Below are 114,718 nucleotides of genomic sequence, written 5' to 3' on the forward strand. Positions count from 1 at the left end.
ACGGTGACCTCGTTGAGGTGGTCGACCACCACCATGCCGGGGGCGAGCCCCGACTCGGCGACGAGCTCGAGGGTGCGGCGGGTGCCCTGCTCCTTGTCGCGGTGCGGGGTGTGCACCATTGCCGGCAGCTCGAACTCGACGGCCAGCTCCAGCTGCCGCACGAACGCCTTCTCCTCCTCGACGGTCATCGAGTCGAACCCGACCTCGCCGACGGCCACCACGCCGTCCTTGGCGAGGTAGCGCGGCAGCACGTCGAGCACCTCCGCGCAGCGGGGGTCGTTGGCCTCCTTGGGGTTCAGCGCGATGGTGCAGTGGTGGGCGATGCCGAACTGCGAGGCGCGGAACCGCTCCCAGCCCACGAGGGCGTCGAAGTAGTCGGTGAACGAGCCGACGGAGGTGCGCGGCTGGCCCAGCCAGAAGGCCGGCTCGACGAGCGCGCGGACGCCGGCGGCGTACATCGCCTCGTAGTCGTCGGTGGTGCGCGAGGTCATGTGGATGTGCGGGTCGAAGATGCGCATCAGGAGTCCTTCTGCCGGTGCTGCTCGGGCTGCTCGAGGGAGGCGCGGCAGGCGTCGAGGACGACCTGCACGTCGGAGGGTACGTCGCGTCCGGCGGCCTCGCGCTCGCGCTGGTAGCGCTGCACCATCTCCGCCAGCCGGTGGTCGGCGCGGCGCGCGAGCCCGGTCACGGAGGTGACCGGGACGCCGGTGAACAGGCACTTGAGGACGCCCTGGCGCCAGGCGTCGTCGTCGAGCCGGTCGCTGTGCGGCCCCATGGCGGCGGCGACGAGGCGGGTGTCGTTGGTGCGCAGCGCGTCGAGCAGCAGGTCGCTGCCGTCGAGATCCTCGGGCGCGCCGGACAGGGCGTGGAGGACCGCCCGCTTCTCGTCGTTGTCGCCGTAGCGGTAGACCTCGCGCAGCTCGGCGAGCAGGGCCGCGGGCTCGAGTGACCGCGCCGCTGCCTGCACGAGGGAGACGCGCACCGCGTCCTCCACCAGTACGCCGTCGGTGCCGGGTAGCGGCCCGCGTCCGGTCTTGCGCGCCGCGGCGGGGAAGGTCCGTCCGAGCCGGGTGGGCTCCTCGGCCACCTCGGCGGTGATCGCCTCCCACTGGGCCTGCGCGCGCTCGTCGAGCGCGTCGCGGATGATGTCGTGCTCGGCCAGCGGCCGGATCTCGGTCACGGCGTGGATCCTTCCTCGTCGAGGCGGGTCAGGGAGGCGCGCAGGGCGGCGATCTGTCGCGCGGCGACCGTCGGCGCCGCGTGGGAGTGCCGGGGGAGCTCCACGCTGGCCAGGCCGGTGAAGCCGGTGGCCAGCAGGGCCCGCAGGACGGCGTCGAGGTCGAGGATGCCGGCGCCGAGCTCGAGGTGCTCGTGCACGTCGCGGACCATGTCGTCGACCTGCACGTTGCCGATGAGGTCGCCGGCGGCGGCGACGGACGCCTCCGGGCTGCGCGGCTCGTTGCACACGAGGTGCCCGAGGTCCAGGGTCAGCCGGAGGTGGTCGGGCTCGCCGAGCCGGCGACGCAGCTCGAGCGCCTCGTCGACGGTGTCGACGAGCATGCCGGGCTCCGGCTCGAAGCACACGGTCACGCCGAGGTCGTGGGCGAGGTCGAGGACCGGGCCCAGGCCGTCGGTGAGGCGTCGCCATCCCACCTCCGTGCTGGTCCCCTCCGGCAGCACCCCGGACCAGCACGACATCGCCTCGGCGCCCAGCTCGGCCGCGATCCGCACGGCACGGGTGAGCAGCTCGATGCGCGGAGCCCGGTCGCCGTCGCTGACCAGCGTGGGCTCGTGCTTGTGCCACGGGTCGAGGACGTAGCGCGAGCCGGTCTCGATGACGACGGCCAGGTCGTGGTCGGCGAGCGACTTCGCGGCGCGCGCGGTCTGGGCGACCGCGTCGTCGGCGAAGGGGTCGAGGTGGGGCTGGTCGAGCGTGAGCGCGACGCCGTCGTAGCCGAGTCCCGCGATCACCGCGCAGGCGTCGGGGAACCGGTGGCCGGAGAAGCCGTTGCTGCCGTAGCCGAGGCGCAGCGGGGTCTGCGGCGAGCCGGGCGTCGGCGCGCTCACGTCGGGCTCCAGCGCCGCGACAGCGCGCGGTAGGCGGGACCGGCGCCCACGACGGTCGCGGCGGCGACCAGCCGGCCGCGCCGCGCGAGCCAGGCGCCCTGGAGGAGGGAGAACCCGCCGATGCCCGTGCGGGTCGCGGTGCGTGCCGCGTCGGCGGTGGGGTCCTGCGCGGCCCGCGCCTGGGCGCGGCCGACGACGAGGGCGTACGCCGCCGACAGGCCGACCCCGGTGAGGCGCGCGAGGCGACCGGCGTCCGGGTCGTGGTGGGCGGCGTGTGCCGTCGCCGCGGCCACCGCGAGCGTGCCCGCCGTCACCGTGGCGGCGACCTCGCGACGGGTGCCGTGCACCTCGCCCCTGCTGAGCCAGGTGAGGCCCGCCGTGTGCGCGGTCATGGCGAGGGCGGGCTGCCAGGCGCCGGCGGGGGAGGAGTGGGCGCCGAGCAGCACGTCGAGTCCCCGGGTCGAGGCCATGGCGAGCGGCCCGATCGGCGCGTCCTTCGCGGCGGCGTCGTAGGTCACCACCATCAGCGCGAGCGGTGCTGCCACGGCGACGGCCGAGCGGCCGCCGAGGGCGGCTGCGAGCCCGACGCCCGCCGCGCCGAGACCGGCTGCGACGCCCAGCGCGGCAGCCGGGCTCACCCGGCCCGACGGGATCGGCCGCTCGGGCCGCTCCTCGGCGTCGACGTGCCGGTCGCACCAGTCGTTGAAGGCCATGCCGGACCAGTACAGGCACGTGGAGGCCAGCGGCATCGCCCAGCTCCTCCCGTCCGCGGCGGCGTGGGCGGCGCCCGACCACGCGTCGCCGGGGATGGAGAACGCGGCGGGGGCCCGGGTCAGCTCGACGAGGTCGCCGAGCCTCACGTCGTCACCCGGTCGGCGCACTCCGTCGACCAGGCGAGCAGGGCCTCCCACTGCTGCGCGAGGCGGTGCTCCTGCGAGCCCAGCGGCTGCTTGAAGAAGAAGCCGAGCGCCGCCAGCGGGCCGGTCTCGCCGACGGCCGCGGCGCGCGCGGTGAGGCGCGCGAGGTCGAGGACGAGCGGCGCAGCCAGGGCGGAGTCGCAGCCCTGCCAGGTGAACTGCATGGTCATCCGGGTGCCGAGGAAGCCGTCGAAGCGGACGTGGTCCCAGGCGGTCTTCCAGTCGCCGAGGTCCTCGACGTAGTCGATGTGCATCGGGCCGGGCACGGGGTGTCCGAGCATCGACTCCACGCCCGAGCGCTTCGTGCTGGTCTTGCTCTCGCGGGCCGCGGGGTCGGACAGGGTCGAGCCGTCGCCGCCGCCCAGGAGGTTGATCGAGGTCCACGACCGCACGGCCAGCGACCGGGTCGAGAACATCGGAGCCAGGGCGGACTTCACCAGGGTCTCGCCGGTCTTGCCGTCGCTGCCGGCGTAGGGGATCGCCCGCGCCGCGGCGAGCTCGTGAAGCGCCGGGACGTCGATGCCGGGGCTCGGGGTGAACGCGACGTACGCCGCGCCGGCCAGCACGGCGGCGCAGGCGTAGACCGAGCTCGGCGACAGGGGCGCGCGGCCGGCCGACCAGGCCGCCTCGAGGTCGGCCCAGGTGGCCGCGTCGGCGCCGGCGTCGTGCGGCGGCTCGGTGCTCGACACGTCGACGACGACGACCCGGTCGAGGGCAGCGCCGAACTCGCGGATGTCGGCTGCCAGGCGCTCGACGTCGGCACGCTGGTCGGTCGACTCCCCGTGGCGCACACCCGGCCGCAGGCGGGCCTCGGTGGCCTCGAGGTCGGCGGTCACCTGCTGTGCCAGCACGCCCGGCACCACGCCGCCCGCCACGAGGCGCTCGGCCTGCTTGACCAGCGGGATGGTGCCGACGTCGTGGCCGCCCACGACGATGTCGGTGTAGGCCGGGAGGCCGCGCGCGTCGAGGTCGGGGTGCGCGCAGACGCAGCCGGTCTCGTCGGTCAGGTGCGCGGCGAGCGCGCTCAGGCCGAGGGTCGCGGTGGTCGCCAGCGATCCGCGCGCGCCGATGAACCAGATGCCGAGGGTGCCGCCGGGAACGTGCTCGGCGGGCTTTGTGTTGGGGGAGGGGGCCACCTGCCGAAGGTAATGCACGTCACAACCCCTTTCAACGCCGCCCCCGCCACTTTTGTGTGCCGGTCGCTCAAAAGTGGCGCGCCGACGCCGGGTGCAGGGCGAGCGCGGAGCGAGAAGTCACGTGCGCCTCGCAGTGGCGCACCAGCTCGGCGTACGCCTCCGCACCCATCATCTCCACGAGCTCGGCCTCGTGGGTGAGGTAGACCGGCTCCGGCGCCACGTGCGCCTCGGTGTTGCCCGAGCAGTACCAGTCGAGGTCGTGCCCGCCCGGACCCCAGCCGCGACGGTCGTACTCGCCGATGGAGACCTCGGTGTACGACGTCCCGTCCTGCCGCTCCACGTTGCGGTACTGCCGGCGCAGCGGCAGCTGCCAGCACACGTCGGGCTTGGTCTCGAGCGGGTTGCGGCCCGAGCGCAGCGCCAGGCCGTGCAGCGCGCAGCCGGCTCCGCCCGGGCCGACCTCGGGCCCGAAGTCCGGACGGTTCTGGAACACGCAGGCCCGCTGGCCGTCGTACTCCACCACGAGCGTCTTGCGCTCGCCGTCCTCGTCGGTCTCGACCCAGTCGGAGGTGCCCACCGCGCGACGCGGGTGCATCTGCCAGTCGTCGGGGGTGAGCTCGGCGACGAACGCGGCGACCCGCGCCTCGTCGTCGGAGTCGGAGAAGTGGGCGCCGAGGGTGCAGCAGCCGACGTCGGGGGCGTCCGCGTAGATGCCTTGGCAGCCCCGGCCGAAGATGCAGGTGTAGGCGGACGTCAGCCACGTCAGGTCGCAGCGGAAGACCTGGGTGTCGTCGGCCGGATCGGCGAACTCGACGAACGCGCGGGGGAAGACGAGGTCGACTTCGGGCACTCGGGAAGCCTAGTAGCGTGGCGGGCATGCGCCTGGGCGTCCTCGACATCGGCTCCAACACCGGCCACCTGCTGGTGGTCGACGCCCACGGTGGCGCGGCCCCGCTGCCCGCCTCCTCGCACAAGCAGCCGCTGCGGCTGGCCGAGCACCTCGACGCCGACGGGGCGGTCACGGCGAAGGGCATCGACGCCCTGACCGAGTTCTGTGCCTCCGCGACGGCGATCGCCGAGGACAAGGGCTGCGAGGAGATGCTGGGGTTCGCCACCTCGGCGGTGCGTGACGCGGTCAACTCCGACGAGGTGCTGGCTCACGTCGAGGACCGCACCGGCGTACGGCTCGAGGTGCTCTCCGGGGAGGACGAGGCGCGGCTGACGTTCCTGGCCGTACGCCGGTGGTTCGGCTGGTCGGCCGGCCGGCTGGCGGTCTTCGACATCGGCGGCGGCTCGCTCGAGATCGCCGGCGGGACCGACGAGGCGCCCGACGTCGCGTGGTCCCTGCCCCTGGGAGCCGCCCGGGTCGCGCGGTCGTGGTTCCAGGGCGGTCCGCCGTCGGAGGCGGAGTTCCGCGACCTGCGCCGGCAGATCCGCGCCGACATCGCCCGCGACGCCGGCCACCTGCTGCGCCCGGGCGTACCGGACCGCGCGGCCGCGACCTCCAAGACGTTCCGCTCGCTGGCCCGCATCTGCGGCGCCGCGCCCAGCGCCGACGGGCCGCTCGTGCCCCGCGTGCTGGAGCTGGCCACCCTCTCCGGCTGGATCCCCAAGCTGATGGAGCTGGCCCCCGACGAGCTCGCCGCGCTGCCCGGCGTCTCCCCGAGCCGTACGCACCAGATCGTGCCCGGCGCGCTGGTCGCCGAGGCGTGCATGGACATCTTCGACCTCCCCGAGCTCGAGATCTGCCCCTGGGCGCTGCGCGAGGGCGTCATCCTGCAGCGGCTCGACCAGATCTCCGTCGTCGCGAGGCACCACTGAGCATGGCTTCCCCTCCCGCTCCGCAGATCGGCCTGTCCACCGCGTCGGTCTACCCCGAGTCGACCGCGCACGCCTTCGGCTGGGCGGCGTCGCTCGGCTACGACGCCGTCGAGGTGATGGTGGGCATCGACGCGCTGAGCCAGCAGGTCGACACCGTCAAGAAGCTGAGCGAGCACCACGAGGTGCCGATCTGTGCGGTGCACGCGCCGTGCCTGCTGTTCACCCAGCGCGTCTGGGGGACCGACCCGTGGGTCAAGCTGGAGAAGTCGGCGGAGATGGCGCACGCCGTGGGCGCCGACGTGGTCGTCGTGCACCCGCCGTTCCGCTGGCAGAAGGACTACGCCGCTGGCTTCGTGGAGGGCATCGCGTCGTTGGAGGCCAGGACCGGCATCGCCTTCGCGGTCGAGAACATGTACCCCTGGCGCGCGTCGTCGCGCCGCGGGATGGAGATGTACCTTCCCGGCTGGGATCCCAGCGACGAGGCGTACGCCAACACCACGATCGACCTGTCGCACGCCGCCATCGCCCGCAGTGACGTGATCGAGATGGCCAAGCGGATGGGCGACCGGCTGCGCCACGTGCACCTCACCGACGGCAGCGGCTCAGCCAAGGACGAGCACCTCGTGCCCGGTCGCGGCATCATGCGCGCCCGCGAGCTCCTCGAGCACCTCGCGGGCACCGGCTTCGGCGGTCACGTCGTCCTCGAGATCAACACGCGCCGTGCCGCCGACCGCGCCGAGCGCGAGGCGGACCTGGCGGAGTCGCTGGCGTTCGCGCGCGCCCACCTCGCGGTGCCGACGCCGTGAACCGCCCGTGACGGCGCGTACGTCCCGCGGCCGGCGCCCGGGGGCGCCGGACACCCGCGCCGAGGTGCTCGCCGCCGCCCGGGCGTCGTTCGCCGAGAAGGGCTTCCGCGGCACGACCATCCGCGCGGTCGCCGCGGCCGCAGGCGTCGACCCGGCCCTGGTGCACCACTACTTCGGCTCCAAGGACGACCTGTTCGTGGCCGCCCTCGAGATCCCCGTCGACCCGCGCGCGGTGCTGGCGCCCGTGGTCGCGGCGGGTCCCGACGGCGCGGGCGAGCGGCTCCTGCGCGCGTTCCTCGGCGTGTGGGACGACCCCGCGGTCCAGCCGGGTCTGCTCGCGATGGTGCGGTCGCTGCTCGTCGACGACGCGGGCGGGCGGCTGCGCGAGGCTTTCGTCCCCGTCGTGGTCGGGCCGGTGCTCGCCGGGCTCGTCGCCGACCGCGCCGACGTACGCATCCCGCTCGTCGCCAGCCAGGTCCTCGGGCTCATCGTCGCCCGCTACGTCGTGGCGCTCCCGCCGATGGCCCAGATGCCGGCCGACGACGTGGTCGCCCGGATCGGGCCGGTGCTGCAGCACTACCTCACCGGCGACCTGGCCTGACCGTCGTACGCGGACTCGCTCGGGCTGGCGCTGACTCGGGCGCTCGGGGGGGTCCGGCGTCGGGCCCTCGCTGTGGCGGTGTGTGAGCCACATCCCGGCGGCCGACGAGGTGGCTGACGCACCGCTTCTATGGCGGCCGAGACTGCCGGCGGTGAGTGAGCCACATCCCGGCGGCCGACGAGGTGGCTGACGCACCGCTCGTGCGGCAGCCGCTCGTACGGCCGGCGCTCGTGCGGCCGGCGGTGAGTGAGCCACATCCCGGCGGTCGACGAGGTGGCTGGCGCACCGCTCGTACGGCAGCCGCGACGACCGGCGGTGAGTGAGCCACATCCCAGCGGCCGACGAGGTGGCTGACGCACCGCTCGAGGGGTTGACCGCGCAGGCACGTGCGCGCACAATTCAACACATGATGAAAAACGTCGTGGAAGTGCGGGACCTCGTCGTCGTACGAGGCGGGCGGGAGGTGCTGCCCGGCGTCTCGCTGGACGTGTCGTCCGGCGTCACCGGGCTGCTCGGGCCCAGCGGCTGCGGGAAGAGCACGCTCATGCGCAGCCTCGTCGGCGCGCAGCGGGTGCGGTCGGGCACGGTCGAGGTGCTGGGCCTGCCGGCCGGCAGCGCGCCGCTGCGCACCCGGGTCGGCTACGTCACGCAGGCCGCGAGCGTGTACGACGACCTGACCGTGAACGAGAACCTCGGGTTCTTCGCACGGGTTCTGGGCGCCGACCGGTCGGCGGTCGACCGCGCCGTCGACGCCGTCGCACTGGGTGAGCACCGCCACCAGGTGGTGGGCCGGCTCTCCGGCGGCCAGCGCAACCGGGTCGGCCTGGCTGTGGCACTGCTCGGCGAGCCCGACCTGCTGGTGCTCGACGAGCCGACGGTCGGGCTGGACCCGGTGCTGCGCCGCGACCTCTGGGAGCTGTTCCACGGCATCGCCGAGGCCGGCGCGGCGGTGCTGGTCTCGAGCCACGTGATGGACGAGGCCGAGCGCTGCCACCGCCTGCTGCTGATGCGCGAGGGCCGGATCATCGCCGACGGCCCGCCGGAGGAGATCCGCTCGCGAACCGGTGCCGCCGACGTCGAGGAAGCGTTCCTGCGCCTGGTCGAGGGTCGCGAGGACGCGGCATGAGCCCCCGGGTCACGCTCGCCGTCGCCGCTCGCGTGCTCACCCAGGTGCGACGCGACCACCGCACGCTGGCGATGCTGCTCGTCGTCCCGTGCCTGCTCATCAGCCTGCTCTGGTGGATGTTCGAGGAGCTGCCAGGCGACCCGTTCGACCGCTTCGGGCCCGGCCTGCTGGCGATGTTCCCGTTCATCGTCATGTTCTTGGTGACCAGCGTGACGACCCTGCGCGAGCGGTCGTCGGGCACGCTCGAGCGGCTCCTCACCATGCCGCTCGGCAGGCTCGACTTCCTGCTCGGCTACGCCCTCGCGTTCGGCCTGGTCGCGACGGTCCAGTCGGCGCTGGCGGTCGCACTCGGGGTGGGGGTCCTCGGCCTCGACGTCGAGGGGTCGGTGTGGCTGCTGGGCGTGGTCGCGGTCGCGGACGCCGTCCTGGGCACCGCCCTCGGTCTCCTGGTCAGCGCGTTCGCGACCACCGAGTTCCAGGCGGTGCAGTTCATGCCGGCGCTCGTGCTGCCGCAGGTCCTGCTGTGCGGTCTGTTCGTGCCGCGCGAGTCGATGCCCGGGCTGCTGGAGGCGGTCAGCGACGTGCTGCCGCTGTCGTACGCCGTCGACGCCATGCAGGAGCTCGGCGCCGGGGCCGACGCGGTGGAGGTCTGGCGCTCCGTCGCGGTCGTGGCCTGCTTCACGCTGGCCGCGCTCGGCCTGGGCGCCGCCACGCTCAGGCGCCGGACGCCCTGACCCGGGCGAACAGCCAGGCGGCGACCGCGAACAGCCCGGCGTACATCGCGGTCAGCATCACCACGTCGGCGATCGAGGCGTCGAGGTCGTCGGCGACCACGGTCCCGACCGACCACGCGCCGGCGGCCAACGTGCTCAGGGCCGCGAGGCCGAGGGCCAGGGCCATGCCGGCGGGCCGGAACCGGGTCACCACGGCGACGAGGAGCGCGAGCGCCGGCGCTGCGAGGTACACCAGGTCGCGGTCGCCGTCGCCCACGATGCCCAGGGCTCCGATGCCGAGCAGCAGGAAGCACGCGGTGCCGAGCGACACGGCGAGCGCGAGCCCGTAGCGGGCGCGGGGGGTGGCGAGGGCTCTGTCGAGGGCTGTGGTCACGATGTCCTCCAGGTCTGGACGGGGTGTGGATGGGTCAGGGTGAGGTGCGGGGCTTCAGCGGTCCGCGTCGGTGGCGAGCAGCCGCCAGCCGCCCGCGGCGAGGGCGGCCAGTCCCCAGGCCGCGAGGGTGAGGCGGGCCGAGGTCGTCGTCATGTCGTCGCTCGGCCCCTCGCCGAAGATGAGGAACAGGGCACCGGAGCCGGGCAGGTGCGTGGCCAGCTGCAGGGTCCAGTCGTACGGCAGCTGCGCCAGGAGCAGCGGACCGACCAGCATCAGAGCCAGGGCGAGGACCAGCGAGGCGGCGGTGCTGCGCGTGGCCAGTCCGATGCCGACCCCCAGCAGCGCGCCCGAGCCGAGGATGAAGCCGAGGTCGCCGGCCATCTCCGCCCCGGCGCCGAACGGGAGGCCGAGGTGCGGCACGAACGTCCAGATGAGCGTCGCCGCGCCCAGCACCAGCACCAGCCCGAGGAGGGTCGTCGTCGCGACGACGACGACGGTGCGCGCGGTGAGCAGGATCCCGCGCCGCGGCGTCCACTGCAGGGTGGGCACGATGCCGCCCGTCGCGTGGTCGGCGGTGGCGATGACGACGGACATGGCGACGATGCCGAAGAGGGCGAACATGCCGGTGAACCGGGCGCCGTCCCAGGCGGTGGAGCCGGGCGTGACACCGGACGGGTCGCCGGCGGCCTCACTGCCGATGACGACGCCGAAGCCGAGCACGACCGCGGTCAGCGCGAGCGCGAAGGCCCAGCTCGACCTGACCGACCAGATGCGCGACCACTCGGCGCGCCCGGCGCGCGCCAGCGCGAGGACGGGGCTCATCGCGCTGCTCCCTCCGTGGCGACGGCAGCGTCGGCGGCGGACGCGGGGCCGGTGAGGGAGAGGTAGGCGTGCTCGAGGGACTGCTCGACCTCGGCCAGGTGGTGGATGCGTACGCCGATCCCGTGGGCGAGGTCGCCGATCTCGCGCGCCGCCACCCCGGCGACCTCGATCTCGTGGTCACCGGTCCGCTCGGCGACGGCGTGCGCCGGCAGGCTCCGCAGCAGCTCGTCGGGCGACGGGGTCCGGACCCGGACCCGGGGGCCGCCCGCGCCGGTGAGGAGGGCGGAGGTCTCGGTGTCGGCCACCAGGCGCCCGCCGCCGATGACCACGACCCGGTCCGCGACGAGCTGCACCTCGCTCATGAGGTGGCTGGAGACGAGCACCGTGCGGCCCTCGTCGGCGAAGCCGCGCAGCAGGGATCGGATCCAGCGCACACCGTCGAGGTCCAGCCCGTTGACCGGCTCGTCGAAGAGCAGCACCCCCGGGTCGCCGAGCAGGGCGCCGGCGATCCCGAGCCGCTGCCGCATGCCGAGGGAGTAGCCCTTGATCCGGCGACGGGACGCGGCCGCGAGGCCCACCTCCTCCAGCACCTCGTCGACCCGCGCGAGCGGGATCCCGTGGGTGCGGGCGGCGACGCGCAGGTGCGCCCGTCCGGTGCGGCCCGGGTGCATGGCCGCGGCGTCGAGGAGGGCCCCGACCTCGCGCAGCGGCGCCGCGAGCGCGGCGTACGGCTTGCCGGCGATCGTGGCCGTGCCGGACGTGGGACGGTCCAGGCCGAGCATCATCCGCATGGTGGTGGACTTGCCGGCGCCGTTGGGGCCGAGGAAGCCGGTGACGGTGCCGGGCACGACGTCGAAGGTGAGGTCGTCGACGGCGCGGATGCTGCCGTAGAGCTTGGTGAGACCGCGAGCAGTGATCATGCCTACGACGCTAGGGAGATGACCGCCCGGAAGGGGTGGAGGACCTGTGAAGGTTCGGTGGAGGTCGCCGCGTAGCCTTCTGGCCATGTCGTTGCTCCGCCAGCCGATCCTGCTCCTCGCCCGCAGCCAGGGGGTCAAGCGGCTCGTCTCGACGATGCCGGTGTCCAGCGGGATCGTCACCAGCTACGTGCCCGGGGAGACCACCGCGGACGCCGTCGACGCGACCGCCGCACTGGTCGCCGACGGCCTGCGGGTGACGCTGGACCACCTCGGTGAGGACACCACGGACGCGGCCCGCGCCGATGCCACCGTCGCGGCCTACAAGGAGCTCCTGGCCGACCTGAGCTCCCGCGGCCTGGCCGCCCACGCGGAGGTGTCGGTCAAGCTGAGCGCCATCGGCCAGATGCTGCCCGGCGACGGCCGCACGGTGGCGCTTGAGAACGCGCGCGAGATCTGCCACGCCGCCCGCAACGCCGGCACCACGGTGACCCTCGACATGGAGGACCACACCACCACGGACTCCACGCTGGCCATCCTGCGCGAGCTGCGCAAGGACTTCCCCGAGACCGGCGCGGTGCTCCAGGCGATGCTGCGCCGCACCGAGGCCGACTGCCGCGAGCTGGCCTACGAGGGCTCGCGCGTCCGGCTGTGCAAGGGCGCCTACATGGAGCCGGACACCGTCGCCTTCCAGGACCGGATCGACATCGACAAGTCCTACGTCCGCTGCCTCAAGGTGCTGCTGGGCGGGCAGGGCTACCCGATGATCGCCACCCACGACCCCCGGATGGTCACCATCGCCGCCTCGCTCGCCAGCCGCTTCGGCCGTCAGCCGGGGACCTACGAGTTCCAGATGCTCTACGGCATCCGGCCCGAGGAGCAGAAGCGCCTCGCCGCCGCCGGCGAGACGGTCCGCGTGTACATCCCCTACGGCACCGAGTGGTACGGCTACCTGATGCGCCGCCTCGCCGAGAAGCCGCAGAACCTCGGCTTCTTCGCGCGTTCGCTCGTGTCCAAGAAGTAGGTTGACGCCATGAGCACCCCGACGGTCGGACACGAGCAGCCGGCGGAGGCGATGAGCACGGCCATCATCGGCGCCGGGGTCATGGGGGAGACCCTCCTCTCCGGACTGGTGCGTGCCGGACGTCGGGTGGATCGGCTGATGGTCGGCGAGAAGCGCGCCGAGCGGGCCCGCGAGCTCGAGGAGCGCTACGGCGTAGCGGTCGTGTCCAACCGCGAGGCGGCCGCCAAGGCCGACACGGTGGCGCTCGTGGTCAAGCCCCAGGACATGGGCGACGTGCTCGCGGAGATCGCGCCCGACCTTCGCTCGGGGCAGCTCCTCGTCTCGCTCGCTGCAGGCATCACCACCGGCTACATCGAGTCGCGCGTGCCCGCGGGCGTCGCGGTCGTCCGCGTCATGCCCAACACGCCGGCCCTCGTCGACGAGGGGATGGCCGCCATCTCGCCAGGCTCGCACTGCGACGAGGCACACCTGGCCGAGGTCGAGTCGCTGATGGCCTCCACCGGCCGGGTGCTGCGCATCCCGGAGAAGCAGATGGACGCGGTCACCGCCATCTCCGGGTCCGGACCGGCCTACATCTTCTTCGTCGTCGAGTCGATGATCGAGGCCGGCGTCCACCTCGGCCTGCCGCGCGCCACGGCCACCGACCTGGTGGTGCAGACCCTCGTCGGCTCCGCCGCGATGCTGCGCGAGACCGGCACGCACCCGGTGGTGCTGCGCGAGCAGGTGACCTCGCCCAGCGGGACGACCGCCTCGGCCCTGCGCGAGCTGGAGGTGCACCGCGTCCGCGCGGCCTTCCTGGCCGCGATGGAGGCCGCGCGCAACCGGTCCCGCGAGCTGGCCGAGGGCAGCTGAGCGGACCGGGACGGGTAACGTCCGCGACATGGAGTGCGCGGGTCCCACGTCGGTCGTGTTCGATCCGACGCTGACGCAGTACGACTTCGGGCCCACGCACCCGATGTCGCCGATCCGGGTCGACCTGACGATGCGGCTCGCCGAGGAGCTCGGGATCCTCGACCAGGTCAAGCGGGTCGATGCGCCGATCGCCACCGAGGAGCAGATCGCGACCGTCCACGAGCCGGGCCTGATCGCGGCCGTCATCGAGGCCGGCTCGACGCCCGGCTTCGAGGACGTCGCGCGCGGGCTGGGGACCGAGGACGACCCCGTCTTCAAGGACATGCACGTGGCCAGCGCCCACGTGGTGGGCGCCAGCCTGGAGGCCTTCCGGCAGGTGTGGAGCGGGGAGTCCCTGCACTCGGTCAACATCGCCGGTGGCCTCCACCATGCGATGCCCGAGCGTGCCAGCGGCTTCTGCATCTACAACGACGTCGCCGTCGGCATCAAGCAGCTGCTGGCCGACGGCGCGCAGCGGGTGGCGTACGTCGACATCGACGTCCACCACGGCGACGGGGTCGAGAAGGTCTTCTGGGACGACCCGCGGGTCCTGACGATCTCCTTGCACGAGACCGGCCAGGTGCTCTTCCCTGGGACCGGCTTCCCGGGCGACACCGGGGGTGCGGGCGCCGAGGGCGCGGCGGTCAACGTCGCCCTGCCCCCGGGGACGTCCGACGCCGGGTGGCTGCGCGCCTTCCACGCGGTCGTGCCGCCCCTGCTGCGCGCGTTCGACCCCGAGGTGCTCGTCACCCAGCACGGCTGCGACTCCCACATGGACGACCCGCTGGCTCACATGATGCTCAGCGTCGACGGACAGCGCGCGGCGTACCTCGCCCTGCACGAGCTCGCGCACGAGGTCGCCGGCGGCCGCTGGGTGGTCACCGGGGGCGGGGGCTACTCGGTCGTCGACGTCGTCCCCCGGGCGTGGTCGCACCTGCTGGCGATCGCTGCCGGCCGGCCGCTCGACCCCGCCGTCGAGACGCCCCCGCGCTGGCGCGCCCACGTCGAGGAGGTGCTGGGTGCGACCGCCCCGCACCGGATGACCGACGGGCGCACCCCGGCCTACCGCGACTGGTCCTCCGGCTACGACCCCGATGCCGGGCTGGACCGAGCCATCAACGCCACCCGGACCGCCGTCTTCCCGCTGCACGGCCTCGACCCGCTGCCCTGATCGACGTGCCCGCGGTGGAGAAGCAACCCGACACGCCGCCGTCCCACAAGTTTCTCTGGCATTCCTCTTCCCCACCCGTCACGCGAGCCCTATTCTCACCGAGAGCGGCACGCCTGTGACGCCGGCGCGGATGCCGGCGCCGTCGCCGCGCAGAAGGATCGGTGCACACCATGGCTGAGAACACCCCTGGCGACATGTCCGAGGCGCAGTTCCTGACCATTGCCGAGGTCGCGGCGAAGATGCGCGTCTCGAAGATGACGGTCTACCGGCTCGTGCACGGCGGCGAGCTGCCCGCCGTACGCGTCGGCCGCTCCTTCCGGGTCACCGAGGACGACGTCAACGAGTACCTGCGCAAGAGCTTCTACAACGCGGGCTGAGCCCCCGGATCCGCGGGTCCGACGCGATTCCTCGCTCTCCGCACCCGGCAAGTAGGGTGTGCGGGTCCGGCCGACGAGCGTCGGCCGAAAGGAAGGGTCTGATCCACGTGGGTTCTGTCATCAAGAAGCGGCGCAAGCGCATGGCCAAGAAGAAGCACCGCAAGCTGCTGAAGAAGACGCGCGTCCAGCGCCGCAAGCTCGGGAAGTAGCACCCCCTCGACCATGGGACGGGTCGTGCTGGTCACCGGGGTCTCCCGGGACACAGGGCGACGATTCGCGCGCGCCGCGGCCGCCGACCCGTCCGTCGAGCGAGTCATCGGGGTGGACGTCGTCCCGCCGAGGGGCGACCTCGGTGAGGTGTCGTTCGTCCGCGCCGACATCCGCAACCCGGTCATCGCCAAGGTCCTGGCCAAGGAGGACGTCGACACCGTCGTCCACATGAGCGTGATCGCCACGCCCGGCTCGGCCGGCGGTCGCGGCATGATGAAGGAGCTCAACGTCATCGGCTCCATGCAGCTGCTCGCTGCGTGCCAGAAGTCGGCGACGATCGAGCGCCTGGTCGTGAAGTCGACGACCACCGTCTACGGCTCCAGCCCGCGCGACCCCGCGATGTTCACCGAGGACATGGGTCCCAAGCGCCTGCCCTCGTCGGGCTACGCCAAGGACGTCTACGAGATCGAGGGCTACGTGCGTGGCTTCGCACGCCGACGCTCCGACGTCGCCGTGACGATGATCCGCGCCGCCAACGTCATCGGCCCCCACGTCTCGAGCCCGCTGACCAACTACTTCCGGCTCCCGGTGATCCCGCGGGTGCTCGGCTACGACCCCCGCCTGCAGTTCCTGCACGTCGACGACCTGCTCCGGGTGCTGCACCACGCGGTCGTCACGGGCACGCCGGGCACCTTCAACGTGGCCGGTGACGGGCTGCTGACCCTGAGCCAGGCCGTACGCCGCCTCGGCCGGCCGTCGGTCGCGATGCCCCGCTTCGCGGTCGGCCGGCTCGGCGCCACCATGCGCCAGGCCCGCCTCTCGGACTTCTCGCCCGAGCAGCTGGGGTTCTTGACCTACGGTCGAGGGGTGGACACCACCCGCATGCGCACCGAGCTCGGCTTCGAGCCGACGTACTCCACCGCGGAGGCGTTCGCCGACTTCTGCCGCGAGGTGACCGGCGCACCGCTCGACGGAGCCGGTCGTGGCTGAGGAGGCCAGCGAGGACGCGGTGGTCATCCCGATCGCCAGCGGCGCCCGCTCCGGACGCGGGTCCCGCGGCGCCCGGCACACCACCGACCCCAAGAGCGAGCGCGAGACCGAGCCCGAGGCCACCGCCGAGCCTCCCACCGCCGCTGAGCCTCCCACCGCCGGGATCCCCGCCGCCGAGTGGCTCACTGCCGTCCAGGACGCCGCCGGCGAGGTCTTCGGCGACGACTGGGAGCGACGCCTGGCCGAGCTGCTGGCGTTCCTGCGACGCCGGCTCGAGGGCGACTACGAGATCGACGACTACGGCTTCGACCGCGAGTTGACCGAGCGCTTCTTCATGGCGGCGCTGCGCCCGATCGCGGAGAAGTGGTTCCGCCTCGAGGTGCGCGGGCTTGAGAACATCCCGGCCGAGGGCGGGGCGCTGGTGGTCTCCAACCACTCCGGCACCGTGCCGGTCGACGGCCTGATGACGATGCTGGCCGTCCACGACCACACCGGTCGCTTCCTGCGCCCGCTCGGCGCCGACCTGGTGTTCAAGCTGCCGGTCGTCAGCTCGCTGGCGCGCAAGAGCGGCGCCACGCTGGCCTGCACCGAGGACGCGGAGCGCATGCTCTCGGGCGGTGACCTCGTCGGCGTGTGGCCCGAGGGCTTCAAGGGCATCGGCAAGCCGTTCAGCGAGCGCTACAAGCTGCAGCGCTTCGGCCGCGGCGGCTTCGTGTCGGCGGCCCTGCGCACCGGCGTACCGATCATCCCGCTCTCGGTGGTCGGCGCCGAGGAGATCTACCCGCTCGTGGGCAACGTGCCGTCGCTGGCGCGGCTGCTCGGGGTCCCCTACATCCCCATCACGCCGTTCTTCCCGTGGCTCGGCCCGCTCGGCCTGGTGCCGCTGCCGTCGAAGTGGATCCTCGAGTTCGGCGAGCCGATCCGCACCGACGCCTACGCGGCCGCCGAGGCCGACGACCCGATGCTCGTCTTCAACGTCACCGACCAGGTGCGCGAGACCATCCAGCACACGCTGTTCGACCTGCTGCGCGACCGCGGCGGGGTCTTCGGCTAGCCGCCCGGCCGGCTCAGCGGTCGCGGCCCGGCAGCAGGCCGCCGGTCACGTTGCCGAGCGTGCCGCCGGTGAGCCCGTCGACGGTGCCGGTCACCTCGCCGATCAGGCCGCTGGTGGCGTCGTCCAGTCCGCTGGTCAGGCCACCCAGGGCCCCGCCGGTGAGGCCGTCCACGCCGTCGACCAGGTTGCTCGTGGTGTCGGTGAGCCCGTCGGTGAGGTCCCCGGTGAGGTCGGTGACGTCCTCGAGGGGCGTGACCGGGGTCGTGGGCGGCGACGTCGGGTTCGGCTTCGTCGGAGTGATCGGGCTGGGGGTGGTCGGCGACAGCGGCGTCGTCGGGTCTTGCGGCGGAGCCAGCGGCGTGCTCGGCCTCGCCGGCAGCACCTCCGGGGCCTGCAGCTCCTCGGGAACGGTGATGCCCTCGAGGTCCTGTGCCGAGACCGGAGCGGTCTCGAGGGTCAGCTCGTCGGGGTCGAGGCCGGCGAGCAGGTCGGGCGGGGAGCTGGTGAGCAGGAACTCGGGCGTGCTGGTGATGCCGCCGGTGCATGCCGCGCAGGCGGTGCTGACCTCGATGTCGAGGTCCGAGAGCGTCTGGCCCGCCGCCAGCAGCTCGTCGCGGGCGCTGGTCGGCAGCTCGGGCTCGAGCGCCTCGAGGCGCTCGAGGCTGGTGGCGGTGAACAGCCGCGCAGCCGCGACATCGGTCTCGGCGCCGCCGGCGTCGTAGGCGACGAGCAGGCTGCGCACGCCGTCGCCCGACTGCTCGGTGAAGGTGTCGAGGGTCTGCGGGATGAGCTGCTCGGTGCCGCCGTCGCCGCCGGCCAGCTCCTCGAGCTCGGCCAGGCGGGTCTCGGCCTGGGCCAGGAGCGTACGGCCGCGAGCGGCCTCGTCGTCGGCCAGCCGCACCTGCGCGGACTCGATGCCCCGCTTGACGCCGTACAGCGACTCGCCCGGCAGTGCCGACTGCGCGGCCACGGCCATGGTGGCAGCGGCGCCGACGAGGGCGGCGCCGCCCAGCACGGCGGCCAGGCGACGGTCGGGCGTGCGCGTCGACGCCGGCATCGCGAGGCGCGCGGGGGTGGCGGGCTGGGGGACCAGCGCGGTGTCGGCCTCGGCCATCAGGCGCTCGCGCAGGGAGCTCACGAACTCCGGCCGCGGCGAGAGCTCCGGCAGCGACCGCAGGTCGGCGACGACGTCGAGGAGCGCGGCGAACTGCGCCGAGTCACGCTCGGACAGCGGCGTGCCCGGACGCCGGGAGAGAAGCGCCTCGAACTCGTCGGCACGGCGTCGCGCCGAGAACGGGGGTGTCATGGAACGGGTCCTGTCTCACTGCGGGTGGGTCCTCCCACACAGGCGAACGACGGACCCGACGAGCGGGTTACGGGTCGGCTCATGCGTCCCTCAACCCCTCCGGCAGCAGCTTGGCGAGGTTGCGTACCCCGCGCAGCTGGAGCTGCTTCACGGCGCCGTCCGAGCGCCGCAGTGCGAGCGCCGTCTCGGCGATCGACAGACCCTGGAGGAACCGCATGATGAGGCACTCGCGCTGCTCGGCGGGCAGCCGGGTCAGCGCCTCGAGCAGCGCCTCGTTGGTGAGGCCGGCCAGCACGACGTCCTCCGGACCCTCGGTGGTGTCGTCGTGCGGCGTCATGTCCTCGGTGGTCATCTCCAGACGGGTCCGACCCGCCTTGAAGTGGTCGGTGGTGAGGTTGCGCGCGATCGTCATCAGCCAGGCGCCGAAGTCCTTGCCCTGCCACCGGAAGTTGTTCATGCTGCGCAGCGCCCGGAAGAACGTCTCCGAGGTGAGGTCCTCTGCGAGTGCCTGCGAGCGGGTGCGGTAGTAGAGGAAGCGGTAGACCGAGGCCTGGTAGTGGTCGTAGAGGAGGCCGAAGGCCTCCTTGTCGCCGGTGCGGGCGAGCTCGACCAGGGCGATCAGCCGTCCGCGCTCGCCCTCGTCGAGCTCGGACGACGTCGCCCGGTCCTCGTCCCCGACCGGGCTGGATCCGGACGCCCCGGTGGGGCCGTGGCCGCCCGACAGCGACGGGGAGCCGGACACGGTGGCCTCGGCGAGGAGGAGGTGGCCGGCGAGCCGGCCGGCCGGCCGCGGCGCGAGAGCGGCCCACACGGCGCGCCGCAGCGCCGCCATGCCTTCGGCGAAGGCAGGCTCGTGGTCTCGCGGTGCCCGCATGCTGTGCTCCCCTCCCGGTCCCTCCCGGTAGCAGCCGTGCTCACGATAAGTGGCGCCGGTCGTCCTGTGAACCGGACGTCACTCGTCTCACCCCTCGGAGGGGGGCTGCCGTCCCCGCAGGCTGGCGCCGGCGGCCACCGCGCCCGTCGCAGCACCGGCGACGGCGGCCGCGACCAGCCCGGCGCGGGCGGCCCGGCGTCCGGTGCGGTAGTCACGGACCCGCCACCCGTGGGCGCGCGCATGGGCGCGCAGCCGCGAGTCGGGGTTGATCGCGCACGGGTCGCCCACCAGGGAGAGCATCGGGAGGTCGTTGACCGAGTCGGAGTACGCCGAGCACCGGGCGAGGTCGAGGCCCTCGCGGGCGGCCAGCGCCTTGATCGCCTCGGCCTTGGCGACGCCGTGCAGGAGGTCGCCGACCAGCCGGCCGGTGTAGACGCCGTCGACGTGCTCGGCGACGGTGCCCATCGCCCCGGTGAGCCCGAGGCGGCGCGCGATGATGCCGGCGATCTCGATCGGGGCGGCCGTCACCAGCCACACGCGCTGGCCCTCGTCGAGGTGGAGCTGGGCCAGGGCGCGGGTGCCCGGCCAGATGCGGTGCGCCATCGCCTCGTCGAAGATCGCCTCGCCGAGCTCCTCGAGCTCGGCGGTGGTGTGCCCGGCGATGAAGGACAGCGCCGCCTGCCGCGCCTCGGCCACGTGCTCGGGGTCCTCGACGCCGACGACGCGGAAGTACGCCTGCTTCCAGGCGGCCGAGGCGATCTCGCGCGTGGTGAAGAACTTGCGGCGGTGCAGGCCGCGGGCCAGGTGGAAGATGCTCGCGCCCTGCATCACCGTGTTGTCCACGTCGAAGAACGCAGCGGCGCTCAGGTCGCTGGGCGTGACGAGGGCGTGCTCGACCTCGGCGGACGCCGCCGCTGCCTCGCCGGCGAGCACCGAACGCTGCTGCAGGTCGAGTCTGCGGGGTCGGTCCGTCGGCGCCACCGGCTCAGCGTAGCTGTGGAAGGATCGCTGCATGCCGCGCAACGACGTCTCCGCGTTCGTTGCCGAGGCCGCCCTCGACGTGCCCGAGCGCCAGGCACTGGTGGAGAGCGGTGGCCGCTCCCTGACCTGGGCCCGGCTGGAGGACGAGGTGGCCCGCATCGCGACCGGCCTGGGCGCGCGCGGGGTGCGTGCCGGACAGCGCGTGATGATCGTCGCCGGCAACCGGATCGAGTTCGTGACCGCCTACCTCGGCGTGCTGCGGGCACAGGTGGTGGCGGTGCCGGTCAACCCGCGCTCGGCTCCCGGCGAGGTCGCCCGGATGCTCCTCGACTCCGGCGCCCGGCTGGTGGTGGTCGACGAGACCGCCGTCGACGGCGTACGCGCCGCGCTCGCCGAGCTGGGTGACGCACCTGCGCCCACCGTCGTGGTGACCGGGACGGAGCCCGCCGCGGGCGAGATCGCGTTCGACGACCTCCGCGCGGACGTCGTACGTCCCGTGCCGCCGCTGCCGGACCCGGAGAAGCTCGCCGCCCTGCTCTACACCAGCGGCACCTCGGGCCGACCTCGCGCCGCGATGCTCAGCCACCGCGCGCTGCTGGCCAACATCGAGCAGGTCGCCGCGGTCGAGCCGCCGATGATGCACGGCGACGACGTGGTCCTCGGCGTCCTCCCCCTCTTCCACGTCTACGGCCTCAACGCCGTGCTCGGCGGCGTGCTGCGGCACCGCTCGCGACTGCTGCTGGTCGAGCACTACGAGCCGCAGGCGGTGCTCGACCTCATCGACGACGAGGCCTGCAGCGTCGTGCCGATCGCCCCGCCGGTCTTCGCGCACTGGCTGCCCGACGAGCACCTGCGCGAGCGCCTCGGTCCCGTTCGGCTCGTGCTGTCGGGCTCCGCGCCGCTCGAGCCCGAGGTGATCGAGCAGTTCACCGCGGTCACCGGCATCCCGGTGCACCAGGGCTACGGGCTGACCGAGGCAGCGCCGGTGGTGACCAGCACGCTGTGCAGCCGGGAGCCGCAGCCGGGATCGGTGGGCGCCGCCCTGCCCGGCATCGAGCTGCGGCTCGTCGACGAGACGTGGGGCCCGGTCGAGGGCGAGGACCCGGGCCAGATCCAGGTCCGGGGAGACAACCTGTTCAGCGGCTACTGGCCCGACGCCTCCGACGGGCCCGGAGCCGACGGCTGGTACGGCACCGGGGACGTCGGGTTCCTCGACGCGAGCGGCGACCTGTACCTGCTCGACCGGGTCAAGGAGCTGGTCATCGTCAGCGGCTTCAACGTCTACCCCACCGAGGTCGAGGAGGTGCTCCGCGGGGTCGACGGCGTCGCGGACGCCGCCGTGATCGGGGTCCCGGACGAGGAGACCGGCGAGGCGGTGGTGGCCTACGTGGTGGCGCGCGAGGACGACGCCGCGGCCGTCGCGGACGCCGTACGCGACCACGCGGCGCGGCGGCTGGCCCGGTTCAAGCAGCCGACCCGCGTCGAGGTCGTCGACTCCCTGCCGGTCACCGTCACCGGCAAGGTCCAGAAGGGGCGCTTGCGCGGGATCGAGCGCCGCCGGCACCTGGGGTTGCTCGAGTGAGCGCCCGGGTCACGCTCTACACCCGCCCGGGGTGCCACCTGTGCGACGACGCCCGCACGGTCGTCGCCCGCGTCTGCGAGGACCTCGGCGAGTCCTTCACCGAGGTCGACATCACCACCGACGACGACCTCGAGGACCGGTTCCGCGAGGAGATCCCCGTGACCTTCGTCGACGGTCGCCAGCACGGCTTCTGGCGGGTGGACGAGGCGCGGCTGCGGGCGGCGCTGGGGTCGTGAGGCCGTCGTCGTCCTGACGGGATGCCGATCGGGCCGTCGCGCGTTGGAGGAGGAGTGAAGCTCTCCCTCCTCGACCGCTCCAGGACCCGGCGTCAGGCATCCGATGCGGAGGCCCTCGCCGCGACGCTCGAGCGGGCGGCGGCGGCTGAGCGTCTCGGCTACGAGCGCTTCTGGGTCGCCGAGCACCACGCGGTGGCGGGGATCGCGTCGGGCTCGCCGGCCGTCCTGCTGGCGGCGATCGGCGCCCGCACGACGCGGATCCGCATCGGGTCCGGCGGCGTCATGCTCCCGCTGCACCAGCCGCTGGTGGTCGCCGAGCAGTTCCTCGTGCTCGACGCGCTCCACCCGGGACGGGTCGATCTCGGGCTGGGCCGGTCGCTCGGCTTCACCGCGCCGGTGCGTCGCGCGCTGCGACGCGACCACGAGGACGGCGACACCTTCGAGGACGACCTGACCGAGCTCCGCGCGTACCTCGAGCGCACCGCCGAGGTGACAGCGCGTCCCGCGACGGGTCGGGCGGTGCCCATGCACCTGTTGGCCACCGGGCGCGGGCTCGAGGTCGCCGCCCGCCTGGGCCTGCCCGTGGTCGTCGGTGGACCGATCCTCGACTCCGACGAGCTTCCAGCGGCGCTGGCGACGTACCGTCGCGACTTCCGCCCGCACCGCGGCAGCTCCCCGCGGGTGACGGTCTCCCTGGACGTGCTCGTCGCGACCGACGACACCACTGCTCGCGAGCTCGCGCTGCCCGAGGCGTGGGCGATGGCGGTGTCGCGCCAGACCGGCGAGTTCCCGCCGCTGGAGAGCGTCGCGGCCATCCGGGGCACGGCGTGGTCGAACCAGGTGCGCCGCCGCGTCGAGGCCTCGCTGGACCGGGCGGTCGCGGGCAGTCCCGCGACGGTGCGCCGTCGTCTCGACGCCCTGGCGGAGCGGACCGGTGCCGACGAGCTGCTCGCGAGCTCCTCCACCCACGACCGCGTCGCGTTGCTCGAGTCCGACCGGCTGCTGCGGGAGGTCCTGGCCTGAGGCGGGCGGCGTCGCCAGCGACATGCGGACGTCATACGGACGGGGCACCCGCCGACCCCGTCCGTATGACGTCCGGGGGCGGGGTCCCAAGCGGGCCAGGGCGCGAGGACGACGCCCGGCTTTACGCCTTCAGACACCGCGAACGCAAGTCGGGCGACCCCCGCCTGAGGTGGGTCTTCTCACATGTGCTAGCCGGTGCCGTTCCCGTTTTGTTCTCCCCTTCACAAACTCCTACAGTGGCGGGGTCACGCGAGGTTCGCGGGACTGGAAAGAAGCAGCTGTGACCGCACGGACCGCCGACTCTGCCCGGGACATCCCCGAGGCGACCGTCGCCAGGCTTCCCGTGTACCTGCGTGCCCTGACCGGCTTGGCCGAGGGCGGCACCACCACCTGCTCCAGTGAGGAGCTGGCCGCCGCCGCCGGCGTCAACAGCGCCAAGCTGCGCAAGGACCTCTCTTACCTCGGCAGCTACGGCACCCGCGGCGTGGGCTACGACGTGGAGTACCTCCGCTACCAGATCGCCCGCGAGATCGGCGTGACCCAGGACCTGCGGGTGGTCATCGTCGGCATCGGCAACCTCGGTCACGCGCTCGCCAACTACTCCGGCTTCCGCAGCCGCGGCTTCCGGGTCGTGGCGCTGCTCGACGCCGACCCGCAGCGCCACGGCGAGGCCGTCGCCGGGCTCGAGGTCCGCTCGTTCGAGGAGCTCGAGGTCATCGTCACCGAGCACGACGTCTCCATCGGCGTGATCGCCACCCCCGCGGTGGCCGCCCAGGCGGTCGCGGACCGGATGGTGGAGGCCGGCATCACGAGCATCCTCAACTTCGCCCCCACGGTGCTGTCGGTGCCGGACGGCGTCGACGTACGGAAGGTGGACCTCTCCATCGAGCTGCAGATCCTCGCCTACCACGAGCAGCGCAAGTCGGTCGCTCCGGCGACGGAGGTCGTGTCGTGAGCGTCCTGGTCGTGGGCATCTCCCACAAGTCCGCACCCGTCGAGCTCCTCGAGAAGCTCGCGCTCGACGCCGACGGCACGGCGAAGCTCGTCGCCGACGTGCTGGGCGGTGAGCACGTCTCCGAGGCCACCGCGATCGTCACCTGCAACCGCCTCGAGGTGTACGCCGAGGTCGACCGGTTCCACGGCAGCGTGGAGGACGTCTCCGGGCTCCTCGTGGCGCGCGCCGAGCAGTCCACCGAGGCGCTGCTCCCGCACCTCTACGTCCACTACGACGAGGGCGCCGTCTCCCACCTGTTCCAGGTGGCCGCGGGCCTCGACTCGATGGTCGTCGGCGAGGGGCAGATCCTGGGCCAGACCCGCGAGGCGCTGCGCATCGGGCAGGAGCACGGCACCGTCGGGCCGGCCCTCAACGCGCTGTTCCAGCAGGCCCTGCGGGTCGGCAAGCGCGCTCACGCCGAGACCGACATCGACCGCGCGGCCCCCTCGCTCGTCAGTGCCGCCCTCGAGCGCAGCAGCGTCCCGGTCGCGGGCGCCCGCGCCGTCGTCATCGGCGCCGGCGCGATGGCCTCCCTCGCCGTCGCCCACCTCTCGCGCAGCGGTGCCGCGAGCATCGTCGTGCTCAACCGCACCGCGGCGCGGGCCGAGCGGCTCGCCGCCGAGTACGACGCCCGCTCGCTGCCGTTGACCGCGCTCGCCGACGAGCTGCCCTCGGCCGACCTGGTCCTGTCCTGCACCGGCGCGCGCGAGCCGCAGGTGCGCCTGGCCGACGTCGTCACCGCCCGCGGCAGCAGCGACCGTCCGCTGACGGTCATCGACCTCGCCCTGCCCCACGACGTCGACCCGTCCGTGGCCGACCTGCCCGGTGTCGAGCTGGTGAACCTCGCCGGGCTCTCCCAGGAGCTGCGCGGCCTCGAGGCGACCGCCGGCGTCGACGACGTACGCACGATCGTCGGGCAGGAGATCGCCGCCTTCCTCGCCGTGCGCCGGCAGGCGAGCGTCACCCCGACCGTCGTGGCGCTGCGCTCGATGGCCACCTCCGTGGTGGACGCCGAGATGGAGCGGCTCGCGGCGCGCCTCCCGCAGCTCGACGACGCCACCCGGGCCGAGGTGCTCCACACCGTGCGCCGGGTCGCCGACAAGCTGCTCCACGAGCCCACCGTGCGGGTCAAGGAGCTGGCCGACGCGGAGCCCGCCGCCTCCTACACCGCCGCGCTGGCCGAGCTGTTCCGGCTCGACCCCGACGCGGTCGGCGCGATCTCCCGGGCGGAGGGACAGCAGTGAGCACCACAGCACCGCTGCGCCTCGGCACCCGCGCGTCGGCCCTGGCCACCACCCAGTCCGGCCTCGTCGCCGACATGGTGCGCGAGCGGCTGGGACGCGAGGTCGAGCTGGTGGAGGTGTCGACCGAGGGCGACCGCAACGCGGCCCCGCTCGCCTCGATGGGCGGCACCGGCGTGTTCGTCAGCGCCCTGCGCGACGCGCTCCTCGCCGGTCGCGTCGACCTGGCCGTCCACTCGCTCAAGGACCTGCCCACCACGCCCGCCGACGGCATCGCGCTGGCTGCGATCCCGCCGCGCGAGGACCCGCGCGACGTCGTGGTCGCCCGCGACGGCCTGACCCTGGGCGAGCTGCCCGTCGGCAGCCGTCTCGGCACCGGGTCGCCCCGTCGGGTGAGCCAGCTCGCCGCGCTCGGCCTGGGCCTGGAGCTGCAGGACATCCGCGGCAACGTCGACACCCGCATCCGCAAGGTGCGCGACGGCGAGGTCGACGCGGTCGTCCTCGCTCGTGCGGGTCTCGCGCGGCTGGGCCGGCTCGACGAGGTCACCGAGGTGCTCGACCCCCTCCAGATGCTCCCCGCGCCCGGCCAGGGCGCGCTCGCGATCGAGTGCCGCTCCGACGACACCGACCTGGTCGCCGCGCTGGCCCGCCTCGACGACCCGGCGACCCGCGCCGCGGTGACCGCCGAGCGGGCGGTCCTGTCTACGCTCGAGGCCGGCTGCGCAGCGCCGCTGGGCGCGCTCGCGGAGGTCGTCGAGGGCGAGGACGGCGAGGAGCTGTGGCTGCGCGCCGTGGCCCTGTCGGAGGACGGCGGACTGTCCGTGCGGATGAGCGCGAGCGGCGCCGTCGACGACGCAGCGCAGCTCGGGACCCGCCTCGCGAGCGACATGCTCGACGAGGGAGCAGCAGACCTGATGGAAGCACCACCAGTGAGGAAGCAGCAGGCATGACGCGAGTACAGACCCCGCAGGCCAGCACCCCCAGCACCCCCGCGACCCCGGTCCAGGGCTGGGTGTCCTTCGTCGGCAGCGGACCCGGTGACCCCGGGCTGCTGACGGTGCGTGCGGTGGAGCTCCTGCAGGCCGCCGAGGTCGTCGTGACCGAGGCGCCCGAGCACGTCGACCTGGTCCGCTCCGTCCTCGGCCTCGCCGAGGGCCCCGACGGATCCTGGGACGGCCCGGAGATCGTCGACGGCGGCTTCGGTGAGGACGGCCAGCCGATGACGCACGCGGCGCGCGCCAAGGTCGTCGTACGCCACGGCAAGAAGCAGCGGGTGGTGCGCCTGATGACCGGCGACCCGTTCCTCTACGCGTCGGGCCCCGAGGAGGCGCAGGCGTGCGTCAAGGCCGGCGTCGGCTTCGAGGTCGTGCCCGGCGTCTCGTCCGTGAGCGCGGTCCCCGCCTACGCCGGCATCCCGCTGACCACCAAGCGCCACCGCGAGATGGCCGTCGTCACGTGCGGAGAGAAGATCGACTGGAGCGCCTACGCCGACGACCGCACGCTGGTCCTCCTCTCCGGCGTCGGCACCATCGGCGAGACCGCGGCCGCGCTCATCGAGGCCGGTCGCTCGCCCGAGACGCCGGTCGCGATGACGCAGGTCGGCACGACGACCGAGCAGCAGACGCTGATCTCCACGCTCGCGAACGTCGCCGCCGACGCCCGCGCCGCCCGGGTCGCCCCGCCGGCGATCACGGTCATCGGCGAGGTCGTCGACCTGCGCCAGACGCTGTCGTGGTTCGAGACCAAGCCGCTGTTCGGCTGGCGTGCCCTGGTGCCGCGCACCAAGGAGCAGGCCGGCTCCCTGTCGCGCCGCCTGCGCGAGTACGGCGCGGTGCCCGAGGAGGTGCCGACCATCTCGGTGGAGCCGCCGCGCAACCCGCTGCAGATGGACAAGGCCGTCCGGGGCCTGGTCGAGGGCCGCTACGAGTGGATCGCCTTCACCTCGGTCAACGCGGTCAGGGCCGTGCGGGAGAAGTTCGAGGAGTACGGCCTGGACGCGCGGGCGTTCTCCGGCCTCAAGATCGCCGCGGTGGGCGACAAGACCGCAGCGGCCATCGCCGACTGGGGCCTGCGCGCCGACCTGGTGCCCGCGGGTGAGCAGTCCGCCGCCGGGCTGCTCGAGGAGTGGCCGCCCTACGACGAGGTGCTCGACCCGATCAACCGGGTCTTCCTGCCCCGCGCCGACATCGCGACGGAGAACCTCGTCGCCGGCCTGGTCGACCTGGGCTGGGAGTGCGACGACGTCACCGCCTACCGCACGGTGCGCGCCACGCCGCCGCCCGCTCCGGTGCGCGACGCGATCAAGACCGGCAAGTTCGACGCCGTCGTCTTCACCTCGTCCTCGACCGTGCGCAACCTGGTCGGCATCGCCGGCAAGCCGCACCCCTCGACGGTCATCGCGGTGATCGGGCCGCAGACCGCCAAGACCGCCGAGGAGCACGGCCTGCGGGTCGACGTGCTCGCCCCCACGCCCGACGTGGAGGTCCTGGTCGACGCCCTCGCCGACTTCGGCGCGACCCGGCGCCTGGCGATGCTGGAGGCGGGGGAGCCCGTCACCCGGCCCAGCGAGCGCACCGCGTCGGGGCGCCGCAAGGCACGCGTCAAGTAGGCACCGGGCCGCAGGGCCCACACCCCGAGGAGAGGATCGACGCGTGACCGAGGAGATGCCGCTCGAGACCCCGCTCATCCGGCCCCGCCGGCTGCGGCGTACGCCGGCGCTGCGCCGGATGGTGGCGGAGACCCACGTGGTGCCCAGCTCGCTGGTGCTGCCCGTCTTCGTCCGCGAAGGCCTGTCCGAGCCGCGGCCGATCAGCTCGATGCCCGGCGTCGTGCAGCACTCGCGCGACTCGCTCAAGCGCGCTGCGGCCGAGGCCGCCGAGCTGGGCCTCGGCGGCGTGATGCTCTTCGGCATCCCCGAGCACAAGGACGCGACCGGCTCGGGTGCGATCGACCCCGGCGGCGTCCTCAACCTCGCGATCACCGACGTGGTCGCCGAGGTCGGCGACCAGCTCACCGTGATGTCGGACCTGTGCCTCGACGAGTTCACCGACCACGGGCACTGCGGCCTGCTCACGCCGGACGGCGAGGTCGACAACGACCGGACGCTGGCGGCGTACGCCGAGATGGCGCTCGCCCACGCCGCAGCGGGCGTCGACATGGTCGGGCCCAGCGGCATGATGGACGGCCAGGTCGCGGTGGTGCGCCAGGCGCTCGACTCCGTCGGGCACCACCAGGTCTCTGTGCTCGCCTACTCCGCGAAGTACGCCTCCGCGTTCTTCGGCCCCTTCCGCGAGGCCGTCGACTCCTCGCTGGTCGGCGACCGGCGCACCTACCAGCAGGACCCGGCCAACGCGGTCGAGGGGGTGCGCGAGGCGCTCCTCGACGTCGAGCAGGGCGCGGACATCGTGATGGTGAAGCCGGCCCTGGCCTACCTCGACGTCGTGCGCCGCGTGCGCGACGCGGTCGACGTACCCGTCGCCGCCTACAACATCTCCGGCGAGTACGCCATGGTCGAGGCCGCGGCCGCCAACGGCTGGATCGACCGGGAGTCCGCGATCTTGGAGACCCTCACCTCGATCCGCCGCGCCGGCGCGGACATCGTGCTGACGTACTGGGCCTCCGAGGCCGCTCGCCTGCTCGGTCGCTAGCGCGCCGGCGCGGCGCGCTGGCCGGACTCAGGGGTGCAGCAGGTCGTTGACGCAGGCCGTCAGCGCCGCGCTCTGGCTCTGCGAGAGTGCGGCGAGGCCCAGTACGCCGCTCACGAGACCGTTGAGGCCGAGATCGCTCAGGCACTGGGCCTGGGCCTGCAGTGGGGAGAGCAGGGTGGGCACGACGGTCGGCAGCGGGAGCGTCGGCACCGTGGTGGGCAGCTGAGTCGGCGCCTGCGTGGGCGTCTGCGTGGGCGTCTGCGTCGGAGCCTGCGTGGAAGTCGGCGACTGCGTGGGCGTGGGTGTCTGGGTGGAGGTCGGCGTGGGCGTGCGGGTCGGCTTGGGCGTCGGCTTCGAGGTCGGCGACTGGTCCCCCTTGTCGCCGTCTCCCTTGTCGCCGCCGCGGTCGCCGTCGCTCGTGCCCTTGCCGCCACCCTGCTTGCCCGGGCCGTCGGTGGCAGCGGAGGTCGTGGGGTCGGGGAGGATCACGCCGGTGGTCAGGGTCGAGGTCGGGACGGCGCTGAAGTCGCCGTCCAGGTAGGCCTGCATGATCTCCAGCACCAGGTCGACGTAGTCGTTGGAGTGGTTGTAGCGGTAGACCGAGGCGCGCTGGCCCTGCTCGGTCGACAGGTCCTCGTCGCCGGAGCAGAGGTAGACGGCCGTCGCGAGCGCGGCGTCGTCGATGTCCTGGGGGTTGCGCGTGCCGTCGCTGTCGCCGTCGACCCCGACCACGGACCAGGTCGAGGGGATGAACTGCATCGGCCCGACCGCGCGGTCGTGCCGGGTGTCGTTGTCGTACTGCCCGCCGTCGGTGTCGGCGATGTCCTGGGTGTTGTTGCGGCCGTTGAGGGCGATGCCGTAGATCCCGGGCCGGGCCACCCCCCGGTCGTCGAGCCTGTTGCCGCCGAAGCGACCGTGGTCGGACTCCACCCGGCCGATCGCGGCGATCAGCTCCCAGGAGACGTTGCAGCCGCGGTCGGCGCGGTTGATCACCGCCTCGGCGCGCTGGTAGGCGGCCAGCGCGGCCTGGGGGATGTCGCCGGCCGACCCGGGGGTGAGTGCCGCGGCGCGGGTGACGGCGTCGCCCACGCTGGCGGGGGCCTCGATGGCCGCGGCGGGCAGGACGGTGCCGTCGGGGAGCGTCCGGGGGCCGTCGGGGTCAGCGCTTGCGGAGCCGACGCCGACACCGGCCAGGCTCGCGGTCCAGGCAGCGGAGAGCACGGCCAGCGGGATGATCGCGGTGGCTCGGTGGAGCCGGCCGAAGCTCGACATGTCTCGCATCTCCCCCTGGTCGCTGTGGTGCCATGATGCCCGCTCCGGGCCCACCCTGCACCGCTCAACGAGGTGTTCCGGGGCCACGTTACGGGCGCCTGGGCTGTGTGCCAAGGCACATGGGCGCCGTCCCCGTACCCACCGGCTGGGGATCCTTGCCCGGTTGCTGGACAATGAACAGGTGACCCCCGCGACGACCACCGCGACGACCACCGGCAGCACCGCTGCCAGCGAAGCGCTCTTCGCGCGCGCCCGGGCGGTGACCCCGGGGGGCGTGAACTCGCCCGTGCGTGCCTTCAACGCGGTCGGTGGCACGCCGCGCTTCATCACCTCCGCCTCCGGGGCGTGGCTCACCGACGCCGACGGCAACGACTACGTCGACCTCATCTGCTCGTGGGGGCCGATGCTGCTGGGCCACGCACACCCCGAGGTGCAGGCCGCGGTCGCCAGCGCGGTCGCCCGCGGCACGTCGTACGGCACCCCCACCGAGCCGGAGGTGGAGCTGGCCGAGGAGATCGTGGCGCGCACCCCCGTGGACCGCGTCCGTTTCGTGTCCTCGGGCACCGAGGCGACGATGTCGGCCATCCGGCTCGCGCGCGGTGCCACCGGTCGCGACCTCGTCGTGAAGTTCGCCGGCTGCTACCACGGCCACGTCGACCCGCTCCTGGCCGAGGCCGGCTCGGGCGTCGCGACGCTGGCGGTCCCGGGCACCAGCGGCGTGCCCGCGACGTCCGCCGCCGAGACCCTGGTCCTGCCCTACAACGACCGGGAGGCCGTGCTGGCCGCCTTCGCGGCCCACGGGCCGCGGATCGCTTGCCTGATCACGGAGGCCTCGCCGGGCAACATGGGCGTCGTCCCGCCGGCGCCCGGCTTCAACGCCTTCCTGGCGCAGACCTGTCGCGACCACGGTGCGCTGTTCATCAGCGACGAGGTGATGACCGGGTTCCGTGCCACCGCGCAGGGCGGCTGGGGCCTCGACGGCGCGGTCGAGGGATGGACGCCGGACCTGATGACCTTCGGCAAGGTGATGGGCGGCGGCTTCCCCGCGGCGGCCTTCGGCGGACGGGCCGACCTGATGTCGCACCTCGCGCCCGAGGGGCCGGTCTACCAGGCAGGCACCCTGTCCGGTAACCCCGTCGCCACGACCGCCGGGCTCGCCACGCTGCGGCTGGCGACACCGGAGGTGTACGCCCACCTGGACGCCACCGCGCTGACCATCCGCACGGCCGTCGCCGAGGCGCTCGAGGCGGCCGGCGTGCCGCACACCGTCCAAGTGGCGGGCACGATGTTCTCGGTGTTCTTCAGCGAGGGGGCGGTGCGCGACTTCGCCGAGGCGAGCAGGCAGGACACCGCCGCCTACGCGGCGTTCTTCCACTCGATGCTCGACCAGGGGGTCTACCTGCCGCCCTCGGCCTACGAGGCGTGGTTCGTCTCCGCGGCCCACGACGACCGAGCGGTCTCCACCGTCCTCGACGCGCTGCCGGCGGCCGCCGCCGCAGCCGCCACCGCGGGAGGCCACTGACATGGGCGAGACGACCACGGTCCACCTGCTGCGCCACGGCGAGGTCCACAACCCCCAGGGCGTGCTCTACGGCCGTCGTGACGGCTACCACCTCTCCGACCTCGGCAACGCGATGGCGCAGCGCATCGCGGAGGCCGTCGGCGAGCGGGACATCGTGCACATGCGCACCTCGCCCCTCGAGCGCGCCCGCGAGACCGGGGCGCCGCTCGCCGCCGTGCGCGGCCTCACGCCGGTCGTCGACCCGCGGGTGATCGAGTCGACCAACGTCTTCGAGGGGCTCAGCTTCGGCGACGGCGCGTGGACGATCATCAAGCGGCCGCACCTGTGGCGCCACCTCTACAACCCGCTCCAGCCGTCGTGGGGAGAGCCCTACGACGAGATCGCGGGCCGGATGATCGCCGCCATCCACGACGCGCGGGACGCCGCACGGGGCCACGAGGCGGTCATCGTGTCCCACCAGCTGCCGATCTGGACGACGCGGCTGTTCCTGGAGAAGCGCAGCTACGTGCACCACCCCAGGAGCCGCCAGTGCACGCTGTGCTCGCTGACCAGCGTGGTCTTCGACGGCGACCGCATGGTGCAGGTGCGCTACTCCGAGCCGGCCGGCGACCTCATCCCGGTGGGCGACCGCTCCGCGCCGTTCTCGGCCGGCGGGGCCGCGGAGGAGGAGCGGCCCTGAGCTCTCTCCGCGCGCTCGCCGCTGTCGCCTGCCTGCTCGTGCTGGCCGGCTGCTCGAGCCTGTCCGGGACCGGCGACAAGGGCTACATCACCGGCACGGGCGTGCCGGTCGAGGTGTCGGCGAAGGATCGTGGCGCACCGCTCGAGCTGACCGGCACCGACCTCGAGGGCAAGCCCGTCGACCTCGCCGACACCCGCGGCAAGCCGGTCGTCGTCAACGTGTGGTGGTCCCAGTGCGACCCCTGCCGGGTGGAGCAGCCCGACCTCAACGAGGCGGCGGCCGAGCTCGGCGACGACGTCACGTTCCTGGGGCTCAACATCCGGGACGCCTCGGCCGACCAGGGACTCGCCTACGTACGCAACTTCGACGTCCCCTACCCCTCGGTCTACTCGCCGGACGGGTCCGCCCTGCTCTCGTTCGCCGGCACGCTCAACCCGCGCTCCATCCCGAGCACCGTCGTGCTCGACAAGAAGGGCCGCGTGGCCGCGTCCGTCCAGGGACGGATCCCCACGACCCAGACCCTCCTGTCCCTCGTCGACGTGGTGCTGGATGAGTGACTTCTTCCAGGAGACCGCGATGTCGGGGTCGCTGATCCTGGCCCTGCCGGTCGCCCTCCTCGCCGGCCTGGTCTCCTTCTTCAGTCCCTGCGTGATCCCGCTGCTGCCCGGCTACCTGTCCTACGCCACCGGGCTGTCCGGCGCGGACCTCGAGGCCGCGCGGCGCAGCCGGATGGTGACCGGCGCGGTGCTGTTCGTCCTCGGCTTCGCCGTCGTGTTCGTGCTGCTCGGCAGCCTCACCGGCGCCGCGGGCGCCTGGCTGTTCAGCCACACCCGCCAGCTCAACGTGGTCCTGGGGGTCCTGACGATCCTGCTCGGCGTCGCGTTCCTCGGCGGCATCGGCTTCCTCCAGCGGGACTGGCGCATCCACAAGGTGCCGGCCGTCGGCCTCGCCGCCGCGCCCCTGCTCGGCTTCCTGTTCGGCGTCGGGTGGGCCCCGTGCGTGGGCCCGACCCTGGCCGCCATCAACGTCCTGTCCGTCAACGAGGCCACCGCCGGCCGCGGGGCCGTGCTGTCCGCCGTGTACGCCCTCGGCCTCGGGTTGCCCTTCATCGCCGCCGCGCTGGCCTACCGCCGGATGATCGGCGCGTTCGCGGCGATCCGGCGCCACCAGGTGCTCATCACCCGGCTCGGCGGCGTGATGATGATCGTCGTCGGGCTCCTCCTGGTGACCGGTTGGTGGGACCGCATCGTCCAGTGGCTGCAGGGCGCCGTCGTCAACGGGTACTGGATGCCGGTGTGACCGACCTGCAGCAGCGGCCGTCCGACGACCGCCAGGCCACGCCCCTGCCGGCCGACCTCGACGCTCGGGGCCTCGTGCGGTGGAGCTGGCGCCAGCTCACCTCGATGCGTACGGCGCTGGTGCTGCTGCTCCTCCTCGCGCTGGCCGCGATCCCCGGCTCGGTCATCCCGCAGGAAGACATCGACTCGCTGGCGGTGTCCCAGTGGCGCGAGGACCACCCGCGCCTGGCGCCGATCTGGGACCGACTCGACCTGTTCTCCGTCTACGGCTCGGCGTGGTTCTCCGCGATCTACATCCTGCTGATGATCTCGCTCGTCGGCTGCATCGTGCCCCGGCTGCTCGTCTACGCCCGCGCGGTGCGAGCCCGGCCCCCGCGGGCGCCCCGCCACCTCTCCCGCCTCCCGCAGAGCACGTCGTACGTCACCACCGACGCCCCCGACGTCGTGCTGGCGCGGGCGGCGCGGGTGATCAGGCGGCGTCGCTTCCGCGTCGAGTGGCCGGAGGGGACCGACGCGGTCGCCGCCGAGCGCGGGCACCTGCGAGAGGCCGGCAACCTGCTGTTCCACCTGTCCGTGATCATCGTGCTGGTGGGCGTCGCGGTCGGGAGCCTGTTCGGCTACAAGGGCGGCGTGATCCTCTTCAACGGCGAGGAGTTCGGGTTCTCCAACAACCTCACCCAGTACGACGAGTTCGCCCCGGGCAACCTCTTCGACCCGGCGGTGATGGAGCCGTTCTCCTTCGAGATCACCGACTTCGACGTCGAGTGGGTCACCGAGGGGGAGCGGGCCGGGATGGCCCGCGAGTTCGTCGCCCACCTCGACTACACCACCGAGCCAGGGGCCGAGCCCCGTGAGTACGACCTCAAGGTCAACCACCCGCTGACCATCGGCGGCACCGACGTCTTCCTCATCGGTCACGGCTACGCCCCGGTCGTCACGGTGCGCGACGGCGACGGCAACGTCGTGCAGTCCGGGCCGACCGTGTTCCTGCCGACCAACGCGCAGACCTTCGAGTCGTTCGGCGTGATCAAGGCCCCCGACGCGCAGCCTGAGCAGATCGCGCTCGAGGGCACGTTCTACCCCACCTTCGCGATGGGTCGCGACGCCGAGGGCAACCTCTCCATGCCGGCCTCGATCTGGGGCGACGCCCTCGAGCCGCTCGTGTCGCTCGGCCTGTGGACCGGCGATGTGGGTCTCGACGACGGTGCCAGCTCGTCGGTCTACGTGCTCGACAAGAGCAAGGCCACCCAGGTCGTCAAGGACAACGGCCAGCCGTTCCGCGCGGACCTGCGTCCCGGCGACACCGTCGAGCTGCCCGACGGGCTCGGCAGCGTGACGTTCGAGGGCCTGCAGCGGTGGAACAAGATCCAGATCAGCCGCAGCCCCGGCAAGGTCGTCGCCCTCACCGGCGTGGTGCTGGCCCTGCTGGGCCTGCTGGCCTCGCTGTTCGTCCGGCCGCGCCGGCTGTGGGTCCGCGCGCGCCGGCAGGACGACGGCACCACGCTCGTCGAGCTGGCGCGGCTCGACCGGTCGTCGGCCGGCGACCCCGAGGACGGCGCCGCCGAGCTCGCTGACATCGTGGCCGCCCTCGAGGCGGAGAAGGAGGAGCAGTCATGACGGACGCACAGTGGGAGGTGTTCAGCTACGAGGGCGTCATCGGCGCCGCGGTGCTCTACTTCCTCGCCATGCTGGCCTACTTCTTCGAGCTGGCCTCGCTGCGCAGCGTCCCGGCCGGCGAGGACGTCGACAGCCACCGCACCGCGATGGCGCGCCGGCTGGCGCTGGTGCTGACGGTCTTCGCGGTCGCGGTACACCTCGTGGCACTCGTCGCCCGCGGCCTGGCCGCCGACCCCAACCGGGTGCCGTGGGGCAACATGTACGAGTTCACCGTGGCGGGCACGTTCGTGGTCGCGCTGATCTTCGTGCTGGCCACGCTGCGGGTGGACATCGAGTGGCTCGGCCCGCTGGTGATCACGTTCGTCGTGGCCGCCCTGATGGCGGCGTTCCTGGGGCTCGACGACACCCTCCTGCCGCTGCCCGACGCGCTCAACTCTCCGTGGCTGGTGATCCACGTGGTCTCCGCGGTGATCTCGACCGGTGCGTTCACGCTCGGCGCGCTGCTGTCGGTGCTCTACCTGGTCAAGCAGCGCTCGACCGCGACGACGGGCTACCTCGCCCGCGTCCCCGAGCCCAAGGTGCTGGACCGGCTGTCCTACCGCATGCACGCCTTCGGCTTCCCGGTGTGGACCTTCGCCGTGCTCATCACCGGCCCCATTTGGGCGCACCAGGCGTGGGGCGCGTACTGGAACTGGGACCCCAAGGAGGTGTGGGCGTTCATCACCTGGGTGGTGTACGCCGCCTACCTGCACGCCCGGGCCACCGCGGGCTGGCGCGGTCGCAACGCGGCCGTGCTGGCGCTGGTCGGAGCCGCGACGCTGTGGTTCAACTTCATCGGCATCAACTTCTTCAGCTCCACCAGCCAGCACTCCTACGCGGAGGGTGCCGCCGAGGTCCGCTCAGTCGTCGGGGTCGCTGCGACGGTCGAGCCCGCGCAGGAAGTCGGGGTCGTCGTCGGGTCCGATCACGCGGGGGCGTGAGGCCGCACCACCGTCGAGCCGTCGCAGGGTGAGCCTCACCAGCAGCCACACGACGAGGGCGATCGCTGCGACCAGGAGCAGCACCTTGAGCATTCCTCCAATGTAGTCCGCGGCGCCTAGGCTGGTGGCGTGAAGGAGTTCGCCGTCTACACCGCCCTGCGGATCGTGCTGTTCCTCGCCTCGTTCGGCGTCGTCGCCGGAGTCATGGCCCTGCTCTTCGACGGACGGATCAACCTCTTCTGGGCGGTCGTCGCCGCCTTCCTCGTCTCCGGGGTGTCGTCCTACTACATCCTCGAGCGGCAGCGCGAGGCCTTCGCCCGCCGCGTGGAGGCGCGGGCCGCCAAGGCCGCGGCCGCCTTCGAGGAGCGCCGGGCGCGCGAGGACACCGACTGAGGCTCCCTGCTGGGAGTCGGGCCCCGCTCAGAAGCCGGTGAGGCAGTACGGCGGCTCCGCCAGGTCGGCCATCTCGGCGAACCGGCGTACGGCATCCTCCTCGCCGTCGAGCCGGCCGGCACGGTGCAGCTGCGCCACGGGCACGCCGCCGAGGTAGAGCGCGCCGAGGGTCTCGGCGGTGAGCCGGACCTCGGGGGCCCGTTCGGTGCGGACGACCTCCGCGCCGCCGGCCGAGGCGGTCACCTCGAAGCGGCCCGCCGCGTGGCCCTGGGCGTCATCCACCTCGAGCACCACCGTGCCGTTCCCGCTCCACGGCCGCGCGGCCAGCGCCCGCGGCACGTCGAGCACGCGCAGCCAGAGGAACTCCTCGATCTCGGTGGACCGCACCCGGTTGAGGTCGGTGAGCGCCCACTGCAGTGGGTCGCGAGGATGGCTCAGCTTGTGGGTCACGGTCGTGACGCGGTCCATGTTGCCGAGGAAGGACCAGAGCCCGAGCTGGGCCTCAGGGGAGAGGGCGATCATCTCGGTCACCGCGACGGTGTTCTTCTCGCCGTGCTTGAAGATGACGAAGCCGTCGACCGCGCCGGCGGCGCCGAGGTGGACGGCGGCGCGGATCTTGCGGTTGGCGCCGCCGCCGTCGAAGTCGTAGGCGCCGGTGTGGATGTCCTCGTACGGCGCCGGCCACTCCACGGAGCCGCGCTGCCTGGCGTGGAAGGCGTCGAAGACGGCACGCACGTGCGGCCACGCGTCCACCGGCTCGACCAGCTCGACGCGTCCGGGGTCGGTGAAGGACCGGAACCCGAAGCCGGCCGAGGTGTCGACCTCGACGCCGTGGCGGAACGTCGCCGGCCCGAACCCCCAGCGGCCGTAGATCGTGGCCTCCGACGCGGTCAGCGCGGCGACCGGGACGCCCGAGGTCACCGCGTCGGCCAGGTCGGCCTCGATGAGCTGGCGGAGCAGACCCCGGCGTCGGTGGCTCGCGCTGGTGGTCACGTCGGTGACCATCCGCAGCGGCAGCACCTCGCGACCCGCGTTGAGGGTCTTGTCGAAGCTGGCGTACGTCGCCACCGGCATCGGGCCCGCGCCGAACTCGCCAGCGGGCAGCCAGGCGCCACGGACGGTGGCCCGCTCGGCACGGTAGTGGGTCACCCACCGGTCGACGAGCTCGTCCTCGGGACGGTCCGCGCGGAAGCCGCGCTGCACCGCGCCGACCCAGCCCCGCCGGCGGGCGGTGGCCTCCTCGGAGTCGTCGAACAGGTCGAGGATCGCCACGTCGTAGTCCACGCGGTCACGCTAGTGAGCAGGGCCGACGTCGGGCCACGGGTTATCGCCCGGACGCGCCCGGCGACCGGGCTCAGCCGAGGACGAGGAGCGGCGCGGCCACCAGGACAGCCCAGGCGAGCTCGGCTGCGCCGGTGCCGGCGAGCACCGGGATGAGAGCGGGACCGGCCGCCCCGCCGAGCACGGCGCGCGTGGGCGCGACGGCGCGGCCCAGGAAGACCAGGCCGAGCAGCGCCCACCACGTGGTGGCGGCCGCCACCGCGACCACAGCGGCCGCGGCGACCAGCACGAGGAAGGCGTACAGGTAGCGGGTGCGTTCGTCGCCCAGCCGGACGGCCAGGGTCCGCTTGCCCGCCACCGTGTCGGTGGGGATGTCGCGCAGGTTGTTGGCCACGAGGATCGCGCACGCGAGGGCCCCGATGCCGACGCCGGCGTAGAGCGCCGGCCACTCCCACGCTTGCGTCTGCACGTACGTCGTGCCGATCACCGCCACGAGGCCGAAGAAGACGAACACCATGACCTCGCCCAGGCCGAGGTAGCCGTAGGGCTTGTCGCCGCCGGTGTAGAACCACGCGGCGACGACGCAGACCGCGCCGACCGCCACCAGCCACCAGGCCGTCGTCGCCGCCAGGACCAGCCCGGCCACGGCAGCCACCCCGAACGCCGCGAAGGCGGCGGTCTTGACGGCGCCCGGTGTCGCGGCACCCGACCCGACCAGGCGCATCGGGCCGACGCGGTCGGCGTCGGTGCCGCGGATGCCGTCGGAGTAGTCGTTGGCGTAGTTGACCGCGACCTGCAGCGCGAGGCTCACCACGAGGGCGAGCAGGGCCTTCCACCACACGGCCTGGTCGACGTACGCCGCCACCGCGGTGCCGGCGAGGACGGGCGCGACGGCGGCGGGCAGGGTGCGGGGCCGCGCGCCGGCGAGCCAGTCAGCGGGGGAGGTCACCGGGGAGGTCACCGGGGGATTGTGTCAGGGGTGTCCGGCTCGACCAGCGGCGGCGGCCCGGACGCGGCCAGCTCCTCGGTGTCGGGGGTGCCGACCCGCGCGTCGGCGAGGACGTCGGCCGGCACGTGGTGCTCGAGCCAGCGTCGCCCGGAGTTCGCGGCGAAGTGGATGCCGACCGCAGCGGCGGAGACGATCGCAGCGATCGTGAGCCACCCGAAGGCGCCCCACTGCATCGCCAGGAAGCCGTACACCGCCGGTGCCCAGAACCGACCCAGCGTGTTGCCGAGCTCGGAGACGCCCTGGTAGTCGCCGCGGCGACGCGGGTCCATCAGCTCTGCCTCGAACGTCCAGCCCGACGCCGACAGGAACAGCTCGGCCCAGGTCAGCACGACGTGGCCGAGGAAGAACATCACGATCGTCACCCACCCGACCGTCTCGTGCGTGGCCAGCGTGATGAGGCACGTGAGCACGAAGAACACCGTCGAGATCCGCACGGCGCGCAGCGCCGTGGTGACGTCGCGGATGCCGCGCGAGGTCAGGCGTGGCAGCACGATGCACATCACCGTGTTGGTGGCGAAGAGCACCGCGACGAGCACCCGCGGGGCATCGGTCTCGGTCACCAGCCAGACCGGGATCACCGTGTGCAGCAGGACCTGGTTGGTCCACAGCACGCCGGTGAAGAAGGTCACCGCGATCCAGCTGCGGTTGCGGATGGCGGGGATGCCTTCCGGCTTGGCGCGCGGCTCGCCACCACGGACGTCGTGGGTGGCGTCGGGCAGCCTGAGGATCGCGGCGCTGTTGGCGATGAACAGTGCCGCGCTCAACAGCGGCGCCCACCGCAGCACGTCGTTGCCGAAGGCGATCGCGCCGCCGCCGAGGAACGCGCCCAGGCTGAAGCCGACGTTCAGCGCGGAGTACATGTAGGCGCGCGACTCCACCCGCTCCGACGGCGGCAGCACGTCGATGACGTACGCGCCGTGAGCGGTGCCGGCCAGCGTGCCGGCGACCTCCATCACCACGGCGAGGGCGACGTATTGGGGGAAGCCCTCGATGAACGGCCACGCGAGGAACAGCGCGCCCTGGACGACCGCGCTGAGCGACCACATCCGCTTGGGGCCGAAGCGGTCGACGAGCTTGCCCATCGGCATCGCGACGCAGAAGCTCGCGATGGCGCCGATGGTCAGGCCGATGCCGACCTCCGCCAGCGACAGGCCCACGATGACGGTGAAGAACACCGCCGAGCCGGCGAGGAAGGTGCCCTCGCCCGACGCGAAGAGCAGCGACTGGACGGACAAGCGTCCCGCGAGGCTGGAGGGCGGGGTGGCGTATCGGATCAAGGCGGCGAACATCGCCGACCATTGTCACCCGCGGCACCGACAGTCGTCTCCCGAATTCCCGGAGCGGCGCTGCAGCGATGCTGGGAACAGGCGCTCGAAAACTGTTGTCCACACTCGTGTTCCGGCTCGTCGGAGTGTCGGTGGTGGCTGGGAGGATGGACGCATGTCCCCCACCGCCGATGCTCCTCCTGTCGCCGGCGTCGCGCCGGTGTCGGAGCGTGCGGTGCTGGATCGGGCGGTGGCGGCGATGACCGCGAGGCGGCGCGTCGAGGTCGAGCTGCTGGAGGCGGCGCTGGCGTGGGCGCACGCGCACGTGGTCCCGGCCGAGGATGCGGACCGCGATCCCGGTGCGGTGGCGGCTTGGCGTGCCGACTCGCCTGCAGCTCCCGGGTCGAAGGCGGCGCTGTTCGGTGAGCAGGCGGTCCCGATCGCAGGAGCGGGTGCGCCCTTGGTGGCCGAGTTCGCGGTGACGGAGCTCGCCGGGGTGCTGGAGCAGTCGCACGAGGCGACGCTCGCGCTGGTCGGTGACGTCCTCGACCTGGTCCACCGGCTGCCGCGGCTGTGGGCCCTGGTGCGTGAGCTGCAGGTGCCGGTGCGGCTCGCACGCGAGGCCGCTCGGCAGTCCCGCGACCTGTCGCCGATCGCGGCAGCGCACGCGGACCGGCTGCTGGTGTGGCAGCCGCGCCGTCTGAACCCGCATCGCATCGGGGTGCTGGTCCACGAGGCCCGGTTGTACGCCGACCCCGACCGGGCGATCGCCGACCACGACGAAGCACTCAGCACGCGGCGCGTGGAGGTGTGCCACGAGCTGGGGGCGCCGGGGACCTCGGAGGTCTTCATGACCCTCGACACCGCCGACGCGGTCGCGTTCGACCACACCGTCACCACGATGGCAGCCACCATGAGGTCCCTCGGACATCCGGGCGACCTGGGGGTTCGCCGCGCGCACGCGGTCGGGGTGCTCGCCGACCCGCAGAAGACACTCGACCTCCTCGCCGCCGGCGACCTCGCCGACCCCGACCGGCCCGTCGACCCTGGCGACGATCCGGCCGTGTGCGTCGCGGAGGACGTCGCGTACAGGCCCGCGAGCCCGTTCCGCCGACCCACCTGCCCCCACTCGGGAGACGAGGCCTGGAGCGAGAGCGGTGAGGTGCGGCTGGTGGTCCACGTGACCGACACGGACCTCCTCGAGTCCCCGGACAGGCACGGCGTCGCCCGGTCACCCGAGCTGGGGCCGATGCTGCTCGGCCGGCTCCGCGCCTGGCTGCTCACCGCAGGCAAGGTCACCGTGCAGCCGGTCCTCGACCTGGACCCCCACGCAGCCTCGATCCCGCCGGTGGACCAGCACGACCCACCAGCGCGGATGGCCGCCGCGGTGCGGCACCGCGACGCCACCTGTGTCTACCCCGGCTGCACCCGGATCTCGGGCCGGTGCGACCTCGACCACATCGACGAGTACGTCCCCATGAACCAGGGCGGACCACCCGGTCAGACCCGCCCGGACAACCTCGCCCCGCTGTGCCGGCGGCACCACCGAGCCAAGACCTTCAGCAGGTTCACCTACCAGCGCCTGCCGGACGGCTGCTACGAGTGGACGCTGCCCACCGGCGCCCGCGTCACCTCCGACCCACCACGTCGACGACCCACCCCGCCCCGCTGAGCCCGACCACCGCCCGGTGATCGGGCCACCGGCGTGTGCCGGGTGGCGAGTGCGGGCGAGTGGCGGATGCTCGCGGGCGCGGAACGTCTCGCCGATCGTGTGGCCGCCACGAACCCCGTGGTCGGCGTCACCCCATGACCGCGCCGCGAGCGGAATGCCGCCGCCAGCCGCTTCGTTGTGCAGGACAGCTGGTTCCGCATCATGCCCCCGGGCCTCACCCCTTGCCGCTGCGAGCGGCCACTCGCCGAGAGGCGGCTGACGGACCAGCGAGCCACACCACGCAGCCACCCGCCGGGTAAGCCCCGGTCAGGGTGGCTGCGTGCCGTAGGAGGCGGGGCTGGCGGCAGCAGAGCCGCAGCAGGCGAGCGGGCCGGCGCTACAGCGAGACCACGACGCCGGCGATCGCGGCGTTCGCGAGGTTGGCGAGGGCGCCCGCGAGGAGCGCGCGCATCCCGAGCTGCGCCACGACGCCGCGCCGCTCCGGCAGGAGCGAGCCGAGGGTGCCGATCTGGATGGCGATCGAGGCGAAGTTGGCGAAGCCGGCGAGGGCGAAGGTGACCACGGCGACCGTGACGGGGCTGAGGGCGTCGACCTCGGGACCGAAGTTGGCGAAGGCCACGAACTCGTTGAGCACGGTCTTCTCGCCGATCCAGCCGCCGGCCTGCACGGCCTCCGACCACGGCACCCCGAGCAGCCACGCGAGCGGTGCCAACGCCGACCCCAGCACGCCGCCGAAGGTGAGGTCGTCAGCGCCGAACCAGCCGCCGATGCCGCCGAGGATGCCGTCGGCGAGGGCGATGAGCGCGACGAAGGCGATCAGCAGCCCGCCGACCGTCACCGCGATCCGGCCTCCGGCGATCGCGCCGCGACCGACCGCGTCGATGAGGTTGGTGGACTCCTCGTCCCGCACCGCGCGTACGTCGACCTGCTCCGGCGCGTCGATCGGCGTGGCACCGTCCAGCTCGCCGTCCTCGGGCGTGCTGTCCGGCCACATCACCTTCGCCATGAGGAGCGACGCCGGTGCGTTCATGACGGTCGCCGCGAGCAGGTACTCCAGCGGCGCACCGAGCAGGGAGTAGCCGACCAGGGTGGACCCGGCCGCGGCCGCGAAGCCGGCGGTCATGATCGTGAACAGCTGGCCGCGCCGCAGCGAGCGGAGGTACGGCGCGATCATCAGCGGCGCCTCGCTCTGTCCGAGGAAGATCACCGTCGCGCCGTACATCGACTCGACCTTGCTGATCCCGAGCAGCCGCGCGAGGGCGCCGCCGAGCAGCCACGTGGCCCACTGGACCACCCGGAGGTAGTAGAGCAGCCCGATCAGCGCCCCGAGGAACACGATGACCGGCAGGACCTGCAGGGCGAAGATCGTCTCGCCCTCCTCGGCCACCCCGAGCAGCGGCCCGAAGACGAACGACGTGCCCTCGTCGGTGTAGCCGATCAGCGTCGCGACGCGGTCGGAGACCCACTTCAGTGCGTCGTTGCCGGGCCCCCAGCGCAGCACCAGGGCCGCGAACCCGACCTGCAGCGCGAGCGCGACGCCGACGGTGCGCCACGAGATGCCGCGCCGGTGCTTCGACAGCGCCACCGCGACGGCCAGCAGCAGGGCCAGTCCCAGGAGTCCGCGCAGCCCCGCCACCGCTCAGCGCACCTGCCCGTCCCCGCCGGGCGACTCGTCCCCGCCGGACGCGTCGTCCCCGCCGGGGCGGCCGCTGGGCCGCTCGTCCGGCCGCGGGACGCCACGCGCGAGGTCGCGGGTGTCGCGCGTGATGCGCTCGGCCCGCCGCCGCTCGAAGAAGAGGATCGCCAGGACGACGGCGGCCGTGACGACGAGGGTGAGCACGAGCCGGTAGGTGTCCACCACCCCACCATGGCACGGGTGGGCGGCGCGGCGCTGCGGGCGATCCGGAGGCCGCGGCCCCTACCCGTGCACCGAGAGGTGCTCGGGCGGCACGTGGTCGGTGAGCCAGACGCCGTTCCCGGTCCGCCAGAACGTCGCCCCGTCCCGGGCCATGGCGGCGGCGTCCACCTCGAGCACGACCGCCTCACCGCGCCGCCGCCCCACCCGGCGGGCCGTGTCGACGTCGCCGGACAGGTGCACGTGGTGGCGACCGCGGCGGTCGAGCCCCGTGGCGAGCACGGACGTCAGGTTCCGCGCGGGCGTGCCGTGGTACAGCACGGCCGGTGGCTCGGCGGGGTCCAGGGCGAGGTCGACCGGCACGGAGTGGCCCTGTCGCGCTCGGATGCGGCCCGCCGCGCGGTCGACCTCGAAGCGCTGCTTGTCGTTGGTCGCGACGATCCGCTCGACGTCCTCGCGCGCCAGCGGCGTGCCGGCGTCGGCCAGCGCGGCCAGCAGGTCGTCCACCCCAACCCATCCGGAGGCGTCCAGCGTCAGCCCGACCGAGTCCGGCCGGTGCCGCAGGACGTACGACAGCCGCTTCGAGGCGCGCACGTCGTCCGGCCGCACGGGTCAGGCTCCGGGCACCACGCGCATGTCGCGGTCCGCGCCGCCGTCGAGGGCCCGCAGCGCCTCCTGGTACGCCTCGCTGTCGTGCGCGGCGACGGCCGCCTCCACCGACGCGAACTCGATGACGACGGTGCGGGTCGCCTCGCCCTTCTCGAACGTCACCTCGGGGGTGCCGCGGACCAGGAACGTGCCGCCGGCGGCGCGCAGCGCGGGCCCGGCGAGCTCGGCGTACGCGGCCACCTTGGCGGGGTCGTGGACGGCCTGGTAGGTGGTGATCCAGTAGGCGCTCATGGTCCCGACCCTACGGCGCCGCGCTCGGTCAGGCGGCCGCTGCCATCGACCGCGGTCCCGGCCGGGTCCGGCCCGTCGCCATGCTGGCAGAGCCGTTAGCGTTCGTCGTGTGGATTTCCTGCGGCCCCCGGGCGAGCCGTCCGTCGCCGTCCGCGAGCTGTCGCGGTGGCTCGAGGCCGACAGTCCCGCGCCGCTCCTGATCGAGACCTCCGGCTCGACGGGCCGGCCCAAGGGGGTCGTCCTGCCGAGGCCCGCCGTGCTGGCCAGCGCCGAGGCGTCCGCTCGGCGGCTCGGAGCGACCGGACGCTGGCTGCTCGCGCTCCCGCCGGCGTACGTCGCCGGGGTACAGGTCGTCGTCCGGTCCCTCCTCGCCGGCCACGAGCCGGTCGTCGTGACCGGCCTCGACCTGGCCGGCGCCGTCGATCCCGACGTGCCGACGTTCGTCTCCCTGGTCCCCACCCAGCTGCACCGGATCCTCGACCAGCCCGACCAGCGGGCCGCGCTGGCCCGCTGCCACACCGTCCTGGTCGGCGGCGGCGGTCTCGACGCCGAGCTGCGCCGTCGCGCCGAGCAGCACGGCGTGCACGTCGTGGCGACCTACGGCTCCTCCGAGACCGCCGGCGGGTGCGTCTACGACGGCGTGCCGCTCGACGGCGTCGCGGTCACCCTCGGCGCCGACGGGCGGATCCGGATCGCCGGCCCCACGCTGTTCAGCCACTACACCGGCGACCCCGACCTGACGGCCGAGGTGCTGGTCGACGGCTGGTTCCTCACCTCCGACGCCGGCCGCCTCGACGACGACGGGCGGTTGGAGGTGATCGGCCGCATCGACGACGTCGTCGTCAGCGGTGGCGTCAAGATCCCGCTGCCGGCCGTGGCCGAGCGGCTCCGGGAGCATCCCGGCGTCCACGAGGCCGAGGTGCTCGGCGTGCCGGACGAGGAGTGGGGGCAGCGGCTCGTGGCGGTCGTGGTCGGCACCGCCGGCGACGCCGAGCTGCGCGACTGGGTCGGCGCGGTCCACCCGCGCTCCTGGGCGCCGCGCCAGTTCCGGCGGGTCGGCGCGCTTCCGCTGCTCCCCAACGGCAAGGTCGACCGCCAGGCGCTGAGGAGCGGCCTGTGACGCACGTCTTCGCGATCCCCCTGCGCACCCGCTTCCGTGGCATCACCGTCCGCGAGGGCGTCCTGCTGCGCGGCGACGCGGGCTGGGGTGAGTTCTCGCCCTTCCTGGAGTACGACGACGCCACGTCCCGGCCCTGGCTGGCCTGCGCCCGGGAAGCCGCCGACGTCGGCTGGCCGGAGCCGGTGCGCGACGCCGTCCCGGTCAACGTCACCGTCCCCGCGACCGACCCCGAGCGCGCCCACGCCATCGTCACCGCGGGGGGCTGCTCCACCGCCAAGGTCAAGGTCGCCGAGCGGGGGCAGACCCTGGCCGACGACGTGGCGCGGGTGGAGGCCGTGCGCGACGCGCTGGGTCCCGAGGGGCTGGTCCGGGTGGACGCCAACGGCGCCTGGGACGTCGACGAGGCGGTCCGTGCGATCACGGCCCTCGACCGCGCCGCGGGCGGACTGGAGTACGCCGAGCAGCCGGTCGCAGCGGTGGAAAACCTCGCCGTCGTGCGCCGCCGCGTCGACGTCCCGGTCGCGGCCGACGAGTCGATCCGGCGCGCCGAGGACCCGTACCGCGTGCGCGACCTCGAGGCCGCCGACATCGCGGTCCTGAAGGTGCAGCCGTTGGGCGGGGTGCGCGCCTGCCTGCGGATCGCCGAGGACATCGGGCTGCCGGTGGTGGTCTCCAGCGCCGTGGAGTCGAGCGTCGGCATCGCGGCCGGCGTGGCGCTCGCCGCGGCCCTGCCCGAGCTGCGCCACGCGTGCGGCCTGGCCACCGTCCAGCTGCTCACCGACGACGTCGTGGCCGAGCCGCTGCTGCCCGTCGACGGCCTGCTGCGGGTCGCGCGGCCCGAGGTGGACCCGCGGGCCCTCGACCGCCTCGCAGCCGCGCACGACCGGGTGGCGCACTGGCGACGGCGCGTGGAGGCGGTAGGGCAGGATCGGCCCTCGTGAACGACTCGACCCGGCTGGCCCGCGACGTGGTCGCGGCACTGCTCGCCGACGACGTCCGCGAGGTCGTGCTGTCCCCCGGCTCGCGCAACGCGCCGCTCTCCTTCGCCGTCCACGAGGCCGCTGCGGCCGGCCTGCTGCGGCTGCACACGCGGCTCGACGAGCGGACCGGCGCGTTCCTGGCGCTCGGCCTGAGCAAGGTCGGCGCCCGCGCGGCCGTGGTCTGCACCAGCGGCACGGCGGTCGCCAACCTCCATCCCGCCGTGCTGGAGGCAGCGCACGCCGGCGTGCGCCTCGTGGCCGTCACCGCTGACCGGCCCGGGCGGCTGCGCGGCACCGGAGCCAACCAGACCACGGACCAGGTCGAGGTGTTCGGCCCGGTGGACTTCCTCGACGCCACCGCAGCGACGACGGCGCAGGACGTGTACGACCTGCTCGCCGGTGCCCCGGGGCCGGCCCACCTCAACGTCCAGCTCGACGAGCCGCTCATGCCAGCGGGGACGTGGCGTCCGGCACCCGCCACCGTCACCGAGCGGGTCGTCGACCGGGCACCTGGCACCCGGCTGGTGCTCGAGCCCGGGCCGCGCACCGTGGTGGTCGCCGGCGACGACGCGGGACCTCCCGCCCGGGTGCTCGCGGAGCAGGCCGGCTGGCCGCTGCTGGCCGAGCCGTCGAGCGGGTGCCGCACCGGCGACCACGCGATCCGCACGTACCGGCTGCTGCTCGCCGGCGAGCTGGGCCGTCGGGTGGAGCGGGTGGTCGTCCTCGGCCACCCCACGCTGTCCCGCCCGGTCTCGCGCCTGCTGGCACGCGAGGACGTCGAGGTGGTCTCCGTGCGCCATCGCGGCACCTGGGCGGCTCGACCGTTCGCGGTCGCCCACGAGGTCGACCGCGTCGACGTCGACGGGACCGGCGACCGGGCGTGGCTCGACGCCTGGCGCGACGCCGATCGGACGACCTCGCGCGACCTCGACCGCCTGCTGGCGACCGAGCCGGACCTGACCCCGCACGAGGTGGCCGGTGCCGTGAGCCGGACCCTCCCGCCCGGTGGGCTGCTGCTCGTCGGGGCGTCCAACCCGATCCGCGACCTGGACCTGATGGTCGCGCGCTACGAGGTGGGCGGTCGTCGCAAGGTCGTGGCCAACCGGGGACTGGCCGGCATCGACGGCACCATCAGCTCGGCGGTCGGCGCCGCACTCGGCCGGCCGTGGTCGACCCGCGCGCTCGCCCTGATGGGCGACGTGACGTTCCTGCACGACACCACGGGGCTGTTCCTGAGCCCCCGGGAGGCGCGACCGGACCTGACGATCGTCGTGGTCAACGACGACGGCGGCTCGATCTTCGCGACCCTGGAGCAGGGGGCGCCGGAGTACGCCGACCGCTTCGACACCCTCTTCGCCACCCCGCACGGGGCGGACCTCGCCAGCCTCTGCGCTGCCGCGCGCGTCCCGCACCTCGCCGTGACCAGCCTCCCGGAGCTGGAGCAGGCGCTCGCCTCGCCCAACGGCGGCATCGAGGTCATCGAGGCACGGGTGCGCCGGGACAACCGCGCGGACCTGGACAGACGAATCCGCGCGCTGGTCCCGTGAGGGACCAACGCGCGGATCGTTGTGGTTCAGGCGTTGCCGATCAGGCCTGCGGGGTCTCCCACACGCGCACCCAGTCGACGTACATGTGCTGCGGCAGCTTGCTGTCCGGCAGCTCCAGCGCCTCGTAGTCCGAGGCGAGCAGGCTCAGGATGAGGTACTGCTGGGCCTTCGACACGCGGGCCGAGGTGCGCCAGGTCTCCTTGCCGTCGATGCGGAAGATGAGCGTCTTCGGCGTCCACTGCACGGAGAACACGTGGTAGTTCTTCGACCAGCCGTCGCGCTTGTTCTTGAGGAACGACTCCGAGTTCTTGATCCACGACCCGGTCTTGATCAGGCGCTTGCCCTTGTACCAGTGGATGAAGCTGGTGAGGCCGCCCTGCGGGTGCTTGTCACCGAAGTACTCGATGATGTCGATCTCGTGGCCGTCGCTGCCGGGGCCGTTCTCGCCGACGGGCTGCGACCAGAAGCTGGCGTGCTGGCCCTGGGCCTTCTGCATCTTGATGCGGGCCGCGGCCACGCCGTAGCGGAAGCTGAAGTTGCCCTGCGTGCCGACGTGGCCGTTGAGGCGGTAGCTGATCTTCTTGGTCTGCTTGCGCGAGCTGGCCTTGCACTTGCCCTTGGCCGAGCGGTCCTTGATCACGCTGAGGCGCAGGGCGCCGCCGCCGACCTTGACGGCCTTCGGGCTGCCCTTGGAGCACTTGCGCTTGCTGGCCGGCTCGTAGTCCTGGCCGCGCATGCCCCACGTGGAGCTCAGCGAGCTGCCCGAGAACTCGTCGGAGAACGTCGGGGTCAGCCAGCGGGAGGTGTCCTGGCCCTCGCTGGACTCCGCCTTGAGGCCCTTGAACTTCTGGGCGGTGACGCGGTAGGTCAGCGGCAGCCCGCCCTTGGAGATCGCGGCGGCGAACTCGGCGCGGCCGGCCTTGTCCTGCTTGGCGGTCGCGACCTTCTTCCACGCGGTGCCCTCGAGCTGCTCGAGGACCACCGGGCGGCCGACCTTCACCGGCTTGATGGTGGCGGTGACGGCAGCCTTGGCCGAGCTCGCGCTGGCCGCGCCGCGGCCCTGCTGGACGATCTGCGGGAGCACCTCCAGCGAGATCTTCTGGCCGGCCTTCGACAGCGACGTCAACGCGGGTCGAGCCGCGGAGTCGGTGGCGGAGCCGGTCTCGGTCGTCAGGAGCAGGGACGCGGGCAGGAGCAGCGCGGCGGCGCTGCCTGCGAGCACGCGGCGTGCAGACATGTGAACTCTCTTCGTCTCGGGTGCGATCGGTGTTTCCCCCAGGGCGCTCCACCCGTCGGAGGCGGCACCACCTTAACCTCGCGCCCCATCCGTACGACGATTCCCCGCACCCGCGTCGCGCCTAGTCTGTCGTCATGCGGATCACCAAGTTCGGCCACGCCTGCGTGCGGGTGCAGGGCGACGGCGGCGTCGTCGTGCTCGACCCGGGAGTCTTCACCGATGCTGCTGCGCTGGAGGGCGCCGACGCCGTCCTCATCACCCACGAGCACCCCGACCACGTGCATCCCGACCACCTGCGCGGCCTCGACGTGCCGATCTGGACGATCGCCGCGGTCGAGCGACTGCTGCGCCGGGAGGCTCCCGAGGTCGCCGAGCGCGTCACCGTGGTCCGCCCCGGCGACCGGCTCGAGGTGGCCGGGACCGCGGTGGAGGTGGTGGGGGAGAAGCACGCGGTGATCCACCCCGACTACGACCGCTTCGACAACTCCGGCTACGTCCTGGAGTCGGGCGGCACCAGCGTCTACCACCCCGGGGACGCACTGACCCCGCCAGGGCGGGCGGTCGACGTGCTGCTCGCCCCGGTGAGCGCGCCGTGGCTCAAGGTCGCCGAGGCCGTCGACTTCGTGCGTGAGGTGGCCGCGCCGACGTCGCTGGCGATCCACGACAAGGTCTACAGCGACGTCGGCCTGGACATGGTGGCGGCCCACATGGGCAACCTGCTTCCCGCGGCGCTGACCTTCGAGCGGCGCGAGCCCGGCCAGCAGCTGTGACGGGCGGCCGGCTCAGTCGGCGGCCAGCGCGTCGCGCACCGGCACGAACTTCGCCTGCGACTCGGCCAGCTCGGCCTCCGGGTCGGAGCTCGCGACGATCCCGCACCCGGCGAACAGGCGCACGCCGCTGTCGGTGAGCATGGCCGAGCGCAGCGCGATGCCCCACTCGCCGTCGCCGGAGGCGTCCATCCAGCCGACGGGGCCGGCGTAGCGATCGCGCGCCATCCCCTCGATCTCGGCGATCAGCCGGGTCGCGGCCGCGGTCGGCGTGCCGCCCACCGCTGCCGAGGGGTGCAGGGACTCGGCCAGCTGCAGCGAGGTCGCGGCATCGTGGACGACGCCGTTGACGTCGGTGGCCAGGTGCATGACGTTGGGCAGGTGCAGGACGAACGGCGCCTCGGGCACGTTCATCGATGAGCAGTGCGGCTCGAGGGCGTCGGCGACCGAGCGCACGGCGTACTCGTGCTCCTCGAGGTCCTTGGAGGACCGCGCCAAGGTGGCGGCCAGCGCCAGGTCGCGCTCGTCGTCCCCCGTACGCCGGATCGTGCCGGCGAGCACCCGTGAGGTCACCAGGCCGCGCTCGCGCCGCACCAGCATCTCGGGCGTGGCGCCGAACAGGCCCTCGACGTGGAAGGTCCAGCACATCTCGTACTGCTCGGCCAGGCGGTGCAGCGGCCAGCGCACGTCGACCGGCTCGTCCGTGGTCGCCATGAGGTCGCGTGCCAGCACGACCTTCTCCAGCTCGCCCGCCGAGATCCGGGCGACGGCCTCGGCCACCACCGACATCCACTCCTCGCCGTTGCGCGCGCCGTCGGAGAAGACGAGGTTGACCGGCGGCTCGGGAACGGGGGCGGGGGACAGCGCCGGCGCGTCGACGGAGACGGTGGTGAGCCAGGTGCGGTCGCCCCGGCGCCCGACCACGACCTGCGGGACGACGAGCACGGAGTCGCCGGGCTCGTCGGCGAAGGCGAACGCACCGAAGCAGACCAGGCCGGTGCCCGGCTCGCCGACGTGGTCCTCCACGCGCGCGCGGGCGACGGTCTCCGACCACCACTTGACGGCGTCGCTGAAGCGGGTGTGCCCGGCGGTCTCCAGCCGGGCGGCGACGCCCCAGCCGACCAGGCCCTCGCCCCGGCGCAGCCAGCTCACCGGTGACTGCTCGGGCAGCAGGTCGAGGAGGGGGAGGTCGGCCAGGTCCACCGCGACGGTGCGCACGACGAGGGGCGCGGCGGGTGCCGACGAGGGGGGTGTCACGAGGCGGCAGCCTACGCCGGGGCGCCGAGGGGACCCCGAGCCGCCCGCGCGCAGATGCGCCAAACCGTGAACAGCGGGACCGGTCCTGTCCTACGGTGCGGCGACACACGAAGCACCGAGGAGCGCCACGTGCCTGGTCAGGATTCCCCCCTCGCCCGGTTGGAGCGTCACGCGCGCAACCGTGCCCTCGAGGTCGCTGTCGTGGAGCAGCGCGGTCACGCGTGGGCGACGATCACCTGGAACGAGCTGTACCGCCGCGTGATCGACGGCGCGGCCGGCATGATCGACGCCGGGGTCGACCCGGGGCAGGTCGTGGTGCTGCGCGTGCCCACCGGCATCCGTCAGCTCGAGCTCGAGCTCGCCACCCGGGTCGCCGGCGCGGTGCCCCTCCTGCTTCCCGAGCATCTGGACCCCGCCGAGGTCGCGCGCCTGCTGGACGAGGTGGACGTGCGCCTCGTGGTCGTCGACCGGGAGAGCCGGCTGGCCCTGCTGCGGCAGGCCGCGCTGGCCGAGGCCCAGCTCTTCGAGTGCGACGACCGCTCCTGGGAGCGGCTGCGCGCGATCGGCCTCGAGCGCCGCAAGCGACAGCCCGACGTGCTCACCTGGGTCGACTCCGTCCGCGTCGGCGCGCCGACCGGTGCCGTGCTCGGGCTGCCGCGGGAGAAGAGCGAGGCCTGGCTGTTCCGGCCCGAGGCCTCCGGGGTGCTGTCCGAGCTCAAGGCCGACGACGTCGTCCTGCTCACCGGCGAGGCGCCCGACCGGTTCACCACCGTGGTGCGCGACGCGCAGCTCACCGCGGGGTGCACGCTGGCCTGGGTGGAGTCGCCGGCCCAGCTGGAGGAGGCGCTGGCGCACGTCTCCCCGACGCACGTCCTTCTCGACCACGCCGCGTCCAGGGTCCTCGAGGACCTGGTGGCGGACGCTCGCGTCGACGGCGCGCCGTGGCACGAGGCGCCGCGGGAGGTGCTTCAGGCCACCTCGGCGCGCGTCGCCGGGGCCCGCCTGGGGTCGCGCCCCAGGAAGCTCGCCGCCGAGATCGCGGCGCTCGCCCCGTGGTGGGGTGGCCGGCTGCGCGTGCTCGTCCTCGACGCCCGGGTCAACCACACCGTGAGCGCCCTGGCCACCGCGCTGGAGCTCAAGCTGGGCCGGATCGCGCACCACCCGGCCGTCCGGGTCGACCTGGCTGCGGAGCCCGGCCTGCCGCCGGTACCAGCCCCGGCGCCGGTCGCGGTCGGCGCCGCCGACACGCTGCCGCGGCGCGGCCGAGCGGGTGTCGGCATCGATCCCGCCTTCTCGCTGGCGGGCCCCGCCTGACGCCGGCCCTCGTCCCAGTGCGTGAGACCGGTCACACATCACGGACACGCACGCCCCACGGTCGCGCCACGCGGAGGTAAAACCGCGGACGGTCGCGCGCGGCCTGGCGAAATCTGTTGATCGATCAACGGAATCGTCGCGGCGTCGAGGGGGCACGCATGGCACACATCCCGGTCACCCGGGCGCCGGCCCTGCCGTCCGGCGCGGTGCCCACTGAGGACGTCGCCGCGTCGCCGCACCGGTGGCTGCGGCGGCAGGGGCTCGAGCGGGGCGAGACCACGGCGTACGTCGTGCACGACGGCACCGGGCTGCGCGCGCGGTCCTGGTCGACCGTGGCCGACACCGTCGAGCGGGCGGCGGCCGGCCTGGTGCGCAGCGGCCTGCGCGCGGACCAGGTGGTCCTCGACCTGCTCCCGGCCACTTCCGCCTATCCCGAGCTGGACCTCGCGCTGCGCCTCATCGGATCGGTGGTCGTGCACGTCTCGCCCGAGGCCACCGCGGACGACGTCGCCCGCGGGCTCGGCGAGGCGAAGGTGCGGCTCGTGGTCGCGGAGTCCGAGGCCGACCTCGACCGCCTCGACGGCCTGCAGTTCACCTCCTCGGAGCTCTTCGCCGTCGCCGGCGGTGCCGGGTGGCGACGGCTGCTGACGCTCGGCGCAGAGCGGCTGACCATGGATCCCGACGCGGTGTCGCGGCTGGACGCGGTCGTCGACCACGAGGGCGCCGCTCCCCGCCTCCTCGGCCCCGGCGGGCGGCTCACCAGGCTGGCGCGCGGTGACGCGTGGCTGCCGGCGCTGACCCCCGACGACGTCACCATCGCCGTGGGCCACCGGTCCGACCCGGTCGTGCAGGCCATGCGCGAGGCGCACCTGGTCTCGGGCGGGACACTGTGCCTCACGCCGGACGAGACCTCGCTCGGCGAGCTGGCCGAGACGCTCGTGCCCACCGTGGCCGCGCTCCCCGGCGCGGCGAGCACGGCGCTGCCCGCCACGGCGGCGCGGCTGGCGCTCGAGCGCGGCGTACGCGTGGTGCGCGGCTCCGACGTGCCGGTCGCGCCCGCGGACCTGCCGCTGCCGCCGCCGGTCCTCCGAGGCGACCCGTCGACGCTGCCGCGCCGGTCGCCACGCGAGCCCGGGCGCGACTTCCAGTTCGACGTCGACCGCCGTCCGGTCGCCGTCGCGCCCGAGGAGTCGGCGTTCGAGCTGCCGTCCCTCCCGCTCTTCGGTGGCGAGTCGTTCCTCGACAAGCTCCTGATGGCCCAGGCCCGAGAGGGCCGGGCATGACCGAGCACCGAGCTCGGCGGTCCCGCGGCATCCTCCGCCTCCGGCGACCTCCCCAGACCCCTCCCGACCGCAGTGGCCGGGAAGAACAAGAAGGAACCACAGACATGACGAACGTTGACGTCATCCTCAAGGAAGCGGTGAGCATCGACGGTGCCGTCGCCGCCCTGCTCGTGGACTACCAGTCGGGCATGGCGCTCGGCCAGGCGGGCGATGCGTCGGTGATGAACCTCGATGTCGCCGCGGCGGGCAACACCGACGTGGTGCGCTCGAAGATGCGCACCATGGAGAGCCTCGGCCTCGACGACACCATCGACGACATCCTGATCACCCTGGGCAAGGCCTACCACCTGATCAACCTGCCCAAGGACCACCCCGGCCTGTTCATCTACCTCGTGCTGGACAAGGGCCGCGCCAACCTCGCGATGGCACGCCACAAGCTGTCCACGCTCTCGGCCCAGCTCGAGATCTGAGCGCCGAGGCGGTCAGGGTCGGCGACCGGTCCTCACGTCGCCGATCCTGACCCGGTCGGCTGAGCACACCGACACCCCGCAGTGGGCGTCGCGTGCCCCGGCCGCCTACGCTCGCGGCGTGGCTCGCGCTGACCTGGACAAGCAACCCTCCGACGTACGCCGGATGTTCGACACCGTCGCCCGGCGCTACGACCTGACGAACGACCTCATGACCGCGGGCATCCAGCGCAGCTGGCGCCGCGCGATGGTCGAGGCCGTCGCCCCGCGCCGCGGCGACCTGGTCCTCGACCTCGCAGCCGGCACCGGGTGCTCCAGCGAGCCGTTCGCCGCCCGCGGGGCGACGGCCGTCCCGTGCGACTTCTCCGTCGGGATGCTGCGGCAGGGCAAGAAGGACCGCCCCACGCTCCCCTTCGTGGCGGGGGACGGCACCCGGCTGCCCTTCCTCGACGACACCTTCGACGCGGTGACCATCTCCTACGGCCTGCGCAACTTCGTCGACCCGGTCGCGGGGCTGCGGGAGATGCACCGCGTCACCCGCCCCGGCGGTCGTCTCGTCGTGTGCGAGTTCAGCCGCCCGGTCAACGGTGCCCTCCGCGCGCTCTACCTGGACGGCTTCATGCAGGCCCTGCCGAGGATCGCCTCCCTGACCGCGAGCGCGGCCGACGCCTACGTGTACCTCGCCGAGTCCATCCGCGCGTGGCCCGACCAGGCCGGGCTCGCCGGGATGATCGCGGACGCCGGCTGGCAGCGGCCCGAGTGGCGCAACCTCACCGGCGGCATCGTCGCGCTGCACCGCGCCACCGCCTGACGCTGCCGGACACCGCCTGTCAATTAGGTGACGCCGTCGTGGCGTAAATCCGCAGGTCAGCGCGCCGCGCGTCGCCCTCACCCCGACGTGACGTAGGCCGCACCGGAGTCCTACACTGTGGCGCGCGCCACTCGTGAAGTTCTTCACAAACCCACATGCACGACCCGGGCGCACGCACACCGAGAGGGAAGCGATGGAGCTCTACACGCCGGTCCTGGCCCTGGCACTTCTCGCGACGGGCTTCGCGGTCTTCTCCGTGATCATGAGCGCCGTCGTCGGTCCCAAGCGCTACAACCGGGCGAAGCTCGACTCCTACGAGTGCGGCATCGAGCCGACCCCGCAGCCCGCCGGCGGCGGCCGGTTCCCGGTGAAGTACTTCATCACGGCGATGCTCTTCATCGTCTTCGACATCGAGATCATCTTCCTCTACCCCTGGGCCGTCCACTTCGACGCGATGGCGCTCTTCGGGCTGGTGGAGATGGTGCTCTTCATCGCCACAGTGTTCATCGCCTACGCCTACGTCTGGCGTCGCGGCGGACTGGATTGGGACTGACATGGGACTCGAGGAGAAGCTGCCCAGCGGCGTCCTGCTCACCACGGTCGAGGGTGTCGCCGGCTACATGCGCAAGGCATCGTTCTGGCCTGCGACCTTCGGCCTGGCCTGCTGCGCCATCGAGATGATGACGACCGGCGCCCCCAAGTACGACCTCGCGCGCTTCGGCATGGAGGTCTTCCGGGCCAGCCCCCGCCAGGCCGACCTGATGATCGTCGCCGGCCGGGTCAGCCAGAAGATGGCTCCGGTGCTGCGCCAGATCTACGACCAGATGCCCGAGCCCAAGTGGGTGCTCGCGATGGGCGTGTGCGCCTCGTCGGGCGGGATGTTCAACAACTACGCGATCGTCCAGGGCGTCGACCACGTGGTGCCGGTCGACATGTACCTCCCCGGCTGCCCGCCGCGGCCGGAGATGCTCATCGACGCGATCCTCAAGCTGCACGACCAGGTGCAGCACACCAAGCTGGGCGCCAACCGCCGCAAGGAGGTCGCCGAGCTCGAGACCGAGGCCCTGCGCGCGCTGCCCACCTCGGAGATGAAGGGCCTGCTGCGATGAGCGGCGAGGAGCGCAACGACCGCGCGAGCGGGAACGCCGACGCGGAGAAGGTCGACGAGAAGGCCGCGGGCGAGGCGAGCGACACGTCCGACGACAAGGCCGACGCCAACGAGTCGGCCCGGCCGTCCGAGGAGCGCAACCTCGGTGCGGCCAAGTCGCGCACCGGCACGGGCGGCGCGGTCGAGCAACCCGCCGTCGACCAGTCCCCGGTCAACGTCCCGGCTCCCACCGGGGAGGTGCGCGCGGTCGGCGTGCGCCACGGCATGTTCGGCACGTCGGGCACCGGCGACACCTCCGGCTACGGCGGCCTGGTCAGCGCCAAGGTGTTCCCGGCTCCGGCGCAGCGGCCCTACGGCGGCTGGTTCGACGAGGTCGCCGACGCCCTCGAGGCCCGGCTGCACGCCACCGGGCTCACCACGGCGATCGAGAGCGTCGTGGTCCACCGCGGCGAGATCACGTTCCACGTCCGACGCGACGACCTCCCCTTCGTGGCGCAGATGCTGCGCGACGACGAGGCGCTCCGCTTCGAGTTCTGCTCGGGCGTCAGCGGCGTGCACTACCCCGAGGACACCGGTCGCGAGCTGCACGCCGTCTACCACCTGACCTCGATGACCCACAACCGGCGCATCCGGGTCGAGGTCACCGCCCCCGACAGCGATCCGCACGTCCCGAGCCTGGTCAGCGTCTACCCCACGCTCGACTGGCACGAGCGCGAGACCTACGACATGTTCGGGCTGGTCTTCGACGGCCACCCCGCTCTGACCCGCGTGCTGATGCCCGACGACTGGCCGGGCCACCCGCAGCGCAAGGACTACCCGCTCGGGGGCATCCCCGTGGAGTACAAGGGCGGCAGCATCCCGCCGCCGGACCAGCGAAGGTCGTACAACTGATGAGCACCGACACGAGCCAGCAGCAGGACCTCTACGCCACCCCCGGCGAGACGAGCCAGGGCCGCGTCTTCACCGTCACGGGACAGGACTGGGACTCCATCGCCCAGAGCATCGGCGAGTCCGCCGAGGAGCGGGTCGTGGTCAACATGGGCCCGCAGCACCCGTCCACCCACGGCGTGCTCCGGCTGATCCTCGAGCTCGAGGGCGAGACGGTCACCGAGGCGCGCTGCGGCATCGGCTACCTGCACACCGGCATCGAGAAGAACATGGAGTACCGCTCCTGGGTGCAGGGCGTCACGTTCTGCACGCGGATGGACTACCTCTCGCCGTTCTACAACGAGGCCACCTACTGCCTGGGCGTGGAGCGACTGCTCGACATCGAGGACGACATCCCCGAGAAGGCGCAGGTCATGCGCGTGCTCCTGATGGAGCTCAACCGGATCTCCTCCCACCTCGTCGCCATCGCGACCGGAGGCATGGAGATCGGCGCGCTCACCGTGATGACGATCGGCTTCCGCGAGCGCGAGCTGGTGCTGGACCTGTTCGAGCTCATCACCGGCCTGCGGATGAACCACGCGTTCATCCGTCCCGGCGGCGTCGCGCAGGACCTGCCGCCCGGCGCCCTCGACGAGATCCGCGACTTCATCGCGCTGATGAAGAAGCGGCTGCCCGAGTACGCCGCGCTCTGCAACGCCAACCCCATCTTCAAGGGTCGCCTCGAGGGCATCGGCCACCTCGACCTCGCCGGCTGCCTGGCGCTCGGCATCACCGGACCGGTGCTCCGCTCCACCGGCTACGCGTGGGACCTGCGCAAGACGCAGCCCTACTGCGGCTACGAGGACTACGACTTCGAGGTCCAGACCTGGGACACCTGCGACTCCTACGGGCGCTTCCGGATCCGGCTCAACGAGATGTCTGAGTCGCTCAAGATCGTCGAGCAGTGCGCCGACCGGCTCGCCGGGCTCGAGGGTGCTCCGGTGATGGTGGGCGACCGCAAGATCGCCTGGCCCAGCCAGCTCGCCATCGGCAGCGACGGCATGGGCAACAGCCTCGACCACATCCGCCACATCATGGGTGAGTCGATGGAGGCGCTGATCCACCACTTCAAGCTGGTCACCGAGGGCTTCCGGGTCCCGGCCGGCCAGGCCTACGTGCCGATCGAGTCGCCGCGCGGCGAGCTGGGGGCGCACGTCGTCTCCGACGGCGGTACGCGTCCCTTCCGCGCGCACTTCCGGGACCCGTCGTTCACCAACCTGCAGGCGACGAGCGTGATGAGCGAGGGCGGCATGGTCGCCGACGTGATCGTCGCCATCGCCTCCATCGACCCCGTGATGGGAGGAGTCGACCGATGAGCACCGAGTACCCGGTCGCCCAGGGCCAGGCGCAGGCCGAGGCTGCGGCGCCGAGCGACGTGCTGGACGCCACGACGCTCGCCGAGCTGCGCGAGATCGCCGCCCGCTATCCCGAGCCCCGCTCCGGCCTCCTCCCGATGCTCCACCTCGTGCAGTCCGCCCAGGGCCGGATCACGCCCGAGGGCATCGAGGCGTGCGCCGAGGTGCTCGGCATCAGCGCCGCGGAGGTCAACGGCGTCGCGACCTTCTACACCATGTACAAGCGCCGGCCCGTCGGCGACTACCACGTCGGGGTGTGCACCAACACGCTGTGCGCGGTGATGGGCGGCGACCTCATCTTCGAGCGGCTCAAGGAGCACCTCGAGGTCGGCAACGACGAGACGACCGAGGACGGCTCGATCACCCTCGAGCACATCGAGTGCAACGCGGCCTGCGACTACGCCCCGGTGATGATGGTCAACTGGGAGTTCATGGACAACCAGACGCCGGAGTCGGCCGTCCAGGTCGTCGACGACCTGCGCGCCGGCAAGCCGGTCCACTCGACCCGCGGCCCGCGGCTGTGCACCTGGCGCGAGGCCGAGCGCGTGCTCGCCGGCTTCCCGGACGACCGCGCCGACGAGGGACCGACCGCGGGCCCCGCGTCGCTGGCCGGACTGAGGATCGCCCGCGAGAAGGGCTGGACGGCGCCCGCGAGCACGCTTGCGAGCAGTGGTGAGGAGACCGACCGTGACTGACGCCCTGACCCCGGTCCTGACCGACAACTGGGACGCCGAGCGCGCCTGGACGCTGGCTGCCTACGAGGAGCGCGGCGGCTACGCCGCCCTCGACAAGGCCTTCGCGATGGCGCCCGACGACGTCATCGACGCCGTCAAGGAGTCCGGCCTGCGCGGGCGCGGCGGAGCCGGCTTCCCGACGGGCATGAAGTGGGGGTTCATCCCGCAGGACAACCCCCGGCCCAAGTACCTCGTCGTCAACGCCGACGAGTCCGAGCCGGGCACCTGCAAGGACATCCCGCTGATGATGGCCAGCCCGCACACGCTGGTCGAGGGCGTCATCCTCAGCGCCTACGCCATCCGCGCCAACACCGCGTTCATCTACGTGCGCGGCGAGGTCCTCCACGTGATCCGCCGCCTCCAGCGCGCGGTGCAGGAGGCCTACCTGGCCGGTCACCTCGGCACCGACATCCACGGTTCGGGCTACCACCTCGACCTCATCGTGCACGCCGGCGCCGGGGCCTACATCTGCGGCGAGGAGACGGCGCTGCTCGAGGGCCTCGAGGGTCGGCGCGGGCAGCCCCGCCTGCGTCCGCCGTTCCCGGCGGTCGCCGGCCTCTACGCGAGCCCGACGGTCATCAACAACGTCGAGTCGATCGCCTCGGTCCCCAGCATCATCGCCAACGGGCCCGCCTGGTTCGCCGGCATGGGCACGGAGAAGTCCAAGGGCTTCGGGATCTTCAGCCTCTCCGGGCACGTGCGCAACCCCGGCCAGTACGAGGCGCCGCTGGGCATCACGCTGCGCGAGCTGATCGACCTGGCCGGCGGCATCCGCGAGGGCCACGAGCTGAAGTTCTGGACGCCCGGCGGCTCGAGCACCCCGCTCCTGACGCCCGAGCACCTCGACGTGCCTCTCGACTTCGAGTCGGTCGGGGCTGCGGGGTCCATGCTGGGCACGCGCGCCCTGCAGCTGTTCGACGAGACCACCTGCGTGGTCCGCGCGGTGCTGCGGTGGACCGAGTTCTACAAGCACGAGTCCTGCGGCAAGTGCACCCCGTGCCGCGAGGGCACCTGGTGGCTGACCCAGACCCTGGCGCGGCTCGAGAAGGGACAGGGCACCGAGGCCGACCTCGACCTGCTCCTCGACCAGTGCGACAACATCCTGGGCCGCTCGTTCTGCGCGCTCGGCGACGGTGCCACCAGCCCGATCTCGAGCTCGATCAAGCACTTCCGCGACGAGTACCTCGCCCACCTGACCAACGGCGGCTGCCCCTTCGACCCGGTCGCCTCCACCGCATTCGCACCCGCTGGAGCCTCCGCATGAGCACCACGGACAAGGCGCCGGACCTCGCCACGGACCTGGTCACCCTCACCATCGACGGTGTGCAGGTCAGCGTCCCCAAGGACACCTTGGTGATCCGCGCCGCCGAGCAGGTCGGCGTACAGATCCCGCGCTTCTGCGACCACCCGCTGCTCGATCCGGTCGGCGCCTGCCGCCAGTGCCTGGTCGACATCCCCGACGCCGGCAACGGCCGGGGCTTCCCCAAGCCGCAGGCCTCCTGCACGCTGCCGGTGGCTGAGGGCATGGTGGTCAACACGCAGGCGACCAGCGAGGTGGCCGACAAGGCCCAGCAGGGCGTCATGGAGTTCCTGCTCATCAACCACCCGCTCGACTGCCCGGTCTGCGACAAGGGCGGCGAGTGCCCGCTGCAGAACCAGGCGATGAGCAACGGCCGCGGCGAGAGCCGGTTCGCCGCGTCCGGCGGCATCAAGCGCACCTTCCCCAAGCCGATCAACATCTCCGCGCAGGTCCTGCTCGACCGCGAGCGCTGCGTTCTGTGCGCGCGCTGCACGCGCTTCTCCGAGCAGATCGCCGGCGACCCGTTCATCGCGCTGGCCGAGCGCGGTGCGCTGCAGCAGGTCGCGATCTACGAGCGCGAGCCCTACCAGAGCTACTTCTCCGGCAACGCGATCCAGATCTGCCCCGTCGGCGCTCTCACCTCCGCCGACTACCGCTTCCGCTCGCGGCCCTTCGACCTGGTCTCCACCCCGGGCGTGGCCGAGCACGACTCCTGTGGCGCCGCGATCCGCATCGACCACCGGCGCGGCAAGGTCATGCGCCGCCTGGCCGGCAACGACCCCGAGGTCAACGAGGAGTGGATCAGCGACAAGGACCGCTTCGCCTTCCGCTACACCCAGGTCGCCGACCGGATCACCTACCCGCAGGTCCGCGAGGACGGCGTGCTCCGACCCGCCTCGTGGCCCGAGGCCTTCGCCGTCGCCGCCCGCGGGCTCCGCGAGGCCGGCGCGGCGGCCGTGCTCACCGGCGGCCGGGTCACCGCGGAGGACGCCTACGCCTACGCGAAGTTCGCCCGCGTCGCCCTCAGCACCAACGACATCGACTTCCGGGCCCGTCCGCACAGCGCGGAGGAGGCCAGCTTCCTCGCCTCCCACGTCGCCCTCTCCGGCGGCGTGACGTACGCCGACCTGGAGGCCGCGCCGGTCGTCGTGCTCCTCGGCCTCGAGCCGGAGGACGAGGCCGCGACCATCTTCCTGCGGCTGCGCCGGGCCGCGAGGCGCGGACGTACGCAGGTGGTCTCGGTCGCGCCCTACAGCTCGCGCGGGCTGCGCAAGATGAACGGCCGCCTCGTGCCGGCCGTCCCGGGCGCCGAGGTCGAGGCCATCGGCTCGCTCAAGGACGCCGCACACGGCGTGACCAAGGACGCGGTGATCCTCGTGGGCGAGCGGCTGGCCGCCACCCACGGTGCCCTCAGCGCCGCCGTCGAGCTCGCCGCCACCACCGGCGCCCGGCTCGCCTGGGTGCCGCGCCGGGCCGGTGACCGCGGTGCGGTCGAGGCCGGCGCGCTGCCCAACCTGCTGCCCGGCGGCCGACCCGTCACCGAGGCCGCCGCCCGCGTCGACCTGGCCGCCGCCTGGGGCGTGGAGGCCCTCCCGGCCAAGGTCGGGCGCGACGGCAACGCGATCGTCGCGGCACTGACCAAGGGCGACCTCGGCGGCGTCGTGGTCGGCGGTGTGGACCCCGACGACACCAGCGATCCCGCCGCCTTCCGGGCGGCGCTCGCGGCTGCCCGGTTCGTGGTCAGCCTCGAGCTGCGCGCGACCGACGTGACGGCCGCGGCCGACGTCGTGCTGCCGGTGGCTCCGGTGACCGACAAGGCCGGCACGTTCGTGACCTGGGACGGGCGCCCGCGCGACTTCGACGCCGTGCTCAGCAACCCCTCGTCGCTGCCCGACCTCCGCGTCCTCGCCGGCATCGGCGAGGAGCTCGCCCGCCTGGGCCAGGGGTCGTCGCTCGGGTTCCGCACGGTCGCCGACGTGCGCGCGGAGATGCGCGCCCTCGGCCCCTGGGACGGCGCCCGTCCTGCGATGGACGCCGGCAAGCCGCCGCGCGCGCCGAGGGCCAAGGCGGGCTCGCTCGCGCTGGCCACCTGGAAGCAGCTGGTCGACCTGGGTTCGATGCAGGACGGCGAGGCGCACCTGCGGGCCACCGCACGCCCGCCGGTCGCGCGGGTGAGCCCGGCGACGTACGAGTCGGTGTTCGGGACGCCGGAGGGCGAGCCCGGCCACAGCCGGCTCGCCACTGTCTCCGGCGATCGCGGCAGCGTCACGCTGCCGGTCGAGGTCGCGGACCTGCCGGACGGCGTGGTGTGGGTGCCGGCCCGGTCCTTCGGCCGGGGCGTGCTCGCCGACCTCGCCTCGCCGGGCAGCAGGGTGCTCCTGCGCGACGCCCCGTCCCCCGACAGCCCCGGACACGCCCTGAAGGGAGCCGTCACGTGATGAGCATCCTCGCCGCCGACCTGCCCGACCCCGGGCTGGCGGCCTTCGGCCAGGACCCGTGGTGGGTGATCGCCCTCAAGGCGGTCCTCATCTTCGTGATCCTGGTGCTGCTCACGCTGTTCAACATCTGGTTCGAGCGCCGTGTCGTGGCCCGCATGCAGCACCGCGTGGGACCCAACGTGCACGGTCCCTTCGGCCTGCTGCAGTCGCTGGCCGACGGCGTGAAGCTCGCGCTCAAGGAGGACATCATCCCCAAGGCGGCCGACAAGGTCGTCTTCCTGCTCGCGCCGATCATCGCCACCGTGCCGGCGTTCGTCACCTGGGCGGTGATCCCGCTCGGCCCGGAGGTGAACTTCTTCGGTCACCGCACCCCGCTGCAGCTCACCGACATGCCCGTGGCCGTGCTGTTCATGCTCGCCATCGCCTCGATCGGCATCTACGGCATCGTCCTCGGCGGCTGGTCCTCCGGCTCGACGTACTCCCTGCTCGGCGGGCTCCGCTCCAGCGCGCAGATGATCTCCTACGAGGTCGCGATGGGCCTCGCCCTCGTCGCGGTGTTCCTCTACGCCGGCTCCATGTCGACCTCCGAGATCGTCGCCGCCCAGGACCGCCTCTGGTTCGGCCTGATCCTGCTGCCGTCGTTCGTCATCTACGTGATCTCCATGGTGGGGGAGACCAACCGCGCGCCCTTCGACCTGCCCGAGGCCGAGGGCGAGCTGGTCGGGGGGTTCCACACCGAGTACTCCAGCCTGAAGTTCGCGCTGTTCTTCCTCGCCGAGTACATCAACCTCGCCACCGTGTCCGCCATCGCGACCACGCTGTTCCTCGGCGGCTGGGCCGCGCCGTGGGGCGTCGAGCACGTGTGGGCGGGCGCCAACAGCGGCTACTGGCCCCTGCTGTGGTTCTTCGGCAAGGTCTTCCTCTTCATCTTCCTGTTCGTGTGGCTGCGCGGCTCGCTGCCCCGCATGCGCTACGACCAGTTCATGGCGCTGGGCTGGAAGGTCCTCATTCCGGTGTCGCTGGCCTGGATCGTGGCCGTGGCCACCATCCGGGTCATCTCCAACGAGGGCAACATCGACCGCACCTACCTCGTGGGCGCCATCGCCGTGCTGCTCGTGCTCACCGTCGCGCTGATGTTCGTCGGTGAGAAGAAGGACGACGCGCCGGCTCCCCTGGAGGCGGCCGACGAGCCGCACGACGCGTTCGCCGGCGGCTTCCCCGTCCCGCCGATGCCCGCCGGCGGTGCCGTACGCGGCGGCGCCGCGCCGCTGACGTTCGCCACAGGCCGCACCACCGTCACCGCTGCAGCGGAGGAGAACCATGAGTGAGTCCTCGCGGACGTCCAAGGGCGTCAAGGAGAGCCTGTGGGACCCGATCGCCGGGTTCGGCGTCACCTTCCGGACGATGTTCAAGAAGGTCGTCACCGAGCAGTACCCGTTCGAGAAGCTCCCGACGGCGCCGCGCTTCCACGGCCGCCACCAGCTCAACCGCTGGCCCGACGGGCTCGAGAAGTGCGTCGGCTGCGAGCTGTGCGCGTGGGCCTGCCCGGCGGACGCGATCTACGTCGAGGGTGCCGACAACAGCGACCTGCCCGACGGCTCGGGTCGGTTCAGTCCCGGCGAGCGCTACGGCCGCGTCTACCAGATCAACTACCTGCGCTGCATCCTGTGCGGGCTGTGCATCGAGGCCTGCCCGACCCGCGCGCTGACGATGACCAACGAGTACGAGCTCGCCGACGACAACCGCGCCGACCTCATCTACGAGAAGTCCGACCTGCTGGCCCCGCTGCTGCCCGGCATGGAGCAGCCGCCGCACCCGATGCGCCTGGGTGACGACGAGGGCGACTACTACAGGGGGACCACCCGATGACCTTCTGGCTCCTGGCCCCGGTGATGGTGCTCGCGGCGCTCGGCATCCTGTTCGTCCGCAAGGCCGTGCACGCCGCGCTGCTGCTCGCCGTGGTGATGATCAGCCTCGCGTTCCTCTACGCCGTGCTGGACGCGCCGTTCCTCTTCGCGGTGCAGATCATCGTCTACACCGGCGCCATCTTGATGCTGTTCCTCTTCGTGATGATGCTCATCGGCGTGGACGCGTCCGACTCCATCGTGGAGACGATCCGCGGCCAGCGGGCGCTGGCCGTGCTGCTCGGCCTGGCCTTCGGCGCCGTCCTGGTGATCGGCATCAGCCAGGTCACCCTCGGTGCCGTCGTCGGCCTCGACCGTGCCAACGCCGGCGGCAACGTGCCGGCCATCGCCAACATCCTGTTCTCCCGCTACGTCTTCGCTTTCGAGGCCACCAGCGCGCTGCTCATCACCGCCGCGCTCGGAGCGATGGTGCTCGCGCACCGTGAGCGCCTCACGCCCAAGGCGTCCCAGGCCGACCTGGCCGCCAAGCGGATCCGCGACTACGCCGAGCATGGCGTGCACCCCGGCCCGCTGCCCTCGCCCGGCGTCTACGCCCGGCACAACGCGGTCGACACCCCGGCCCTGCTGCCCGACGGGACCGCGGCGGAGTCCTCGGTCTCCCGGGTGCTCGCCGCCCGCGGCACGGTCCGCTCGGCCCCGGCCTTCGCCGACGACATCGACGACGTGCGCCGCCAGATCGGGGACCCGGCCACGATGCCGGAGACCTCCGGCAAGGCCGACGCCCCGGCCAACACCGAAGAGGACGTGAAGTGACCCAGTACGTCGTGCTCTCCGCGATCCTCTTCACGATCGGCTGCGTGGGCGTCCTCGTCCGCCGCAACGCCATCGTGGTGTTCATGTGCGTCGAGCTGATGCTCAACGCCTGCAACCTGGCGTTCGTGGCCTTCGCCCACCAGCACGGCAACCTCGACGGCCAGATCGCCGCCTTCTTCGTGATGGTGGTGGCCGCCGCCGAGGTCGTGATCGGGCTCGCGATCATCATGACCATCTTCCGCACCCGACGCTCGGCCTCGGTCGACGACGCCAGCCTGCTGAAGTACTGAGGGAGAGCTCGTGAACCTGTTGTCCCACACGGTCCTTCTGGCTGCCCTGCCGATGGCCGAGGGCGGTCACCATGCGCCCGTCGTGGCCCCCGACATGGGCTTTGGAGGCGTCTTCGACCTGCTCTGGCTGGTCATCGGCCTGCCGCTGCTCGGCGCCGTGCTGCTGCTCGGCGTCACCCCGTTCCTGCCGGCCCCCGCGCGCGCGGCGGTCGACAAGCACGGCCACCTGCTCGGCACCGCCACCGCCGTCGCCTCCTTCGTGCTCAGCCTGGTGCTGTTCCTCGCCCTGCTCGGCCGCGACGCCGACCAGCGGCAGGTCGGCCAGCAGCTGTGGACGTGGTTCGAGACGGGGTCGATCACGGTCGGCATGGACCTGCTCTACGACCAGCTGGCCGCGCTGTTCCTGCTGTTGATCACCGGGGTCGGCTCGCTGATCCACGTCTACGCGATCGGCTACATGGCGCACGACCCGCGGCGACGCAGGTTCTTCGGCTACCTCAACCTCTTCGTCGCGGCGATGCTCACGCTGATCCTGTCCGCCAACTTCGTCGGCCTGTTCCTGGGCTGGGAGGGCGTCGGCCTCGCGTCGTACCTCCTCATCGGCTTCTGGCAGCACAAGCCCTCGGCCGCCGCTGCGGCCAAGAAGGCGTTCGTGATCAACCGCGTCGGCGACATCGGCCTCTCGCTGGCCATCGCGCTGATGTTCGCCACCTTCGGCACCACCGACTTCGGCGCCGTCAGCGAGCTCGCCGGCGAGGCGGAGCAGGCGACGTTGACCACCCTCGGCCTGCTGCTCCTGCTCGGTGCCTGCGGGAAGTCGGCGCAGGTGCCGCTGCAGGCGTGGCTGCTCGACGCGATGGAGGGCCCCACGCCAGTCTCCGCGCTCATCCACGCGGCGACCATGGTCACCGCCGGGGTCTACCTCGTGGTCCGCGCCAACTTCATCTTCGAGCTGGCGCCCATCGCCCAGACCGCGGTCGTGGTCGTCGCCACCGTGACGCTGCTCTGGGGCGCGATCCTCGGGTGCGCCAAGGACGACATCAAGAAGGCGCTGGCCGGGTCGACGATGAGCCAGATCGGCTACATGATGCTCGCGGCCGGTCTCGGTCCGGTCGGCTACCCGTTCGCGATCTTCCACCTGCTGACCCACGGCTTCTTCAAGGCCAACATGTTCCTCGGGGCCGGGTCCGTCATGCACGGGATGAACGACGACGTGGACATGCGCCACTACGGCGCGCTCAACAAGGCCATGCCCGTGACGTTCCTGACCTTCGCGATGGGCTACCTGGCGATCATCGGGTTCCCCGGGTTCTCGGGGTTCTGGTCCAAGGACAAGATCATCGAGTCGGCGCTGTCGGAGAACCTCGTCGTCGGAGTGCTGGCCGTGCTCGGCGCCGGCATCACCGCGTTCTACATGACCCGGCTGATGCTCCTGACGTTCTTCACCGCCAAGCGCTGGGAGACCGGCGTGCACCCGCACGAGTCGCCCAAGGTGATGACGGTCCCGCTGGTCGTGCTGGCAGCGCTGTCGGTGCTCGGAGGCGTGCTGCTGCTCGGGGACTGGATCGTGACGTGGCTCGAGCCGGTCACCGGTCACGCCGAGCACCACGAGCCGCCGCTGCCGGCCATCGCCATCACGCTCATCATCACCGCCGTCGTGGCCCTGGGCGTCGCAGCCGCCTGGTTCCTCGTCGGCAAGCGTGAGGTGCCGCGCGAGGCCCCGCGCGACGTGTCCTTCGCGACCCGGGCGGCCCGCGCCGACCTCTACGGCGACGCCATCAACGACGCGGTCGTCGTCCGGCCCGCTGCCGGGCTCGTCGGCGGCCTGGCCCTGTTCGACCGCGTCGGCGTCGACGGTGCCGTCGAGGGTGGCTCGGCCGCGGTCGGCGGGCTGTCGAACAGCATGCGGCGCCTCCAGAACGGGTTCGTCCGCTCCTACGCCCTGTCCCTCCTCGGTGGCGCCCTGCTGGTCGTCCTCGCTCTCCTGGCGGTGAACCTCGGATGATCCTCACGATCCTCGTCCTGCTGCCGCTGGTCGGCGCGCTCGTCACGGCCTTCGTGCCCGACGCGCTCGCCCGGCTCGTCGGCCTCGGCTTCGCGGCCGCGACGCTCGTCACCGGCATCGTCGCCGCCCTCCGGTACGACGTCGGCGGTGGCATGCAGCTCACCGAGACCCACACGTGGATCGAGTCCCTCGGGGTGCACTACGCCCTGGGAGTCGACGGCCTCGGCCTGCTGATGGTCCTGCTCACCGTCGTCCTCGTGCCGATCGTGCTGCTGGCCGGCTGGCGCGAGTCCGACGCCCCCGGCAACGGCGGCGCCCGGGCGTTCTTCGCCTGGACCCTCGCCCTGGAGGCGATGTCGCTGGCGGTCTTCACCGCGACCGACGTGCTGCTGTTCTACGTCGTGTTCGAGGCGACGCTGATCCCGGCGTACTTCCTCATCGGCGGCTTCGGCCGCGCCGGCCGCGGCCGGGCGGCGACCAAGTTCCTGATCTACCAGCTCGCCGGCGGGCTCATCATGCTCGCCTCGGTGATCGGCCTCTACGTCGTCTCCGCCAACGCCGGCAGCCCGAGCTTCCTGCTCAGCGACCTCGCGGCCATCGACATCGACGAGACCACCCAGCGCTGGCTGTTCGTCGGCTTCTTCATCGCCTTCGCGATCAAGGCGCCGATGTTCCCGGTCCACACCTGGCTGGCCGACACCACCGAGAAGGCGACCACCGGCACGTCGGTGCTGCTGGTGTGCATCCTCGACAAGATCGGCACCTTCGGCATGCTGCGGTTCTGCCTCGGCCTGCTGCCCGACGCCTCGCAGTGGGCCACGCCGGTGGTGGTGGTGCTCGCGCTCGTCTCGATCATCTACGGCGCGCTGGTGGCGATCGGCCAGGACGACGTCCTGCGCCTGATCGGCCTCACGTCGCTGTCGCACTTCGGCTTCATCGTGCTGGGTATCTTCGTGTTCAGCTCCACCGGCGGTGCGGGCGCCATCCTCTACATGGTCAACCACGGCATCGCCACGGCGCTGATGTTCCTGGTCGCCGGCTTCCTCATCCACCGCACCGGCACCGCCTCCATCCGTGAGATGGGAGGGGTGGAGCGGACCGCCCCGGTGCTCGCCGGCGTCTTCCTCGTCGCCGGTCTCGCCGCGTGCGGCCTGCCGGGCCTGTCGCCGTTCGTCTCGGAGATGATGGTCATCATCGCCGCCTTCGACCACCACTGGGCGGTCGGCGCGGTCGCGGTGCTGGCGATCGTCCTCGCCGCGTTCTACGCGCTGTGGATGTACCAGCGCACCATGACCGGGCCCGGCCGGGTCGGCGCGGCGCCGGTGGTCGACCTCGACCGGCGTGAGGTCGGCATCGTCGCTCCGCTGCTGCTCGCGCTCGTGCTGTTCGGCTTCTACCCGATGCCGCTGCTCGACGTCATCAATCCCGTCGTCCACGACACCCTCGCCAACGTGGGCATCGGCCAGGAGGGTGGTCCCCAGTGATCGAGTTCGTGAAGCCGAGCATCGACTACTTCGAGCTCTGGCCCCTGCTGGCCGTCTTCGGCGTCGCCTGCGTCGGCGTGGTCGTCGAGGCGTTCGCTCCCCGCGAGCTGCGCTACCGCGTGCAGGTCGTGCTGTCCCTCGCCGGCCTCGTCGGCGCCCTGGTCGGTGTCGTGCTGGTGGCCCAGCGGGTGCAGACCCACGACGACGGCGCGGCGCGCGGCGTGCTGGCGGTGGGCGGCACGATCGCCGTCGACGGCCCGAGCCTGTTCATCTGGGGGCTGGTGCTGGCGCTGGCGATCGCGGGCGTCCTGCTCTTCGCCGAGCGGCACCTCGACGGCGGGGCGTCGGCGTTCGCCGGCCAGGCCGCCGCCGTGCCGGGCACCGACGCGGAGAGCGCGGCGATCGCGGCGCACCGCGAGCACACCGAGATCTATCCGCTGATGATGTTCGCGGTCTTCGGCATGATGCTGTTCCCCGCGGCCAACGACCTGCTGACCATGTTCGTCGGCCTCGAGGTCCTCTCGCTGCCGCTCTACCTGCTCACCGGGCTGGCGCGTCGTCGCCGGCTGCTCAGCCAGGAGGCGGCGCTCAAGTACTTCCTGCTCGGGTCGTTCTCCTCCGGGTTCTTCCTCTACGGCGCGGCACTGCTCTACGGCTTCGCCGGCTCGATGGAGTTCGCCGCGATCAACGAGGCCGTGCGCAACGACGTCGGCGGCTCGACCCTGCTGCTGATCGGCACCGGCCTGCTCTCGGTCGGCCTGCTGTTCAAGGTCGGCGCGGTCCCGTTCCAGGCCTGGACGCCCGACGTCTACCAGGGCGCCCCGACCCCGGTGACCGCCTTCATGGCCGCCGGCACCAAGGTGGCGGCCTTCGGCGCGCTCATGCGCCTGTTCTACGTCGCCCTCGGCGCGGACCGCTGGTCCTGGCAGCCGATGATGTGGATCGTCGCCATCCTCTCGATGTTCGTCGGTGCCGCTCTGGCCATCACCCAGACCGACATCAAGCGGCTGCTGGCCTACTCCTCGGTCGCGCACACCGGCTTCATCCTCACCGGCGTGCTGGGCATCCAGGCCGCCGACGAGCTCGCCGGCGGCGAGATCTCCTCGGTCCAGGCCGTGCTCTTCTACCTCGCCACCTACGGGTTCGCGACGATCGGCGCCTTCGCCGTGGTCAGCCTGGTCCGCGACAGCGGCGGCGAGACCACCGCGATCGAGCGGTGGGCCGGCCTCGGCAAGGAGTCGCCCGTGGTGGCCGCGGTCTTCGCGTTCTTCCTGCTGGCGATGGCCGGCATCCCGCTGACGTCGGGCTTCGTCGGCAAGCTCGCGGTCTTCTCCGTCGCGCTCGCGGCCGGTGCCTGGCCGGTCGTCGTGGCGGCCGTGATCGCGAGCATCGTGGCGGCGTTCCTCTACGTGCGCGTCATCAAGGTCATGTACTTCGACGAGCCGGTCGGGACCGGTCCGAGCGTGGCGTACCCGTCGGTGCTCACCGCGACCACCATCGCCGTCGGCGCCGCCGTCACCCTCGTCCTGGGCGTCCTGCCGGGCCCGGTGCTCGACCTGGCGGCGGTTGCGGGAGAATTCATCAGGTGACCGAATCGCCCCTCGCACTGCCTGTCGTCGACGCCGAGCTCGAGCAGCGACTCGTCGAGCGGCTGGCGCGCATCGAGGAGCAGCTCGCCGAGCACTGCCGTGGCCGCACGCCCTACGTGACGCGCGCCGCCTCCCACCTCATGGAGGCCGGCGGCCGGCGGTTCCGCCCCCTCCTGGTGCTGCTGGCTGCGGAGGCGGGACCGCACCCCGACGCCCCGGAGGTCGACACCGCCGCGTGCGTGGTGGAGCTGACCCACGTCGCCTCGCTCTACCACGACGACGTGATGGACGAGGCGGTCATGCGGCGCGGCGCCGACACGGCCAACGCCCGCTGGGACAACCACGTCGCGATCCTCACCGGCGACTTCCTCTTCGGCCGCTCCTCCGAGCTGACCGCCGACCTGGGCCCCGACGCCGTACGCATCCAGGCGCGGACGTTCTCCCGGCTCGTCGAGGGCCAGATCCTCGAGACGGTCGATCCCGGCCCGGGGGAGGACCGGCTGTCGCACTACCTCGAGGTCGTCGCCGGCAAGACCGGGTCGCTGATCGCGACCTCGGCGCGCTACGGCGCGATGTTCTCCGGCGCCAGCCCGGAGGTGGTCGAGGCGCTGCGGGCCTACGGCGAGCTCGTGGGCTCGGCCTTCCAGCTCTCCGACGACATCCTCGACATCGCCGCGGAGTCCGCCGACTCCGGCAAGACCCCCGGCACCGACCTGCGCGAGGGCGTTCCTACGCTGCCGGTGCTGATGGCCCAGGCATCCACCGACCCCGCCGACGCGCGGCTGCTGGAGCTCCTCGGCCAGCCGCTGAGCGACGACGCGCTCCGTGCCGAGGCGCTCGACCTGCTGCGCCGGCACCCCGCGATGCAGCAGGCCCGCGACTACGTCGTCGGCCAGGCGACCCAGGCCAAGAAGCACCTGGAGGTGCTCGACCCCGGACCGGTGCGCACGGCGCTGGAGGCCTTCGCCGACGTGGTGGCCACGCGCTCCTCCTGAGGCCGGCCCGCGCTCGTCGCGGGGCCGGCACGTCGCGTGCGGGACGCGTGCGTCAGAGGTCGATCAGGGCCTTCACGGTCCGCGTCTCGCCGTCGCGCCCGACCTCGAACTTCACGCCGTCGGCGTTGTCGAGGAAGTCACGCACGGCTGCCAGCTCGAGGCCGGTGCGCTCGGCGATGGCCGTGTCCTGGATCGAGACGACCGACTGGCCGAACCCGGAGGCGTCGTTGTCGGTCATCCCCGGCTGGGCCTCCTGCCACAGCTCGCGGATCGTCTCGTAGAGGTCGTCGGTCGTGGTCTCCAAGTCGCTGGTCATGCCTCGCTGGTACCCACCTGGTGGGCGTTCAGACGCAGGCGCGCTGCGATCGTCGTCACGGTTGGTCAGGGGGGCTCGCGAGCACCTCGTGCTGATCCGGGGCGTGTTCATCAGATCCACATCCGGCGTTCATGGACCCGGCCGCCCGAGCGGGGGACCGTGGAACGGAGCGGGAGACGACCACCCCGCCCACACCCTCGGAAGGACCGACGTGAGCCACCCCCACGACGCAGACCACTCGCACGACCACGCGCACGACCACGGTGCTGACGGGCACCACCACTCACACGGGCACTCGCACGGGCACGGGCACGACGACGTGACCGCGGTGGCCCACGACCTGTCGATCCCCGACAGCGAGCTCTCCCCGGCCGAGATGACGCGTCGCGGCATGCTCCGCGCGGCGGGGATCACCGGCGCGCTCGTCGCCGGCATGTCCGGGATGCAGGGCGTCACGCCCGCTGCGGCAGCCGCCCCGGCACCGGCCCACCACCGCGGCCGAGGGCCGCACCGGCCGGCGCGCTACTGGCTGGCCGGCGACCACCACATCCACACCCAGTACTCCTCCGACGGGCAGTACCGCGTCATCGACCAGGCGCAGCACGCGGCGGCGTACGGCCTGGACTGGCTGGTGATCACCGACCACGGTGGCGCGACCCACGCCCGCATCGGCGTCGACCTGGTCAATCCCGACATCGTCGCTGCGCGCGCGGAGCTGCCCGACACGCTGATCTTCCAGGGCCTGGAGTGGAACATCCCGGCCGCCGAGCACGGCACGGTCTTCGTCGCCCCCGGCCCCGGGGAGGTCGCCGTCCTCAAGCAGTTCGAGAACGCCTACGACGGCTCGGTGAAGGGCGCGAGCGGCAACTCGCCCGCCAACGAGGCGCTGGCCGTCACCGCCGTCCAGTGGCTCGGCCAGCAGGTCGACCGGCGACGCGTCGACGACGCGCTGTTCCTGGCCAACCACCCGGCCCGCAACGGCATCGACAGCCCGCACGAGATCCGCAACTGGCGCGATGCCGACCCGCGCATCGCCATCGGGTTCGAGGGCGCTCCGGGCCACCAGGCCGCCGGGCTCCCCGCGGGCTACGGGCCGGGCTCGGCCCGCGGCTACTACGGCAACGCGCCGGGCGCGGCGTCGTTCGCGGCGTACCCGCCGGAGAGCTACCGCACCTGGGGCGGGTTCGACTGGATGACGTCGACGGTGGGCGGCCTGTGGGACTCGCTGCTCGCCGAGGGCAAGCCGTGGTCGATCACGGCGAACTCCGACTCGCACGTCAACTGGACCGACACCTCCCGGCGGCCCGACGGGTCCGACTCGGCGCAGTTCAACCGCGACGGACGCTACGGCGACCCGGTGTACGCCGGCCAGATCAACCTGACGGCGGGCGACTTCTGGCCGGGCTTCTACAGCCGCACCCACGTGGGCGCGACCAGCCGCGACTACCGCTCGGTGATGCGCGGCATGCGCGACGGCCGCATCTGGGTCGACCACGGCGGCCTGGTGAAGTCCGTCGACGTCTCGGTCCGCGCGAGCGGCGGCTGGGGCCGGGGCGACTCCGAGACGCTCGGCGGCACCCTCTCGGCGCGCCGTGGCACCCGCCTCGAGCTCGTCGTGACCATCGAGGCCCAGGACGTGCCCAACTGGTCGCAGTTCGTGCCGCAGCTCAACCGCGTCGACGTCATCCGCGGCAAGGTCGACCCGACCTCCGCGGCCAGCGACCGGGACCGGTTCACCGCTCCGGACACCAGGGTGATCGCCCAGACCGACACCTCGGGCCGCACCGGCCGCTACACGCTGACCTACGACCTCGGTCGCGTCGAGGAGCCGTTCTACGTCCGCCTGCGTGGCACCGACGGCAACCGGTCGCAGCCCGGGTACCTCGGCGCCGACATCGACCCGGCCGGTCCGGCGATCGACGTCGTCGGCTCGGCCGACCCGTGGGTGGACCTGTGGTTCTACACCAACCCGATCTGGGTCGTGCCGACCCGGTGACGACCGACCCCTCGCGGGCGTCCACGACCTGCGTGGCCGTGGACGCCCGCACCCGGGACCACGCCGGCGCTGAGCACCTCGTCCACCTGCTCGACACCGTGCTGCCCGCCGCCGGTCCCGGGTACGTCGCCTCGACGCACGTCGTCCCCGGCGAGGCGCCGCACACCGCGGTCGCCGCGTCGTGGCCGTCGATTGCAGATCCTGCCCTCACGAGCGAGCAGCTCCTCGAGCTCGTGGCCGATCAGGTCGACGAGCTCCCCGGGCTCGACGAGGCCGGGGTGGTGGTCCACGGGCCGGAGGGCACCGTCTCCAGGGGTGCCGACGACCTGGTCGCCGGCGCGCTGCGCGCCAGCGGCGAGCACCGCGACCGCAGTGCCGGTCGCCTTGCGCGCTTCCCCGGGCGTGCCGATGTGGAACGCCGTTGCACGGTCGCCGAGGTCCTCGCCCTGAGCGCGGTCGACGCCGTCGAGGCCCTCGCGGGGACCGAGGTCGAGCCGACCACCCTCCTCGACCTCACCGAGTGGGCGCGTCCCACCTGGCGGGGCGGCAGGGCGGTCCTCCTCGTCCAGCCGGGGCACTCCGGGCTCGTGCCGTTCGAGTCGCGGCACCAGATCCCCTGCTGCTCCCGTCACTGACCGCGGCGGCGCTGACTGCACGCTAGCGCCTGTCGTTCCTTGTGCCGCAACGGTCGAACCGCTTCACTGCGTCGGTGACCAGCCGACTCTCGCCGCTCGCCACACCGGCCTTCCGCTACTTCTTCATCGGCCAGGTCGTGAACCGGGTCGGCTCGTCGATGGCGGGCGTGGCGCTGGCGTTCGCCGTCCTCGACATCGAGGACTCCGCCTCGGCCCTCGGCTGGGTGGTCGCAGCGTCGAGCGTGCCGACCGTCGTGTTCATGCTCCTCGGCGGCGCAATCGCGGACCGCCTGCCGAGGGCGGTCGTCCTGCGCGGGTGCAACCTCGTCCAGGGCGTCGCCCAGGCGGCCACCGCGGGCCTGGTCATCAGCGGGTACGCCGAGATCTGGCACCTCGTGGTCCTGCAGGCCGTGGCGGGCACGGTGTTCGCGGTCAGCTATCCGGCGTTCCTCGGGATGGTCCCCATCCTGCTGCCGGTCGAGGAGCGCCAGCCGGCGTTCCTGCTCATCGGGCAGGCCACGAGCGCGGTTGGCATCCTCGGCCCGGCGGTGTCGGGACTCCTGGTGGCGACGGCCGGGCCGGGCCTGGCGCTGGCGGTCGACGCCGCGACGTACCTGGTCGCAGCGGCACTCCTCGTGCTCGTACGCCTGCCGCCGGGCGACCGCAGCAAGGCCAAGCCGAGCGTCATCGGGGACTTCGTCGCCGGCTGGGCGTTCGCCCGCGAGCTCGGCTGGGTCATTCCGGCCGCATCGGCGGCGCTGGTGTTCAACGCACTCGTCAGCGGCGCCATCGACGTGCTGGGCCCGGTGATCGCCGACGACACCATCGGCAGCGAAGGGTGGGGACTGGCGAGGTCGGCGCAGGCGGTCGGGGTGTTCGTCGCCGCGTTCTTCCTCGCCAAGGTGACGGTGACCGCGCCGATGAAGACGATCATGGTCGCCTTCGTCGTGTGGTGCGTGCCGATGCTGGTCCTCGGCACGCGCGTCGAGGTGTGGCTGCTCGCCGCGTCCTTCGTCGTGGCCGGAGCCGCGCTGAGCCTGCTGGACCTCTCGTGGAACCTGCTCGTGCAGGAGAAGGTGCCCGAGGCGATGCTGTCGCGCATCATGGCGATCGACGGCTTCTTCTCCTTCGTGGCGATGCCGATCGGACAGGTCGCGGTCGGTCCACTCGCCCTCGCCTTCGGCACGGGCAGCGTCGAGCTCGGCTGCTTCGCCCTCGCCGTGCTGGTCGCCGCCGTCGCCCTGACCCGGCGCACGATCACGGAGGTGAGGCTCACCGGCGCTCCGCCACCGCAGCTGGGCGGCTGAGGCTGCTGCCGGGCCGCTTGGCGGACCCGCCCGGGCAGGGCTGGGCAGGCGACGGCGACTTCACCGCGGCGGCAGCGCCCAGGAGGCGACGTGACTCTCCTCGCCGAACGACAGACCGGTGAGCTCTGTGACGCGTCGGACGCCTTCGTGCGGTACCGACCACGCCAGTAGCTGCGGCCCTGCTTGGAAGGCCACTACGGTCGGCGCCAGCCAGCCCGCGACCGGACAGCACATCTTCCCGCGGAGGTCGTAGGTGTCGTGGGCCAAGATCCTCGGTCGACCCTCGACGGTGACGACCACTGCGTTCACGCCTGCGAACCGGTCGTCGCCCGAGTCGGTCGAAAGGAAGTAGCTCTGCGCGACGTCGCCTGCGGAGGACGAGCGCTTCGGTCCGTACGCCTCGCCGCCGTCCCACTCGGCCGTCCGCAGCGTGCGCAACTCGGACCTCGCGCCGTCGATCGAGTAGACGGTCCCGACAGACCCCCAGGGCTCGGTGGGAACGAAGATGCCCCCGTCGAGCCATCGTGCTGTCTCAGCTGTCCACTGCGGAGTGGTCATCTCGCTCCACGCCCTAGCGCTGAAGTCGTACACGACCAGCGCACGTTCCTGTCGGAAGAAGACGCGGGTGCCGTCGGGCGAGAGCCCCTCGTCCGACAACGGCGACATGGCGTTGCCGCCCTGGTCCGTCACACGTTCGACGCGGCCGTCGATGTCGAGGGAGTACGCGCTCCCATCTGGTCCGATCGCCACCACGCGGGACAGCTCGCCGTCGTTCCCGACGACACCGATCACGCCTATGGCCCGGGACAGCTCGCCGACTCCTGGCATGTCGGCAGACAGGTCGATCTCCTCGGGCAGGCCGGTGCCGCTGAACAGCGGCAGATCGCTCGGGTCCTCGCCCTCATGTGGGGAGATCCACACCGGCGCTCCGCCGATTGTCGCGTCAGGACCGTCGTCTTCGACGTCCTTCGTCGCCGGGGATTGGGTCGACGGCGTCGAGGTCGGACCGGTCGGCGCTGGAGCCACCTGGCTCGAGGGACGGCCCAGTACGACAAACCCAGCCACGGTGGCGACGGTCGCGGCGACCGCGCCGACGAACACGACACGATGGCCGGCACGACGCCGCAGTCCGTCGCGCCAGGCACGGTCGACGGCCGCTGGGTCGGGTCGCTCGTGCTCGGGTGCCGCTTCCCGGAAGAGGTCGCGGAGGTCGCGGTCGGTCATGAGATCTCCAATGGCAGCAGGTCGCTCAGTTCGGGAGCGAGCTCGCGCAGCCGGCGCAGCGCGAGGTGGGCGGTGCTCTTGACGGTCCCCGTCGAGACACCCAGCGCTTCGGCGATGTCGGCCTCGCTGAGGTCGTCGAAGTAGCGCAGCACAAGGACGCTCCGTTGCCGCTCAGTGAGTCGGCCCAAGGCGTCCAGCAGGACGAGACGACGCTCGACGCGAGCCTCGATCGACGGCGTCCGAGCCGGCTCGGGGACGTGCGAGGAGATCTCGTGTCGATTGCGGCGCCACCACGAGATGTTGTCGCGCGCGAGGATCTGGCGCGCGTAGGCATCCGGGTTCTGGTCCCGAAGCCGGGGCCAGCGCTGGGCCACCTTGGTCAGGGCTTCTTGCACCAGATCCTCGGCCCGTGCGCTGTCGCCGGTGAGGAAGGTGGCTGTGCGCATCAGTGCGGAACGGCGCGCGGTCGCCCACGCCGTGAACGACTCGTAGTCGGCTCCCCCGTGCTTCATGATCACTGAACGCTGTCACACCTCGTGAGGTTGGAGGTCCGACCCATATGTCTGCGACGACCATCCCTGCGCGCGACTGTCCTCCTCCAGCATCCGTACGAACGGAGGTAGGGCGGAGCGCGACCGCGTCGATGTCGGTGGCTTCGTCTAGATTCGAGCACATGTTCGATGTCGAGACGCCGTTGGTAGGGACGCAGCCCTGCGTCCCGCCCGTGCTAGGCGCGAGCTCGGTGCGCGGCTGGAAGGACGCCGTGGCGGCCTCGCTCGCCGCACCGAGCGACCTTTCGGACGCGGACCGCGTCGAGAGCATCCGCGCCCTCGAGGAGCTGGTGTGCGTGGCCACGGCCGCCCAGGCGCAGCTCACCAGGGAGCTGGACGCGTCCCAGCGGGCGGAGCAGGCCGCGGCCGGCGTACGTGCTGCGCAACGGGGCAGGGGAGTCGCCCACCAGGTCGCGTTGGCGCGGCGGGAGGCACCGCACCGCGCACAGCGGCACCTAGGACTCGCCGCCGTCGTGGCGGACGAGCTGCCCCACACGTGGGCCGCGTGGCGCGCCGGCCGGATCACCGAGTGGAAGGCGACCCTCGTCGCTCGGGAGACGGCCTGCCTGAACGTCGAGCACCGGCTCGAGGTCGATCGCGAGGTCGCGGCGGACGCCGGCAGGCTGGAGAGGATGGGCGACCGCGAGCTCGCCGCCGCCTGCGCCAGCTGGGCCGCGCGCATCGATCCGGCCTCGGTGACGGCACGACGGCGCCGAGCCGAGTCCGAGCGAGGCGTGACGCTTCGCGCGGCCCCCGACACCATGACGTACCTGACGGCCCTGCTGCCGGTGAAGGACGGGGTCGCCGCCTATGCCGTCCTCGCCGCACGCGCCGCCTCCGCCCGGGCGGCAGGAGACGAGCGCAGCCGGGGCCAGGTGATGGCCGACGAGCTCGTCGCCGCGCTCAGGCGGCCGCCAGACGATGCTGACCGGGGAGCAGCGGCACCCCGCGTCGAGCTCGGGCTGGTGATGACCGACGCCGCCCTCCTCGGCGGCGCCGACGACCCCGCTCACATCGAGGACTTCGGGCCCATCCCGGCCGAGCTCGCCCGCGAGATCGTGGCGGGCGCCTGCACCGGCGATGAGGAGGTGTGGCTGCGCCGGCTCTACGCCAGCCCCACCACCGGGGAGCTGGTGTCCATGGACGTCAGGGGACGCTTCTTCCGCGGCAGCCTGGCCCGGTTCGTCAAGCTGCGCGACCGGACCTGCCGCACGCCGTGGTGCGACGCTCCGGTCCGGCACATCGACCACGTACGACCTCGGGCCGACGGCGGACCGACTGGAGGGCCCAACGGCCAGGGTCTGTGCGAGTCGTGCAACTACGCCAAGGACGCGCCACGGTGGCGATCCAGACCCCAGCCGGACGGGAGCATCGAGACCGCCACCCCGACCGGCCAGCGCTACCGCACCCGACCGCCGCCCGTGGCGACGATCCGACGACGATCCCTCCCCGCCCTGACGATCGACTACGTCCTGATGGCTTGATCGAGAGGGCGACAGCGACGGCGACCGCGACGGCGGCGTCCGAGGCGGCGGTGGCCGGTCAGCAGGCGCTGGCCTGTGCCACCAGCCGCAGCTGCCGGCGCCGGTGGTTGACGGCCTCGACGGTGAAGATCACCAGCGCCAGCCACACGAGCGCGAAGCCGACCCACCGGCTGGGTGGCATCGCCTCGCGGAACACCGCGATGCCGAGCACGAACTGGATCGTCGGCGCCAGGTACTGCAGCAGGCCGAGGGACACCATCGACACCCGGATCGCGGCCGCTCCGAACAGCATCAGCGGCACGGCGGTGATGACGCCGGTGGTCGTGAAGAGCGCGGCGTGGCCGAGTCCGTGTGAGCCGAAGCTCGACTGCCCCGTCGCCATCAGCCACGCGACGTACGCCACGGCGAGCGGCGCCAGCACGAGCGTCTCCAAGGTGATGCTCTCCACCGCCCCGACGTCGGCCTGCTTCTTCGCCAGGCCGTACGTCCCGAACGAGAACGCGAGGACGAGCGCCACCCAGGGCGGCCGGCCGTAGTCGACGGCCAGCACGACGACCGCCACGAGCGCGATGGCCATGGCCACCCACTGCAGCCGGCGCAGGCGCTCACCGAGGACGAGCACCCCCATGAGCACCGTGACGAGGGGGTTGATGAAGTAGCCGAGCGACGTCTCGACCACGCGTCCGTTGTTCACGCCCCAGATGTAGGCGCCCCAGTTCACGGTGATCACCACCGCCGCCCCACTGATGATGAGCACCTTGCGGCGATCGTCGAGCAGTCTCCGCAGGTGCCCGACCCGACGCCAGACCACGAGGACCAGCAGCATCGTGAGGAGCGACCACGCGATGCGGTGCGCCAGGATCTCGACCGCGCCGCCCGGCTCCAGCAGCGTCCAGTAGAGCGGGAACGTGCCCCACATCGTGTAGGCCAGGGCGCCGAAGATCAGGCCGCGGCGGCTTTCTGGCACTCCGGGAGTCTAGGCGTGGCCGTTCGCCTACGATGGACGGGTCCCGGTCCGACCCGGACGGCTCACCCGAAACACCGTTTCTCGAGGGGGAAAACACCATGCGGACCTTCCGCGCTGTCCTCGCGGCCTTCGTGGCCGCACTGCTCGTCGCAGGCGCGTTCAGCGTGAGCGCGACCGCCGGCAGCCTGCCCAAGCGCGTCATCGAGGAGATCCCGCCGGGGGACCAGCAGGTCTCCTACAACGCGTTCAAGCTCAAGGGCACGGTGAGCGAGCCCCAGGCCGACGGCACCCTGCTGCCCTACGCCAACCAGAAGGTGAAGATCCTCAAGAAGGCGTGCGGCTCCTGCAAGTGGAAGACCGTCAAGAAGATCAAGACCAACGACCGCGGCGTCTTCAAGACCCGCATCTTCGCCCCGGAGCGGGGCCGCTGGAAGTGGCGCTCCAAGGTCGACCACTCCAACGGCTACGGCAACACCAAGGGCAAGGTCTGGACGCTCTACTTCCGCTGAGCCCTCTCCTGGACGGTCCCTGACCCCACCGGAGGATCAGAGCCGGGGGATCAGAGGATCGTCCAGGTGTCGCCACCGCCGATCAGCGCCGCCAACCGGTCGGCGCGGTCGGCGGTGTCGTCGTTGCGGGGACCGCCCTGGGCGGTCACGACCTGGTCGCGGGCGGCGTCGTCGTACGTCGCTCGTTCCACCTGCCGGAAGATGCCGATCGGCGAGGTGTTGAGGTAGCCCGAGTCGGTGAGCCGCGAGATCGCGAAGGCCATCGTCGGGTCCGGGTTGTGCGCGTCGTGGACCACGATGTCCGACGCCGCGACGTCGGCCGTCGCGACGACCTTGACCCCGCCGGTCTGGTCGTCGCGCACCAGCGCCTTGGAGCCCTCGACACCGAAGACGACCGGCTCGCCGTGCACGAGCGGGATGATGGCGTCGGCCTTGGTGTCGGGCGACTTGATGGCGTCGAACGCCCCGTCGTTGAAGATCGGGCAGTTCTGGTAGATCTCCACCAGCGACGTGCCGCGGTGCGCGGCCGCCGCGGCCAGCACCGAGGTGAGGTGCTTGCGGTCGGAGTCGATCGTGCGAGCCACGAACGTCGCCTCGGCGCCGAGTGCCAGCGACACCGGGTTGAAGGGGTGGTCCACCGACCCCATCGGCGTCGACTTGGTGACCTTGCCGGTCTCCGAGGTGGGGGAGTACTGACCCTTGGTCAGGCCGTAGATCCGGTTGTTGAACAGCAGGATCGTCATGTTGACGTTGCGGCGCAGCGCATGGATCAGGTGGTTGCCGCCGATCGACAGTGCGTCGCCGTCGCCGGTGACGACCCACACCGACAGGTCCTCGCGCGCGGTGGCGATGCCGGTCGCGATCGTCGGCGCACGGCCGTGGATCGAGTGCATGCCGTAGGTGTCGAGGTAGTACGGGAACCGCGACGAGCAGCCGATGCCGGAGACGAACACGATGTTCTCGCGGCGCAGGCCCAGGTCGGGCAGGAACGACTGGACGGCCTTGAGCACCGCGTAGTCGCCGCAGCCCGGGCACCAGCGCACCTCCTGGTCGGAGGTGAAGTCCTTGCCGGTCAGCGGCAGGTCGCTGGTCGGGACCGCCTCGGTGCCGGACCGGAAGGCGGGGATGCCGAGCTCAGTCATCGATCGTCTCCTTGGGGGTGATGTCCACGTCGATGCCCTCGGCCTCGGCCACCAGCCCGCCGATGACGTCGGCGAGGACGGCTGCCTTGAGGGGGAGGCCACGGACCTCGTTGTAGCCGACCACGTCGACGAGGTACCTCGCGCGCAGCAGCAGCGAGAGCTGGCCGAGGTTCATCTCGGGCACGAGGACGCGGTCGTAGCGACGCAGCACGTCGCCCAGGTCGCGGGGGAACGGGTTGAGGTGGCGCAGGTGCGCCTGGGCGACGGAGTAGCCGGCCTTGCGCACGCGCCGTACGCCGGCGCCGATGGGGCCGTACGTCGATCCCCAGCCGAGGACGAGCACCTTGGCCTCGCCGCTGGGGTCGTCGACCTCGAGCGGGGGCAGCGAGTCGGCGACCCGGTCGACCTTGGCCTGGCGGGTGCGGACCATGAAGTCGTGGTTGGCCGGGTCGTAGGAGATGTTGCCGTGCCCGTCGCCCTTCTCGAGGCCGCCGATGCGGTGCTCGAGACCAGGGGTGCCCGGGATCGCCCACGGGCGGGCCAGGGTCGCCTCGTCGCGGACGTAGGGCCAGAACTCGGCGTCGTCGCCCTCGCCGTGGTTGGTCGTCGTGGCGAAGTCGGGGTCGATCGTGGGCAGCTCGTCGATGGCGGGGATCCGCCACGGCTCGGAGCCGTTGGCCAGGTAGCCGTCGGACAGCAGCATCACCGGGGTGCGGTAGGTGATCGCGATGCGGACCGCCTCCACCGCGGCGTCGAAGCAGTCGCCGGGGGAGCGGGGGGCCACGATCGGCAGCGGGGCCTCGCCGTTGCGGCCGAACATCGCCTGCATCAGGTCCGCCTGCTCCGTCTTGGTCGGCAGACCGGTGGACGGGCCGCCGCGCTGGACGTCGACGACGACGAGCGGCAGCTCGGTCATCACGGCGAGACCGATCGCCTCGGACTTCAGAGCGACGCCCGGGCCCGACGTGGTGGTCACACCGAGCTGGCCGGCGAAGGAGGCACCGATGGCGGCGCCGACGCCGGCGATCTCGTCCTCGGCCTGGAAGGTGGTCACGCCGAAGCTCTTGTGCTTCGACAGCTCGTGGAGGATGTCGGAGGCCGGCGTGATCGGGTACGTGCCGAGGAAGAGCGGCAGCCCCGACTGCACGCCACCGGCGACGAGCCCGTACGCCAGCGCCAGGTTGCCGGTGATGTTGCGGTAGGTGCCGGGCGCCAGCCGGGCCGGCTTGACCTCGTAGCGCACCACGAAGGCCTCGGTCGTCTCGCCGAAGTTCCAGCCGGCCTTGAACGCCGCGATGTTCGCGTCACGGATGTCGGGGACCTTGGCGAAGCGGCGCGCGAGGAACGCGTCGGTCGTCTCGGTCGGGCGGCCGTACATCCACGACAGCAGGCCGAGCGCGAACATGTTCTTGGCGCGCGAGGCGTCCTTGCGCGAGAGGCCGAACTCCTTGACCGCCTCGATCGTCATGCCGGTGAGGTCGACGGTGTGGACGGCGTACTCGGCCAGCGAGTCGTCCTCGAGGGGGTTCTCGGAGTAGCCGGCCTTGGTCAGGTTGCGCGCGGTGAAGTCGTGAGTGTCCACGATGACGGTGGCGCCCTTGGCGAGGTCGCCGAGGTTGGCGCGGAGGGCCGCCGGGTTCATCGCGACGAGCACGTCGGGCGCGTCGCCTGCAGTGAGGATGTCGTGGTCGGCGAAGTGCACCTGGAAGGACGAGACGCCGGGCAGGGTCCCCTGGGGAGCGCGGATCTCGGCAGGGAAGTTGGGCAGGGTGACCAGGTCGTTGCCGAAGGCGGCGGTCTCCTGCGTGAACCGGTCACCGGTGAGCTGCATGCCGTCGCCGGAGTCGCCGGCGAACCGGATGATGACGCGGTCGAGCTGCTTGACCTGCTTGTCGGGGGCTACCACAAGGTTCGACTTTACCGGCCGCCTGGGCGGTCCCCAGCCGCTTCCTGACCCGTGGACGTGGCGTCCGCCATCCGCACGGGTCCCAGGATGTGAGACGCCTCTCACTGGCTACGACGATACGTGACGCCGGTCACATTCTGCCGGTGACCAGCAGGTTTGTTAGTCCGCTTGACGTAAAAACGGACGCGATTTGTTAGTCCGGCTTACGAACCCCTTGCCGCCGGGTGTCGCCGCTCCCTACGTTCGTGGCAACGGGCGCCGTCCGCGCCCCATCCACTCGGGAGGATCCATGCTGTCCACGCACATCCCACGTCCGGGGTGGCGACGCATCGTCGGCCTGCTGGCCGCGCTCGTCGTCACCGCCGCACTGCTGCCGTTCGCGCTCGCCGCGCCGGCCTCCACGCTCGCCCCGGCCGGCTCGTCCGCCCTCGCGGCCTGCACCGCCCCCGCTTGGAGCGCGAGCGCCGTCTACACCAGCGGCGCCCAGGTCACCCACGCCGGCCACACGTGGCGGGCCAAGTGGTGGACGCAGAACGAGACGCCGGGCACCACCGGTGAGTGGGGCGTGTGGGCCGACCTCGGCGCCTGCGGCACCGGTCCCACGGACCCGCCCCCCACGGACCCGCCGCCGACGACGAACCCGCCGGCCCCGGGCGGCAAGAAGGTCATCGGCTACTTCACCAACTGGGGCACGTACGGCCGCAACTTCCACGTCAAGGACCTCGACACCTCCGGGTCGGCGGGCAAGCTGACCCACATCCTCTACGCCTTCGGCAACGTCCAGAACGGCCGCTGCACGATCGGCGACTCCTACGCCGACCACGACCGCGCCTACACCGCCGCGCAGAGCGTCGACGGCGTCGCCGACACCTGGGACCAGAGCCTGCGCGGCAACTTCAACCAGCTGCGCAAGCTCAAGGCCAAGTACCCCCACCTCAAGGTCCTGTGGTCCTTCGGCGGCTGGACCTGGTCCGGCGGCTTCACCCAGGCGGCCCAGAACCCGCAGGCCTTCGCCTCCTCGTGCCGTGCGCTCGTCGAGGACCCGCGCTGGGCCGACGTCTTCGACGGCATCGACATCGACTGGGAGTACCCCAATGCGTGCGGGCTGAGCTGCGACGCCAGCGGGACGCAGGCCTTCCCGCGGCTCATGCAGGCGCTGCGCGGCGCGTTCGGCACCGACTTGGTCACCGCCGCGATCACCGCCGACGGCACCAGCGGCGGCAAGATCGAGGCCGGTGGCTACGGCCAGGCGGCGCAGTACGTCGACTGGTACATGCCGATGACCTACGACTACTTCGGCGCGTTCGCCGCGCAGGGCCCCACGGCTCCGCACTCGCCGCTGACGTCCTACCCCGGCATCCCGACCCAGGGCTTCGACTCCAGCACCGCGATCGCCAAGCTCAAGGCGCTGGGCGTGCCGTCGTCCAAGTTGCTCCTCGGCCTCGGCTTCTACGGTCGCGGCTGGGCGGGCGTCACCCAGGACGCGCCGGGCGGATCGGCGACCGGTCCCGCGCCCGGCACCTACGAGCAGGGCATCGAGGACTACAAGGTGCTCAAGCAGCGGTGTCCAGCGACGGGCACGGTCGGCGGTACGGCGTACGCCAAGTGCGGCGACCAGTGGTGGAGCTACGACACCCCGGCGACGATCGGCACCAAGATGGCCTACGCCAAGCAGCAGGGCCTGGCCGGCGCGTTCTTCTGGGAGCTGTCCGGAGACACTGCGAACGGTGAGCTGATCACGGCCGTGAGCAGCGGCCTGCGCTGATCCCTCGGCGCCCGCGTGTACGGCGCGCACGCCCGGACCGGGAGCGGTCGACCGCTCCCGGTCCGGGTGTTTCCCGGCTGTGGCCCGCCGGTGTCCGGCTTTTTACTCGAACGTCTGTATTCGCACCTGCGCTGTGCCACCCTCTCCCCGTGTGAGCCTCGCGGTGCTCGCGTCCCAGGGGTCCCCGCGCGTCCCCGGCGGTCCGCGGGCTTCCGCTTGAGGAGATGCCCGGGATGCCCATCGGTCGAAGGCAGCAGGCCACGTCCGCCCGCACACGCGGAGGCCGGACGCAGGTCCTGGTGCGGGCGCTGTGCCTGATCACGCTGCTGGTGTCCACCATGACGGCGGTGTCGGGGGTGGAGCCCGCCGAGGCGAGGTACGCCACCGGCGGCACCGGCGCCTACCGGGGATCCATCGACTGGTTCGAGTGGGGCACCGCCGGGCAGGCGATCCCGGCCGCCGGGCTCACCCGCACCAACACCCGCACCGTCGCGGGCCAGGCCCTCGTGACCACGTGCCGGATCGGCGCGCCGAGCGGCGGTGCCCTCAGGGCGTACCGCCCCGGGTCCTACACCGGCGACGGCCTCGACGACATGTACAACATCGGCGGCACCGGGGGCGCCAACCAGCTGGTCACGGGCCTCGCGGGCGCGAACGGCACGACCATCACGTTCACCCTCAGCTGCTCGGTGACGCTCGGGGGCGTTGCCGTCCCGCTGGCGGGACTGGTCATGGCGGACGCCGAGGCCAGCGGGAGCAACGAGTTCATCCAGGCCACGATCCCGGCGGGCGCCGACTGGCGCGTGATCGACCGGTACCGGTCGCCCGGCTGCACCCAGACGGCCACGCTGACCCGCACGGGACAGACCCTGCGCGCCACGGGCCCCACCGCCGCGTGTCCCACCTACCCGACCACCGTCGCCTTCATGGAGCGGGCCAGCTCGGCGACGGTCACCATCCGCGGCGGCGGGGTCTCCGCCATCGCCCTCGGCGTCATGCTGTTCACCGACTTCGGAGACGCGCCGGCGACGTACGGCCAGGCCGGCTCGCTGTACTCGCCGGCCTTCGCCGGCGGGGTGGTGCCGCAGGGCAACTCGTCGCTGTTCGGCACCGCACTCGCCACGCCCACCCAGCCCGCGACCCGGCTCGGCGCCACGGTCGACGCCGAGCCCGCTCCCCAGCCCAGCGCGACGGCGAGCTCCGACGGTGGCGACGATGGCGTCGTGATGCCGGCGCAGACAGCGGTGACGCCCGGCAACCCCTACACCCTGCCGAACGTCCGCTGCACCGGGCCGGGCTTCGTGTCCGGCTGGATCGACTGGAACCGCAACGGCGTCTTCGACGCCGGCGAGCGCTCCGGTGCTCCGGTGAGCTGTCCTGCCAGCGGCGTCACGAGCCTCACCTGGACCGTCCCGGCGGACGCGCGAGCCGGAGCATCGTTCGCCCGGCTGCGCATCGGCCCGACCGCGGCGACGGCCGGTTCGCCGACCGGGATCACCACGGCAGGCGAGGTCGAGGACTACGCCGTCAACCTCGTCCTCCCGACCCTGCGCCTGACCAAGACCTCCGACGCCACGACCGCGACCCGCGTCGGCGACACCGTCACCTACACCGTGACCGCCACGAACACCGCGGCCGTCCCCTTCACCGCGGCCTACCCCGCCGTGGTGATGGACAGCCTCGCGGGAGTACTCGACGACGGCGACTACAACGGCGACCTGGCCGCCAGCCAGCCGGGCGCCCGGGCCTACGACGAGCCGGTCCTCTCGTGGAGCGGCGCGCTGGCAGCCGGCGCCTCGGTGACACTGACCTACAGCGTCACCCTGCACCGGGGCGGCGACTCGACCGTGCGCAACGTGGCGTTCGTCCCCCCGTGCAACCCCGCCGCCGCGACGTGCGACCCGGCGCCGCCGGCACAGTGCGTGAACGGCGTCGACCCGGCCACCGGGCTGGCCTGTGCGGCACACGTCTATCTGCTGCCGCGACTGACGGTGAACAAGAGTGCGGACACCACCGAGCTCCCGGCGGTGGGGCAGCCGGTCACCTACACCGTGGTGGCCACCAACCCCGGTCCCGGCACCTACACCGCCGACGCCCCGGCGTACGTCGTCGACGACCTGACGGACGTGCTCGACGACGCCGACCTCGTGGCGGGGTCCGTGGCCGCCAACCGTGGAGCCGCACCGGTGGTCTCCGGCACGCGCATCACCTGGAGTGGTGCCCTCGCGCCCGGTGAGTCCGTGCGGCTGACCTACTCGGTCGTCTACGACGCGGCCGGCGACAACCGGCTGGTCAACGTGGCGTTCGGGCCGCCGGACCCCGCCGACCCCACGCCGGTGTGCAACCCGCCGCTGAACGGGGTCGACCCGGCGACCGGCGCTCCCTGTGACCGCAACCAGATCCCGGGTGCCGAGCTCACCGTCGCCAAGACGGCCTCGCCCCCGACCGGCACCACGGTGGCCGCCGGCGAGGCGGTGACGTACACCCTGTCCTTCGAGAACGACGGCGCGGCCGCGGCCGCGGTCGACTGGACCGACGACCTGGCGGGGGTGCTGGACGACGCGGCCGTGATCGACGGCCCGACGTCCTCGGCCCCCTCGCTCACGGCCTCGCCGATCGCCGGCGGCCGGTTCACCGTGACCGGCACGGTGCCGGCGGGCGACACCGTGACGGTGACCTACCGGGTGCGAGTCCTCGCCGACGGCCAGCGTGGCGACGACGTGCTCGTCAACCACCTGGTGCCGGGCGACGCCCCTGTCCCCGCCGAGTGCGTGCCGACCGAGCTCCTCTGCACGGTGCACCCCGTTCCGCAGCTCGTGGACTCCAAGACGGTGGACCCGGCCTCCCACACCACCGTGGTGGCGGGTCAGGAGCTGACGTACACGCTGACGTTCGCCAACAACGGCGCCGCGCCCGGTGCGATCGACCGCGAGGACGACCTGACCCACCTGCTCGACGACGGCGTCGTGGTGAGCGCCCCCGCATCCTCGGACCCGGCGCTGACGGTGTCGGGGATCGTCGACGGCAGGTTCTCCATCAGCGGGACGCTCGCGCCGGACCAGACCGTGACGGTCACCTACGTCGTGCGCGTCCGTCCCGACGGCGACCGTGGCGACGACGTCCTCGCCAACTACCTGCTCGACCCGGACGTCGCGCCGCCCAGCCGGCCGGTGTGCGCCGTCGGCTCGGAGGACTGCACGCGCAACCCGGTGCCGGAGATCGTGGACTCGAAGTCGGTGGACCCGGCCTCGCACACGACGGTGGTGGCGGGTCAGGAGCTGACGTACACGCTGACGTTCACCAACACGGGCGCGGCGGCCGGCACGGTGGACCGGGTCGACGACCTGAGCCACGTGCTCGACGACGGCTCGGTCACCTCGCAGCCCGTCGCCTCGGACGCGGCGCTCAGTGTGTCGGCGATCGCGGACGGTCGGTTCGCGATCACCGGGAGTCTGGCGGCGGGTCAGACGGTGACGGTGACGTACGTGGTCACGGTGGGCGCCGACGGCGATCGTGGCGACGACGTGCTGGCGAACTTCCTGCTCGACCCGGACGCGCCGACGCCCACGACCCCGGCGTGTGCGCCGGGCTCGGAGGACTGCACGCGCAACCCGGTGCCGGAGATCGTGGACTCGAAGTCGGTGGACCCGGCCTCGCACACCACGGTGGTGGCCGGTCAGGAGCTGACGTACACGCTGACGTTCACCAACAACGGCGCAGCGCCCGGGACGGTGGACCGGGTCGACGACCTCACCCACGTTCTCGACGACGGTGCCGTCACCTCGCAGCCCGTCGCCTCGGACGCCGCGCTCAGCGTGACGCCGGTCGCCGGCGGACGGTTCAGCATCACGGGTGAGCTGGGTGCGGGGCAGACGGTGACGGTGACCTACGTCGTGCGCGTCCGTCCCGACGGCGACCGTGGCGACAACGTCCTGGCGAACTTCCTGCTGAACCGGACGCAGGACCCGCCGCTGTCCCCTGACTGCGCCGAGGGCTCGGAGGACTGCACGCGCAACCCGGTGCCGGAGATCGTGGACTCGAAGTCGGTGGACCCGGCCTCGCACACGACGGTGGTGGCGGGTCAGGAGCTGACGTACACGCTGACGTTCCGCAACATCGGTGCAGCAGCGGGGGCGGTGGACCGGGTCGACGACCTGAGCCACGTGCTGGACGACGGCTCGGTCATCTCGCAGCCGGTGGTCTCGGACGCGGCGCTGAGCGTGTCGGCGGTCGCGGACGGCAGGTTCGCGATCACCGGGAGTCTGGCGGCGGGTCAGACGGTGACGGTGACGTACGTCGTGCGGGTGGGCGCTGACGGTGCTCGTGGCGACGACGTGCTGGCGAACTTCCTGCTCGACCCGGACGCGCCGACGCCGTCGACCCCGGCGTGCGCGCCGGGCTCGGAGGACTGCACGCGCAACCCGGTGCCGGAGATCGTGGACTCGAAGTCGGTGGACCCGGCCTCGCACACCACGGTGGTGGCGGGTCAGGAGCTGACGTACACGTTGACGTTCCGCAACACGGGCGCTGCGGCTGGGACGGTGGACCGGGTCGACGACCTGAGCCGGGTGCTCGACGACGCCACGGTGGTGACGGGTCCGAGGTCGTCGGCGCCGGCGTTGACGGTGTCGCCGATCAGCGGCGGGCGGTTCAGCGTCACGGGTGAGCTGGCTGCGGGCCAGACGGTGACGGTGACGTACGTGGTCCGGGTGCTGGGTGATGCTGCTCGTGGCGACAACGTGCTCGAGAACCACCTCCTGCGTCCCCAGCAGCCCCTGCCGGACACGTGCGAGGCGGGCTCGGAGGACTGCACGCGCAACCCGGTGCCGGAGATCGTGGACTCGAAGTCGGTGGACCCGGCCTCGCACACGACGGTGGTGGCGGGTCAGGAGCTGACGTACACGCTGACGTTCCGCAACATCGGTGCAGCAGCGGGGGCGGTGGACCGGGTCGACGACCTGAGCCACGTGCTGGACGACGGCTCGGTCATCTCGCAGCCGGTGGTCTCGGACGCGGCGCTGAGCGTGTCGGCGGTCGCGGACGGCAGGTTCGCGATCACCGGGAGTCTGGCGGCGGGTCAGACGGTGACGGTGACGTACGTCGTGCGGGTGGGCGCTGACGGTGCTCGTGGCGACGACGTGCTGGCGAACTTCCTGCTCGACCCGGACGCGCCGACGCCGACGACCCCGGCGTGCGCGCCGGGCTCGGAGGACTGCACGCGCAACCCGGTGCCGGAGATCGTGGACTCGAAGTCGGTGGACCCGGCCTCGCACACCACGGTGGTGGCGGGTCAGGAGCTGACGTACACGTTGACGTTCCGCAACACGGGCGCTGCGGCTGGGACGGTGGACCGGGTCGACGACTTGAGCCGGGTGCTCGACGACGCCACGGTGGTGACGGGTCCGAGGTCGTCGGCGCCGGCGTTGACGGTGTCGCCGATCAGCGGCGGGCGGTTCAGCGTCACGGGTGAGCTGGCTGCGGGCCAGACGGTGACGGTGACGTACGTGGTCCGGGTGCTGGGTGATGCTGCGCGTGGCGACAACGTGCTCGAGAACCACCTCCTGCGTCCCCAGCAGCCCCTGCCGGACACGTGCGAGGCGGGCTCGGAGGACTGCACGCGCAACCCGGTGCCGGAGATCGTGGACTCGAAGTCGGTGGACCCGGCCTCGCACACGACGGTGGTGGCGGGTCAGGAGCTGACGTACACGCTGACGTTCCGCAACATCGGTGCAGCAGCGGGGACGGTGGACCGGGTGGACGACCTGAGCCACGTCCTCGACGACGCGAGGATCATCACGGCGCCTGCTGCCTCGGACACCGCGCTCGCCGTGAGCGCTGTCTCCGGTGGACGCTTCGCGATCACCGGTCGGCTCGCGGCCGGTCAGACGGTCACGGTGTCCTACACCGTGCGCGTCAACGGTCCGGGCCAGGCGGGCGACCACGTGCTGGCCAACTTCCTTCTCGACCGCGACGCGCCCAACCCGACGACCCCGACCTGTGAGCCCGGCTCGGAGGACTGCACCCGCAACCCCGTGTCGCAGATCGTGGACACCAAGACCGTGGACCCCGCGTCGGGCACGACCGTGCTGGCCGGCCAGCACCTGACGTACACCCTGACGTTCCTCAGCGTCGGTGCCGCCGCGGGAACGGTGCACCGGGTCGACGACCTGACGCACCTGCTCGACGACGCCACCCTGACCACGGCGCCCGTCGCCTCGGACCCAGCCCTCGCCGTGTCCGAGGTCGCGGACGGACGGTTCGCGGTCACCGGCCGGCTCGCTGCGGGCCAGGAGGTCACGGTGACGTACGTCGTGACGGTGAAGGCCGACGGCGGCCGTGGCGACAACCTGCTCGGCAACCACCTGCTCGACCCCGGGCAGCCGACGCCGCCGACGCCGGGCTGTCCGTCGGGAGCGGAGGACTGCACGAGCAACCCGGTGCCCGAGATCGTCGACCACAAGTCGGTGGACCCCCGGGACGGCACCCTGGTGGACGCTGGTCAGCAGCTGACGTACACGCTCACCTTCACCAACCGCGGCGCCGGTCCCGGCGCGGTGGACAAGGTCGACGACCTCACCCACGTCCTCGACGACGCCGTCGTCGTCACGGCCCCGAGGTCCTCGGACCCGGCGCTGAGCGTCTCGGCGATCGGCGGCAGCCGGTTCTCGGTCACCGGCACCCTGCGTGCCGGGCAGACCGTGACGGTGACGTACGGCCTCGAGGTCAAGAAGGCCGGCAAGCAGGGCGACGGGATGCTCGTCAACCACCTCCTCGAGCCGGGTGCCCCGCTCCCGCCCCTGGGAGAGTGCGACGCCGCGGGCACGGCCGGCGAGGACTCGACCTGCAACCCGGTCAGGCAGTTCGACCTGTCGCTGGCCAAGAGCGTGGTCAGTGGTCCGCGTGCCACGGTGGGCGACAGGGTGCGGTACCGCCTGCAGGTCGCCAACAAGGGGCCTGACGCCACGCGTGGCCCGATCACGTTGGTCGACCGGCTTCCGAACGGACTCGAGCTGGTCTCGGCGAAGGGCTCGGGGTGGAGCTGCAAGGCGCGCAAGGCCACCGACACCGTCACGTGCGTCACCACGGCCGAGCTCCGGTCCGGCGCGAAGGCGCCGGCGGTCCACATCGTCGCCAGGACGACCAAGGCCGCCACGCGCAAGGGTCTGGTCAACGTGGCCACGGTCAGTGTCGCCGGCGACACCGTCCGCGCCAACAACAAGGACAAGGCCAAGGTCATCGTCCGCCCGGTGCCACACCTGCCGGAGACCGGCTTCCGATGGGTAGTCTGACCAGTCGGGGCGCGCATGATCGCCACCCGCGCTGACCCGAGCTCGGCGGGTTCGGGCCCCGGCGGAATCGTGGAGGATCCGAGTCACCTAGTGACCCGGATCCTCCACGATCCCGGCTAGCGGCGTGTCTCTTGCTGTGCGATGAACGAGCGGCTTCCACGCTCAGAGGCGCGTAGATCAGCGGTAGTTGGTGAACTGCACCGCGAAGTCGTAGTCCTGCGCCTTCACCAGCTGCTGCACGGCCTGCAGGTCGTCGCGCTTCTTCGACGAGACGCGCAGCTCCTCGCCCTGCACCTGCGCCTTGACGCCCTTGGGGCCCTCGTCGCGGATCAGCTTGGAGATCTTCTTGGCGTCCTCGGAGGTGATCCCCTCCTTGAGCACGATGTCGATCTTGGACACCTGCCCGGACTGACGCGGCTCGGAGGCGTCGAGGATCTTCAGGCTCTGGTTGCGCTTGATGAGCTTGTCCTGGAAGACGCCCAGCACCGCGCTGGCGCGCTCGTCGGCCGACGCGGTGATCTCGATGGCCTTCTCGCCCTTCCACTCGATGCTCGCCCCCGTGCCCTTGAAGTCGAACCGGGTGGCGATCTCGCGGGCCGCCTGGCTGAGGGCGTTGTCGACCTCCTGGCGGTCCAGCTTGCTCACGATGTCGAAGCTCGAGTCAGCCATTCTGTGCCTCCTTGGGGGCCTCCTGAGGGGTGCCCCGGCGATTCGTGGTGATGTCCGTGCCTTGCTATTGTTCCGCACGGCCCGGCAGGTTGCCCGAGCGGCCAAAGGGAGCTGACTGTAAATCAGCCGGCATTGCCTACAGAGGTTCGAATCCTCTACCTGCCACGCTTCACTCCCGGATCCGTTGCTGCGGGTCCGGGAGTGGTCGTTTCTTGACCCGGGCGCCCCGGTCTGCGTGACTTCGCGGGTGAGCGAGCAGACGACGGTGAGACCCGGTCCCGACGACGCGTGGCTGGACGGGGAGTGCCGCCGTCTCCTGGGTTTCGGCCTGCGGGTCGGGCACCCGGCCGGCGGCGCGGCCTGGCTCGACGAGGACGGCAACCCCGACCTCGACCGTCCGGTGCACACCTGGATCACGAGCCGCACGGTCCACGTCTTCGGCCTCGGCGCCCTCCTCGGGGTGGAGGGGTGCGCCACGATCGCCGCCGCGGCCATCGCCGGGCTGCGCACGCGGCTGCGGGACGAGGCGCACGGCGGGTGGTTCGGAGCGGTCGACGCCGGCGGCGCACCCGTCGGCGGCACCGGCAAGTCGTGCTACGACCATGCCTTCGTGATGCTCGCCGGCTCGACCGCGGTGGTCGCGGGACTGCCGGGTGGCGACGAGCTGCTCGCCGACGCGACAGCGGTCTTCGAGGAGCACTTCTGGGACGAGGCGGCGGGCCGCGTCGTCGACGAGTGGGACGGCGCGTGGACCGCGCCCGTGCCCTACCGGGGGCTCAACGCCGCCATGCACTCCGTGGAGGCGATGCTCGCGGTGGGTGACGTCACCGGGGTCCCGGCCTGGCACCAGCGGGCGGCGCGCCTGGCGGAGCTGGCGGTCGAGCTCGCGGCGGCGTACGACGGCCGGCTGCCCGAGCACTTCGGCCCGGACTGGTCGGTCGACCTCGAGCTCAACCGCGACCGTCCCGACGACCCCTTCAAGCCCTTCGGCGCGACGGTCGGCCACGCCCTGGAGTGGGCGCGACTGCTGCTCCACGTCGAGGCCACCCTCGGGGACGAGGCGCCGGCGGGGCTGCTCGACACCTCGCGCCGCCTGTTCGACCGCGCCGTCGCCGACGGGTGGCACGTCGACGGTGCGCCCGGCTTCGTCTACACCACCGACTGGTCCGGGACGCCGGTCGTGCGCGACCGGATGCACTGGGTGGTGGCCGAGGCCATCGCCGCGGCCGCCGCGCTGCACCGGCGTACGGGCGAACCGGCGTACGCCCAGCGCTACGCCGAGTGGTGGGACTACGTCGTCGCGCACGTGCGCGACGTCGAGCGCGGCTCGTGGCACCACGAGCTCGACCCGGCCAACCGCCCGCAGGCGTCGGTCTGGTCGGGCAAGCCCGACCTCTACCACTCGGTCCAGGCGACGCTCCTGCCGCGGCTCCCGCTCGCGCCGAGCCTGGCCGCCGGTCTCGTCCGGGCGGTGGCCTCCTACGAGTGGCGCTGAGCGAGCGGCATGATGAGCCCATGACGGACGCGCGACCGACAGTCCTCGTCGTCGGGGAGGCGCTCGTGGACGTCGTCCCGGACCCCGACGGGCGGGTCCGCGACCGGCCCGGCGGCAGCCCCGCCAACGTGGCCATCGCGCTCGGCCGCCTCGGGCGCGACGTCCGGTTGGTGACCCTGCTCGGCGACGACGCTCGCGGGACGCTGGTGCGCTCGTGGCTGCAGGCGAGCGGCGTGACGGTCCTGGCGGGCGCGCCGGGCAGCGGACGTACGTCCAGCGCCGCCGTCAGCCTCGACGCGTCCGGCGCGGCGACCTACGACTTCGACCTGGCCTGGGACCTGGCCGACGTGCCGGTCGAGCACTGCGACGTCCTCCACGTCGGGTCGATCGCGACGGTGCTCGAGCCGGGCGCCGCGGCGGTGCTGGCGGCGGTGCGCCGCCACCGGGGTCAGGCGCTGGTGTCCTTCGACCCCAACGCCCGCCCGGCCATCACTCCGGACCGCAGCGGCCCTCTCGCCCGGGTGGAGGAGCTCGTCGGCCTCGCCGACGTCGTCAAGGTGAGCGACGAGGACCTCGCGTGGCTCCACCCCGGCGACGATCCCGTCGCCACCGCGACTCGGTGGGCCGCGAGCGGGCCCGGCCTGGTCGTCGTCACCCGCGGCGGCGACGGCGCGGTCGCCGTACGCCCCGACGGCACCCGGCTGGAGGTGCCCGGGGTGCCGGTGAGCGTCGCCGACACGGTCGGTGCCGGGGACACCTTCAGCGGCGTCCTCCTCGACTCCCTCGTCGGGCTGGGCGTGCACGGGCCCGGCAGCACCCGGGCGCTGCGCGCGCTGAGCGACCGCGACGTCCTCGAGGCGGTCACCACCGCGGCCATCGGTGCGGCGATCAACGTATCGCGCCCCGGAGCGGACCCGCCGTCGCGCGACGAGCTCACCACCGCGCTCGGTCGGGACGGCCGCCGCGGAGCGGGCCCGGAGTGAGCGCCGAGCAGGTCCACGACATCGGCCGGCGGCGAGCCTGGGTGATCTGGCTGGTGGCGCTCGCGGTCTACGTCCTGGCGGTCTTCCACCGCAGCTCCCTCGGCGTCGCCGGGATCATCGCCGCCGACCGCTTCGACATCACCGCCACCAGCCTGGCGACGTTCACGGTGCTCCAGCTCGTGGTCTACGCGGGCATGCAGGTCCCGGTCGGCGTGCTGCTCGACCGGTTCGGCTCGCGCGCGATGCTGCTGTGGGGGCTCGTGCTGATGACCCTCGGCCAGTTCGCCTTCGCCTTCTCCGAGTCCTTCGCCGCCGCCGTCGTGGCGCGCGCGGTGGTCGGTGCCGGCGACGCCATGGTGTTCGTCAGCGTCATCCGCCTCGTCACGGTGTGGTTCCTGGTGCGGCAGGCGCCGATGGTCACCCAGCTCACCGGCCTCACCGGCCAGCTCGGCGCCATCGCGGCCGCCGGACCGCTGTCGTACCTCCTCCACGAGCTCGGCTGGACGCGCGCCTTCGCGTTCACCTCCAGCCTGGGCCTCGTGCTGCTGGTGGCGGTCGTGGCGCTGGTCAAGGACTCGCCCTACCGGCGCGACGACGTGGTGGCGATCAAGCTGCGCGCCCTGGCGCAGTCGGTCCGCACCGTCTGGGGCAACCCCGGGACCCGCCTGGGGATGTGGTCCCACTTCACCTCGCAGTTCTCCGGCACCGTGTTCGCGCTGCTGTGGGGTTACCCCTTCCTGGTGCAGGGCCTCGGCTGGTCGTCGGGTGGTGCCAGCACCCTCCTCATGGCGATGACGGCGTGGGCGGTGGTGAGCGGGCTGGTCCTGGCCCGGCTGGTGGCCCGACTGCCCTACTACCGCTCGTGGATCGTGGTGGCGATCGTGGTGGGGATGGTCGTGCCCTGGACCGCGGTGCTGCTGTGGCCCGGCGCGGCGCCGGGCTGGCTGGTGGTGGTGATGGCCTTCGCCACGGCGAGCGGCGGCCCGGCCGCGATGGTCGGCTTCGACCTGGCCCGCTCCTTCACCCCGGCCCACGAGACCGGTCGCGCCAACGGGCTGGTGAACGTCGGCGGCTTCACCGCCTCGCTGCTCACCATGGCGCTGATCGGCGTCGTGCTGGACCTGTCCGCGCCCGGCGGGATGGCCTCGTACACCCTCGACGACTACAAGCTCGCGATGGCCGTGCAGTACGTCTTCTGGGCGCTGGGGGTCTACCAGGTCCTGCGCTACCGTCGCCGCGGCATCGCCCACCTCACCCGGGTCCACCCCGGGGCGGTCGAGCAGATGCGCGCGGGGCAGCCGTTCGTGCATCCGGGCATCGGGACCGAGGGCGTGTAGCGGCACCCCCACCCCGCGGGGCGTGTGCAGACCCTCGGTCGGCAGGCAGTCTGGAGGCATGACCAAGACCCCGAGCGTCCCCAGCGACCAGCTGGCCCCCGGCCAGGTACGCCGCGCCGGGCCCTGGGCGGTCGGCAACCGCGACGGCGAGCTGTTCGCCGTGTCGCGCCGCTGCCGCCACCAGCTGGCCGACCTGTCGAAGGGCAGCATCGACGCCGACGGCTGCCTGGTCTGCCCGTGGCACCAGTCCCGCTACGACGTCACCACCGGCGAGATGGTCCAGGGGCCGCGCGGCTTCCTCGGCTACCACGGGCGTGCCCCGGGATACGCCCAGCTCGTGCGCGGCTACAGCAAGGTGCTCAAGCTGCGGGTCGCGCACGCCGTACGCCGCGGCGCCGAGATCGTCGTCGAGCGCCGCCGCACGTAGCCGGCCGCAGCCGCCGCCCACGTCGGTCCGGAAGCCCCGGTCGGGCCCTAGCCGACCCGTCCGTCGCCGTCGGCGTCCAGGTCGCCGGTCGGGTCCTCGGCGCTCGGGTCCTCGAGGTCGGGCGCGCCGGGAGCGGTGCCGCCCACCGGGTGCCCCTGCCACGACACCATCCGCCAGCCGCCGTCGGGGTCGCCCTCCAGGACGATCAGCGCGGTGTTGTGCAGCGGCTGCGTGGCAGGTGGGGCGTCGGGGTGCGGCTCCATCCGCGTGGCGACCCAGGTGCGCAGCGCCGCGCCGTGGCTGACGACCAGCGCCGCGTCGTGCCCGGCGTCGACGATGGTGCGCACCGCGGTGTCGAAGCGCGCCAGGAACTCCTCCCCGGTCTCGCCGCCGGGCATCCGACGGGCCAGGTCGCCCTCCAGCCACGCGGCGACGGTGCCGATGTAGCCGGCCACCGCGTCGTGGTCGCTGCGCATCTCGAAGTCGCCGGCCTGGATCTCCTCCAGGCCGTCGAGCTGCGTGGGCTCGATGCCGCGCTCGCGCGCCGTGGGCGCCGCGGTCTGGTGGGTGCGCACCCGGCTGGAGACGTAGATCGCGTCCAGGTCCTCCCCGGCGATCGCCCGGCTCGCCGCGGCGGCCTGGGCCCGGCCGAGGTCCGTGAGGTCCGCACCCGGGTGGGCGGTGTCGAGCTCGCCCGACACGTTGGCATGGGTCTGGCCGTGTCGCATCAGCAGCAGTCGCACGAGGAGAGCCTAGGACCCGCCCGCGAGCCGGGGACCACCGCGGGACGGCGGTTGGCCGGTCGTTCACCCGCGCGTCAGGTCGCGGTCGGAAGCGGCCCCTACCGTCCGCTGCGTGGTGTCCAGGGGTGTGTTCGGCAGCGTGCTCGTCCTGCTCGGCGGCCTGGTCGTCGCGACCATCCCGCCCAGCGCGGCCGTGGCCGAGGTGGAGACCCTCCAGCTGTTGCGCGGCTCGGCGTTCGGGCGGATGACGGGACTGGTGGTCGTCCTGGCGGGGCTCGGCATGCTCGCCTCCGCATGGCTCCACCTCTGCCGCGTCGCGGCGCGCGCGGACCGGCGCGACCAGGTTGCCGTGCTGGCCCGGGTGCGAGCCGCGACGGTCGCGTGGACGCTGCCGCTGCTGCTCGCCCCGCCGCTGTTCTCCCGCGACGGCTGGTCGTACGCCGCCCAGGGCACGCTGGCGCACCGTGGGATCTCGCCCTACGAGTACGGTCCCTGGAGCCTGGTGGGCCCGCGCTCGGTCCCCGGGCCGATCGTCGAGGGGGTCGATCCCCGGTGGATGGCCACCCCCGCCCCCTACGGCCCCGTGCCCCTCATCGGCGGCGACCTCGCCGCGGGCCTGACCGCCGACCCCTGGCTGCTGGTGGTCGCGCACCGCGTGATCGCCCTGGTGGGGCTCGTGCTGCTCGCCTGGGCGGTGCCGCGGCTGGCGATCTGGTGCGGAGCCAACCCGGCCCTGGCCGCGTGCCTGGTGCTGGCGTCCCCGCTGATGGTGTCCAACGGGGTCGCCGGGCTCCACAACGACCTGCTGATGGTGGGCCTCATGGCCGCTGCCCTGGTCGTGGCGCGCGAGCACGGCTGGGCGGCCGGTGCGGTGCTCGGCGGCCTCGCGGCCGGCGTGAAGCTGCCCGGGGGCCTGGTGTGCGTGGGCATCGTGCTGCTGACGCTGCCGCCCGCGGCGGCCGCGGCGGCCCGCCTGCGGCACGCGGTGCGGGTGGGCGCGGTGTCGGTCGCTGCACTCGTGGTGCCGGGTGTCGTCTGGGGGCTCGGCATCGGCTGGCTCGGCGCGCTGTCGGTGCCGGGCACGGTCAACACCCCGCTGTCCCTGCCGACGCTCGTGGGCGGGTGGCTGGACCTCCTCGCCCGGCTCGTCGGACTGGGCACGCCGCCCGAGACCTTCCTCGACCTGGTGCGGCTCGTGGCCCAGGCCGGCATCGTGGTCGTCGCGGGATGGGCGCTGCTCCGCGTCGCCACGGGCGACCCGCGACGCGCCGTCTGGGCGGTGGCCCTGGTGATGGCGGGCACGGTCGCGCTCAGCCCCGTGGTCCACCTCTGGTACTTCCTGTGGGTGGTCCCGTTCATCGCCGTGCAGCGGCTGGGCCGCAGCGCCATGGCGGCGCTCGTCGCGGTGTCGCTGGTCTCCGGGCTGGTGGCGCCGATGGACTCCTCACTGCACGGCGCCTACCTGGCGATCGTGATCGGGTCCCTCGTCGTGGCCGGCGTGGCCGTGCTGCTGCTGATCACCCGGCGCGCCCGCGAGCGGCTCGACGGCATCGCCACGGTCGAGTGGACCTCGAGCATCGACTCGACGGTCGCCGACCAGGGATAGCGCTCGGCGCGGCGCCGCGCAGCCGCCCGGCGGGTCGCCGGCGCCCGCGCGGCGACCTCGAGCACCGCGTCCGCGAGGGCCGCCGGCTCGGGGCTGGCCCAGGCGCCTGCCGTCTCGTCCACCAACTCGCGCGCCCCGCCCCGGTCCGCGGTCACCACCGGGGTGCCGGAGGCCAGCGCCTCCAGCACGGCGAGGCCGAAGGTCTCGCCGGGGCAGACGCTGAGCGCGACGTCGGCGTGGGCCAGCGCCCGGCTCAGCCGGGCGGGGGAGTCGACGTAGCCGCGGAACCGGACCGGCGCGTCGGCGGCGAGCTCGACGAGCTCGTCACGGTGCGGACCGACGCCGTAGACGTCCAGCCGCACCGGTACGCCGCGCCGGTGCAGCTCGACGGCCGTGGCGACCGCCAGGTGCGGGCTCTTCTCGCGCGACAACCGGCCGGCGTGGACCAGCCGGAGCCCGTCCACCGGACCGCGCGGGTGCGGGCGGAAGGTCTCGAGGTCGACCCCGAGCGGGACGCGTACGACGGGGCAGCGCGCGGCGTCGGCGACGTGCTGGAACTCGCGCTGCGCGTAGGCGGAGGTCACCACCACGGTGTCCACGCTGCGCACGAGCAGGCGGTTGAGGAGGCCGACGGACACCTTGGACGGCGCGTCCAGGCCGGTGCGCAGGGCGAGCATGTCGTCGAGCCGCTCGTGGGACAGCAGCACCGACCCCACCCCGCTGCGCCGCGCCCACCTCGCCACCGGCATGAGCGTCAGCTTGTCGCTCAGCTCGATCGAGGTGGGCCCCCACTGCTCCAGGACCTCGGTGACGCGCCACGGCTCCACGATCAGCCGGTAGCCGCCGCCCACCCGCGGCGCGCGGAGCTGGACGACGTCGCCGAGGGGGGTGGAGGTGCGGGAGTCCTCCGGTCCGGGCACGACCAGCAGGCGGCGGCAGCCCGCGTCCACGTAGCCGGCGCCGAGGGCGCGCAGTGCGGTGCGCATGCCCCCCGAGGCCGGTCCGACGAAGTTGGCGAGCTGGGCGATGCGCATGGGGCGCACGCTGGCGCAGCCAGGTGAACGGATGCCGAAGGGGGGCCGGCCGTCAGGGGGCCGGGAGGATGCGGCCGGTGACGTCGCCGAGCCTGATGCGGCCGCCACCGGTGCCCGGCGCGGTGTAGCGCAGCGTGACCTCGTCGCCGTCCTCGAGGAACGTGCGCTCGCGCCCGGCCGCGGTGAACGGCTCCTTGCCGCCCCAGCTGAGCTCGAGCAGCGAGCCGCGCTGGTGGCGCTCGGGTCCCGACACGGTGCCCGACCCCCACAGGTCGCCGGTGCGGAGGCCGGCCCCGTTGACCGTGGTGTGCGCGAGCATCTGGGCGGGCGACCAGTACATGGTGCGGTAGGGCGGGCGCGCGACGACCTCGCCGTCGAGGACCACCTCGACCTCGATGTCGAGGCCGGCCGGTCCGTCGACGCGCAGGTAGTCGAGCACCTCGGGATCGTCCTGGCCCGGCAGCTCGGTCCACGCCGCGTCGAGCGCTGCCAGAGGGGTGACCCAGGCGCTGATCGTGGTCGCGAACGACTTGCCCAGGAACGGCCCGAGCGGGACGTACTCCCACGCCTGGATGTCGCGAGCCGACCAGTCGTTGAGGCCCACCACGCCGAAGGTGTGCCGGGCGAGGTCGGCGGTGGCGACGCGCCGGCCCATGGGTGACCCGACGCCGACGACGAAGCCCAGCTCCGCCTCGATGTCGAGGCGCTGGGACGGGCCGTAGGTGGGCCGGTCGTCGGTGGGTGCCTTGCGCTGGCCGCAGGGTCGTACGACGTCGGTGCCCGAGACGACGACGGTGCCCGAGCGGCCGTGGTAGCCGACCGGCAGGTGCTTCCAGTTGGGCAGCAGCGGCTCCTGGTCGGGGCGGAAGATGCGCCCGACGTTGGAGGCGTGGTGCTCGGAGGCGTAGAAGTCGACGTAGTCGCCGACCTCGACCGGCAGGTGCAGCTCGACGTCGGCCACCGGGTGCAGGTGAGGTGCCGTGCGCTCGCGGTGCGCCTCGTCGCCGAGCACCTCGGTGATCCACCGGCGGGCGGTGCGCCAGTGCTCGGGACCCATCGCCATGAACGTGTTGAGGCTCGGCGCGCGCCACGCCTCGGCCAGCGCGGACGCCGGGTCGCCGAGCTCGGCGACCGGGGCGAGGTCGAGCACGTGGTCCCCGATCCGGACGCCGACGCGCGCCGGCTCGCCGGCGCGGGAGAAGACGCCGTAGGGGAGGTGGTCGAGGCCGAAGCCGGAGCCGGCCGAGCCGTCGACCCAGGACGCTGCTGTCATGACTGCTCCCGAGGGTGGAGGAGGCCGAGGGCGACCAGGTCGTCGCGCGGCTCGGTCACCGAGCACGACCCGAACGAGATGAACCACCGGCGGGACGAGGAGAGGTCCGCGGCTGCCAACGCGGCACCGTCGCGCTGCTCGAGGGCGTCGGTCGCGTCGGCGACGGAGGCGCCGTCCCACAGCGCCTGGGTGGCGGCCATCACGTTGAGGAAGCCGTGCGCGCCTCCGCCCTCGGGGTCGTGGCGAACCGCCCGGTGCAGGCCGGCCGTGGCCTTGAAGGGGGTCTCGCGGTCGAGGGCCGCGTCGATCCAGGTCGCGACCGTGGCGGCGTCGGGGACGAGGTCGTGGTCGACGTTGCCGAGGCGCAGCTTGAGCCGGTGGCCGCACGCGGCGACCTCGTCGGCGGCGGCCAGCCAGGTGGCGGTGGCCGGTCCCGGGACCTCGACGTACACGGGGGCGGTGACCTCGGCCGCCCGCACGGCGGCGTCGATGCGGCGGACGTTGCCCGCCGGGTCGCCGGCGTCACGCACCGCCACCTCGAGGCCGGCCAGGCGCAGACCTCGACGCGCGACGAGCGACGCCACGCCCTCGACGGCCCCGGCGCCGGTGGTCAGCACGACCGAGACCGGCACGTGCGCAGGCACGGAGCCGAGCTCGGTGTCGGGGACCACGAAGGAGCCCACCAGGTCGGCGTACCACTCCCGGCCGCGCTCGTCCCAGGCCCGCAGGGCATCGGGCAGGTCGGCGTCACCGGGCGGGAAGACGGCGGCGTCGTCGACGAGCGCACGCCACTGGATGGGCCACTCGGCAGGATCGGCAGGTGCAGGGAGGCGTACCACGGGGCTACTCTAGCCACCAGATAGCGGACGCGAGTGTCCGATGATCGGACGACGGGAGCGCACGGATGGCCCACTACCGAGCACTCGGCCGGCTGCCCCGGCAGCGCCACACGCAGCTGCGCGACGACGACGGCCACCTGTTCCGCGAGGAGCTGATGGGCGAGGAGGGGTTCTCCTCGGACTCCTCCCTGCTCTACCACCGCGGCGTGCCCAGCGCGATCACGGACAGCCGGGTCTGGGAGCTGCCCGACCAGTCGCGCACCCCCAACCATCCGCTCAAGCCCCGCCACCTCAAGCTGCACGACCTCGCGACCGGCACGTGCCCGGTCGAGGGCCGGCGCCTGGTGCTGGGCAACAACGACGTGCGCATCGGCTACGTCGTCACCGGCACCGACCCCTCGCCGCTGTACCGCAACGCGATCGGCGACGAGTGCGTCTTCGTCGAGGACGGCACCGGCACCGTCGAGACCGTCTTCGGCGCCATCGGCTACCGCCCAGGCGACTACGTCGTCGTCCCGCGCGCCACGGACCACCGTTGGGTGCCGGCCGAGCCGTCCCGGCTGTACGCGATCGAGGCCAACAGCCACATCCATCCGCCCAAGCGCTACCTCTCCCGCTTCGGGCAGTTCCTCGAGCACGCCCCCTACTGCGAGCGCGACCTGCACGGGCCCACCGAGACCCTCCAGGTGGAGGGGACCGACGTGGAGGTGCTGGTCAAGCACCGCACCAGCGCCGGCGTCGTCGGCACCCGGCTGACGTACGCGACCCACCCCTTCGACGTGGTGGGCTGGGACGGCTGCCTGTATCCCTACACGTTCAACATCGAGGACTACATGCCGATCACCGGCAAGGTGCACCAGCCGCCGCCGGTGCACCAGGTCTTCGAGGGCTGGAACTTCGTCATCTGCAACTTCCTGCCCCGCAAGGTCGACTACCACGAGCTCGCCATCCCGGTGCCCTACTACCACTCCAACGTCGACTCCGACGAGGTCATGTTCTACGTCGGCGGCGACTACGAGGCCCGCAAGGGCTCGGGGATCGGCATCGGCTCGATCAGTCTGCACCCGGGCGGGCACGCCCACGGCCCGCAGCCCAGCGCGATCGAGGCGAGCCTCGGCGTGCAGTACTTCGAGGAGTCGGCCGTCATGGTCGACACGTTCGCCCCGCTCGAGCTCGGCGAGGGTGGCCTGGCGGTGGAGGACCCGGCGTACGCCTGGACCTGGGCCGGGCGCGGTCCCCAGGCTCCCGGCGACGACGGCGGACCGGCGGTCTACAGCAACACCTGACGCCCACCGCGGTCGCCCCTTCGGGTGCTCGTTAGCGTGGCGGGCATGACCAGCGCCGCGCTGCCGCCCCACGTCTTCCTGCTCTTCGGAGCCCGCGGCGACCTCGCCGCGCGCAAGCTCTTCCCCGGGCTGTACCGCCTGGCCCGCGCGGGACGCCTGCCGGAGGAGTACGCCGTCATCGGCAGTGGGCGGCACTCGCCCGGCTCGGACGAGGACTTCCGCGACGAGGTGCTGGCCGGCCTGCGCGAGAGCGTGGACGACCTCGACGAGTCGATCGCCCGCGACCTGCTCGACCGCGTCGGCTTCCAGACCTCCGACGCCGACGACGGCGCCGACCTGGCCGCGCGGGTGCGCGAGGTCGAGGAGTCCCTCGGCGGCGGCGAGGTGCGGCGGCTGCTCTACCTCTCGGTGCCGCCGACCGCGATGTCCGGGATGGTTGCGATGCTCGGGCGCGAGGGTCTGGCCGAGCGGGCACGGCTGGTGATCGAGAAGCCGTTCGGGCTCGACCTGGCGTCCTTCGAGGACCTCGACCGCGACGTGCGCGAGGTGTTCGAGGAGGACCAGGTCTTCCGCATCGACCACTTCCTGGGCAAGGAGGCGGTGCAGAACCTGCTCGCGCTCCGGTTCGCCAACGCGCTCTTCGAGCCCGCCTGGGATCGCCGCACCATCGCCTCGGTGCAGGTCGACGTGCCGGAGACCCTCGCCATGGAGGGCCGCGGCTCGTTCTACGAGTCGACGGGCGCCCTGCGCGACATGGTGTCCACGCACCTGTTCCAGATCCTCGGCGCGGTGGCGCTGGAGGACCCGGGGGAGTGGTCCGCCGACGCCGTGCGCCGCGCCCGCGCCGACGTGTTCCACGCGGTTCGGCCGCTCGACCCCGCGCGCGTCGTGCTCGGCCAGTACGACGGCTACCGCGACGAGGACGACGTCGCCGAGGACTCCACCGTGGAGACGTTCGTCGCGCTGGAGGCGTGGGTCGACAACGACCGGTGGCGCGGCGTCCCCTTCCACCTGCGCACCGGGAAGGCGATGGCGCAGACCCGGCGCACCGTCACCCTGCGCCTGCGACCGCCGGAGTCGTCGGTCTTCGGTGCCGGCCTGGACCCCGACGAGATCGTCCTGGAGCTCACCGACGAGGCGACGGTCCAGGTCGACCTGCTGGGCAAGCGTCCGGGGCCGGAGATGGAGCTCGCCCCGGCGACCATGCGCCTCGACCTGGGCGAGGAGCTGCCGGGCGACGAGCCGCTCGAGGCCTACGAGCGGCTCCTCCTCGACGTCCTGCACGGCGACCACACCCTGTTCGCCCACGCCGAGGAGACGCGCCGGCTCTGGGAGGTCTGCCAGCCCGTCCTCGACGACCGTCCGACCCCGCAGGCCTACGCCCGGGAGTCCTGGGGACCGCAGGCGGCGCTCGACCTCCCCGAGGGCGGCTGGCGGCTGGGGCGGGACGCCACCGATGGCGACTGAGGCCCAGCACGACGCCGTGCCCACGATCGCCGACCACGGACTGGTGGGCGACCTGCGCACCGCGGCGCTGGTCGCGACCGACGGCACCATCGACTGGTTCTGCCCGGGCCGGTTCGACGCGCCGAGCGTGTTCGCCTCCATCCTCGACCCGGACGCCGGCTCGTGGCGGCTGGGCCCCGAGAGCGCGGAGGCGCGCAGCCAGCAGTACTACCACCCCGAGACCAACATCCTCGTCACCCGCTTCATGACCGAGCGGGGCGTGGTGGAGGTCCAGGACTTCATGCCCGTGATGCGCGCCCACGACCCCGACCACCGGCAGCGGCTCGTGCGCCGGGTGGTGGGGCTGCGCGGGCGGGTGGACCTCGCCATGGCGATGACGCCTCGGCCCGACTACGGCACCGTCGCGGCGGACCTCACGCTCGAGGAGGGCCTCGCGCGGTTCGCCGACGGCGACGTGCAGCTGGTCCTGTCGAGCACGGTGCCTCTCCACCTCGACGGCCCCACCGTCACCGCGCAGGTGAGCCTGGAGGCGGGCGAGACCGCCCTCTTCGTCCTCGAGGTATTGGCTCCGGACGAGCCGGCGCGCGGTTGCCGCGAGGCCGACGTCGACGAGCTCTTCGACGCGACGGCCGCGTTCTGGCGCGGCTGGCTGTCGCAGAGCACCTACACGGGCCGTTGGCGCGAGTGGGTCGACCGTTCGGCGCTCACGCTCAAGCTGCTGTGCCACGAGCCGACCGGCGGGATCGTCGCCGCGCCGACCACCAGCCTGCCCGAGCGGATCGGCGGCTCGCGCAACTGGGACTACCGCTACGTCTGGGTGCGGGACGCCGCCTTCAGCGTCTACGCCCTGCTCCGCCTCGGCTTCACCGACGAGGCGTCCGCCTTCGTGCGCTTCCTCTCCGAGCGGCTGGGGGAGGCAGCGGACGACGGCGAGGCGCTCGAGCGCCTGGGCCCGCTGCGGGTGCTCTACGACCTCGACGGAGCGATCCCGCACGAGCGCGAGCTCGACCACCTGGCGGGCCACCGCGGCTCGCGGCCGGTGCGGGTGGGCAACGCCGCCGTGGACCAGCTGCAGCTCGACGTCTACGGGGAGCTCATCGACTCCGTCTACCTCTTCGACAAGCACGGTCGCGGCATCAGCCACGACGCCTGGAGCGACCTGCGCCGCATCGTGTCGTGGCTCATGGACAACTGGCAGCGACCCGACGCCGGCATGTGGGAGATGCGTGCCGAGCCGCGCACCCACACCACCTCCCTCGTCATGTGCTGGGTCGCCGTCGAGCGGATGATGCGCATCGCGCGACGCCGCGGGCTCCCCGGCGACCTCACCGAGCTCGCGGCGACCCGCGACGCGATCTACGACCGCGTCATGACCGAGTGCTGGAACGACGACCTCGGCGCCTTCACCGCCTTCGCCGGAGGTGACGTGCTGGACGCCGGCGCGCTGCTGATGCCGATGGTCAAGATGGTCGCCCCCGACGACCCGCGGTTCCTGTCCACACTGGCCCACGTCGAGGAGCGGCTGGTCACCGACAGCCTGGTCCTGCGCTACGACCCGTCGGCCTACGAGGACGGCATCGGGGCCGGGGACGACAGCGCGCCCGACGGCGAGGGCACCTTCTCGCTCTGCTCGTTCTGGTACGTCGAGGCACTCACCCGCGCGGGCCGCTACGACGACGCGCGACTGGCCCTGGAGAAGATGTTCACCTACGCCAACCACCTGGGCCACTACGCCGAGCAGGTCGGCCTCAACGGCGAGCAGCTGGGCAACTTCCCACAGGGGTTCACCCACCTGAGCCTGATCAGCGCCGTGATCAACCTCGACCGCAGCCTCGACGCGTGAGCGCCCCGTCGTCTGCTCGGTCGACGGCGCGCGCCGTCGCCCTGATCCCGGTCGTGCTGGCGACGCTGTCCATGATCGGTCCGTTCAGCATCGACACGCCGTTCCCCGCCTTCGCCGAGATGGGCGAGGCCTACGACGTGACCTCGGCCGAGCTGCAGCTGGTGGTGACGGCGTACATGCTGTCGTTCGCCGCCATGAGCCTGTTCCACGGACCGCTGTCCGACGCCGTCGGGCGGCGCCCGGTGATCCTCGGCTCACTGCTGGCGTACGCCGTCGCGTCGGTGGCGTGCGCGTTCGCCCCGACGCTGGAGTGGCTGCTCGTGGGCCGCGTGGTGCAGGGACTCGCCGCCGGCGGCTCCACCATCGTGAGCCGCACGGTCATCCGCGACCTGTTCGAGGGCGCCGAGGCGCAGCGGATGATGAGCCAGGTCGCGGTCATCTTCGGGGTGGCGCCGGCCCTCGCGCCGATCGTGGGCGGTCTGCTCATCCAGGCGGGTCCGTGGCAGACGGTCTTCTGGTTCATGGCCGGCCTGGCCCTGCTCCTCGTGGCGGCCACCCTCGCGCTGCTCCCCGAGAGTCACCCGCCCGAGCGCCGGGTGCCGCTGCGGGTGGGCGAGGTGGTCCGGGGCCTCACGACCGTCCTGGCCGTGCCGGCGTTCCACCGGATGGCGTGGGCCGGCACGCTCGTCTTCGGTGCCCAGTTCCTCTACATCGGCGGCGCCTCGATCTTCGTCGTCGACCTGCTGGGCGAGGGCGAGCTCGACTTCTGGAAGCTCTTCGTCCCGATGATCGGGTCCATGGTCGTCGGCTCGATGGTGAGCGGGCGCGTCGGTCGGCTGGTGACCAGCACGCGCCTGGTCTCGGTCGGCTACGCCGCCAGCGCTGCGGGCGCGGTCCTCGGCGTCGTCGTGGCGCTCACGCCCGCGGGCGAGGTGCTCCCCTGGGCGGTCGCCGGCGTGGCCCTCATCGCCTTCGGCAACGGCCTGGCCTACCCCAACATCCAGCTGCTCATGCTCGACCTGGTGCCCACCCGCCGCGGCGCGGTGGTGTCGGCCGGAGCCTTCCTCACCCTGGTGTTCAACGCGGTCAGCGCCGCCGTCCTCGCGCCGTACGCCGGGCGCTCCGTGCTCGGCTTCGCGCTCACCGCGGCCGCCTGCGTCGCGCTCGGCTGGCTGTGCTGGCGCTGGCACCGCGCGTCAACCCCGGCGCCGGCGGGCTGAGCGCGGCGGGGCCGGGCGGGGCCGGCCTCCGGACGTTGCGATCCCCGGCTAGCCGGGGAAATCACCGGGATCGTGGAGGATCCGAGTCACCAGGTGACGCGGATCCTCCACGATGTCCGCCGGATCCGAACGGGGCGCTCGGCCGTACGGGCCGGCCACACCAGGCCGCCGGTCAGGACGACCAGGCGCGCCAGAGCGCGGCGTACTCCCCGTCGAGGTCGACCAGCTCGTCGTGGCTGCCGAGCTCGGCGATGCGCCCGTCGATGACCACCGCGATGCGGTCGGCGTCGTGCGCCGTGTGCAGCCGGTGCGCGATCGCCACGACCGTACGGCCCTCCAGCAGGTTGTTCATCGAGCCCTCGAGCGTGCGAGCGGTACGGGGGTCGATGAGGGAGGTGGCCTCGTCGAGCACCAGCGTGTGCGGGTCGGCGATGATCAGCCGCGCCAGCGCGACCTGCTGGGCCTGCGCCGGGGTCAGCGCGTAGCGCCCCGACCCGATCATCGTGTCCAGCCCGTCGGGCAGCCGCTCGACCCAGGCGAGGGACCCGACGGCCCGCAGCGCCTCGCGTACGGCGTCGTCGGTGGAGTCCTCGCGGGCGAGCACGATGTTGTCGCGCACGGTGCCGATGAAGACGTGGTGCTCCTGGGTGACCAGCGCGACCTCGGTGCGCAGCACCTCCAGGGGCAGGTCGACCAGGTCGACGCCGCCGACGCGGGCCGTCCCGGTGCGCGGGCGGTTGATGCCCGCCAGCAGCCGGCCCAGGGTCGACTTGCCCGAGCCGCTCGGGCCGACCACGGCCAGCCGCTCGCCCGTACGCAGCCGCAGGTCGACGCCGTGCAGCACGTCGTGGCCCTCGCGGTAGGCGAAGCGGAGGTCCTCGCCGACCAGCTCGCTGCCCTCGGGGAGCCGGTCGCCCGGCTCGCGGTCGGGCGGCACCTCGGCGATGCCGAGCAGCCGGCTCGTCGAGGCCGCGCCGACCTGCAGCCGGTCGACCTCGCCGATCACCGCGTCGAGCGGCTCGGCCAGCGCGACGACGTAGAGCATCGCGGCGGTGATCTGGCCCAGGTCGACCCAGCCCCGGCTGTAGCCGTAGGCGCCCACCAGCAACGTGACGACCTGCGGCACCTGGAAGGCGCCGTTGAGGGCGGCGAAGAGCACGTTGCGCAGCGTCATCCCGTAGCGCTCGGCCTGCGCCGACACCTCGATGTCGTCGGCGCCCGCGCGCACCCGGGCGTGCGAGAGGCCGAGCGCCTCGACGGTGCGCGCGCCCTCGACGGTCTCGGTCAGGGTGGTGTTGATCCGCGAGTACGTCGCGCCCTCGGTGATGTACGCCTTGGGCGCGCGACGCAGGTAGGTGCGCACGGCCGGTGTGCAGAGTGCGAACACCACCAGCGCCGGCACCGCGAGCACGAGCGAGTTGAGCAGCATCGCCACGACCGAGAGCACGACGGTGAGCAGCGAGATCAGCAGCCGCGGCACGCCCCACTGCACCGAGCGGGCCATGGTGCCGACGTCGCGGGTGACCCGGGTGACGAGGTCGCCGGTGCTGGCGCCCTCGACCCGGCCCACCGGCAGGCGCAGGATCGTGCCCACGACGTACTCGCGCGCCGAGGCCAGCAGGTCCTGGCCGAAGTGCGTCGAGGTCCGCTGGGCGCCGAAGGTGAACAGCGCCTGCAGCACCACGACGCCCACGACGGTGAGGGCCAGCGCGTCGAGTCCCTGGACGGCGGTGCCCTGCGACTCGACGCGGTTGACGAGCTCGCCGAGCAGGCGCGGCACCACGAGCGCGGAGCCGGCGGCGAGCGCGTTGAGGGCGACGAGGACGACGAAGGAGCGCCGGCGACGGCGCACGAGGTCGGCGAAGAACGCGAGGACCGCGCGGTTGCCCGACACCGGCCAGCCCCGCACCGGGTTGCGCGAGGCGTCGTAGACGTCCTCGGCACGCTGGCGGCGCAACTCGTGGCGCTGCCAGAGGGCGCGGTTGCGCTCACGGAGGCCGGCGCCCACCGGCGGGCGCAGCTCCGGGGGGATCGCGGGCGGGTCGTCGGCTCGGTCGCGCCAGGTGTCGGCGGAGGTCGCGAGGAGGTCGGTGCTCATCGGACGATCTCCTCCTCGTCGAGCGCACGGGCGACCACGCGCCGGTACTCCTCGCTCGCGGCCAGCAGGTCGGCGTGGTCTCCCTCGGCCACGACGGTGCCGTCGTGGAGGAGCGCCACGCGGTCGGCGTGGTGCAGCCAGAGCGGGGAGACCGTCGTGACCACGGTGGTGCGACCGCGCCGGGTCTGCGCGACCCGCGCCGCGACGCGGGCCTCGGTGTGGGCGTCCACCGCCGACGTGGGCTCGACCAGCACCAGCACGGGCGGGTCCGCCGCGATCGCCCGGGCCAGCACGACGCGTTGCCGCTGCCCGCCGGAGAGCCCACGGCCGCGCTCCTCGAGCTGGCCCTGCCAGCCCTCGGGCAGCGCGTCGTACACGTCCTCGGCGCTGGCGACCCGCAGGGCGTGCTCGGCCTGCTCGCGGGTCAGCCGGCCGTGCGGGTCGACGGCGTCCTGCAACGTGCCCGCGAACAGCTGGCTGCTGGTGTCGCTGACCAGCACCTGGCGCCGTACCTCGGCCAGGCCGGCGCGGGCCAGGTCGACGCCGCCCAGGGTGACGCCCCAGTCGCGGCGCGCCTTCTCCTCGTCCAGCGCGGCGATGCGGGCGCGCTCGCGGGCCCGCTCCGCGCGGGCCCGGCGGGCCGCGCGGCCCTTGGCGCCGTCGTCGTCGACCGCGGGGACGGGGTCGGTGTCGGCGGGCAGGTAGCGGCCCAGGCGGTCGGCCAGTGCGGAGCTCTGCTCCGGCACCGCGCTCACGACCACGGTGAGGACGCCCGGCTGCACGGTGAGCCCGCTGGCCTCGTCGTGCAGGGCCGCGGAGCCGTCGAGCGCAACGGGCTCGGCGGGGTCGCGCCACGGCGGCCGCTGCTCGAAGATCGCGATGGCCTTGCGCGCGCTCACCAGCGAGCGGACGCCCTTCTGCGCGAACTCGAAGAAGGTGCGGATCGGTCCGACCATGAACAGGCCGTAGCCGAGGAAGGTGATGAGCTCGCCGACGCTGAGCGTCCCGGCCTCCACCTGCCGCGTCCCGAGCCACACGAGCGTCACCAGGAAGATGCCCGACAGCAGCACGCCGACGGCCTCGACCACCGCCTGCCAGATGCCGGCGGCCACGCCCGCCTGCTTGGCCGACTGCGACTGGCGGTCGTAGTTCGCGCCGAAGGTCTGCTCGCCGCCGATCCCGCGCAGGATGCGCAGTCCGGCGACGATGTCGGTGGCCAGTGAGGTGAGGTCGGAGGTGCGCGAGCGCTCGAGCTGCTGGCGACGGTGCAGCGGACGCAGCAGCGGCAGGGCAGCGCCCACCAGCACCGGCGCCGCGACCAGCGTGAGCAGTCCGAGCTGCCACGACATCGTCAGCACGATGAAGGCCACGGTCAGGTAGGACACGAGCTGACCGGCGGTGCGCGACGCGATCTCGGTCAGCGCGCCGAACTCGTCGGAGTCGCTGGAGGCCACGCTCAGCACCTCGCCGGTCGGCGAGCGGCGGGGGAGCACGTGGCCCATCTGCGCCACCTTGCGGGTGACCATCTCGAGCGTGCCGTAGAGGGCGATGAGCCAGCTGCGCACCACCAGCGTGTGCGAGACGATGCCGAACACGGCGCCGATCGCCACGACGCCGAGCAGCAGTGCCGCCCAGCCCACCAGGGCGGCCGTGTCGTCGCCCACGATGCCGTCGTCGACGGCCCGGCCGAAGATCCACGGGCCGAGCGTCATCGGCAGGAACCACAGCGAGTAGCACAGCGTCGAGAGCGCGACCAGCGCCTTCTGCTGGCCGATGACCCACCGCAGGAACGCCACCGGCGACCGGGTGTCGGGAACGGGCGTGGGGGCGTCGTCTGGATCGGGGAAGAACGTCGCGATCCGGGGTGGGAAGTCCTGCATGTCGTGGTCGACACTAAGGGGCCGCACGCCGTCGGCACGACGCGATTACCCCCACAGGCCTCGAACCCACGCCGGCACGCCTGCGACTTAAGTCGGGCGTGGTGTGACTCCGGCCCGCGCGTTCACCCCTGCGGGTACCGTGGCCGACGATGACGCAGATCGACGTGCTCACCCCGCGCGAGGTGCCGCTGGGAGGTCCCCGGGCCATGCGCGTACGACGGACGCTCCCGCAGCGCCACCGGTCCCTGATCGGCGCGTGGTGCTTCGTGGACCACTACGGCCCCGACAGGGTCGGCGACACCGGCGGCATGGTGCTGCCCGCACACCCGCACACGGGCCTGCAGACCGCGAGCTGGCTCTTCGGCGGCGCGCTCGAGCACCGCGACTCGGTAGGCAGCCTCGCCACCGTGCGTCCCGGCGAGCTCAACCTGATGACCGCGGGGCGCGGGATCAGCCACACCGAGGTCTCCACGCCCGACACCGACGTGCTGCACGGCGCTCAGCTGTGGATCGCGCTGCCCGACGCGACCCGCCACTGCGAGCCGGGGTTCGAGCACTTCGCGCCCCGGCCGGTGCGCGGACCCGGTTGGGAGGCACGGGTGTTCCTGGGCTCGCTGCTGGGCGCCAGCTCCCCGGTGACCACCCACACGCCGCTGCTCGGGGCCGAGCTCATGCTGGCCACCGGCAGGAGTCTCGAGATCGAGGTCGACGAGTCCTTCGAGCACGGCGTCCTGCTCGACGTCGGCCTGGTCGCCGTCGAGGGCGAGGAGATCAAGCCCAGCGACCTCGCCTTCGTCCCCGCCGGGCGGACCACGCTCACGATCACCGCCCACGAGGAGGCGCGCCTGCTGCTGCTCGGCGGACCGCCCTTCGGCGAGGCCATCGTCATGTGGTGGAACTTCATCGGCCGCACCCACGACGAGATCGTGGGCTACCGCGACGAGTGGCAGCAGCAGATCACCGCCGACGGCGCGGTCGTGGACACCGGCACGGCGGTGGCCGACGGGCGCTTCGGCGTGGTGGACCTCGACCTCGCGCCCATCCCCGCCCCCGAGCTGCCCCACGTCCGGCTCAAGC

At 72.8% G+C, this 114,718-nt stretch carries 102 protein-coding genes, 1 tRNA gene and 1 pseudogene (2 of these 104 running past the window's edge); 69 read left to right on the forward strand and 35 right to left on the reverse strand.

What is annotated here, in order from left to right:
* The 6 genes from J3P41_RS08865 to J3P41_RS08890 all read right to left on the reverse strand — a co-directional run.
* Nucleotides 1-518, reverse strand: partial view of a TatD family hydrolase gene (locus J3P41_RS08865; protein ID WP_210649963.1) — the 5' portion only. The gene continues 361 nt to the left of window position 1, outside the view; only the first 518 of its 879 coding nucleotides appear in the window; its start codon is at nt 516-518; its stop codon lies off the left edge, out of view.
* Nucleotides 518-1,180 carry an EboA domain-containing protein gene (locus J3P41_RS08870; RefSeq protein ID WP_210649964.1) on the reverse strand — a complete coding sequence of 221 codons (663 nt, stop codon included), beginning with the start codon at nt 1,178-1,180 and terminating at the stop codon, nt 518-520. Before J3P41_RS08870 ends, J3P41_RS08865 begins: the two co-directional genes overlap by 1 nt.
* Nucleotides 1,177-2,067 carry a sugar phosphate isomerase/epimerase family protein gene (locus J3P41_RS08875; RefSeq protein ID WP_307861904.1) on the reverse strand — a complete coding sequence of 297 codons (891 nt, stop codon included), beginning with the start codon at nt 2,065-2,067 and terminating at the stop codon, nt 1,177-1,179. Before J3P41_RS08875 ends, J3P41_RS08870 begins: the two co-directional genes overlap by 4 nt.
* Nucleotides 2,064-2,927: an SCO3242 family prenyltransferase gene (locus J3P41_RS08880; RefSeq protein WP_210649965.1), complete on the reverse strand. Its 864-nt coding sequence runs from the start codon at nt 2,925-2,927 to the stop codon at nt 2,064-2,066. The genes J3P41_RS08875 and J3P41_RS08880 overlap by 4 nt, the downstream gene beginning before the upstream one ends.
* Nucleotides 2,924-4,120, reverse strand: a complete 1,197-nt coding sequence (locus J3P41_RS08885) for an inositol-3-phosphate synthase (RefSeq protein WP_210649966.1) — start codon at nt 4,118-4,120, stop codon at nt 2,924-2,926. Before J3P41_RS08885 ends, J3P41_RS08880 begins: the two co-directional genes overlap by 4 nt.
* 67 nt (nt 4,121-4,187) lie before the next feature.
* On the reverse strand, nt 4,188-4,970 hold the full coding sequence (locus J3P41_RS08890; protein ID WP_210649967.1) for a hypothetical protein: 783 nt from the start codon (nt 4,968-4,970) through the stop codon (nt 4,188-4,190).
* A gap of 26 nt (nt 4,971-4,996) precedes the next feature.
* On the opposite strand from J3P41_RS08890, the gene J3P41_RS08895 reads away from it, so the two are divergent.
* The 5 genes from J3P41_RS08895 (at nt 4,997) to J3P41_RS08915 (ending at nt 9,208) form a co-directional block, all read left to right on the forward strand.
* Nucleotides 4,997-5,941 (forward strand): Ppx/GppA phosphatase family protein, encoded by a 945-nt coding sequence (locus tag J3P41_RS08895; protein ID WP_210649968.1) that lies wholly within the window; start codon nt 4,997-4,999, stop codon nt 5,939-5,941.
* Between the two features lie 2 nt (nt 5,942-5,943).
* Nucleotides 5,944-6,747 carry a sugar phosphate isomerase/epimerase gene (locus tag J3P41_RS08900; RefSeq protein ID WP_210649969.1) on the forward strand — a complete coding sequence of 268 codons (804 nt, stop codon included), beginning with the start codon at nt 5,944-5,946 and terminating at the stop codon, nt 6,745-6,747.
* Nucleotides 6,748-6,754: 7 nt separating this feature from the next.
* Nucleotides 6,755-7,348: a TetR family transcriptional regulator gene (locus tag J3P41_RS19270; protein ID WP_210649970.1), complete on the forward strand. Its 594-nt coding sequence runs from the start codon at nt 6,755-6,757 to the stop codon at nt 7,346-7,348.
* Between the two features lie 319 nt (nt 7,349-7,667).
* Nucleotides 7,668-8,474, forward strand: a complete 807-nt coding sequence (locus J3P41_RS08910) for an ABC transporter ATP-binding protein (RefSeq protein ID WP_307861905.1) — start codon at nt 7,668-7,670, stop codon at nt 8,472-8,474.
* Nucleotides 8,471-9,208 (forward strand): ABC transporter permease, encoded by a 738-nt coding sequence (locus J3P41_RS08915; protein WP_210649971.1) that lies wholly within the window; start codon nt 8,471-8,473, stop codon nt 9,206-9,208. Before J3P41_RS08910 ends, J3P41_RS08915 begins: the two co-directional genes overlap by 4 nt.
* Here J3P41_RS08915 and J3P41_RS08920 read toward each other — a convergent pair.
* Genes J3P41_RS08920 through J3P41_RS08930 form a run of 3 tightly spaced genes read right to left on the reverse strand, consistent with a single transcriptional unit; the run spans nt 9,189 to nt 11,323 of the window.
* The gene (locus J3P41_RS08920; protein ID WP_210649972.1) at nt 9,189-9,581 is read right to left on the reverse strand and encodes a hypothetical protein; all 393 of its coding nucleotides are present in this window, start codon (nt 9,579-9,581) and stop codon (nt 9,189-9,191) included. The two genes, J3P41_RS08915 and J3P41_RS08920, sit on opposite strands and share 20 nt — an antisense overlap.
* A gap of 54 nt (nt 9,582-9,635) precedes the next feature.
* Nucleotides 9,636-10,403 (reverse strand): hypothetical protein, encoded by a 768-nt coding sequence (locus tag J3P41_RS08925; protein WP_210649973.1) that lies wholly within the window; start codon nt 10,401-10,403, stop codon nt 9,636-9,638.
* Entirely contained in the window at nt 10,400-11,323 is a 924-nt protein-coding gene (locus J3P41_RS08930; protein WP_210649974.1) for an ATP-binding cassette domain-containing protein, read from the reverse strand. The genes J3P41_RS08925 and J3P41_RS08930 overlap by 4 nt, the downstream gene beginning before the upstream one ends.
* 91 nt (nt 11,324-11,414) lie before the next feature.
* On the opposite strand from J3P41_RS08930, the gene J3P41_RS08935 reads away from it, so the two are divergent.
* The 7 genes from J3P41_RS08935 (at nt 11,415) to J3P41_RS08965 (ending at nt 17,037) form a co-directional block, all read left to right on the forward strand.
* A complete protein-coding gene (locus J3P41_RS08935; RefSeq protein WP_210650811.1) occupies nt 11,415-12,344 on the forward strand; it encodes a proline dehydrogenase family protein in 930 nt (309 codons plus the stop codon).
* 9 nt (nt 12,345-12,353) lie between these two features.
* Nucleotides 12,354-13,196 carry a pyrroline-5-carboxylate reductase gene (gene proC / locus J3P41_RS08940; protein WP_246861919.1) on the forward strand — a complete coding sequence of 281 codons (843 nt, stop codon included), beginning with the start codon at nt 12,354-12,356 and terminating at the stop codon, nt 13,194-13,196.
* Between the two features lie 28 nt (nt 13,197-13,224).
* Nucleotides 13,225-14,406 (forward strand): acetoin utilization protein AcuC, encoded by a 1,182-nt coding sequence (locus tag J3P41_RS08945; protein ID WP_210649975.1) that lies wholly within the window; start codon nt 13,225-13,227, stop codon nt 14,404-14,406.
* 170 nt (nt 14,407-14,576) lie between these two features.
* On the forward strand, nt 14,577-14,783 hold the full coding sequence (locus J3P41_RS08950) for a helix-turn-helix domain-containing protein (protein ID WP_129454864.1): 207 nt from the start codon (nt 14,577-14,579) through the stop codon (nt 14,781-14,783).
* A 107-nt stretch (nt 14,784-14,890) separates the two neighbouring features.
* Complete coding sequence (locus tag J3P41_RS08955) at nt 14,891-14,992, forward strand: 30S ribosomal protein bS22 (RefSeq protein ID WP_008356322.1); 102 nt, start codon at nt 14,891-14,893, stop codon at nt 14,990-14,992.
* Between the two features lie 13 nt (nt 14,993-15,005).
* The gene (locus J3P41_RS08960) at nt 15,006-15,983 is read left to right on the forward strand and encodes an NAD-dependent epimerase/dehydratase family protein (protein ID WP_210649976.1); all 978 of its coding nucleotides are present in this window, start codon (nt 15,006-15,008) and stop codon (nt 15,981-15,983) included.
* A complete protein-coding gene (locus tag J3P41_RS08965) occupies nt 15,976-17,037 on the forward strand; it encodes a lysophospholipid acyltransferase family protein (RefSeq protein WP_307861906.1) in 1,062 nt (353 codons plus the stop codon). The genes J3P41_RS08960 and J3P41_RS08965 overlap by 8 nt, the downstream gene beginning before the upstream one ends.
* Nucleotides 17,038-17,050: 13 nt before the next feature.
* Here J3P41_RS08965 and J3P41_RS08970 read toward each other — a convergent pair whose 3' ends face one another.
* The 3 genes from J3P41_RS08970 to J3P41_RS08980 all read right to left on the reverse strand — a co-directional run bounded on the left by J3P41_RS08970 (nt 17,051) and on the right by J3P41_RS08980 (nt 20,198).
* Nucleotides 17,051-18,343: a DUF5667 domain-containing protein gene (locus J3P41_RS08970; protein WP_210649977.1), complete on the reverse strand. Its 1,293-nt coding sequence runs from the start codon at nt 18,341-18,343 to the stop codon at nt 17,051-17,053.
* A gap of 79 nt (nt 18,344-18,422) precedes the next feature.
* Nucleotides 18,423-19,217 carry a sigma-70 family RNA polymerase sigma factor gene (locus J3P41_RS08975; protein ID WP_210649978.1) on the reverse strand — a complete coding sequence of 265 codons (795 nt, stop codon included), beginning with the start codon at nt 19,215-19,217 and terminating at the stop codon, nt 18,423-18,425.
* A gap of 87 nt (nt 19,218-19,304) precedes the next feature.
* A complete protein-coding gene (locus tag J3P41_RS08980) occupies nt 19,305-20,198 on the reverse strand; it encodes an HAD-IB family hydrolase (RefSeq protein WP_307861907.1) in 894 nt (297 codons plus the stop codon).
* Between the two features lie 31 nt (nt 20,199-20,229).
* Between J3P41_RS08980 and J3P41_RS08985 the strand changes: the two genes are divergently transcribed.
* The 8 genes from J3P41_RS08985 (at nt 20,230) to hemB (ending at nt 28,921) form a co-directional block, all read left to right on the forward strand.
* Complete coding sequence (locus tag J3P41_RS08985) at nt 20,230-21,780, forward strand: class I adenylate-forming enzyme family protein (protein WP_210649980.1); 1,551 nt, start codon at nt 20,230-20,232, stop codon at nt 21,778-21,780.
* Nucleotides 21,777-22,016 (forward strand): glutaredoxin family protein, encoded by a 240-nt coding sequence (locus tag J3P41_RS08990; RefSeq protein ID WP_210649981.1) that lies wholly within the window; start codon nt 21,777-21,779, stop codon nt 22,014-22,016. The genes J3P41_RS08985 and J3P41_RS08990 overlap by 4 nt, the downstream gene beginning before the upstream one ends.
* A 54-nt stretch (nt 22,017-22,070) precedes the next feature.
* Nucleotides 22,071-23,039, forward strand: a complete 969-nt coding sequence (locus J3P41_RS08995; protein ID WP_307861908.1) for an MsnO8 family LLM class oxidoreductase — start codon at nt 22,071-22,073, stop codon at nt 23,037-23,039.
* Nucleotides 23,040-23,319: 280 nt separating this feature from the next.
* Complete coding sequence (locus J3P41_RS09000) at nt 23,320-23,994, forward strand: redox-sensing transcriptional repressor Rex (RefSeq protein WP_210649983.1); 675 nt, start codon at nt 23,320-23,322, stop codon at nt 23,992-23,994.
* Nucleotides 23,991-25,277: a glutamyl-tRNA reductase gene (locus J3P41_RS09005; protein WP_210649984.1), complete on the forward strand. Its 1,287-nt coding sequence runs from the start codon at nt 23,991-23,993 to the stop codon at nt 25,275-25,277. The genes J3P41_RS09000 and J3P41_RS09005 overlap by 4 nt, the downstream gene beginning before the upstream one ends.
* Nucleotides 25,274-26,224 carry a hydroxymethylbilane synthase gene (gene hemC, locus J3P41_RS09010; protein WP_307861909.1) on the forward strand — a complete coding sequence of 317 codons (951 nt, stop codon included), beginning with the start codon at nt 25,274-25,276 and terminating at the stop codon, nt 26,222-26,224. The genes J3P41_RS09005 and hemC overlap by 4 nt, the downstream gene beginning before the upstream one ends.
* Nucleotides 26,221-27,882, forward strand: coding sequence for a uroporphyrinogen-III synthase (locus J3P41_RS09015; protein ID WP_210649985.1), 1,662 nt, complete (start codon nt 26,221-26,223; stop codon nt 27,880-27,882). The genes hemC and J3P41_RS09015 overlap by 4 nt, the downstream gene beginning before the upstream one ends.
* A gap of 55 nt (nt 27,883-27,937) precedes the next feature.
* Nucleotides 27,938-28,921, forward strand: a complete 984-nt coding sequence (hemB, locus tag J3P41_RS09020) for a porphobilinogen synthase (RefSeq protein ID WP_210650815.1) — start codon at nt 27,938-27,940, stop codon at nt 28,919-28,921.
* 27 nt (nt 28,922-28,948) lie between these two features.
* Here the strand turns inward: hemB and J3P41_RS09025 are convergent, their stop codons facing one another.
* Nucleotides 28,949-30,193, reverse strand: coding sequence for a lytic transglycosylase domain-containing protein (locus J3P41_RS09025; protein WP_210649986.1), 1,245 nt, complete (start codon nt 30,191-30,193; stop codon nt 28,949-28,951).
* Nucleotides 30,194-30,374: 181 nt separating this feature from the next.
* Here J3P41_RS09025 and hemL point away from each other — a divergent pair, with 181 nt between their 5' ends.
* From hemL to J3P41_RS09060, 7 genes are all read left to right on the forward strand, one after another.
* On the forward strand, nt 30,375-31,715 hold the full coding sequence (hemL, locus tag J3P41_RS09030; RefSeq protein ID WP_210649987.1) for a glutamate-1-semialdehyde 2,1-aminomutase: 1,341 nt from the start codon (nt 30,375-30,377) through the stop codon (nt 31,713-31,715).
* Nucleotide 31,716: 1 nt separating this feature from the next.
* Entirely contained in the window at nt 31,717-32,394 is a 678-nt protein-coding gene (locus J3P41_RS09035; RefSeq protein ID WP_210649988.1) for a histidine phosphatase family protein, read from the forward strand.
* Nucleotides 32,395-32,432: 38 nt separating this feature from the next.
* Entirely contained in the window at nt 32,433-32,951 is a 519-nt protein-coding gene (locus J3P41_RS09040) for a TlpA disulfide reductase family protein (protein ID WP_307861910.1), read from the forward strand.
* Nucleotides 32,944-33,693 carry a cytochrome c biogenesis CcdA family protein gene (locus tag J3P41_RS09045; RefSeq protein ID WP_210649989.1) on the forward strand — a complete coding sequence of 250 codons (750 nt, stop codon included), beginning with the start codon at nt 32,944-32,946 and terminating at the stop codon, nt 33,691-33,693. Before J3P41_RS09040 ends, J3P41_RS09045 begins: the two co-directional genes overlap by 8 nt.
* The gene (locus J3P41_RS09050) at nt 33,690-35,309 is read left to right on the forward strand and encodes a cytochrome c biogenesis protein ResB (RefSeq protein ID WP_307861911.1); all 1,620 of its coding nucleotides are present in this window, start codon (nt 33,690-33,692) and stop codon (nt 35,307-35,309) included. The genes J3P41_RS09045 and J3P41_RS09050 overlap by 4 nt, the downstream gene beginning before the upstream one ends.
* Entirely contained in the window at nt 35,306-36,289 is a 984-nt protein-coding gene (gene ccsB / locus J3P41_RS09055; protein WP_210649990.1) for a c-type cytochrome biogenesis protein CcsB, read from the forward strand. Before J3P41_RS09050 ends, ccsB begins: the two co-directional genes overlap by 4 nt.
* 129 nt (nt 36,290-36,418) lie before the next feature.
* Nucleotides 36,419-36,682: a DUF4229 domain-containing protein gene (locus tag J3P41_RS09060; protein WP_210649991.1), complete on the forward strand. Its 264-nt coding sequence runs from the start codon at nt 36,419-36,421 to the stop codon at nt 36,680-36,682.
* A gap of 27 nt (nt 36,683-36,709) precedes the next feature.
* Here the strand turns inward: J3P41_RS09060 and J3P41_RS09065 are convergent, their stop codons facing one another.
* The 3 genes from J3P41_RS09065 to J3P41_RS09075 form a co-directional block, all read right to left on the reverse strand.
* A complete protein-coding gene (locus J3P41_RS09065) occupies nt 36,710-37,966 on the reverse strand; it encodes a GNAT family N-acetyltransferase (RefSeq protein ID WP_210649992.1) in 1,257 nt (418 codons plus the stop codon).
* Between the two features lie 70 nt (nt 37,967-38,036).
* Nucleotides 38,037-38,912: a 1,4-dihydroxy-2-naphthoate polyprenyltransferase gene (locus tag J3P41_RS09070; protein WP_210650818.1), complete on the reverse strand. Its 876-nt coding sequence runs from the start codon at nt 38,910-38,912 to the stop codon at nt 38,037-38,039.
* Nucleotides 38,913-38,920: 8 nt separating this feature from the next.
* Nucleotides 38,921-40,207 (reverse strand): MFS transporter, encoded by a 1,287-nt coding sequence (locus J3P41_RS09075; protein ID WP_246861920.1) that lies wholly within the window; start codon nt 40,205-40,207, stop codon nt 38,921-38,923.
* A 205-nt stretch (nt 40,208-40,412) separates the two neighbouring features.
* Between J3P41_RS09075 and J3P41_RS09080 the strand changes: the two genes are divergently transcribed.
* Nucleotides 40,413-41,909: an HNH endonuclease signature motif containing protein gene (locus tag J3P41_RS09080; protein WP_210649994.1), complete on the forward strand. Its 1,497-nt coding sequence runs from the start codon at nt 40,413-40,415 to the stop codon at nt 41,907-41,909.
* A 376-nt stretch (nt 41,910-42,285) separates the two neighbouring features.
* Here J3P41_RS09080 and J3P41_RS09085 read toward each other — a convergent pair whose 3' ends face one another.
* Genes J3P41_RS09085 through J3P41_RS09100 form a run of 4 tightly spaced genes read right to left on the reverse strand, consistent with a single transcriptional unit; the run spans nt 42,286 to nt 44,664 of the window.
* Complete coding sequence (locus J3P41_RS09085) at nt 42,286-43,545, reverse strand: nucleoside transporter C-terminal domain-containing protein (protein ID WP_210649995.1); 1,260 nt, start codon at nt 43,543-43,545, stop codon at nt 42,286-42,288.
* A gap of 3 nt (nt 43,546-43,548) precedes the next feature.
* Complete coding sequence (locus J3P41_RS09090) at nt 43,549-43,767, reverse strand: hypothetical protein (RefSeq protein ID WP_210649996.1); 219 nt, start codon at nt 43,765-43,767, stop codon at nt 43,549-43,551.
* Nucleotides 43,768-43,827: 60 nt separating this feature from the next.
* On the reverse strand, nt 43,828-44,373 hold the full coding sequence (locus J3P41_RS09095) for an RNA 2'-phosphotransferase (RefSeq protein ID WP_210649997.1): 546 nt from the start codon (nt 44,371-44,373) through the stop codon (nt 43,828-43,830).
* Nucleotides 44,374-44,376: 3 nt separating this feature from the next.
* Nucleotides 44,377-44,664 carry a DUF1330 domain-containing protein gene (locus tag J3P41_RS09100; RefSeq protein WP_210649998.1) on the reverse strand — a complete coding sequence of 96 codons (288 nt, stop codon included), beginning with the start codon at nt 44,662-44,664 and terminating at the stop codon, nt 44,377-44,379.
* A 109-nt stretch (nt 44,665-44,773) separates the two neighbouring features.
* Between J3P41_RS09100 and J3P41_RS09105 the strand changes: the two genes are divergently transcribed.
* From J3P41_RS09105 to menD, 3 genes are read left to right on the forward strand one after another with little or no spacing between them, the layout of a single operon-like run.
* Nucleotides 44,774-45,784, forward strand: coding sequence for an AMP-binding protein (locus tag J3P41_RS09105; RefSeq protein WP_307861912.1), 1,011 nt, complete (start codon nt 44,774-44,776; stop codon nt 45,782-45,784).
* Nucleotides 45,781-46,725: an o-succinylbenzoate synthase gene (locus tag J3P41_RS09110; protein ID WP_210650000.1), complete on the forward strand. Its 945-nt coding sequence runs from the start codon at nt 45,781-45,783 to the stop codon at nt 46,723-46,725. The genes J3P41_RS09105 and J3P41_RS09110 overlap by 4 nt, the downstream gene beginning before the upstream one ends.
* A complete protein-coding gene (gene menD / locus J3P41_RS09115; RefSeq protein WP_210650001.1) occupies nt 46,722-48,311 on the forward strand; it encodes a 2-succinyl-5-enolpyruvyl-6-hydroxy-3-cyclohexene-1-carboxylic-acid synthase in 1,590 nt (529 codons plus the stop codon). The genes J3P41_RS09110 and menD overlap by 4 nt, the downstream gene beginning before the upstream one ends.
* 40 nt (nt 48,312-48,351) lie before the next feature.
* Here the strand turns inward: menD and J3P41_RS09120 are convergent, their stop codons facing one another.
* Nucleotides 48,352-49,548 (reverse strand): family 16 glycosylhydrolase, encoded by a 1,197-nt coding sequence (locus J3P41_RS09120; protein WP_210650002.1) that lies wholly within the window; start codon nt 49,546-49,548, stop codon nt 48,352-48,354.
* Nucleotides 49,549-49,682: 134 nt separating this feature from the next.
* Between J3P41_RS09120 and J3P41_RS09125 the strand changes: the two genes are divergently transcribed.
* A complete protein-coding gene (locus J3P41_RS09125; RefSeq protein WP_210650003.1) occupies nt 49,683-50,318 on the forward strand; it encodes an MBL fold metallo-hydrolase in 636 nt (211 codons plus the stop codon).
* 12 nt (nt 50,319-50,330) lie between these two features.
* Here the strand turns inward: J3P41_RS09125 and J3P41_RS09130 are convergent, their stop codons facing one another.
* Nucleotides 50,331-51,572, reverse strand: coding sequence for an isochorismate synthase MenF (locus J3P41_RS09130; RefSeq protein WP_210650004.1), 1,242 nt, complete (start codon nt 51,570-51,572; stop codon nt 50,331-50,333).
* Between the two features lie 129 nt (nt 51,573-51,701).
* Between J3P41_RS09130 and J3P41_RS09135 the strand changes: the two genes are divergently transcribed.
* The 19 genes from J3P41_RS09135 to J3P41_RS09225 all read left to right on the forward strand — a co-directional run bounded on the left by J3P41_RS09135 (nt 51,702) and on the right by J3P41_RS09225 (nt 72,350).
* A complete protein-coding gene (locus J3P41_RS09135; protein ID WP_210650005.1) occupies nt 51,702-52,886 on the forward strand; it encodes an AMP-binding protein in 1,185 nt (394 codons plus the stop codon).
* Nucleotides 52,887-53,044: 158 nt separating this feature from the next.
* Nucleotides 53,045-54,169 carry an AMP-binding protein gene (locus J3P41_RS09140; protein WP_210650006.1) on the forward strand — a complete coding sequence of 375 codons (1,125 nt, stop codon included), beginning with the start codon at nt 53,045-53,047 and terminating at the stop codon, nt 54,167-54,169.
* 104 nt (nt 54,170-54,273) lie between these two features.
* The gene (locus J3P41_RS09145; protein WP_210650007.1) at nt 54,274-54,639 is read left to right on the forward strand and encodes a hypothetical protein; all 366 of its coding nucleotides are present in this window, start codon (nt 54,274-54,276) and stop codon (nt 54,637-54,639) included.
* Between the two features lie 118 nt (nt 54,640-54,757).
* Nucleotides 54,758-55,447, forward strand: coding sequence for a demethylmenaquinone methyltransferase (locus J3P41_RS09150; protein ID WP_210650008.1), 690 nt, complete (start codon nt 54,758-54,760; stop codon nt 55,445-55,447).
* Nucleotides 55,448-55,640: 193 nt separating this feature from the next.
* Entirely contained in the window at nt 55,641-56,000 is a 360-nt protein-coding gene (locus J3P41_RS09155; RefSeq protein ID WP_210650009.1) for an NADH-quinone oxidoreductase subunit A, read from the forward strand.
* A gap of 1 nt (nt 56,001) precedes the next feature.
* Nucleotides 56,002-56,556, forward strand: a complete 555-nt coding sequence (locus J3P41_RS09160) for an NADH-quinone oxidoreductase subunit B family protein (RefSeq protein ID WP_210650010.1) — start codon at nt 56,002-56,004, stop codon at nt 56,554-56,556.
* Between the two features lie 236 nt (nt 56,557-56,792).
* A complete protein-coding gene (locus J3P41_RS09165; protein ID WP_307861983.1) occupies nt 56,793-57,446 on the forward strand; it encodes an NADH-quinone oxidoreductase subunit C in 654 nt (217 codons plus the stop codon).
* Nucleotides 57,446-58,798: an NADH-quinone oxidoreductase subunit D gene (locus J3P41_RS09170; RefSeq protein ID WP_210650012.1), complete on the forward strand. Its 1,353-nt coding sequence runs from the start codon at nt 57,446-57,448 to the stop codon at nt 58,796-58,798. The genes J3P41_RS09165 and J3P41_RS09170 overlap by 1 nt, the downstream gene beginning before the upstream one ends.
* Nucleotides 58,795-59,532 carry an NADH-quinone oxidoreductase subunit NuoE gene (nuoE, locus tag J3P41_RS09175; RefSeq protein ID WP_210650013.1) on the forward strand — a complete coding sequence of 246 codons (738 nt, stop codon included), beginning with the start codon at nt 58,795-58,797 and terminating at the stop codon, nt 59,530-59,532. The genes J3P41_RS09170 and nuoE overlap by 4 nt, the downstream gene beginning before the upstream one ends.
* Nucleotides 59,525-60,835, forward strand: a complete 1,311-nt coding sequence (gene nuoF, locus J3P41_RS09180) for an NADH-quinone oxidoreductase subunit NuoF (protein ID WP_210650014.1) — start codon at nt 59,525-59,527, stop codon at nt 60,833-60,835. The genes nuoE and nuoF overlap by 8 nt, the downstream gene beginning before the upstream one ends.
* Complete coding sequence (locus tag J3P41_RS09185) at nt 60,832-63,309, forward strand: NADH-quinone oxidoreductase subunit G (protein WP_210650015.1); 2,478 nt, start codon at nt 60,832-60,834, stop codon at nt 63,307-63,309. Before nuoF ends, J3P41_RS09185 begins: the two co-directional genes overlap by 4 nt.
* Nucleotides 63,309-64,637, forward strand: a complete 1,329-nt coding sequence (gene nuoH, locus J3P41_RS09190) for an NADH-quinone oxidoreductase subunit NuoH (RefSeq protein WP_210650016.1) — start codon at nt 63,309-63,311, stop codon at nt 64,635-64,637. Before J3P41_RS09185 ends, nuoH begins: the two co-directional genes overlap by 1 nt.
* Entirely contained in the window at nt 64,630-65,178 is a 549-nt protein-coding gene (gene nuoI / locus J3P41_RS09195) for an NADH-quinone oxidoreductase subunit NuoI (protein ID WP_210650017.1), read from the forward strand. Before nuoH ends, nuoI begins: the two co-directional genes overlap by 8 nt.
* Nucleotides 65,175-65,987: an NADH-quinone oxidoreductase subunit J gene (locus tag J3P41_RS09200; protein WP_210650018.1), complete on the forward strand. Its 813-nt coding sequence runs from the start codon at nt 65,175-65,177 to the stop codon at nt 65,985-65,987. The genes nuoI and J3P41_RS09200 overlap by 4 nt, the downstream gene beginning before the upstream one ends.
* Nucleotides 65,984-66,277 (forward strand): NADH-quinone oxidoreductase subunit NuoK, encoded by a 294-nt coding sequence (nuoK, locus tag J3P41_RS09205; protein ID WP_210650019.1) that lies wholly within the window; start codon nt 65,984-65,986, stop codon nt 66,275-66,277. The genes J3P41_RS09200 and nuoK overlap by 4 nt, the downstream gene beginning before the upstream one ends.
* 94 nt (nt 66,278-66,371) lie before the next feature.
* Entirely contained in the window at nt 66,372-68,282 is a 1,911-nt protein-coding gene (nuoL, locus tag J3P41_RS09210; RefSeq protein ID WP_210650819.1) for an NADH-quinone oxidoreductase subunit L, read from the forward strand.
* On the forward strand, nt 68,279-69,766 hold the full coding sequence (locus J3P41_RS09215; RefSeq protein WP_210650020.1) for an NADH-quinone oxidoreductase subunit M: 1,488 nt from the start codon (nt 68,279-68,281) through the stop codon (nt 69,764-69,766). Before nuoL ends, J3P41_RS09215 begins: the two co-directional genes overlap by 4 nt.
* The gene (gene nuoN / locus J3P41_RS09220) at nt 69,766-71,355 is read left to right on the forward strand and encodes an NADH-quinone oxidoreductase subunit NuoN (RefSeq protein ID WP_210650820.1); all 1,590 of its coding nucleotides are present in this window, start codon (nt 69,766-69,768) and stop codon (nt 71,353-71,355) included. Before J3P41_RS09215 ends, nuoN begins: the two co-directional genes overlap by 1 nt.
* Nucleotides 71,352-72,350, forward strand: a complete 999-nt coding sequence (locus J3P41_RS09225) for a polyprenyl synthetase family protein (protein WP_210650021.1) — start codon at nt 71,352-71,354, stop codon at nt 72,348-72,350. The genes nuoN and J3P41_RS09225 overlap by 4 nt, the downstream gene beginning before the upstream one ends.
* A 52-nt stretch (nt 72,351-72,402) precedes the next feature.
* On the opposite strand, the gene J3P41_RS09230 is transcribed toward J3P41_RS09225, so the two are convergent.
* Nucleotides 72,403-72,666, reverse strand: coding sequence for a hypothetical protein (locus tag J3P41_RS09230; protein WP_210650022.1), 264 nt, complete (start codon nt 72,664-72,666; stop codon nt 72,403-72,405).
* Nucleotides 72,667-72,877: 211 nt separating this feature from the next.
* On the opposite strand from J3P41_RS09230, the gene J3P41_RS09235 reads away from it, so the two are divergent.
* The 3 genes from J3P41_RS09235 (at nt 72,878) to J3P41_RS09245 (ending at nt 76,604) form a co-directional block, all read left to right on the forward strand.
* On the forward strand, nt 72,878-74,662 hold the full coding sequence (locus J3P41_RS09235) for a PHP domain-containing protein (protein WP_210650023.1): 1,785 nt from the start codon (nt 72,878-72,880) through the stop codon (nt 74,660-74,662).
* Nucleotides 74,659-75,297, forward strand: coding sequence for a hypothetical protein (locus tag J3P41_RS09240; protein ID WP_210650024.1), 639 nt, complete (start codon nt 74,659-74,661; stop codon nt 75,295-75,297). The genes J3P41_RS09235 and J3P41_RS09240 overlap by 4 nt, the downstream gene beginning before the upstream one ends.
* Nucleotides 75,298-75,371: 74 nt before the next feature.
* On the forward strand, nt 75,372-76,604 hold the full coding sequence (locus J3P41_RS09245; RefSeq protein ID WP_210650025.1) for an MFS transporter: 1,233 nt from the start codon (nt 75,372-75,374) through the stop codon (nt 76,602-76,604).
* Between the two features lie 60 nt (nt 76,605-76,664).
* Here J3P41_RS09245 and J3P41_RS09250 read toward each other — a convergent pair whose 3' ends face one another.
* Together J3P41_RS09250 and J3P41_RS09255 are read right to left on the reverse strand one after the other, a co-directional pair.
* Nucleotides 76,665-77,828: a hypothetical protein gene (locus J3P41_RS09250; RefSeq protein WP_210650026.1), complete on the reverse strand. Its 1,164-nt coding sequence runs from the start codon at nt 77,826-77,828 to the stop codon at nt 76,665-76,667.
* Nucleotides 77,825-78,340, reverse strand: a complete 516-nt coding sequence (locus tag J3P41_RS09255; protein WP_210650027.1) for a SigE family RNA polymerase sigma factor — start codon at nt 78,338-78,340, stop codon at nt 77,825-77,827. The genes J3P41_RS09250 and J3P41_RS09255 overlap by 4 nt, the downstream gene beginning before the upstream one ends.
* Nucleotides 78,341-78,501: 161 nt before the next feature.
* On the opposite strand from J3P41_RS09255, the gene J3P41_RS09260 reads away from it, so the two are divergent.
* On the forward strand, nt 78,502-79,863 hold the full coding sequence (locus J3P41_RS09260) for an HNH endonuclease signature motif containing protein (RefSeq protein WP_210650028.1): 1,362 nt from the start codon (nt 78,502-78,504) through the stop codon (nt 79,861-79,863).
* A gap of 58 nt (nt 79,864-79,921) precedes the next feature.
* Here J3P41_RS09260 and rarD read toward each other — a convergent pair whose 3' ends face one another.
* Nucleotides 79,922-80,830 (reverse strand): EamA family transporter RarD, encoded by a 909-nt coding sequence (rarD, locus tag J3P41_RS09265; protein WP_210650029.1) that lies wholly within the window; start codon nt 80,828-80,830, stop codon nt 79,922-79,924.
* A 98-nt stretch (nt 80,831-80,928) separates the two neighbouring features.
* Between rarD and J3P41_RS09270 the strand changes: the two genes are divergently transcribed.
* Nucleotides 80,929-81,339 carry a hypothetical protein gene (locus J3P41_RS09270; protein ID WP_210650030.1) on the forward strand — a complete coding sequence of 137 codons (411 nt, stop codon included), beginning with the start codon at nt 80,929-80,931 and terminating at the stop codon, nt 81,337-81,339.
* 50 nt (nt 81,340-81,389) lie between these two features.
* Here J3P41_RS09270 and J3P41_RS09275 read toward each other — a convergent pair whose 3' ends face one another.
* Nucleotides 81,390-82,481 (reverse strand): 2-oxoacid:ferredoxin oxidoreductase subunit beta, encoded by a 1,092-nt coding sequence (locus J3P41_RS09275; RefSeq protein WP_210650031.1) that lies wholly within the window; start codon nt 82,479-82,481, stop codon nt 81,390-81,392.
* The gene (locus J3P41_RS09280; protein WP_210650032.1) at nt 82,474-84,387 is read right to left on the reverse strand and encodes a 2-oxoacid:acceptor oxidoreductase subunit alpha; all 1,914 of its coding nucleotides are present in this window, start codon (nt 84,385-84,387) and stop codon (nt 82,474-82,476) included. The genes J3P41_RS09275 and J3P41_RS09280 overlap by 8 nt, the downstream gene beginning before the upstream one ends.
* Nucleotides 84,388-84,676: 289 nt before the next feature.
* Here J3P41_RS09280 and J3P41_RS09285 point away from each other — a divergent pair, with 289 nt between their 5' ends.
* Nucleotides 84,677-86,152 (forward strand): glycosyl hydrolase family 18 protein, encoded by a 1,476-nt coding sequence (locus J3P41_RS09285; protein ID WP_246861924.1) that lies wholly within the window; start codon nt 84,677-84,679, stop codon nt 86,150-86,152.
* A 233-nt stretch (nt 86,153-86,385) separates the two neighbouring features.
* Entirely contained in the window at nt 86,386-93,441 is a 7,056-nt protein-coding gene (locus J3P41_RS09290; RefSeq protein ID WP_210650033.1) for a CshA/CshB family fibrillar adhesin-related protein, read from the forward strand.
* A 177-nt stretch (nt 93,442-93,618) separates the two neighbouring features.
* Here J3P41_RS09290 and J3P41_RS09295 read toward each other — a convergent pair whose 3' ends face one another.
* Nucleotides 93,619-94,110 carry a YajQ family cyclic di-GMP-binding protein gene (locus J3P41_RS09295; RefSeq protein WP_210650034.1) on the reverse strand — a complete coding sequence of 164 codons (492 nt, stop codon included), beginning with the start codon at nt 94,108-94,110 and terminating at the stop codon, nt 93,619-93,621.
* 83 nt (nt 94,111-94,193) lie between these two features.
* On the opposite strand from J3P41_RS09295, the gene J3P41_RS09300 reads away from it, so the two are divergent.
* The 5 genes from J3P41_RS09300 (at nt 94,194) to J3P41_RS09320 (ending at nt 98,352) form a co-directional block, all read left to right on the forward strand.
* A tRNA-Tyr gene (locus J3P41_RS09300) sits at nt 94,194-94,275 on the forward strand.
* 82 nt (nt 94,276-94,357) lie between these two features.
* A complete protein-coding gene (locus tag J3P41_RS09305; protein ID WP_210650035.1) occupies nt 94,358-95,605 on the forward strand; it encodes an AGE family epimerase/isomerase in 1,248 nt (415 codons plus the stop codon).
* 20 nt (nt 95,606-95,625) lie between these two features.
* Nucleotides 95,626-96,588 (forward strand): carbohydrate kinase, encoded by a 963-nt coding sequence (locus J3P41_RS09310; RefSeq protein ID WP_210650036.1) that lies wholly within the window; start codon nt 95,626-95,628, stop codon nt 96,586-96,588.
* Complete coding sequence (locus J3P41_RS09315; RefSeq protein ID WP_307861913.1) at nt 96,585-97,925, forward strand: MFS transporter; 1,341 nt, start codon at nt 96,585-96,587, stop codon at nt 97,923-97,925. Before J3P41_RS09310 ends, J3P41_RS09315 begins: the two co-directional genes overlap by 4 nt.
* A gap of 58 nt (nt 97,926-97,983) precedes the next feature.
* Nucleotides 97,984-98,352, forward strand: coding sequence for a Rieske (2Fe-2S) protein (locus J3P41_RS09320; RefSeq protein WP_210650037.1), 369 nt, complete (start codon nt 97,984-97,986; stop codon nt 98,350-98,352).
* 47 nt (nt 98,353-98,399) lie between these two features.
* On the opposite strand, the gene J3P41_RS09325 is transcribed toward J3P41_RS09320, so the two are convergent.
* Nucleotides 98,400-99,095: a histidine phosphatase family protein gene (locus tag J3P41_RS09325; RefSeq protein WP_210650038.1), complete on the reverse strand. Its 696-nt coding sequence runs from the start codon at nt 99,093-99,095 to the stop codon at nt 98,400-98,402.
* A gap of 139 nt (nt 99,096-99,234) precedes the next feature.
* Here J3P41_RS09325 and mptB point away from each other — a divergent pair.
* Nucleotides 99,235-100,557 (forward strand): annotated as a pseudogene (gene mptB / locus J3P41_RS18665) (polyprenol phosphomannose-dependent alpha 1,6 mannosyltransferase MptB); the annotation flags it as partial.
* On the opposite strand, the gene J3P41_RS09330 reads toward mptB, so the two are convergent.
* Genes J3P41_RS09330 through J3P41_RS09340 form a run of 3 tightly spaced genes read right to left on the reverse strand, consistent with a single transcriptional unit; the run spans nt 100,554 to nt 103,847 of the window.
* Nucleotides 100,554-101,735, reverse strand: a complete 1,182-nt coding sequence (locus J3P41_RS09330) for a glycosyltransferase (RefSeq protein WP_210650039.1) — start codon at nt 101,733-101,735, stop codon at nt 100,554-100,556. The pseudogene mptB and the gene J3P41_RS09330 sit on opposite strands and share 4 nt — an antisense overlap.
* Nucleotides 101,736-101,787: 52 nt before the next feature.
* Nucleotides 101,788-103,008, reverse strand: coding sequence for a fumarylacetoacetase (fahA, locus tag J3P41_RS09335; RefSeq protein ID WP_210650040.1), 1,221 nt, complete (start codon nt 103,006-103,008; stop codon nt 101,788-101,790).
* On the reverse strand, nt 103,005-103,847 hold the full coding sequence (locus J3P41_RS09340; protein WP_210650041.1) for a hypothetical protein: 843 nt from the start codon (nt 103,845-103,847) through the stop codon (nt 103,005-103,007). Before J3P41_RS09340 ends, fahA begins: the two co-directional genes overlap by 4 nt.
* 65 nt (nt 103,848-103,912) lie before the next feature.
* Between J3P41_RS09340 and J3P41_RS09345 the strand changes: the two genes are divergently transcribed.
* Genes J3P41_RS09345 through J3P41_RS09360 form a run of 4 tightly spaced genes read left to right on the forward strand, consistent with a single transcriptional unit; the run spans nt 103,913 to nt 109,663 of the window.
* Nucleotides 103,913-105,133: a homogentisate 1,2-dioxygenase gene (locus J3P41_RS09345; protein WP_210650042.1), complete on the forward strand. Its 1,221-nt coding sequence runs from the start codon at nt 103,913-103,915 to the stop codon at nt 105,131-105,133.
* A gap of 45 nt (nt 105,134-105,178) precedes the next feature.
* The gene (gene zwf / locus J3P41_RS09350; protein WP_210650043.1) at nt 105,179-106,600 is read left to right on the forward strand and encodes a glucose-6-phosphate dehydrogenase; all 1,422 of its coding nucleotides are present in this window, start codon (nt 105,179-105,181) and stop codon (nt 106,598-106,600) included.
* Nucleotides 106,590-108,443 carry a glycoside hydrolase family 15 protein gene (locus J3P41_RS09355; protein WP_210650044.1) on the forward strand — a complete coding sequence of 618 codons (1,854 nt, stop codon included), beginning with the start codon at nt 106,590-106,592 and terminating at the stop codon, nt 108,441-108,443. Before zwf ends, J3P41_RS09355 begins: the two co-directional genes overlap by 11 nt.
* Nucleotides 108,440-109,663, forward strand: coding sequence for a multidrug effflux MFS transporter (locus J3P41_RS09360; RefSeq protein ID WP_210650045.1), 1,224 nt, complete (start codon nt 108,440-108,442; stop codon nt 109,661-109,663). The genes J3P41_RS09355 and J3P41_RS09360 overlap by 4 nt, the downstream gene beginning before the upstream one ends.
* A 172-nt stretch (nt 109,664-109,835) precedes the next feature.
* On the opposite strand, the gene J3P41_RS09365 is transcribed toward J3P41_RS09360, so the two are convergent.
* Together J3P41_RS09365 and J3P41_RS09370 are read right to left on the reverse strand one after the other, a co-directional pair.
* On the reverse strand, nt 109,836-111,761 hold the full coding sequence (locus J3P41_RS09365; RefSeq protein ID WP_210650046.1) for an ABC transporter ATP-binding protein: 1,926 nt from the start codon (nt 111,759-111,761) through the stop codon (nt 109,836-109,838).
* Nucleotides 111,758-113,641 (reverse strand): ABC transporter ATP-binding protein, encoded by a 1,884-nt coding sequence (locus tag J3P41_RS09370; RefSeq protein WP_210650047.1) that lies wholly within the window; start codon nt 113,639-113,641, stop codon nt 111,758-111,760. Before J3P41_RS09370 ends, J3P41_RS09365 begins: the two co-directional genes overlap by 4 nt.
* Before the next feature lie 149 nt (nt 113,642-113,790).
* Here J3P41_RS09370 and J3P41_RS09375 point away from each other — a divergent pair, with 149 nt between their 5' ends.
* Nucleotides 113,791-114,718, forward strand: partial view of a pirin family protein gene (locus J3P41_RS09375; RefSeq protein WP_210650048.1) — the 5' portion only. It continues 11 nt past the right edge of the window; the window shows 928 of its 939 coding nt (coding positions 1-928); it begins with the start codon at nt 113,791-113,793; the stop codon falls past the right edge of the window.

Source organism: Nocardioides sp. SYSU D00065 (genome assembly GCF_017916425.1).
Lineage (GTDB): Bacteria > Actinomycetota > Actinomycetes > Propionibacteriales > Nocardioidaceae > Nocardioides.

What these genes read in the sequence shown, in the direction of transcription:
- J3P41_RS09345 (WP_210650042.1), top strand. Translation starts at nt 103,913, where the DNA reads ATGGCCCACTACCGAGCACTCGGCCGGCTGCCCCGGCAGCGCCACACG.
- J3P41_RS09200 (WP_210650018.1), top strand. Translation starts at nt 65,175, where the DNA reads ATGACCTTCTGGCTCCTGGCCCCGGTGATGGTGCTCGCGGCGCTCGGC.
- J3P41_RS09275 (WP_210650031.1), bottom strand. Translation starts at nt 82,481, where the DNA reads ATGACTGAGCTCGGCATCCCCGCCTTCCGGTCCGGCACCGAGGCGGTC.
- nuoE (WP_210650013.1), top strand. Translation starts at nt 58,795, where the DNA reads ATGAGCACCGAGTACCCGGTCGCCCAGGGCCAGGCGCAGGCCGAGGCT.
- J3P41_RS09140 (WP_210650006.1), top strand. Translation starts at nt 53,045, where the DNA reads ATGGCACACATCCCGGTCACCCGGGCGCCGGCCCTGCCGTCCGGCGCG.
- J3P41_RS09170 (WP_210650012.1), top strand. Translation starts at nt 57,446, where the DNA reads ATGAGCACCGACACGAGCCAGCAGCAGGACCTCTACGCCACCCCCGGC.
- J3P41_RS09230 (WP_210650022.1), bottom strand. Translation starts at nt 72,666, where the DNA reads ATGACCAGCGACTTGGAGACCACGACCGACGACCTCTACGAGACGATC.
- J3P41_RS09080 (WP_210649994.1), top strand. Translation starts at nt 40,413, where the DNA reads ATGTCCCCCACCGCCGATGCTCCTCCTGTCGCCGGCGTCGCGCCGGTG.
- ccsB (WP_210649990.1), top strand. Translation starts at nt 35,306, where the DNA reads ATGACGGACGCACAGTGGGAGGTGTTCAGCTACGAGGGCGTCATCGGC.
- zwf (WP_210650043.1), top strand. Translation starts at nt 105,179, where the DNA reads ATGACCAGCGCCGCGCTGCCGCCCCACGTCTTCCTGCTCTTCGGAGCC.
- J3P41_RS09365 (WP_210650046.1), bottom strand. Translation starts at nt 111,761, where the DNA reads ATGAGCACCGACCTCCTCGCGACCTCCGCCGACACCTGGCGCGACCGA.
- J3P41_RS09145 (WP_210650007.1), top strand. Translation starts at nt 54,274, where the DNA reads ATGACGAACGTTGACGTCATCCTCAAGGAAGCGGTGAGCATCGACGGT.
- J3P41_RS09155 (WP_210650009.1), top strand. Translation starts at nt 55,641, where the DNA reads ATGGAGCTCTACACGCCGGTCCTGGCCCTGGCACTTCTCGCGACGGGC.
- proC (WP_246861919.1), top strand. Translation starts at nt 12,354, where the DNA reads ATGAGCACCCCGACGGTCGGACACGAGCAGCCGGCGGAGGCGATGAGC.
- J3P41_RS09330 (WP_210650039.1), bottom strand. Translation starts at nt 101,735, where the DNA reads ATGCGCATCGCCCAGCTCGCCAACTTCGTCGGACCGGCCTCGGGGGGC.
- J3P41_RS09310 (WP_210650036.1), top strand. Translation starts at nt 95,626, where the DNA reads ATGACGGACGCGCGACCGACAGTCCTCGTCGTCGGGGAGGCGCTCGTG.
- J3P41_RS08960 (WP_210649976.1), top strand. Translation starts at nt 15,006, where the DNA reads ATGGGACGGGTCGTGCTGGTCACCGGGGTCTCCCGGGACACAGGGCGA.
- J3P41_RS08975 (WP_210649978.1), bottom strand. Translation starts at nt 19,217, where the DNA reads ATGCGGGCACCGCGAGACCACGAGCCTGCCTTCGCCGAAGGCATGGCG.
- J3P41_RS08915 (WP_210649971.1), top strand. Translation starts at nt 8,471, where the DNA reads ATGAGCCCCCGGGTCACGCTCGCCGTCGCCGCTCGCGTGCTCACCCAG.
- nuoH (WP_210650016.1), top strand. Translation starts at nt 63,309, where the DNA reads ATGAGCATCCTCGCCGCCGACCTGCCCGACCCCGGGCTGGCGGCCTTC.
- J3P41_RS09255 (WP_210650027.1), bottom strand. Translation starts at nt 78,340, where the DNA reads ATGAAGCACGGGGGAGCCGACTACGAGTCGTTCACGGCGTGGGCGACC.
- J3P41_RS09125 (WP_210650003.1), top strand. Translation starts at nt 49,683, where the DNA reads ATGCGGATCACCAAGTTCGGCCACGCCTGCGTGCGGGTGCAGGGCGAC.
- J3P41_RS08925 (WP_210649973.1), bottom strand. Translation starts at nt 10,403, where the DNA reads ATGAGCCCCGTCCTCGCGCTGGCGCGCGCCGGGCGCGCCGAGTGGTCG.
- J3P41_RS09370 (WP_210650047.1), bottom strand. Translation starts at nt 113,641, where the DNA reads ATGCAGGACTTCCCACCCCGGATCGCGACGTTCTTCCCCGATCCAGAC.
- fahA (WP_210650040.1), bottom strand. Translation starts at nt 103,008, where the DNA reads ATGACAGCAGCGTCCTGGGTCGACGGCTCGGCCGGCTCCGGCTTCGGC.
- J3P41_RS09355 (WP_210650044.1), top strand. Translation starts at nt 106,590, where the DNA reads ATGGCGACTGAGGCCCAGCACGACGCCGTGCCCACGATCGCCGACCAC.
- nuoL (WP_210650819.1), top strand. Translation starts at nt 66,372, where the DNA reads ATGGGCTTTGGAGGCGTCTTCGACCTGCTCTGGCTGGTCATCGGCCTG.
- J3P41_RS08970 (WP_210649977.1), bottom strand. Translation starts at nt 18,343, where the DNA reads ATGACACCCCCGTTCTCGGCGCGACGCCGTGCCGACGAGTTCGAGGCG.
- J3P41_RS09215 (WP_210650020.1), top strand. Translation starts at nt 68,279, where the DNA reads ATGATCCTCACGATCCTCGTCCTGCTGCCGCTGGTCGGCGCGCTCGTC.
- J3P41_RS09015 (WP_210649985.1), top strand. Translation starts at nt 26,221, where the DNA reads ATGACGCGAGTACAGACCCCGCAGGCCAGCACCCCCAGCACCCCCGCG.
- hemB (WP_210650815.1), top strand. Translation starts at nt 27,938, where the DNA reads ATGCCGCTCGAGACCCCGCTCATCCGGCCCCGCCGGCTGCGGCGTACG.
- J3P41_RS09290 (WP_210650033.1), top strand. Translation starts at nt 86,386, where the DNA reads ATGCCCATCGGTCGAAGGCAGCAGGCCACGTCCGCCCGCACACGCGGA.
- J3P41_RS09025 (WP_210649986.1), bottom strand. Translation starts at nt 30,193, where the DNA reads ATGTCGAGCTTCGGCCGGCTCCACCGAGCCACCGCGATCATCCCGCTG.
- J3P41_RS09260 (WP_210650028.1), top strand. Translation starts at nt 78,502, where the DNA reads ATGTTCGATGTCGAGACGCCGTTGGTAGGGACGCAGCCCTGCGTCCCG.
- J3P41_RS09045 (WP_210649989.1), top strand. Translation starts at nt 32,944, where the DNA reads ATGAGTGACTTCTTCCAGGAGACCGCGATGTCGGGGTCGCTGATCCTG.
- J3P41_RS08900 (WP_210649969.1), top strand. Translation starts at nt 5,944, where the DNA reads ATGGCTTCCCCTCCCGCTCCGCAGATCGGCCTGTCCACCGCGTCGGTC.
- J3P41_RS09250 (WP_210650026.1), bottom strand. Translation starts at nt 77,828, where the DNA reads ATGACCGACCGCGACCTCCGCGACCTCTTCCGGGAAGCGGCACCCGAG.
- J3P41_RS09120 (WP_210650002.1), bottom strand. Translation starts at nt 49,548, where the DNA reads ATGTCTGCACGCCGCGTGCTCGCAGGCAGCGCCGCCGCGCTGCTCCTG.
- nuoI (WP_210650017.1), top strand. Translation starts at nt 64,630, where the DNA reads ATGAGTGAGTCCTCGCGGACGTCCAAGGGCGTCAAGGAGAGCCTGTGG.
- J3P41_RS08895 (WP_210649968.1), top strand. Translation starts at nt 4,997, where the DNA reads ATGCGCCTGGGCGTCCTCGACATCGGCTCCAACACCGGCCACCTGCTG.
- J3P41_RS09285 (WP_246861924.1), top strand. Translation starts at nt 84,677, where the DNA reads ATGCTGTCCACGCACATCCCACGTCCGGGGTGGCGACGCATCGTCGGC.
- J3P41_RS09035 (WP_210649988.1), top strand. Translation starts at nt 31,717, where the DNA reads ATGGGCGAGACGACCACGGTCCACCTGCTGCGCCACGGCGAGGTCCAC.
- J3P41_RS09320 (WP_210650037.1), top strand. Translation starts at nt 97,984, where the DNA reads ATGACCAAGACCCCGAGCGTCCCCAGCGACCAGCTGGCCCCCGGCCAG.
- J3P41_RS08985 (WP_210649980.1), top strand. Translation starts at nt 20,230, where the DNA reads ATGCCGCGCAACGACGTCTCCGCGTTCGTTGCCGAGGCCGCCCTCGAC.
- J3P41_RS09160 (WP_210650010.1), top strand. Translation starts at nt 56,002, where the DNA reads ATGGGACTCGAGGAGAAGCTGCCCAGCGGCGTCCTGCTCACCACGGTC.
- J3P41_RS08950 (WP_129454864.1), top strand. Translation starts at nt 14,577, where the DNA reads ATGGCTGAGAACACCCCTGGCGACATGTCCGAGGCGCAGTTCCTGACC.
- J3P41_RS08930 (WP_210649974.1), bottom strand. Translation starts at nt 11,323, where the DNA reads ATGATCACTGCTCGCGGTCTCACCAAGCTCTACGGCAGCATCCGCGCC.
- J3P41_RS09295 (WP_210650034.1), bottom strand. Translation starts at nt 94,110, where the DNA reads ATGGCTGACTCGAGCTTCGACATCGTGAGCAAGCTGGACCGCCAGGAG.
- J3P41_RS08945 (WP_210649975.1), top strand. Translation starts at nt 13,225, where the DNA reads ATGGAGTGCGCGGGTCCCACGTCGGTCGTGTTCGATCCGACGCTGACG.
- J3P41_RS09270 (WP_210650030.1), top strand. Translation starts at nt 80,929, where the DNA reads ATGCGGACCTTCCGCGCTGTCCTCGCGGCCTTCGTGGCCGCACTGCTC.
- J3P41_RS09185 (WP_210650015.1), top strand. Translation starts at nt 60,832, where the DNA reads ATGAGCACCACGGACAAGGCGCCGGACCTCGCCACGGACCTGGTCACC.
- J3P41_RS09100 (WP_210649998.1), bottom strand. Translation starts at nt 44,664, where the DNA reads ATGAGCGCCTACTGGATCACCACCTACCAGGCCGTCCACGACCCCGCC.